The sequence below is a fragment of the Streptomyces sp. GQ60 genome, assembly GCF_059758875.1.
Window position 1 is genome coordinate 1 of sequence record NZ_JCAXEG010000013.1, and the last position, 115,343, is coordinate 115,343.

At 71.5% G+C, this 115,343-nt stretch carries 93 protein-coding genes, 1 tRNA gene and 3 pseudogenes (1 of these 97 running past the window's edge); 31 read left to right on the forward strand and 66 right to left on the reverse strand.

The genetic code is table 11. The features are described from left to right. Window positions 1-394: 394 nt before the first annotated feature. Both AC6CKD_RS27365 and dapA read right to left on the reverse strand, forming a co-directional pair. Window positions 395-2,080, reverse strand: coding sequence for a ribonuclease J (locus tag AC6CKD_RS27365; protein WP_498330798.1), 1,686 nt, complete (start codon window positions 2,078-2,080; stop codon window positions 395-397). 116 nt (window positions 2,081-2,196) lie between these two features. Next, complete coding sequence (dapA, locus tag AC6CKD_RS27370) at window positions 2,197-3,096, reverse strand: 4-hydroxy-tetrahydrodipicolinate synthase (RefSeq protein WP_498330800.1); 900 nt, start codon at window positions 3,094-3,096, stop codon at window positions 2,197-2,199. Window positions 3,097-3,567: 471 nt separating this feature from the next. On the opposite strand from dapA, the gene AC6CKD_RS27375 reads away from it, so the two are divergent. Together AC6CKD_RS27375 and AC6CKD_RS27380 are read left to right on the forward strand one after the other, a co-directional pair. Next, window positions 3,568-3,807: a hypothetical protein gene (locus AC6CKD_RS27375; RefSeq protein WP_498330801.1), complete on the forward strand. Its 240-nt coding sequence runs from the start codon at window positions 3,568-3,570 to the stop codon at window positions 3,805-3,807. A 47-nt stretch (window positions 3,808-3,854) separates the two neighbouring features. Further along, window positions 3,855-4,412 carry an SCO5741 family PH domain-containing membrane protein gene (locus AC6CKD_RS27380; protein WP_498330803.1) on the forward strand — a complete coding sequence of 186 codons (558 nt, stop codon included), beginning with the start codon at window positions 3,855-3,857 and terminating at the stop codon, window positions 4,410-4,412. Window positions 4,413-4,472: 60 nt separating this feature from the next. Here AC6CKD_RS27380 and AC6CKD_RS27385 read toward each other — a convergent pair whose 3' ends face one another. From AC6CKD_RS27385 to eccD, 6 genes are all read right to left on the reverse strand, one after another. Continuing rightward, complete coding sequence (locus tag AC6CKD_RS27385) at window positions 4,473-4,925, reverse strand: hypothetical protein (protein WP_498330805.1); 453 nt, start codon at window positions 4,923-4,925, stop codon at window positions 4,473-4,475. Between the two features lie 19 nt (window positions 4,926-4,944). Continuing rightward, a complete protein-coding gene (gene dapB / locus AC6CKD_RS27390; RefSeq protein WP_498330806.1) occupies window positions 4,945-5,697 on the reverse strand; it encodes a 4-hydroxy-tetrahydrodipicolinate reductase in 753 nt (250 codons plus the stop codon). 74 nt (window positions 5,698-5,771) lie between these two features. Beyond that, entirely contained in the window at window positions 5,772-7,151 is a 1,380-nt protein-coding gene (locus tag AC6CKD_RS27395; protein ID WP_498330807.1) for a M16 family metallopeptidase, read from the reverse strand. Continuing rightward, window positions 7,148-9,370 (reverse strand): polyribonucleotide nucleotidyltransferase, encoded by a 2,223-nt coding sequence (locus tag AC6CKD_RS27400; protein ID WP_498331013.1) that lies wholly within the window; start codon window positions 9,368-9,370, stop codon window positions 7,148-7,150. The genes AC6CKD_RS27395 and AC6CKD_RS27400 overlap by 4 nt, the downstream gene beginning before the upstream one ends. A 296-nt stretch (window positions 9,371-9,666) precedes the next feature. After that, window positions 9,667-9,954: a 30S ribosomal protein S15 gene (gene rpsO / locus AC6CKD_RS27405; RefSeq protein ID WP_267758433.1), complete on the reverse strand. Its 288-nt coding sequence runs from the start codon at window positions 9,952-9,954 to the stop codon at window positions 9,667-9,669. Window positions 9,955-10,126: 172 nt separating this feature from the next. Beyond that, on the reverse strand, window positions 10,127-11,632 hold the full coding sequence (eccD, locus tag AC6CKD_RS27410; protein ID WP_498330808.1) for a type VII secretion integral membrane protein EccD: 1,506 nt from the start codon (window positions 11,630-11,632) through the stop codon (window positions 10,127-10,129). Between the two features lie 238 nt (window positions 11,633-11,870). On the opposite strand from eccD, the gene eccCa reads away from it, so the two are divergent. Further along, window positions 11,871-15,854, forward strand: coding sequence for a type VII secretion protein EccCa (gene eccCa / locus AC6CKD_RS27415; RefSeq protein WP_498330809.1), 3,984 nt, complete (start codon window positions 11,871-11,873; stop codon window positions 15,852-15,854). 141 nt (window positions 15,855-15,995) lie between these two features. Beyond that, the gene (locus AC6CKD_RS27420) at window positions 15,996-16,241 is read left to right on the forward strand and encodes a DUF397 domain-containing protein (RefSeq protein WP_243337515.1); all 246 of its coding nucleotides are present in this window, start codon (window positions 15,996-15,998) and stop codon (window positions 16,239-16,241) included. Between the two features lie 113 nt (window positions 16,242-16,354). Here the strand turns inward: AC6CKD_RS27420 and AC6CKD_RS27425 are convergent, their stop codons facing one another. The 4 genes from AC6CKD_RS27425 to eccB all read right to left on the reverse strand — a co-directional run bounded on the left by AC6CKD_RS27425 (window position 16,355) and on the right by eccB (window position 20,159). Beyond that, complete coding sequence (locus AC6CKD_RS27425) at window positions 16,355-16,663, reverse strand: WXG100 family type VII secretion target (protein WP_498330811.1); 309 nt, start codon at window positions 16,661-16,663, stop codon at window positions 16,355-16,357. Window positions 16,664-16,714: 51 nt separating this feature from the next. Next, window positions 16,715-17,056, reverse strand: coding sequence for a WXG100 family type VII secretion target (locus AC6CKD_RS27430; RefSeq protein WP_498330813.1), 342 nt, complete (start codon window positions 17,054-17,056; stop codon window positions 16,715-16,717). A 215-nt stretch (window positions 17,057-17,271) separates the two neighbouring features. Continuing rightward, window positions 17,272-18,567 carry a type VII secretion-associated serine protease mycosin gene (gene mycP, locus AC6CKD_RS27435; protein ID WP_498330815.1) on the reverse strand — a complete coding sequence of 432 codons (1,296 nt, stop codon included), beginning with the start codon at window positions 18,565-18,567 and terminating at the stop codon, window positions 17,272-17,274. Next, window positions 18,567-20,159, reverse strand: a complete 1,593-nt coding sequence (eccB, locus tag AC6CKD_RS27440) for a type VII secretion protein EccB (protein WP_498330817.1) — start codon at window positions 20,157-20,159, stop codon at window positions 18,567-18,569. The genes mycP and eccB overlap by 1 nt, the downstream gene beginning before the upstream one ends. A gap of 260 nt (window positions 20,160-20,419) precedes the next feature. Between eccB and eccE the strand changes: the two genes are divergently transcribed. The 3 genes from eccE to AC6CKD_RS27455 all read left to right on the forward strand — a co-directional run bounded on the left by eccE (window position 20,420) and on the right by AC6CKD_RS27455 (window position 27,449). Beyond that, window positions 20,420-21,709 (forward strand): type VII secretion protein EccE, encoded by a 1,290-nt coding sequence (gene eccE, locus AC6CKD_RS27445; protein WP_498330819.1) that lies wholly within the window; start codon window positions 20,420-20,422, stop codon window positions 21,707-21,709. Beyond that, window positions 21,706-22,536, forward strand: a complete 831-nt coding sequence (locus AC6CKD_RS27450; RefSeq protein ID WP_498330821.1) for a hypothetical protein — start codon at window positions 21,706-21,708, stop codon at window positions 22,534-22,536. The genes eccE and AC6CKD_RS27450 overlap by 4 nt, the downstream gene beginning before the upstream one ends. 2,090 nt (window positions 22,537-24,626) lie before the next feature. After that, the gene (locus AC6CKD_RS27455) at window positions 24,627-27,449 is read left to right on the forward strand and encodes an SCO5717 family growth-regulating ATPase (RefSeq protein ID WP_498330822.1); all 2,823 of its coding nucleotides are present in this window, start codon (window positions 24,627-24,629) and stop codon (window positions 27,447-27,449) included. Between the two features lie 113 nt (window positions 27,450-27,562). Here the strand turns inward: AC6CKD_RS27455 and AC6CKD_RS27460 are convergent, their stop codons facing one another. The 9 genes from AC6CKD_RS27460 to rimP all read right to left on the reverse strand — a co-directional run bounded on the left by AC6CKD_RS27460 (window position 27,563) and on the right by rimP (window position 39,692). Then, window positions 27,563-28,519: a bifunctional riboflavin kinase/FAD synthetase gene (locus AC6CKD_RS27460; RefSeq protein WP_498330824.1), complete on the reverse strand. Its 957-nt coding sequence runs from the start codon at window positions 28,517-28,519 to the stop codon at window positions 27,563-27,565. Window positions 28,520-28,575: 56 nt separating this feature from the next. Next, window positions 28,576-32,175 carry a serine protease gene (locus AC6CKD_RS27465; protein ID WP_498330826.1) on the reverse strand — a complete coding sequence of 1,200 codons (3,600 nt, stop codon included), beginning with the start codon at window positions 32,173-32,175 and terminating at the stop codon, window positions 28,576-28,578. A 287-nt stretch (window positions 32,176-32,462) separates the two neighbouring features. After that, window positions 32,463-33,371, reverse strand: a complete 909-nt coding sequence (truB, locus tag AC6CKD_RS27470) for a tRNA pseudouridine(55) synthase TruB (RefSeq protein ID WP_498330828.1) — start codon at window positions 33,369-33,371, stop codon at window positions 32,463-32,465. Beyond that, complete coding sequence (rbfA, locus tag AC6CKD_RS27475; RefSeq protein WP_498330830.1) at window positions 33,371-33,838, reverse strand: 30S ribosome-binding factor RbfA; 468 nt, start codon at window positions 33,836-33,838, stop codon at window positions 33,371-33,373. The genes truB and rbfA overlap by 1 nt, the downstream gene beginning before the upstream one ends. Before the next feature lie 28 nt (window positions 33,839-33,866). Beyond that, a complete protein-coding gene (locus tag AC6CKD_RS27480) occupies window positions 33,867-34,160 on the reverse strand; it encodes a DUF503 domain-containing protein (protein WP_030161467.1) in 294 nt (97 codons plus the stop codon). Window positions 34,161-34,323: 163 nt separating this feature from the next. Further along, the gene (gene infB / locus AC6CKD_RS27485) at window positions 34,324-37,494 is read right to left on the reverse strand and encodes a translation initiation factor IF-2 (protein WP_498330832.1); all 3,171 of its coding nucleotides are present in this window, start codon (window positions 37,492-37,494) and stop codon (window positions 34,324-34,326) included. 151 nt (window positions 37,495-37,645) lie between these two features. Further along, the gene (locus tag AC6CKD_RS27490) at window positions 37,646-37,933 is read right to left on the reverse strand and encodes a YlxR family protein (protein ID WP_498330834.1); all 288 of its coding nucleotides are present in this window, start codon (window positions 37,931-37,933) and stop codon (window positions 37,646-37,648) included. Window positions 37,934-38,121: 188 nt separating this feature from the next. Beyond that, on the reverse strand, window positions 38,122-39,192 hold the full coding sequence (gene nusA, locus AC6CKD_RS27495; RefSeq protein ID WP_498330835.1) for a transcription termination factor NusA: 1,071 nt from the start codon (window positions 39,190-39,192) through the stop codon (window positions 38,122-38,124). Window positions 39,193-39,194: 2 nt separating this feature from the next. After that, window positions 39,195-39,692 carry a ribosome maturation factor RimP gene (gene rimP, locus AC6CKD_RS27500; RefSeq protein ID WP_498330836.1) on the reverse strand — a complete coding sequence of 166 codons (498 nt, stop codon included), beginning with the start codon at window positions 39,690-39,692 and terminating at the stop codon, window positions 39,195-39,197. Window positions 39,693-39,847: 155 nt separating this feature from the next. Between rimP and AC6CKD_RS27505 the strand changes: the two genes are divergently transcribed. From AC6CKD_RS27505 to AC6CKD_RS27520, 4 genes are read left to right on the forward strand one after another with little or no spacing between them, the layout of a single operon-like run. Further along, a complete protein-coding gene (locus AC6CKD_RS27505; protein ID WP_498330838.1) occupies window positions 39,848-40,420 on the forward strand; it encodes a hypothetical protein in 573 nt (190 codons plus the stop codon). Then, window positions 40,417-40,872 (forward strand): ferritin-like domain-containing protein, encoded by a 456-nt coding sequence (locus tag AC6CKD_RS27510; RefSeq protein ID WP_498330839.1) that lies wholly within the window; start codon window positions 40,417-40,419, stop codon window positions 40,870-40,872. The genes AC6CKD_RS27505 and AC6CKD_RS27510 overlap by 4 nt, the downstream gene beginning before the upstream one ends. Before the next feature lie 52 nt (window positions 40,873-40,924). Beyond that, a complete protein-coding gene (locus tag AC6CKD_RS27515; protein WP_498330841.1) occupies window positions 40,925-41,827 on the forward strand; it encodes an aminoglycoside phosphotransferase family protein in 903 nt (300 codons plus the stop codon). A 42-nt stretch (window positions 41,828-41,869) separates the two neighbouring features. Further along, window positions 41,870-42,802, forward strand: a complete 933-nt coding sequence (locus AC6CKD_RS27520; protein ID WP_498330842.1) for a slipin family protein — start codon at window positions 41,870-41,872, stop codon at window positions 42,800-42,802. Between the two features lie 34 nt (window positions 42,803-42,836). Here the strand turns inward: AC6CKD_RS27520 and AC6CKD_RS27525 are convergent, their stop codons facing one another. The 12 genes from AC6CKD_RS27525 to AC6CKD_RS27580 form a co-directional block, all read right to left on the reverse strand. Beyond that, on the reverse strand, window positions 42,837-44,540 hold the full coding sequence (locus tag AC6CKD_RS27525; protein WP_498330844.1) for a proline--tRNA ligase: 1,704 nt from the start codon (window positions 44,538-44,540) through the stop codon (window positions 42,837-42,839). A gap of 86 nt (window positions 44,541-44,626) precedes the next feature. Further along, window positions 44,627-45,196, reverse strand: a complete 570-nt coding sequence (locus tag AC6CKD_RS27530) for a GNAT family N-acetyltransferase (protein WP_498331015.1) — start codon at window positions 45,194-45,196, stop codon at window positions 44,627-44,629. A 58-nt stretch (window positions 45,197-45,254) separates the two neighbouring features. Then, window positions 45,255-46,100 carry a GNAT family N-acetyltransferase gene (locus tag AC6CKD_RS27535; RefSeq protein WP_498330846.1) on the reverse strand — a complete coding sequence of 282 codons (846 nt, stop codon included), beginning with the start codon at window positions 46,098-46,100 and terminating at the stop codon, window positions 45,255-45,257. 213 nt (window positions 46,101-46,313) lie between these two features. Continuing rightward, a complete protein-coding gene (gene ispG, locus AC6CKD_RS27540; RefSeq protein WP_498330848.1) occupies window positions 46,314-47,471 on the reverse strand; it encodes a flavodoxin-dependent (E)-4-hydroxy-3-methylbut-2-enyl-diphosphate synthase in 1,158 nt (385 codons plus the stop codon). A 197-nt stretch (window positions 47,472-47,668) separates the two neighbouring features. Continuing rightward, window positions 47,669-48,970, reverse strand: a complete 1,302-nt coding sequence (locus AC6CKD_RS27545) for a M50 family metallopeptidase (protein WP_498330849.1) — start codon at window positions 48,968-48,970, stop codon at window positions 47,669-47,671. Next, window positions 48,967-50,220 carry a 1-deoxy-D-xylulose-5-phosphate reductoisomerase gene (gene dxr / locus AC6CKD_RS27550; RefSeq protein ID WP_498330851.1) on the reverse strand — a complete coding sequence of 418 codons (1,254 nt, stop codon included), beginning with the start codon at window positions 50,218-50,220 and terminating at the stop codon, window positions 48,967-48,969. Before dxr ends, AC6CKD_RS27545 begins: the two co-directional genes overlap by 4 nt. A 19-nt stretch (window positions 50,221-50,239) precedes the next feature. Next, window positions 50,240-51,559: a serine/threonine-protein kinase gene (locus AC6CKD_RS27555; RefSeq protein ID WP_498330853.1), complete on the reverse strand. Its 1,320-nt coding sequence runs from the start codon at window positions 51,557-51,559 to the stop codon at window positions 50,240-50,242. A 91-nt stretch (window positions 51,560-51,650) separates the two neighbouring features. Further along, a complete protein-coding gene (locus tag AC6CKD_RS27560; protein ID WP_498330855.1) occupies window positions 51,651-53,633 on the reverse strand; it encodes an acyl-CoA dehydrogenase family protein in 1,983 nt (660 codons plus the stop codon). A 143-nt stretch (window positions 53,634-53,776) separates the two neighbouring features. Then, the gene (locus AC6CKD_RS27565) at window positions 53,777-54,514 is read right to left on the reverse strand and encodes a thioesterase II family protein (protein WP_498330857.1); all 738 of its coding nucleotides are present in this window, start codon (window positions 54,512-54,514) and stop codon (window positions 53,777-53,779) included. 215 nt (window positions 54,515-54,729) lie between these two features. After that, on the reverse strand, window positions 54,730-56,175 hold the full coding sequence (locus AC6CKD_RS27570) for an aldehyde dehydrogenase family protein (RefSeq protein ID WP_498330859.1): 1,446 nt from the start codon (window positions 56,173-56,175) through the stop codon (window positions 54,730-54,732). A 398-nt stretch (window positions 56,176-56,573) separates the two neighbouring features. After that, window positions 56,574-58,154 (reverse strand): PucR family transcriptional regulator, encoded by a 1,581-nt coding sequence (locus AC6CKD_RS27575; protein WP_498330861.1) that lies wholly within the window; start codon window positions 58,152-58,154, stop codon window positions 56,574-56,576. Between the two features lie 192 nt (window positions 58,155-58,346). Then, entirely contained in the window at window positions 58,347-60,776 is a 2,430-nt protein-coding gene (locus AC6CKD_RS27580; RefSeq protein ID WP_498330863.1) for an ATP/GTP-binding protein, read from the reverse strand. 241 nt (window positions 60,777-61,017) lie between these two features. On the opposite strand from AC6CKD_RS27580, the gene gabT reads away from it, so the two are divergent. Next, window positions 61,018-62,352, forward strand: coding sequence for a 4-aminobutyrate--2-oxoglutarate transaminase (gene gabT / locus AC6CKD_RS27585; RefSeq protein WP_498330864.1), 1,335 nt, complete (start codon window positions 61,018-61,020; stop codon window positions 62,350-62,352). 165 nt (window positions 62,353-62,517) lie between these two features. Next, on the forward strand, window positions 62,518-63,384 hold the full coding sequence (locus tag AC6CKD_RS27590) for a phosphatase PAP2 family protein (RefSeq protein ID WP_498330866.1): 867 nt from the start codon (window positions 62,518-62,520) through the stop codon (window positions 63,382-63,384). Here AC6CKD_RS27590 and AC6CKD_RS27595 read toward each other — a convergent pair. The 8 genes from AC6CKD_RS27595 to AC6CKD_RS27630 form a co-directional block, all read right to left on the reverse strand. Continuing rightward, complete coding sequence (locus tag AC6CKD_RS27595; protein ID WP_498330868.1) at window positions 63,369-65,189, reverse strand: chitinase; 1,821 nt, start codon at window positions 65,187-65,189, stop codon at window positions 63,369-63,371. The two genes, AC6CKD_RS27590 and AC6CKD_RS27595, sit on opposite strands and share 16 nt — an antisense overlap. A gap of 151 nt (window positions 65,190-65,340) precedes the next feature. Further along, window positions 65,341-65,799 (reverse strand): hypothetical protein, encoded by a 459-nt coding sequence (locus AC6CKD_RS27600; RefSeq protein ID WP_498331016.1) that lies wholly within the window; start codon window positions 65,797-65,799, stop codon window positions 65,341-65,343. A gap of 182 nt (window positions 65,800-65,981) precedes the next feature. Continuing rightward, window positions 65,982-67,400, reverse strand: coding sequence for an NAD(P)/FAD-dependent oxidoreductase (locus tag AC6CKD_RS27605; protein ID WP_498330869.1), 1,419 nt, complete (start codon window positions 67,398-67,400; stop codon window positions 65,982-65,984). 22 nt (window positions 67,401-67,422) lie between these two features. Continuing rightward, a complete protein-coding gene (locus tag AC6CKD_RS27610) occupies window positions 67,423-68,229 on the reverse strand; it encodes an ABC transporter permease (RefSeq protein WP_498330870.1) in 807 nt (268 codons plus the stop codon). Then, complete coding sequence (locus tag AC6CKD_RS27615; RefSeq protein ID WP_498330871.1) at window positions 68,229-69,158, reverse strand: ABC transporter permease; 930 nt, start codon at window positions 69,156-69,158, stop codon at window positions 68,229-68,231. The genes AC6CKD_RS27610 and AC6CKD_RS27615 overlap by 1 nt, the downstream gene beginning before the upstream one ends. Then, the gene (locus AC6CKD_RS27620) at window positions 69,155-70,306 is read right to left on the reverse strand and encodes an ABC transporter ATP-binding protein (protein ID WP_498330872.1); all 1,152 of its coding nucleotides are present in this window, start codon (window positions 70,304-70,306) and stop codon (window positions 69,155-69,157) included. The genes AC6CKD_RS27615 and AC6CKD_RS27620 overlap by 4 nt, the downstream gene beginning before the upstream one ends. Before the next feature lie 84 nt (window positions 70,307-70,390). After that, window positions 70,391-71,641: a polyamine ABC transporter substrate-binding protein gene (locus AC6CKD_RS27625; RefSeq protein WP_498330874.1), complete on the reverse strand. Its 1,251-nt coding sequence runs from the start codon at window positions 71,639-71,641 to the stop codon at window positions 70,391-70,393. Between the two features lie 75 nt (window positions 71,642-71,716). Continuing rightward, entirely contained in the window at window positions 71,717-73,261 is a 1,545-nt protein-coding gene (locus AC6CKD_RS27630) for a gamma-aminobutyraldehyde dehydrogenase (protein ID WP_498331018.1), read from the reverse strand. Window positions 73,262-73,455: 194 nt separating this feature from the next. Between AC6CKD_RS27630 and ybiA the strand changes: the two genes are divergently transcribed. The 3 genes from ybiA (at window position 73,456) to AC6CKD_RS27645 (ending at window position 76,081) form a co-directional block, all read left to right on the forward strand. Next, the gene (gene ybiA, locus AC6CKD_RS27635) at window positions 73,456-74,007 is read left to right on the forward strand and encodes a riboflavin biosynthesis intermediates N-glycosidase (protein ID WP_498330876.1); all 552 of its coding nucleotides are present in this window, start codon (window positions 73,456-73,458) and stop codon (window positions 74,005-74,007) included. A gap of 51 nt (window positions 74,008-74,058) precedes the next feature. Next, a tRNA-Ser gene (locus AC6CKD_RS27640) sits at window positions 74,059-74,120 on the forward strand. Between the two features lie 344 nt (window positions 74,121-74,464). Further along, entirely contained in the window at window positions 74,465-76,081 is a 1,617-nt protein-coding gene (locus AC6CKD_RS27645) for a TROVE domain-containing protein (protein ID WP_498330878.1), read from the forward strand. A gap of 71 nt (window positions 76,082-76,152) precedes the next feature. Here AC6CKD_RS27645 and AC6CKD_RS27650 read toward each other — a convergent pair whose 3' ends face one another. Then, on the reverse strand, window positions 76,153-76,884 hold the full coding sequence (locus AC6CKD_RS27650) for a DUF4190 domain-containing protein (RefSeq protein ID WP_498330880.1): 732 nt from the start codon (window positions 76,882-76,884) through the stop codon (window positions 76,153-76,155). Between the two features lie 121 nt (window positions 76,885-77,005). On the opposite strand from AC6CKD_RS27650, the gene AC6CKD_RS27655 reads away from it, so the two are divergent. From AC6CKD_RS27655 to AC6CKD_RS27675, 5 genes are all read left to right on the forward strand, one after another. Continuing rightward, on the forward strand, window positions 77,006-78,031 hold the full coding sequence (locus tag AC6CKD_RS27655; protein WP_498330882.1) for an adenosine deaminase: 1,026 nt from the start codon (window positions 77,006-77,008) through the stop codon (window positions 78,029-78,031). A gap of 20 nt (window positions 78,032-78,051) precedes the next feature. Beyond that, complete coding sequence (locus AC6CKD_RS27660; protein WP_498330884.1) at window positions 78,052-78,741, forward strand: glycerophosphodiester phosphodiesterase; 690 nt, start codon at window positions 78,052-78,054, stop codon at window positions 78,739-78,741. Then, a complete protein-coding gene (locus tag AC6CKD_RS27665; protein WP_498330886.1) occupies window positions 78,738-79,952 on the forward strand; it encodes a sensor histidine kinase in 1,215 nt (404 codons plus the stop codon). The genes AC6CKD_RS27660 and AC6CKD_RS27665 overlap by 4 nt, the downstream gene beginning before the upstream one ends. Then, the gene (locus tag AC6CKD_RS27670) at window positions 79,949-80,638 is read left to right on the forward strand and encodes a response regulator transcription factor (RefSeq protein WP_498330888.1); all 690 of its coding nucleotides are present in this window, start codon (window positions 79,949-79,951) and stop codon (window positions 80,636-80,638) included. The genes AC6CKD_RS27665 and AC6CKD_RS27670 overlap by 4 nt, the downstream gene beginning before the upstream one ends. Window positions 80,639-80,785: 147 nt before the next feature. Then, window positions 80,786-82,039, forward strand: a complete 1,254-nt coding sequence (locus tag AC6CKD_RS27675; RefSeq protein ID WP_498330890.1) for a serine hydrolase domain-containing protein — start codon at window positions 80,786-80,788, stop codon at window positions 82,037-82,039. On the opposite strand, the gene AC6CKD_RS27680 is transcribed toward AC6CKD_RS27675, so the two are convergent. From AC6CKD_RS27680 to AC6CKD_RS27690, 3 genes are all read right to left on the reverse strand, one after another. After that, a complete protein-coding gene (locus tag AC6CKD_RS27680; RefSeq protein ID WP_498330892.1) occupies window positions 81,968-82,498 on the reverse strand; it encodes a hypothetical protein in 531 nt (176 codons plus the stop codon). The two genes, AC6CKD_RS27675 and AC6CKD_RS27680, sit on opposite strands and share 72 nt — an antisense overlap. 89 nt (window positions 82,499-82,587) lie before the next feature. After that, the gene (locus tag AC6CKD_RS27685) at window positions 82,588-83,766 is read right to left on the reverse strand and encodes a polyamine ABC transporter substrate-binding protein (protein WP_498330894.1); all 1,179 of its coding nucleotides are present in this window, start codon (window positions 83,764-83,766) and stop codon (window positions 82,588-82,590) included. A gap of 119 nt (window positions 83,767-83,885) precedes the next feature. Further along, window positions 83,886-85,325 carry a gamma-aminobutyraldehyde dehydrogenase gene (locus AC6CKD_RS27690; protein ID WP_498330895.1) on the reverse strand — a complete coding sequence of 480 codons (1,440 nt, stop codon included), beginning with the start codon at window positions 85,323-85,325 and terminating at the stop codon, window positions 83,886-83,888. Window positions 85,326-85,496: 171 nt separating this feature from the next. On the opposite strand from AC6CKD_RS27690, the gene AC6CKD_RS27695 reads away from it, so the two are divergent. From AC6CKD_RS27695 to AC6CKD_RS27720, 6 genes are all read left to right on the forward strand, one after another. Beyond that, window positions 85,497-86,000 carry an Lrp/AsnC family transcriptional regulator gene (locus tag AC6CKD_RS27695; RefSeq protein ID WP_073910973.1) on the forward strand — a complete coding sequence of 168 codons (504 nt, stop codon included), beginning with the start codon at window positions 85,497-85,499 and terminating at the stop codon, window positions 85,998-86,000. Further along, on the forward strand, window positions 85,985-87,364 hold the full coding sequence (locus AC6CKD_RS27700) for an aspartate aminotransferase family protein (RefSeq protein WP_274549774.1): 1,380 nt from the start codon (window positions 85,985-85,987) through the stop codon (window positions 87,362-87,364). Before AC6CKD_RS27695 ends, AC6CKD_RS27700 begins: the two co-directional genes overlap by 16 nt. A 193-nt stretch (window positions 87,365-87,557) precedes the next feature. Further along, window positions 87,558-88,382 (forward strand): ABC transporter ATP-binding protein, encoded by an 825-nt coding sequence (locus tag AC6CKD_RS27705; protein ID WP_498330898.1) that lies wholly within the window; start codon window positions 87,558-87,560, stop codon window positions 88,380-88,382. Continuing rightward, entirely contained in the window at window positions 88,364-89,437 is a 1,074-nt protein-coding gene (locus AC6CKD_RS27710) for a hypothetical protein (RefSeq protein WP_498330899.1), read from the forward strand. Before AC6CKD_RS27705 ends, AC6CKD_RS27710 begins: the two co-directional genes overlap by 19 nt. Window positions 89,438-89,463: 26 nt before the next feature. Beyond that, window positions 89,464-90,567, forward strand: coding sequence for an LOG family protein (locus AC6CKD_RS27715; RefSeq protein ID WP_498330900.1), 1,104 nt, complete (start codon window positions 89,464-89,466; stop codon window positions 90,565-90,567). Window positions 90,568-90,668: 101 nt separating this feature from the next. After that, complete coding sequence (locus AC6CKD_RS27720) at window positions 90,669-91,574, forward strand: DMT family protein (RefSeq protein WP_498330901.1); 906 nt, start codon at window positions 90,669-90,671, stop codon at window positions 91,572-91,574. 85 nt (window positions 91,575-91,659) lie between these two features. Here the strand turns inward: AC6CKD_RS27720 and AC6CKD_RS27725 are convergent, their stop codons facing one another. The 9 genes from AC6CKD_RS27725 to rpsB form a co-directional block, all read right to left on the reverse strand. Beyond that, window positions 91,660-92,682: an ABC transporter ATP-binding protein gene (locus AC6CKD_RS27725; RefSeq protein ID WP_498330902.1), complete on the reverse strand. Its 1,023-nt coding sequence runs from the start codon at window positions 92,680-92,682 to the stop codon at window positions 91,660-91,662. Continuing rightward, a complete protein-coding gene (locus AC6CKD_RS27730; RefSeq protein WP_498331020.1) occupies window positions 92,682-94,298 on the reverse strand; it encodes an ABC transporter permease in 1,617 nt (538 codons plus the stop codon). The genes AC6CKD_RS27725 and AC6CKD_RS27730 overlap by 1 nt, the downstream gene beginning before the upstream one ends. Before the next feature lie 59 nt (window positions 94,299-94,357). After that, window positions 94,358-95,455: a thiamine ABC transporter substrate-binding protein gene (locus AC6CKD_RS27735; protein WP_498330903.1), complete on the reverse strand. Its 1,098-nt coding sequence runs from the start codon at window positions 95,453-95,455 to the stop codon at window positions 94,358-94,360. Window positions 95,456-95,706: 251 nt separating this feature from the next. Continuing rightward, window positions 95,707-96,819 (reverse strand): dual-specificity RNA methyltransferase RlmN, encoded by a 1,113-nt coding sequence (gene rlmN / locus AC6CKD_RS27740; RefSeq protein ID WP_498330905.1) that lies wholly within the window; start codon window positions 96,817-96,819, stop codon window positions 95,707-95,709. A gap of 93 nt (window positions 96,820-96,912) precedes the next feature. Then, window positions 96,913-97,992 carry a phosphatidate cytidylyltransferase gene (locus AC6CKD_RS27745; RefSeq protein ID WP_498330906.1) on the reverse strand — a complete coding sequence of 360 codons (1,080 nt, stop codon included), beginning with the start codon at window positions 97,990-97,992 and terminating at the stop codon, window positions 96,913-96,915. Continuing rightward, a complete protein-coding gene (gene frr, locus AC6CKD_RS27750; RefSeq protein ID WP_498330907.1) occupies window positions 97,992-98,549 on the reverse strand; it encodes a ribosome recycling factor in 558 nt (185 codons plus the stop codon). The genes AC6CKD_RS27745 and frr overlap by 1 nt, the downstream gene beginning before the upstream one ends. 50 nt (window positions 98,550-98,599) lie before the next feature. Next, window positions 98,600-99,379, reverse strand: a complete 780-nt coding sequence (gene pyrH / locus AC6CKD_RS27755; protein WP_243337648.1) for a UMP kinase — start codon at window positions 99,377-99,379, stop codon at window positions 98,600-98,602. 162 nt (window positions 99,380-99,541) lie between these two features. Next, window positions 99,542-100,378: a translation elongation factor Ts gene (tsf, locus tag AC6CKD_RS27760; RefSeq protein ID WP_498330909.1), complete on the reverse strand. Its 837-nt coding sequence runs from the start codon at window positions 100,376-100,378 to the stop codon at window positions 99,542-99,544. Between the two features lie 135 nt (window positions 100,379-100,513). Then, the gene (gene rpsB, locus AC6CKD_RS27765; RefSeq protein WP_498330911.1) at window positions 100,514-101,452 is read right to left on the reverse strand and encodes a 30S ribosomal protein S2; all 939 of its coding nucleotides are present in this window, start codon (window positions 101,450-101,452) and stop codon (window positions 100,514-100,516) included. A 252-nt stretch (window positions 101,453-101,704) separates the two neighbouring features. Between rpsB and AC6CKD_RS27770 the strand changes: the two are divergent. Next, window positions 101,705-102,139, forward strand: a pseudogene (locus AC6CKD_RS27770) (M23 family metallopeptidase); the annotation flags it as partial. Between the two features lie 383 nt (window positions 102,140-102,522). Here AC6CKD_RS27770 and AC6CKD_RS27775 read toward each other — a convergent pair. The 4 genes and pseudogenes from AC6CKD_RS27775 to AC6CKD_RS27790 form a co-directional block, all read right to left on the reverse strand. Further along, window positions 102,523-103,080 carry a TetR/AcrR family transcriptional regulator gene (locus AC6CKD_RS27775; RefSeq protein ID WP_250743946.1) on the reverse strand — a complete coding sequence of 186 codons (558 nt, stop codon included), beginning with the start codon at window positions 103,078-103,080 and terminating at the stop codon, window positions 102,523-102,525. 97 nt (window positions 103,081-103,177) lie between these two features. Beyond that, a complete protein-coding gene (gene whiG, locus AC6CKD_RS27780; protein WP_250743879.1) occupies window positions 103,178-104,011 on the reverse strand; it encodes an RNA polymerase sigma factor WhiG in 834 nt (277 codons plus the stop codon). Window positions 104,012-104,250: 239 nt separating this feature from the next. After that, on the reverse strand, window positions 104,251-105,441 hold the full coding sequence (gene dprA, locus AC6CKD_RS27785; protein ID WP_498330913.1) for a DNA-processing protein DprA: 1,191 nt from the start codon (window positions 105,439-105,441) through the stop codon (window positions 104,251-104,253). Next, window positions 105,438-106,082, reverse strand: a pseudogene (locus tag AC6CKD_RS27790) (ATP-binding protein); the annotation flags it as partial. The gene dprA and the pseudogene AC6CKD_RS27790, both read right to left, overlap by 4 nt. Before the next feature lie 46 nt (window positions 106,083-106,128). Here AC6CKD_RS27790 and AC6CKD_RS27795 point away from each other — a divergent pair. The 3 genes from AC6CKD_RS27795 to AC6CKD_RS27805 all read left to right on the forward strand — a co-directional run bounded on the left by AC6CKD_RS27795 (window position 106,129) and on the right by AC6CKD_RS27805 (window position 110,668). Beyond that, the gene (locus AC6CKD_RS27795; protein ID WP_498330914.1) at window positions 106,129-107,808 is read left to right on the forward strand and encodes a recombinase family protein; all 1,680 of its coding nucleotides are present in this window, start codon (window positions 106,129-106,131) and stop codon (window positions 107,806-107,808) included. A gap of 143 nt (window positions 107,809-107,951) precedes the next feature. After that, entirely contained in the window at window positions 107,952-109,016 is a 1,065-nt protein-coding gene (locus AC6CKD_RS27800) for an AAA family ATPase (RefSeq protein WP_498330916.1), read from the forward strand. Window positions 109,017-109,831: 815 nt separating this feature from the next. Then, window positions 109,832-110,668, forward strand: a complete 837-nt coding sequence (locus AC6CKD_RS27805) for a recombinase family protein (RefSeq protein ID WP_498330918.1) — start codon at window positions 109,832-109,834, stop codon at window positions 110,666-110,668. 300 nt (window positions 110,669-110,968) lie between these two features. On the opposite strand, the gene AC6CKD_RS27810 is transcribed toward AC6CKD_RS27805, so the two are convergent. From AC6CKD_RS27810 to AC6CKD_RS27845, 8 genes and pseudogenes are all read right to left on the reverse strand, one after another. Further along, window positions 110,969-111,190: a DUF7848 domain-containing protein gene (locus AC6CKD_RS27810; RefSeq protein ID WP_498330920.1), complete on the reverse strand. Its 222-nt coding sequence runs from the start codon at window positions 111,188-111,190 to the stop codon at window positions 110,969-110,971. A gap of 263 nt (window positions 111,191-111,453) precedes the next feature. Continuing rightward, window positions 111,454-112,284 (reverse strand): helix-turn-helix domain-containing protein, encoded by an 831-nt coding sequence (locus tag AC6CKD_RS27815; protein WP_498330922.1) that lies wholly within the window; start codon window positions 112,282-112,284, stop codon window positions 111,454-111,456. Next, complete coding sequence (locus tag AC6CKD_RS27820; protein ID WP_498330924.1) at window positions 112,281-112,805, reverse strand: DUF6879 family protein; 525 nt, start codon at window positions 112,803-112,805, stop codon at window positions 112,281-112,283. The genes AC6CKD_RS27815 and AC6CKD_RS27820 overlap by 4 nt, the downstream gene beginning before the upstream one ends. Further along, entirely contained in the window at window positions 112,789-112,980 is a 192-nt protein-coding gene (locus AC6CKD_RS27825; protein ID WP_498330926.1) for a hypothetical protein, read from the reverse strand. The genes AC6CKD_RS27820 and AC6CKD_RS27825 overlap by 17 nt, the downstream gene beginning before the upstream one ends. Before the next feature lie 294 nt (window positions 112,981-113,274). Next, window positions 113,275-114,264, reverse strand: a pseudogene (locus tag AC6CKD_RS27830) (ATP-binding protein); the annotation flags it as partial. Continuing rightward, window positions 114,264-114,635, reverse strand: coding sequence for a YraN family protein (locus AC6CKD_RS27835; protein WP_498330928.1), 372 nt, complete (start codon window positions 114,633-114,635; stop codon window positions 114,264-114,266). The gene AC6CKD_RS27835 and the pseudogene AC6CKD_RS27830, both read right to left, overlap by 1 nt. Window positions 114,636-114,772: 137 nt before the next feature. Beyond that, a complete protein-coding gene (locus AC6CKD_RS27840) occupies window positions 114,773-115,081 on the reverse strand; it encodes a DUF2469 domain-containing protein (RefSeq protein ID WP_005311352.1) in 309 nt (102 codons plus the stop codon). A gap of 55 nt (window positions 115,082-115,136) precedes the next feature. Then, a protein-coding gene (locus AC6CKD_RS27845) for an NUDIX hydrolase (RefSeq protein ID WP_498330930.1) crosses the window boundary here: on the reverse strand, window positions 115,137-115,343 show its end. Its footprint extends 393 nt past the window's final position; only the last 207 of its 600 coding nucleotides appear in the window; the start codon falls outside the window, past its right edge; the stop codon is at window positions 115,137-115,139.

Genomic DNA, 115,343 nt, shown 5'->3' on the forward strand with positions numbered 1-115,343 from the left:
TAACAATTACTGGGGCTTTCCTCCGGGCTTTCGTTCTGTTCTTGCGTTTCCGACTCTATCAGACTCTTTCGTGTCCGATTCCCGGTCGAAGCGGGTTTCGCTTTCCAGTTCTTCGCTTTCGCGTTTCCCTTTCCTGCGATTCCAACTCTACCAGATCATTTCCGCGCCTATCCGGCTTGGATTTGAATTGGACGGCCTTGGAGAGCCATTCCCTTTCGGGCGAGCCAGACAATATCAGGTTTCCCCGGTCTGGATTCCCACCCGCCCGCATCGGACCGTCCGGGCACAGATCTGTGCCGGAGTGCCGTGCGAGGTGGAGACGTAAACGTACTGGAGCGGGGCCCCCGGATGCAAATCCGGTTGCCCCGCTCCGGTGTGGTCGCTACGGCGAGGATCAGACCTCGACGACGACCGGGAGGATCATCGGGCGGCGGCGGTAGCCGTCCGAGACCCACTTGCCCATCGTGCGGCGGATGAGCTGCTGGATCTGGTGCGGCTCGGCCACACCGTCCGCGGCGGCTCGGGCGATGGCTTCCTCGATCTTCGGCAGGACCGAGCTGAACGCCGAGTCCTCGATGCCGGAGCCGCGGGCCTGGATGTTCGGGCCGCTGACGATCTTGCCCGTGGTGCTGTCCACCACGACGTAGACCGAGATGATGCCCTCGTCGCCGAGGATCTTGCGGTCCTTGAGGTGGGCTTCGGTGACGTCGCCGACCGAAAGGCCGTCCACGTACACGTAGCCGGCCTGGACCTTGCCGGAGATGCGGGCCTTGCCGTCGATGAGGTCGACGACGACGCCGTCCTCGGCGATGACGATCCGGTCCTTCGGTACGCCCGTCAGGGCGCCGAGCTCGGCGTTGGCGCGCAGGTGGCGCCATTCGCCGTGGACCGGCATCAGGTTCCGCGGCTTGCAGATGTTGTAGAAGTACAGCAGCTCGCCTGCGGAGGCGTGGCCGGAGACGTGCACCTTGGCGTTGCCCTTGTGCACGACGTTGGCGCCCCAGCGGGTCAGACCGTTGATCACGCGGTAGACCGCGTTCTCGTTGCCCGGGATGAGCGACGAGGCCAGGATGACCGTGTCGCCCGGGACGATCCGGATCTGGTGGTCGCGGTTCGCCATGCGGGACAGGGCCGCCATCGGCTCGCCCTGCGAACCCGTGCAGACCAGGACGACCTCGTTGGCCGGCAGGTCGTCGAGGGTCTTGACGTCCACGACCAGGCCGGCGGGAACCTTCAGGTAGCCCAGGTCGCGGGCGATGCCCATGTTGCGGACCATCGAGCGGCCGACGAAGGCGACCCTGCGGCCGTACTCGTGCGCGGCGTCGAGGATCTGCTGGATGCGGTGCACGTGGCTCGCGAAGCTCGCCACGATGATCCGGTTGTTGGCGTTGGCGAACACCGTGCGCAGCACGTTGGAGATCTCGCGCTCGGGCGGGACGAACCCCGGGACCTCGGCGTTCGTCGAGTCCGAGAGGAGAAGGTCGATGCCCTCTTCGCTCAGGCGCGCGAAGGCGTGCAGGTCGGTGAGGCGGTTGTCCAACGGGAGCTGGTCCATCTTGAAGTCACCGGTGCACACGACCATGCCGGCGCCGGTGCGGATGGCCACGGCCAAGGCGTCCGGGATGGAGTGGTTGACCGCGATGAACTCGCAGTCGAAGGGGCCGAGGTTCTCGCGCTCGCCTTCCTTCACCTCAAGGGTGTAGGGGCGGATGCGGTGCTCCTGGAGCTTCGCCTCGATGAGGGCCAGCGTCAGCTTGGAGCCGATCAGCGGGATGTCCGGCTTCTCCCGGAGGAGGTAGGGGACGGCGCCGATGTGGTCTTCGTGGCCGTGCGTGAGGACGATGCCCTCGATGTCGTCGAGGCGATCCCGGATGGACGAGAAGTCCGGCAGGATCAGGTCGATGCCCGGCTGCTCCTCTTCGGGGAAGAGGACGCCGCAGTCGACGATGAGCAGGCGGCCGTCGAACTCGAAGACGGTCATGTTGCGGCCGATCTCACCGAGCCCGCCCAGCGGGGTGACCCGAAGGCCGCCCTTGGGGAGCTTCGGCGGCGGACCGAGTTCAGGATGCGGATGGCTCAAAAGGTTCTCCTTCACCACGCGCGGCCACGTACCCGTCGAGGCACATGGCGCGCATGTCATTCGTGCACTTGCTGTTGTCTTGTGTGGTTCCGCTTATTCAGTTGTGAAGTCTGGTGTCAGAGCTGTACCCCGCCGGCGGCAAGATCGATCTTGAGCTGCGCCGTCTCTTCGGTGGTCAGCTCGACCAGCGGGAGCCGCAGCGGGCCCGCGGGCAGGCCCTGCAGGTTCAGTGCGCCCTTGGTGGTGATCACACCCTGGGTGCGGAACATGCCGGTGAAGACGGGGAGCAGCTTCTGGTGGATCTCGGTGGCCTTCTGGACGTCGCCGCCCAGGTGGGCCTCGAGCATCTCGCGGAGCTCGGGGCTGACCACGTGACCGACCACGGAGACGAAGCCGACCGCGCCGACCGACAGGAGCGGCAGGTTCAGCATGTCGTCACCGGAGTACCAGGCCAGGCCGCTCTGCGCGATGGCCCAGCTTGCGCGTCCGAGGTCGCCCTTGGCGTCCTTGTTGGCAACGATACGGGGGTGCTCGGCCAGCCGGACGAGTGTTTCCGTATTGATCGGGACTCCGCTGCGGCCCGGGATGTCGTAAAGCATGACCGGGAGCTCGGTGGCGTCGGCGATCGCCGTGAAGTGCCGGAAGAGGCCCTCCTGCGGCGGCTTGCTGTAGTACGGGGTGACCGCGAGCAGGCCGTGGGCGCCGGTGCGCTCGGCCTGGCGGGCCAGCTCGAGGGTGTGACGGGTGTCATTGGTGCCGATGCCGGCGACCACGTGGGCCCGGTCTCCGACCGCTTCGAGTACGGCTCGTACGAGGTCGTTTTTCTCCGCGTCAGTGGTGGTCGGCGACTCACCGGTGGTTCCGTTGATGATCAGGCCGTCGTTGCCTGCGTCCACCAAGTGGACGGCGAGCTGCTGCGCGCCGTCGAGGTCAAGTGCGCCATCCGCCGTAAACGGCGTGATCATGGCGGTGAGGACCCGCCCGAAGGGGGTCTGCGGAGTCGAGATCGGAGCCATGGGTAACACGCTACTCGCTGCCATGCTCGCGGTGTCCCCTCGGGGGACGTGATGAGGGTGTTGGAGCCCGGCACTGCCTGCTCGGGGGTTCAAGCAGTGCCGGGTCCGTTTGATCAGCCTAGATGAACTTTACGAAACGTGGCAATACGGACACTTCGGACTTGATCCGTACATCCGTGCGGAAACGCCTGATTCAGGCTTACGGGGCACTGCGGTCGACCGCGGGAAGGGCGTGGCCCTTCTCCCCGCCGGAGCCGCTCCGGCGGGGAGAAGGGCCGGACGGCAGGGCCGAACGGGCAGCCGGCGGTTCTCGGGGCTCGTGGCCGGCGGAGCTGACGCGGCGCCATAAAGTTTGGTTAATGTCCCGAAAATCGGCACCGATCGGGCCTTTCGTACGTCCTACCCGGTAGAACGTCCGTCCGTCCTGCCCCCACTGCCCCAGGGCCCTGACCGTGAGGAGAGTCGTCCCCGATGTTCCGCCGGCGCGAACCCGTCCCGTTCGCCTTCGTCGCCGAGGCCGACCGATTCCGCAGCAACGTCACTCCGCCGCCGCGCGAGAGACTGGGCAAGACCCAGATCGCCGCCCGTAGTCTGGTCGGACTGACCGTCGTGGCGGGCCTGGTCGGGTCCCTGCTCTTCGGCATCCCCGCCCTGCAGCCGAGCCACGCACCGGCGAAGTCGCAGCAGTCGGAGGCCTCCGAGGGGCGGTAGCCTCACGGCACAGCCCAACCGAACGTGCATGTGAGTGAGGTCCTGCCGTGCCCCTGCCCTTCTTGACGGCCGACAGCGCATTCGACGCGCACGACAACGGGGAGACGCTCCCCTACGAAGACCCCGACCGCTGGCGTCGCCCCTACCGCCCGGGGCCCTGGCGGGTGGCCATCGCCGCGGTGCTGCTCCTGCTGGGCTCGTTCATGCTGTTCGCCACGGTGATCATCGTGGCCGCCGGCACCTGGACCGGCGCCCTGGGTGGCCTGCTCGCCTCGCTCGCCGTGGTCGGCTCCGCCCTGCGGCTGCTGCGCACGGGCGTCTGGGTGAGCCCCAAGGGGCTGCGCGTGGCGGGGTTCTTCACGACCCGCTCCATCCCGTGGAGCCAGGTCGGCGAGGTCCGCACGGTGCAGCAGCCCGTGCGCTGGCTCGGGCTGCCGAGGACCGTGCAGGGCCAGGCCCTGACGGTGGCCGCGCGCGGCGGGGCCGAGCTGCCGGTGCTGCTGACCGACCACAACGCCGATTTCCTGTCGCGGACCGAGGCCTTCGACCGGGCCGCCGACTCCGTCGAGGCCTGGGCCGAGGAGTACCGGGCCGTACCGGCCTGAGGCCGCGCGCGCCCGGCCGCCCCTGAGGGCGCGTCACCCGCACGGGAAGCCCGTACAGGCTCAGGCCCGTACGGGCTTCCCGTCGTGCAGGGAGATGGCCCGCTGCATGGCCTTGCGGGCCCTCGGAGTGTCGCGGGCGTCGTGGTAGGCGACGGCGAGGCGGAACCAGTTCCGCCAGTCCCCCGGCGCGTCCTCCGTCTCGGCCCTGCGGCGCGCGAAGACCTCGTCGGCAGAGTCCCGCAGGATCCGGCCGTACGTGTCCCGCTCCAGCTCGTCCACGGGCAGTCCGCCCTCGGCCTCCAGCTCGGTCGCGAGCTGGTTGGCCCTGGTGACGAACTGGGTGTTCTTCCAGAGGAACCAGACGCCGATGACCGGCAGGATCAGCACGGCCACCCCGAAGGTGACGGTGAGCCAGGTCCCGTGCCGGATCAGCATCAGGCCCCTGCTGCCGACCAGGACGAAGTACACGACCAGGACCGCGGCCGTGATGAAGTAGAGGATCTTCGCGCGCATGGGTGCCGCCGCCTGCTCGTCAGCCGAGTTCGAGGAAGTTTTCCAGGCCGAAGGTGAGGCCCGGGGTCTGCGTCACGCGGCGCGCGCCGAGCAGGATGCCCGGCATGAAGCTGCTGTGGTGCAGGGAGTCGTGACGGATGGTCAGGGTTTCGCCCTCGCCGCCGAGGAGCACCTCCTGGTGGGCCAGCAGGCCGCGGAGGCGGATCGCGTGCACCGGGACGCCGTCGACGTCCGCGCCGCGCGCGCCGTCGAGCGCGGTGGCGGTGGCGTCGGGCTGCGCTCCGAGGCCGGCTTCCGCGCGGGCGGCCGCGATGAGCTGCGCCGTCCGGGTCGCGGTGCCGGAGGGGGCGTCCACCTTGTTCGGGTGGTGCAGTTCGACGACCTCGACGGACTCGAAGTAGCGCGCGGCCTGCGCGGCGAACTTCATGGTGAGGACGGCGCCGATGGAGAAGTTCGGGGCGATGAGCACACCGGTCGCCGGGGAAGCGGCGAGCCAGGTGTTCAGCTGGGCGAGGCGTTCCTCGGTCCAGCCGGTGGTGCCGACCACTCCGTGGATGCCGTGGCGGACGAGGAACTCCAGGTTCTCCATCACCGAGGCGGGGGTGGTCAGCTCGACCGCGACCTGGGCGCCGGCTTCGGCCAGCGTCTCCAGCTTGTCTCCGCGGCCGAGGGCGGCCACCAGTTCCATGTCCTCGGCGGCCTCGACGGCCTTGACCGCCGCGGAGCCGATGCGGCCCTGGGCGCCGAGAACTGCCACGCGCAGCTTGCTCATGTCATTCCTTAAAGTGCGTACGGGCCCGGGCCCTGTCCCGGGGCCCGGGCGACGTGCTCCTGAGTGGGGCCTGGCTAGGCGACGGCCTCGTCGAGACGGGCCGCCTGCTTCTCCTTCAGGGGTCCGATCACCGCGAGCGAGGGCCGCTGCGCCAGGACGTCCTGCGCGACCGAGCGCACTTCGTCCGGGGTGACGGCGGCGATCCGGGCCAGCAGGTCGTCGACCGACATCTGGTCGCCCCAGCACAGCTCGCTCTTGCCGATGCGGTTCATGATCGCGCCGGTGTCCTCCAGGCCGAGGACGGTGGAGCCGGACAGCTGGCCGACGGCCCGCCGGATCTCCTCGTCGGTGAGCCCGTCGGCGGCGACCTTGTCCAGCTCGTCCCGGCAGATCCGCAGTACGTCGTGGACCTGGTTGGGGCGGCAGCCGGCGTAGACGCCGAAGAGGCCGGTGTCGGCGAAGCCCGAGGTGTACGAGTACACGCTGTAGGCGAGGCCGCGCTTCTCGCGGACCTCCTGGAAGAGGCGGGAGGACATGCCGCCGCCGAGCGCGGTGTTCAGTACGCCGAGCGCCCAGCGGCGCTCGTCGGTGCGGGCCAGGGCCGGCATGCCGAGGACCACGTGGGCCTGCTCGGTCTTGCGGTTGACCAGCTCGACGCGGCCGGAGGTGCGGATCCGCTTGGTGCCGCAGCGCGGGCCCACCGGTTCGGCGTCGGTGCGGGTCAGGGCGCCGGCCTTCTCGAAGGCCGCGCGGACCTGGCGTACGACCTTGTTGTGGTCGACGTTGCCCGCGGCCGCCACGACCAGGTGGGTGGGGTCGTAGTGCTTCTTGTAGAAGCGGCGGATCCGGTCGGCGGTGAGCGCGTTGATCGTGTCGACGGTGCCGAGGACGGGGCGCCCGAGCGGGGTGTCCCCGTACATGGTCTGCGCGAACAGGTCGTGGACCATGTCGCCCGGGTCGTCCTCGGTCATCGCGATCTCTTCGAGGATGACTCCGCGCTCGGCGTCGACGTCGGATTCGAGGATCAGCGAGCCGGTGAGCATGTCGCACACGACGTCGATGGCCAGCGGCAGGTCGGTGTCGAGCACCCGCGCGTAGTAGCAGGTGTACTCCTTCGCCGTGAAGGCGTTCATCTCGCCGCCGACCGCGTCGATCGCGGAGGAGATGTCGAGGGCACTGCGCTTCTCGGTGCCCTTGAAGAGGAGGTGCTCCAGGTAGTGCGTGGCGCCGTTCAGCGAAGGCGTCTCGTCCCGGGAGCCGACGTGCGCCCAGATCCCGAAGGTGGCGGAGCGGACGGACGGCAGGGTCTCGGTGACGACGCGCAGTCCGCCGGGGAGGACCGTGCGACGGACGGTGCCGATGCCGTTCGCGCCCTTGAGCAGTGTTTGGGTACGGGCGACGGCCCGCCCCTCCGAAGAGGGGCGGGCCGTCACACGGGAACTACGCGACATCACTTGTCGGAGTCGTCCTTGTCAGCGTCGTCACCGGCGGCCTCGCCGTCGATCACGGGGACCAGGGAGAGCTTGCCGCGGGAGTCGATCTCGGCGATCTCGACCTGGACCTTGGTGCCGACCGCGAGCACGTCCTCGACGTTCTCCACGCGCTTGCCACCGGCGAGCTTGCGGATCTGCGAGATGTGCAGCAGGCCGTCCTTGCCGGGCATGAGGGAGACGAAGGCACCGAAGGTGGTGGTCTTGACGACCGTACCCAGGTAGCGCTCGCCGACCTCCGGCATGGTCGGGTTGGCGATCTGGTTGATCGTGGCGCGGGCGGCCTCGGCGGCCGGGCCGTCGGCGGCACCGATGTAGATGGTGCCGTCGTCCTCGATCGTGATCTCGGCGCCGGTGTCCTCCTGGATCTGGTTGATCATCTTGCCCTTGGGGCCGATGACCTCACCGATCTTGTCCACCGGGATCTTGACGGTGATGATCCGGGGGGCGAACGGGGACATGGCGTCCGGCGTGTCGATCGCTTCCATCATCACGTCGAGGATGTGGAGGCGGGCGTCGCGGGCCTGCTTGAGGGCGGCGGCCAGAACCGAGGCCGGGATGCCGTCGAGCTTGGTGTCCAGCTGGAGCGCGGTGACGAACTCCTTGGTGCCGGCGACCTTGAAGTCCATGTCGCCGAAGGCGTCCTCCGCACCGAGGATGTCGGTGAGGGCGACGTAGTGGGTCTTGCCGTCGATCTCCTGCGAGATCAGGCCCATGGCGATACCGGCGACGGGGGCCTTGAGGGGCACACCGGCGTTCAGCAGCGACATGGTGGAGGCGCAGACCGAGCCCATGGACGTCGAGCCGTTGGAGCCGAGAGCCTCGGACACCTGGCGGATCGCGTAGGGGAACTCCTCGCGCGTCGGGAGGACCGGCACGATCGCGCGCTCGGCGAGCGCGCCGTGGCCGATCTCGCGGCGCTTCGGCGAACCGACGCGGCCGGTCTCGCCGACCGAGTACGGCGGGAAGTTGTAGTTGTGCATGTAGCGCTTGCGGGTCACCGGGGAGAGGGTGTCCAGCTGCTGCTCCATGCGGAGCATGTTGAGGGTGGTGACGCCCAGGATCTGGGTCTCGCCACGCTCGAACAGCGCCGAGCCGTGCACGCGCGGGATGGCCTCGACCTCGGCGGCGAGGGTACGGATGTCCGTGATCCCGCGGCCGTCGATCCGGACCTTGTCCTTGATGACGCGCTCGCGGACCAGGGCCTTGGTGAGGCTGCGGTACGCGGCGGAGATCTCCTTCTCGCGACCTTCGAAGGCCGGGAGGAGCTTCTCGGCGGCGATCTCCTTGACGCGGTCCAGCTCGGCCTCGCGGTCCTGCTTGCCCGCGATGGTCAGCGCCTGGGAGAGGTCGCCCTTGACGGCGGCCGCGAGGGCCTCGTACACGTCGTCCTGGTAGTCCAGGAAGACCGGGAACTCGCCCTCGGGCTTGGCGGCCTTGGCGGCCAGGTCGGCCTGGGCCTTGCAGAGGGCCTTGATGAAGGGCTTCGAGGCGTCGAGGCCGGCGGCCACGACCTCCTCGGTCGGCGCCTCGGCGCCGCCCTTGACCAGGGCGATGGTCTTCTCGGTGGCCTCGGCCTCGACCATCATGATCGCGACGTCGCCGTCCTCGAGCACACGGCCCGCGACGACCATGTCGAAGACGGCGTCCTCGAGCTCGGTGTGCGTCGGGAAGGCAACCCACTGGCCGCGGATCAGCGCGACGCGGACGCCGCCGATCGGGCCGGAGAAGGGCAGGCCGGCCAGCTGGGTGGACGCGGAGGCGGCGTTGATCGCCACCACGTCGTACAGGTGGTCGGGGTTGAGCGCCATGATCGTCGCGACGACCTGGATCTCGTTGCGCAGGCCCTTCTTGAAGGACGGGCGCAGCGGGCGGTCGATCAGGCGACAGGTGAGGATCGCGTCCTCGGAGGGGCGGCCCTCGCGGCGGAAGAAGGAGCCGGGGATCTTGCCGGCCGCGTACTGCCGCTCCTCGACGTCCACCGTCAGGGGGAAGAAGTCGAGCTGGTCCTTGGGCTTCTTCGACGCGGTGGTGGCGGAAAGCACCATCGTGTCGTCGTCCAGGTAGGCAACGGCGGAGCCGGCGGCCTGGCGGGCCAGACGGCCCGTCTCGAAGCGGATGGTGCGGGTGCCGAAGGAACCGTTGTCAATGACGGCCTCGGCGTAGTGGGTCTCGTTCTCCACTAGCGTTTTCTCCATTTTCGTCGTCTCCGTCCGCCACCCGTGTGGTGGTGGACGGTTGCGGAGAAGCGCTCCTGGCGTGCGGGCCGGTCTTCGATCGAAGCAGCCGGGCGAAGCCACGTGGGGCTTTCCGGATGCCACTACCGAGGACCGGCGGCGTAGGGAGGGCGCTCCTCCTCTTCAGTTGTGCACGTCTTCCGACGTGGACGCTTCCAGACTACAAAGCGTCCGGTCCGTCGCGCACGTACAGCAAAGGGAGCGGCCCACTCAATGTGGGAACCGCTCCCTTCACAGCGTCTTTACTTGGCGCCGGCCGCACCGCGGCGGATGCCGAGGCGCTCGACCAGCGTACGGAAGCGCTGGATGTCCTTCTTGGCCAGGTACTGCAGCAGGCGGCGACGCTGGCCCACCAGGATCAGCAGACCACGACGGGAGTGGTGGTCGTGCTTGTGGAGCTTCAGGTGCTCGGTCAGGTCCGAGATGCGGCGGGACAGCATGGCGACCTGGACCTCGGGGGAGCCGGTGTCGCCCTCCTTGGCACCGAACTCTGCGATGAGCTGCTTCTTGACTGCGGCGTCGAGCGGCACGCGTACTCCTTGTAATAGGTCTACATAGCCACCGAGTGCCCCAGGTCGAATTCTCTGGGGATCTTCCGTAACTCGGGAGGCGGGGTCCGCTGAGCGCAGCCTCCAGAAGGTTCCGGGGGCGCGTACACAAACGGCCGTCACACAGCGTACCAGGCTGCCGCAGGCCCTCGTCTCAGCTGGTCAGAGCCCGGGCCTTGGCGTAGACGTCGAGCACGGCCAGGGTCAGCGGGACCAGGCTGAGCAGGACGGCCGCCTCGGTGAGGTCGAGCATCCGCCCCCAGAAGGGTGACAGACCCTTGCGGGGAATGACCAATGCAATTCCGGCGAGGAGGGCCGCGCCGGCGGCGACGGCGGCGGAGAGCCAGAGCGTACGGATCTCCAGGCCGCTGTGGTCCCCGTAGAGGACGAGGTCCTTGAGCAGGGCGGCCGGCGGGTGCATGGCGAGGCCCAGGACGAGCAGGCCGAGGGCGGCGAAGCCGGCCACGAGGGCGCAGGCGACCTGGGAGGTGTAGCGGAAGAGGCGGGCGCGCAGCAGCATGGCGAGCCCCGTGGCCAGGGCCAGGAGCCGGGCCCAGGTGTCGTCCGAGAAGCCGAGGACGGCGGCGGAGCCGACGGCGACGGCCGCGCAGCCTCCGACGAGGCCGAGGAGCATCTCGTGGCCGCGACGGGCCTGGGCGGCGATGGCCTCGGCGTCGAGCGGGGCTGCGGAGTCGTGGCCGTCGGTCGCGGAGCGCTCACCGTACGGCTCGCTCTCGTAGCGGTCCGGGGTCTCGTACTCGGCCGTGGCGCTCTGCGGGGCCGCGTAGCCGATGGGGAGCCGGGCGAACCGGGCGGAGAGGCCGGGCAGGAAGGCGACGAGGCCGATGGCGGCGGGGGCGCAGACGGCCGCCGCGGAGGTCGCGCCGGCGTCGGCGGTGATGGCGGCGAACGTGGCCAGGGTCCCGGTGGCGGCGAGGAAGGTGGTCGCGACGAAGGGGGCGTCGCCGTCGAGGGTGAGGGCGACGAGGGCGACGGAGGCGACGAGCACGCAGACGCAGCCGAGGAGGAACTGGAGCCGGCCGGGGCCCTGGCCCGCGGCGGGGGCGATGATGCCGGAGCCGGCGATCAGCAGGTGCGGTACGGCGGCGAGGCCGAGGGCGACGGCGGAGCCGCGGTCGCGGTAGACCCGGGCGCGGACGCCGGCGGTCGCGGTGAGGAGCGCGCCGATGGAGCCGGCGATGATGCCGGGCAGTCCGTGCATGTCGTGCAGGACCGGGTCGGCGTACCAGAGGACGAATCCGAGCAGGACGAAGAGGACGGCGGCGCCGGTCAGGCCCGCGCCGCGCAGCATGTCGTCGCTCCAGCGGTGGCGGTCGCGCACCACGGCGGCGGCGACGGCGTCGGAGACGTCGTCGAAGACGGCGGGCGGCAGCGATTCCGCGAAGGGGCGCAGGCTCAGCACCTCGCCGTCCAGGACCTGCTGGGCCGCGAGGGTGCGGGCGCCGTCGAGGACGGTGCCGGAGCGCAGGACCAGGTGGAAGCCGGTGGGTGCGCCGACGGGCTGGGTCTGGCCGGTGAGGCGCAGCAGCTCGGGGTAGATGTCGGCGACGGCGATGTCCTCGGGGAGGGCGACGTCTATGCGGCTGTCGGGAGCCACGACGGTGACCCTGCGGAAGCCGGTCGCCTCGGCGGTGTTCACCTGATGCCCCCCGGTGGGTGTGTGCGCTGGTGTGCGTGTGGGTGCGCCGGCGGCGGTGCTCCGACCGCCGGTGCGCAGCCGATTCGCGGATGCGCATGCCGCGCGCGCCACCCTACCGGGAGTGCGGATGACTGTCGGCAAGTAGGATCACCTCTCTGCGGAGGAGACCCCCTTCGCGCCCGGGACTTGAGGGCGCCGGTTGCGACGTCCCGTCTGTTTTCGAGGGATTGATGCTCCGGTGAGCCAGATCGTCGTCAAACGTCCGCCCCGGTCGCTGCCGCCCGAAGTGCCTTCGGACGAACTGCGGCTGGAGGCGCCGCCGGAACTTCCCCGGGGGCAGCAGGAGGGCGTGCTGATGCAGCTCCTCCCGATGCTCGGGATGGGCTCGTCCGCCGTCTTCTTCTTCATGCCGGGTGCCGCGCCGTTCATGCGCATCATGGGCGTGCTGATGATGGTGTCGACGGTGGGCATGCTGGTGGCCCAGTTGATGCGGCACCGTCGCGGCACCCAGGGTCAAATGGCCGACATCCGGCGGGATTACCTCAAGTACCTCGCTCAAACCCGCCGCCAGGTACGGAGGACCGCGCGCGTCCAGCGTGACGCGCAGCTCTATCTGCACCCGGCTCCGGAGCAGTTGTGGTCGGTGGTGGCCGAGGGTTCGCGGCTGTGGGAGCGGCGGGTCGGCGACCCGGACTTCGGGCAGGCCCGGCTGGGGCTGGGCGCACAGCGCCTGGCGACGCCGCTGGTGGCTCCGGACACGGCGCCGGTCGACGAGCTGGAACCGCTGGCGGCGGGCGCCATGCAGCGGTTCCTGCGGGTGCACTCCTCGCTGGACGGGCTGCCGATGGCGGTGTCGTTGCGGGCGTTCTACCACGTGACGGTCTCCGGGGAGCCCGAGTCGGCGCGGGGCACCGCGCGGGCGCTGGTGGCCCAACTGACGACGCTGCACTCCCCCGAGGACCTGATGGTGGCCGTGGTGGCCGCGCCGGGCGCGGTGGCGGAGTGGGACTGGGTGAAGTGGCTGCCGCACACCCAGGTTCCGGGTCAGATCGACGGGGCCGGTACGAAGCGGCTGTTCGGCGACGACCTCGCCGAGCTGGAGGGGATGCTGGGCTCCCGGCTGGAGGGGCGGCCCCGGTTCAGCCGGGAGGGCTCCCCCGTACTGGACCAGCCGCACGTGGTCCTCGTCCTGGACTCGGGTTCCCGCGGGGGTCTGGTGCCGCCGGACTCGGTGTTCGCGGCGGCCGAAGGGCTGCAGGGGGTCACCGTCGTCGAGGTGGTGGCCGGCGAGCTGGACGAGGCGCGCGGCGGGCTGTCGGTCGTGGTGCGGCCGGGCCGGCTGCGGTTGGAGTCGGGTGCGGGCGTCGCCTACGAGGGCCTGCCGGACACCCTGTCGCTGCCCGCGGCCGAAGCGCTGGCCCGGCAGCTCGCGCCGCTGCGGACGGGCGGCGGGGACGATGACGAGCCGCTGCTGGCCAATCTGGACTTCACCGACCTGCTGAACCTGGGTGACGCGGCCGCCGTGGACGTGGCCCGGACCTGGCGGCCGCGCTCCGCCGGCGAGCGGCTGCGCGTGCCGATCGGGGTCGGCGAGGACGGCTCCCCGGTGATGCTGGACCTGAAGGAGGCCGCGCAGGAGGGCATGGGCCCGCACGGGCTGTGCGTGGGCGCGACCGGTTCGGGCAAGTCGGAGCTGCTGCGCACGCTGGTGCTGGGGCTGGCCGTCACGCACACCTCGGAGACGCTGAACTTCGTACTCGCCGACTTCAAGGGCGGCGCGACCTTCACCGGGATGGGGCAGATGCCGCACGTCGCGGCGGTCATCACCAACCTGGCGGACGACCTCACGCTCGTGGACCGCATGGGCGACTCGATCCGCGGCGAGCTGCAGCGCCGCCAGGAGCTGCTGCGCTCCGCGGGCAACTACGCGAACATCCACGACTACGAGAAGGCCCGCGCGGCCGGTGCTCCGCTGGAGCCGCTGGCCTCGCTGGTGCTGGTCATCGACGAGTTCTCCGAGCTGCTGACGGCGAAGCCGGACTTCATCGACATGTTCATCCAGATCGGCCGCATCGGCCGGTCGCTGGGCGTGCACCTGCTGCTGGCCTCGCAGCGGCTGGAGGAGGGCAAGCTGCGCGGGCTGGACACGTACCTGTCGTACCGGATCGGTCTGCGGACCTTCTCGGCGGCGGAGTCGCGGACCGCGATCGGCGTGCCGGACGCGTACCACCTGCCGTCGGTGCCCGGTTCGGGCTACCTGAAGTTCGGTACGGACGAGATGACGCGCTTCAAGGCGGCGTACGTCTCGGGCACCTACCGCTCGGGCGGGCCGGACCTGTCGGTCGGGCTGTTCCCGGTGGAGCGGCGGCCCGTGCTGTTCACGGCGGCGCCGGTACCGGTGGTGTACGCGGCTCCGGACCCGGCGTACCTGTCGGCGCGGGCGGCGGAGGCCGAGCCGGCCGGGCAGGGCGACGACGCGCTGGCGGACACGGTGCTGGACGTGATCGTGGGACGGCTGGAGGGGCAGGGGGTGCCGGCGCACCAGGTGTGGCTGCCGCCGCTGGACCAGGCTCCGCCGCTGGACCAGTTGCTGCCGGCGCTGGCGCCCTCGGCGGAGCGCGGGCTGCACGCGGAGGGGTACACGCGGCCGGGCGGGCTGGTCGTGCCGCTCGGGCTCATCGACAAGCCGTTCGAACAGCGGCGCGAGGTGCTGTACCGGGACTTCTCGGGTGCCGCGGGCCACATGATGGTGGTCGGCGGTCCGCAGTCGGGCAAGTCCACGCTGATGCGGACGCTGATCTCCTCGTTCGCGCTGACGCACACCCCGCGCGAGGTGCAGTTCTACGGGCTGGACTTCGGCGGCGGCGGCCTGTCCTCGCTCGCCGAACTGCCGCACGTGGGCGGGATCGCGTCCCGGCTGGACCCGGAGCGGGTGCGGCGCACGGTCGCGGAGGTGGCCGGAGTGCTGCGCCGGCGCGAGGAGTTCTTCCGCGCGAACGGCATCGACTCGATCGGCACCTACCGGCGCCGGCGGGCCGCGGGCGAGCTGCCCGGGGAGGCCTGGGGCGACGTGTTCCTGGTCGTCGACGGCTGGGGCGGCTTCCGGGGCGAGTACGAGGCCCTGGAGCAGGTCGTCACGGACATCGCGTCCCGCGGACTGGGATACGGCATCCACGTGGTGATCACGGTCGCCCGGTACATGGAGGTCCGGGCCGCGCTGAAGGACCAGATCCTCAGCCGGCTGGAGCTGCGCCTCGGCGACGTCATGGACTCCGAGTTCGACCGCAAGGTCGCGGCGAACGTCCCGACGGGGATGCCGGGCCGCGGCCAGGTCGCGGAGAAGCTGCACTTCCTTGGCGCACTGCCGCGGATCGACGGCTCGCACGCGGCGGACGACCTGTCGGAGGCCACCACCGCCTTCGTGGACGCCGTCAAGCAGAACTGGGCGGGCCAGGCGGCCCCCGGCGTACGGCTGCTGCCGCGGCTGCTCCACGCGGACCAGCTCCCGAAGGGCCAGGAGTACCCGGAGCGCGGGATCGCGATCGGCATCGACGAGACCGAGCTGGAGCCGGTGTTCGTCGACTTCGAGACCGACCCCTTCCTCCTCGTGTTCGGCGAGAGCGAGTCGGGCAAGACGAACCTGCTGCGGCTCATCGCGCAGCGGATCTCGGAGCGCTGCGGCCCGGACCGGGCGCGGCTGGTGGTCGGCGACTACCGGCGCGGCCTGCTCGGCGCGCTGCCGGAGGAGCACCTGCTGGAGTACGCGCCGATGGCGAGCTCCCTGCAGATGCACATGGAGGCGCTGGCCGGGGTGTTCGCCCGCCGGCAGCCGCCGCAGGACGTCACTCCGCAGCAGTTGCGCGACCGCAGCTGGTGGACGGGCCCGGACGTGTTCATCATCATCGACGACTTCGACCTGGTGGCCACGAGCCAGGGCAATCCGCTGGCGCAGCTGGTGGAGTTCCTGCCGTTCGCCCGGGACACGGGCGTGCGCTTCGTCATCGCGCGCAGTTCGGCGGGGGCCTCGCGCTCGCTGTACGAGCCGTTCATGCAGCGGATCAAGGAGCTGGGCGCGCAGGGCGTCGTACTGTCCGGAGATCCGTCCGAGGGGGATCTGGTGGGCAACGCGCGGCCGCGTCCCATGCCGCCGGGCCGGGCCTCCTTCGTCTCGCGCAAGCGGGGGACCTCGCTGATCCAGATCGGGCGGATGCCCGGGATGTAGGGCGGGGCGCCGGCCGGCGCGCGCGGGCGCAGGGTCGCGGAGGACCGCGGAGGGTTGCGGAGGGTTGTGGAAAGCCTCCCGCGCGCGGCGGGTCACCGTCGATAATCGGCAGGGATCGCACCACCGAAGGAGAGGCCGCGCATGGGCACTCAGCAGGAGAAGGACGAGCTGTACGGGCTCGACATCAGCGGCGTCGAGTGGGAGGGCCCGCCCGGCACCTCTCCCGACGAGGAGCGGGTCGAGATCGCCCGGCTGCCCGAGGGAGCGGTGGCGATGCGGTCCTCGCTGGACCGGGACACGGTGCTGCGCTACACCGCGGCCGAGTGGGAGGCGTTCGTACTCGGGGCCCGGGACGGGGAGTTCGATCTCGACCGGGGTCCGCGCTAGGACCCGTACGGCCTCGTACGGCCTCGTGGGACGGAGGAAGGGGCGCGCCCTGTGCGGACGCGCCCCTTCCTCGTGTTTCGCCGTCTTCGGCGGTGCTTCGCAGTACCGCGGGCCTAGTGGGCCTCGGTGAACAGGCGCGAGGCCTTCACGTCGGTGGCGCGGTAGTCGTTCTTGCCGCGCTCGATGAGGTCCGCGACGAGGCGCAGCTGGGCGCGCATGTGGTCGGCCTTGCCGTTGTACTTGCGCTGCAGCTCGACGTACTGGGCGTGCGCCTCGCCGTCCCAGGTGTCGGTGACGACCGTCAGGGCCGCACCCATCTCGTCGAGGTCCTTCTTGATGTTGTCCGAGACGATGCGGATGCGGTCCGCCATCACCTGGACGCTCTCGTACTGGACCTTGGTGTGCCCGTTGTTCGCGGTCATGCTCTTCTCCTTCGCACGGGGCTGGGCAGGTGGGTGGGAAGCGGAAGCGGGTCAGATCCCGTTCAGGGCTGAGGTGTTGCCCCCGCCGCTGCCGGCCTTGACCGCCTGGAACGCGGAGACCACGTCGTCGTCCTGCGCGTTGCTCAGGTTCTTGGTCTGCCCGACCGCGTTGTGCAGGACCCCGAGCAGCCGGCGGATCTCGTCGTGGTCCTCGTTGACGACCGTCTGCGCGGAGGTGAACCCCGACGCACCCACACCGGTCCAGCCGGCGCTGACGGTGGCGAGGATGTCCGCCAGCTCCCGGGACTGCCGCGTGACGCTGTCGGCGGTCTCCGAAATCTTGTTCAGTGCCTGCTTTACCGGGTCATCAGCGAGTCCGAAATTGTTGGTCATCCGAAGCTCCTCATCTCTCAATTCGCCAGACAGAACCGGCGGATCGCGCGGCGGAGCGGTACTACGAGAAGGCGGTTTCAAGCCACGCGCCCCCGGATCCCCCTCCGCTTCACGCACAATCCCCGATCACAGTCGTGAAGCCTCCGAACACTGTAGTCAGTTGATCGGCCCGACCCAACACAGCCCATGGGGTTCTGTTGATGAACCGTGACCGTTCACAGCAAACGGCGCCTTCGGTTCCGGGCATCCCGGACCACCGTGGCGGTCCCCGCGATCACGGCGATGAGCACGCCGCCGATCCCCAGCGCGTACGTGCCGAGCCGCTCGTCGCGTTCACGCGCCGTCTCGCTCGTGTGCATCACGGCCGGCTCCGGTGCCGCCGCGCGGGGCGGCCCGGGGTCCGCCACGGGGGCCTTGGGGGGCTCGGCTCCCACGGCGGACTGGGTGAGCGCGCGGACCGGGTCGACCACGCCCCAGCCCACGAAGTCGTCGTGGCCGTTGACCGAGCGCTCGGCGGTGTTCTGGAGCTGCCAGATCACTTCCTGCGCGGTCCACTGCGGGTGCTTGGCTCGGAGCAGGGCCGCGACCCCGGCGACGTAGGGGGCGGAGAAGCTGGTGCCGTTGTCCACGCACTGGCCGAAGCCGGGGACGGTGGAGACCATGTCGACGCCGGGGGCCGCGATCCCGATGAAGGAACCGGGCTGGGAGAAGGCGGCGCGCTCGTTGTTGCGGTCCGAGGAGCCCACGGCGAGGACGCCGGGGAAGGCCGCCGGGTAGGTGGCGCGCTTCTTCCCGGTCAGGCCGTCGTTGCCCGCCGAGGCGATGACGACCACGTTGGCCTCGACGGCCTTCTTGACGGCCTGGCCGAGCTTGGAGTCCTGGGTCATCGGCACCTCGGTGTCCTGCGAGATGTTGATGATCTGGGCGCCCTTGGACACCGCGTGCGTGATGGCCTCGCTCAGGGTCTCGGCGTTGCCGTTGCCCTGCCCGTCGTTCTGCCGGATGGGGATGATCGTGGCCTCGGGGGCGAGCCCGACGAAGCCGGTACCGAGCTTCGGGCGGGCCGCGATGAGCCCGGCGACCTTGGTGCCGTGCCCGACGGTGTCCCCGGTTCCGTCGCCCTTGGCATCGACGAAGTCACGGCCGGCCCCGATGTCGAGGGCGTCGCTGAGCTGCGGGTTGACCCGGTCGACTCCGCTGTCGATGACGGCCACGCGGACGCTCTTCCCGTCCTGGGAGCGGCCCCTGGTGTCCGCCCAGAGCTCGTCGAGCAGCAGCCGCTGGAGCGCCCAGGGCCGGTCCTCGATCTGCTTCTTCATCGGGAAGGTGCACTCGCCGGCGCCCGCGAGGCGCAGGGGCGCTTTCGGGTACGAGGCCTCGCGCCCGCCCTCGTACGCGTTCCCGGTCCCGGTCCCGGTCCCGGTCCCGTACGAGGGCTGCGGCGCGGCGCCCAGCGTGAGGGCGGCGGCCGCCAGCAGGGCGGCGAGGGCGGGCTTCGAAGTGCTCCGCATCACGAACCCTGCGGCTGGCGGGCGGAGTTGCTGTCGAGGCGGGGGCCCTTGGAGAGGAACTCCGACCATGCGATGGGCACCGTCACCGGGACCACCTTCTCGTATCCGAGCCGGGCCTGGGCCTGGCTCGGCGCGGGGCGGCCGTCGGAGGTGACCGGCCCGCCCTGGCCGGGGCTCGCGCTCGGCCCGGGTGAGGGCTGGGCCGCGTCGCTGTCGCCGTTCGCCTGGACGGCGTACCGCAGGCCGGTGTCGGTGACCAGGAAGAGCGCGCCGCCCGCGGTGGTCTGGCGGCCCTGCGCCTGGGTGTAGAGCAGGCCCGTGCCCGGAGTGACGTAGGCGCTCGTACCGCTGGCGGTGATGTCGACGGGGAATCCGGTGCCGGCCCAGGTGCTCAGCGTCTGGGCGCCCTGCGCGTCGACCGAGCGCAGCACGCTGCAGACGGTGTCGCGGTCGCCCTCGGCGCCAGCGGCGGGGGCGCCGGGCGCACGGACCACGTTGATCCGCTCGGTCTTCTTCTGCGGCCACTTCATGTTGGCCTTGAAGAACGTGCGGTCCGGGTTGATGGCCTGGAGGTCCACCTCGTGGGGCTTGCCGTGCATGTCGAGCCGGTCGGTCTCGGGCGAGGAGATCAACAGCCAGGCGGTGAAGTCGGAAACGGGGACGACCTTGCCGGGCAGCACCAGGTAGTGCTGCGCGCCGGCGCCGGTCACGGCCTTCAGCACCATGCCGACCTTGTCGTCCGTGCTGGCCAGGCCCTTGACCCCGGCGGGCGTCCCGGCCTTCGCACCCGGAATTTCGGGGAAGGCCAGCTCGTCGCCGGAGCCGAGGGTGGCCAGCCACTCCTCGGAGACCGGCTGCGGGACGGCGCTGCCGCCGACGAGGGCGTTGGTCATCGTGCGCGCGTCCGCGGTGCCCTCGGGGAACTTGTACTTCGTGCCCGCCGCGTCGACGAGGTAGCGGGCCTTGCCCGGGCCGGTGCTCTGGACGTACAGGGCCTGGGACTCGGAGAGCCGGCGTCCGTCGTCCATCAGGTGCGCCTCGCGGTCGGCCAGGACGAAGGTGGCCGTCTGCACGCCCTTGCCGTTGCCGCCGGGCTGCTGGCAGACGGCCCAGCGCTTGGCCTTCCCCGCGTCCGCCGGGGCGGGCAGCCGGTCGGGGGCGTACGGGATGCCGATGATGGGACCGCGCGGGAGCTTGCCCGCGTCCAGCACCTTGTCCGCGACCTGGACGACCTTGGCCTTGGAGGGGTCGAGGAGCAGCCGGGCGGAGGCGAGGTTCAGCACCGGGTGCAGCCGGGTCTGGTCCTTGCCGTTGACCTTGGTGGTCAGGACGACGTAACGGGTCGTCGAGTCCTTGCCGACGATGACGTGGTCGCCGGGGGTGTCCCATCCCTTGGGGGCCGTCGGCTTGAACATCCCCCAGGCTCCGAAGGCCGCGAGGACGAGCGCCGCGGTGATCACACCGGGCAGGACGGCGCGCAGCGGTCGCGGAGCACCCTCCTCGGATCCGCTCGCGGAAGGCTGAAGGAACGCGGCCACCGTGCGTCGCTTCGCAAAGGTGTACGCGTTGAGCTCGTCACGTCGTGAGGCCATGGCCGCCTGATTCTCCCCGCACGGCCCGGTCGGTGGGTACGGTCTCCGGGCCTCTATTGTCCGACCGGCCACCTACTATGCCTCTTGACGGAGGGTGGATGGGGGCCGGGTAGGCTGAGGCAGCCGCTCCACGCCTTCCGGGCCGGGGGAAACAGGGGTGTTGGGGCGGATTGGTGAGATTCCGGGGGCGAGCGGCCGGCTGTCGCGCGTGCTGCCGGGGCTCAGGAGTACGAACCCCGAAAAGGTGAGGTGCGCGAGTGATGGCCACTGCCGTGAGGCCGCGGACCGGGGCGCCCGCACCCGCGCGCGCCGGAGTGACCCCGCATCCCAAGTCCGGTCCCGGCCGTTTCGGGCCGTTCCGATTGCAACAGCTGGTGCTCCTCCAGGTCGCCGCGGCGGCCCTGTTGGCGGCCTGGGTGGTGGAGCCGCTGCTGCTGGCGCCGGCCGGTGTGCTCGCCCTGGTCCTCGTCCTGCTCGCGGTCGTACGCAGGCACCGGCGCTCGCTGCCCGAGTGGATCGGCGGCGCGCTGGCGCTGCGCGCACGCCGCCGCCGGGCCGCCGCCACGGCGGTGCGGGCCGGTACGGAGCCGGGGCTGGCCCCGCTCGTCGAGGCCGATCCGGCGTTGCGGACGCTCACGTTCAGCGAGCGGGACCGGGAGCGCGACCGTGACCGACGGCCCGTCGGGATGGTCGGCGACGGCACGTTCCTGACGGCGGTGGTCCAGGTCGACACGGACGCCACCGCGCTGCGGCCCGACCGGGGGGCGCGGCCGCTGCCGCTGGCCCTCGTACGGGACGTCCTCGAAGTGGACGGCATCCGGCTGGAGTCCGCACAGCTCGTGCAGCACACCCAGCCGGCGCCGGCGCCGCACCTGCCGGCCCAGTCGATGGCCGCGCGCAACTACGCCCCGCTCCAGGCCCTGACCGGGAGCCCCGCGGTGCGCCTGACGTGGATCGCGCTCAAGCTGGATCCGGAGCTGTGCCCCGACGCGGTCACCGCGCGCGGGGGCGGGCTGCCGGGTGCGCAGCGGTGTCTGGTGCGGGTCGCGGACCAGTTGGCGAGCAGGCTCGCGGGGGCCGGGTTCCGCGCGACGGTGCTCACGGAGCAGGAACTGACGGGCGCGCTGGCGACTTCCTCGTGCGCGAACCCGATGGCGATCACCCAGGCGGGGCGGTCGGCGGCCACGGGACGGCGTACCGAGGAGACCTCGCGGACCTGGCGCTGCGACGACCGGCGGCACACCACGTACTGGATCAGCCGCTGGCCCCAGTTGGGCGGGAGCGGGGCCGGACTGCCGCAGTTCGTGGCGCTGTTGACCTCGCTGCCGGCGCTGGCGACGAACTTCAGCCTGACGATGACCCCGGCCGCGCGGCACGAGGTCACGCTGACCGGGCACGTACGGGTCACCGGGCGCAGCGACGAGGAACTGATCGCCGCACGGCGCGGACTGGAACAGACCGCTCGGGGAGTCAAGGCCGGGCTGGTGCGGCTGGACCGGGAGCAGGTGCCGGGGCTGCTGGCGTCGCTCCCGTTGGGAGGAGCGCGATGAGGGGCTCTCGATCGGGATCGGGCACGGGTACGGGTACGGGTACGGGTACGGGTACGGGTACGGGTACGGGTACGGGTACGGGTACGGGTACGGGTACGGGTACGGGAACTAGCTCTCGTTCGGGTTCGGTGCGGGGTGGCTTCGGGCTGGTCGGCCCGCGGCGGGAGCGGCACGTGGTCCAGGCGGCCGACCTGGACGAGCTCGCGCTGCCGGTCGGGGACGACGGGGTCGTCATCGGCGTGGACTCCGCGGGCCGCCCGGCGGTCCTCGGCATCAACCGGCCGACACCGTACGAGGTCACGCTGATCGGCGGCCTGTGGACGGCGCAGGTCCTGGCCCTGCGGGCGGCTGCCACGGGCGCGCGGGTGACGGTGGAGACCGGGCGCGGCCAGGTGTGGTCCGGCCTGGCGCAGGCGGCGGGCGGGGGTCAGCAGTGCGTGACCCTGCACGACGTGGGCCGGGTGCCGCCGCAGGGCGCGTCGGCGGGCAGTCCGGTCCTGGTGATCCGCGACTGCGGCATGCGTCCGCCGCGGGGGCGCGTGGCGGCGGGACCCTGGCAGTCGGTCCTGACGCTGCTCCCGTACCTGAGCCCGGCGGCCCCCCGACTGGTGCGCAACGCCTCCCTGGTCGGCATCCAGCGGGTCTCCCCGGACGAGGCGGAGCAGCTCGGCCGCCTGATGCGGCTGCCCGCGGCGGCGGTGGAGTCGCTGCCGACGCTGGGCGACGGGGTCACGCTGTGGTGCACGGAGCGGGACCGGCAGTTCGTGATGACGCAGCCGACGGACGGGGAGACGGGCTTGCTGGGTCCGGCGCGGCGCATCGACTGAACCGGGGCGGGGCCTTGCCGCAGCGGGACGGGGCGGAGCGGGGCCGGGGCTGCGGCGCCCGGGGCGGCGCGTGGTCGCCGGCGGGCCCAGCGCAGGATGCCAGGGCGCTCGGCTGCGGAGTGCGGGGTGGCGCGAGGTTCGTTTCACGGTGACGGGGCCAGTGGTGCGGGGGTGCGGCCGCCCGTGGAGCCGGGAGTACCGGTTGGCGGTCGGCGGAGCCCGGGCGGTGCCGGGTTGGCGGTCGGTGGAGCCCGGGAGGTCGGGGTGCTCGCCCGCGGAGCCGGGGAGCACCGGGTTGGCGTTGGTGGAGCCCTGCGGTCCCGGGGTGCTCGTCTGCGGAGCCCGGGAGGTCGGGGTGCTCGCCCGCGGAGCCGGGGAGCACCGGGTTGGCGTTGGTGGAGCCCTGCGGTCCCGGGATGCTCGTCTGCGGAGCCCGGGAGGTCGGGGTGCTCGCCCGCGTAGCCCAGGAGTGCCGGGATGGCGGTCGGCGGAGCCCGGCGGTCTCTGCGTTCGCCCGCGGAGCCGGGGAGTACCGGGTTGGCGTTGGTGGAGCCCTGCGGTCCCGGGGTGCTCGTCTGCGGAGCCCGGGAGGTCGGGGTGCTCGCCCGCGGAGCCCGGGAGTACCGCGAGGTTCAGCCTCACGGGGGACTCGGGGTCGCGGGGTGTGCACTCGGGAGGTACCGGTTCGGGGATGGCGGCTCGGGGCTGCCGGTTGGGCGCCTGCACAGGTGCGGGGCCGCCGGGCAGACCGCAAGCAGGTGGGCCTGCGGGCCGCAGCAGGCGGTCCAGATCGCCGGTGGCCCTGATGAGGGACCGGAACCGGGCTTCCGACGGGCCGGGAGCGGGCAGGCCACTGCTGGCATGACCGAGAAGCGGCAGTACGGCAGTGCGGGAAGCCGCCAGGCTTGCAGCCCAGCGGTCGGGGAAGCGGCGGTTCAGGAACCTGTGGGCGGAACGAGCGTGCTGGTAAAGGCAGTTCGGAAGCATGCAACCCCTGAACGGCCACGCGGAATCCGTCGGACCAGAGGGTGAGCCGGGAACCGGCAGAACGTGCTCAGACCTGCGGAGAACCGGCAGGCCCGGAATGGGCAGACGAGGATCAGCAGGCCGAACTGAGCAAGCCGAGAACTGGTTGACCGGGAATCGCGGCACGAGCCCCGCCCAGAGGCGGCAGACGGGAGCCTCCGCACGGGACGCCTAGAACCAGCGGACGGAACCGAACGACCCGGGAACCGGCGGGCCGGGCCGGTACGGGCAGGCCCCTGACGGGCGGACCGGGACAGGCAGGCGGACCGGCAGACCGGCGGACCGACGGACTGGGCAGGCAGGTGAGGACCGACGGGCCGGAAGGTGGGCCGGAAGAGCGGGCTGGGCCGGGAACCAGCGGAGCATGCACGGGCGTGCCAGTATCCGACGGGCCTGAACCGACATGCCTGGATGAGCAAGCCGGGAGCTGGCGGGCCCGGAGCCATGCAGCGCCGGATGGGCAGGCAGGGCACCAGCAGGCCGAACCGAGTTGGGCTTGGCCGACCGGCCAGGAGCAGGCAAACCAGGGACGCGCGAGGCCCGGAACCAGCAGCATGAGGACATGCGGGCAGGCAAGCAGGCGGGCCAGGAACCGGTGGACCCGGAGACTCGGAACACGCAGGCCAGAAACCCGGCCGGCCGAACCGCGCGAGCCGGGACGGCCCGGCCAGGAGCAGGCACCCCCGGGACGCAAGGCCGGGAACCGGCAGCGCCAGGACAGGTGAGGCCAACAAGGGCGTGCCGGGGCAGTACGGGCGGGTTGGGGATCCGCAGGGCGGGAACGGGTGGGGTGGGGATTGCGCGCGCATGCCGGGGCCGCCCAGGCGCGGTAGGGCACGGCGGGCAGGTCGGGAGCGGGGCCGCCGTGGTGATGTGGCGGGTCGGAGGGGCGGGGATTGGCCCGGGACACTGCCGTATGGGCAGGATGGAGGCGGCTCGTACCCCGTGGTCGGCCTCGGGGTCGGGCGGACGGGGGCGGATATCGGCTGCGGGACACGATTAGGCTGGGCGCCGGCGTGGCGCGGTGGGACGCCGGACCAGTGTTCGACAGATCAGGAGGACCAGTGAGCGGCGATCGGAACGAGAGGCGCGGCGGGACGTGGGACGTCCCGACGGACGATCAGTCCGACGCGGAGCCCGAACTGACGGGCGAGTTCACCATCGACTACACCCCGCCGGCCTGGTACACGCAGGGCGCGGCTCCGGCGGCCGCCGCGATCCCGGGGCTGCCCGAGGGGAGCGGCTTCGAGCCGCACCGGCCGCCGTCGGAACTGGAGAGCCCTCCGACGATGCGCATCGCCCCGCCGGCTCCGCGCACGGCCTCGGACGCACCGGCCTCGGCCATGCCGTACGCGGGCACCCCCGGCGCACCCACGGCGCTGACGGCCGGCTCCTCGGCCGCGCCGTACTCTCCGGCTACGGGCACCTCCGCCCCGCCGCACCCGTCGGCCCCGGGCACCGTCGTCCCGCCCTGCCCGTCGGCGCCGGGCGCCGCCCGGCCGTCGTACCCGTCCGCTCCGGACAGCACCGCCCTCCCCCACGCCCCGGCCCCCGGCGCCGGACTTCCGTCGAGCCCGTCGGCACCGGCCACCGGACTTCCGTCCAACCCCTCGGCACCGGACAACGCCCTCCCGCCCTACCCCTCCGCCCCGGACGCCGCCCTGGCGTCGTACCCGCCCTCGGCTCCGGACAGCACCGCCACCCCGCACCAGTCGGCACCCGCCACCGGACTTCCGTCCAACCCCTCGGCACCGGACACCGCCCTCCCGCCCTACCCCTCCGCCCCGGACGCCGCCCTGGCGTCGTACCCGCCGCCGGCTCCGGACAGCACCGCCACCCCGCACCAGTCGGCACCCGCCACCGGACTTCCGTCCAACCCCTCGGCACCGGACACCGCCGTCCTGCCGCATGCGCCGGCCCCGGCTACCGCGCAGCCGTCGTACGCGTCGGCTTCGGACAGCGCCGCCCCGCCGCAGACGCCCGGACCGGAGCGCGCCCAGCCGTCGAACCCGTCGGTGTCCGGTGCGGACTCCGGACTTCCGCCGTACACCCCGGCTCCGCCTCACGCGCCGGCCCCGGGCAGTGCCGCCGCGTCCGACGCCTCGGCGGCCGGTCGCGCCGACGGTGCCGCGCCGCCGTCTTCGGAGTCCGTGCCCGCCGACCCGGCGCACCCGTCGGATGCGCAGAGCTCCCCGGGCGAGCCCTACGCCCCGGCTTCGCCCGAGTCCGCTGCCGAGCGGGGCGGTTTGAGCGACCCGTACGCGTCCGCCCCGCCCGCCCAGCCGGACGCAGCGGCTCCGTACGCCGGCATCGTGCGTACGCCCACTCCCCCCGCGGGGACGGTCGTGCCGGCGCCGCGGGCGGCGGGCACCTTCGAGGGATCCGCCGGGTCCGACGCGGCTCCCGGTTCCGAACGTCCGCAGTGGTCCCCGGAGTTGTCCACACCTCCGGCCTCCCAGGGCGGCGGATACGACATCCAGCCGCCTTCGCGGCCCCAGCCCCGGACGCCGGACGCCGGATACGGATTCCCGCCCGCGCAGCAGCAACAGCAGCAGCACCCCCAGCAGGCGGACCCCGGCTACGGGTTCCCCCCGCCCGCCCAGCATCAGCAGCAGTACGCCGACCCCCACGGCGGCGGCCCGTGGCAGCAAGGCCCCCAGGGCCCCGGCCCCCAAGGCCCGCATGGCCCCCAGGGCCCCCACGCGCACGATCCCCGCTACGGCACCCCCCAGCCCTCCGGCGGCGCCCCCCTCGGCTACACCGCGGCCGTCGAGCTGTCCTCCGACCGCCTGCTCCGCGGCAAGCAGAAGGCGAAGAGCGGCAACAACGCCTCCGGTGGCGGCGGCCTGTTCCGCTTCGGCGGCAAGGCGGCCGAAGCGGAGCGGCGCCGCAAGCTGGAGCTGATCCGCACGCCGGTCATGTCCTGCTACCGGATCGCCGTCATCAGCCTCAAGGGTGGCGTCGGCAAGACCACGACCACCACCGCCCTCGGCGCCACGCTCGCCACCGAGCGCCAGGACAAGATCCTGGCCATCGACGCGAACCCCGACGCCGGCACCCTCGGCCGCCGCGTGCGCCGCGAGACCGGGGCCACGATCCGGGACCTGGTCCAGGCGATCCCGTACCTGAACTCGTACATGGACATCCGCCGGTTCACCTCCCAGGCGCCCTCGGGTCTGGAGATCATCGCCAACGACGTGGACCCGGCCGTCTCGACGGCCTTCAACGACGAGGACTACCGCCGCGTCATCGAGACGCTCGGCCGCCAGTACCCGATCATCCTCACCGACTCGGGCACCGGCCTCCTCTACTCCGCCATGCGCGGGGTCCTGGACCTGGCCGATCAGCTGATCATCATCTCGACCCCGTCGGTGGACGGCGCGAGCAGCGCCAGCACCACCCTCGACTGGCTCTCCGCGCACGGGTACGCCGACCTCGTCTCGCGCTCCCTCACGGTGATCTCCGGGGTCCGCGAGACCGCCAAGATGATCAAGGTCGAGGACATCGTGCGGCACTTCGAGACCCGCTGCCGCGGTGTCGTCGTGGTCCCCTTCGACGACCACCTCGCGGCCGGCGCCGAGGTCGACCTCGACATGCTCCGGCCCAAGACGCGCGAGGCCTACTTCAACCTCTCCGCCCTGGTCGCCGAGGACTTCATCCGCGCCCAGCAGCAAGCGCCCCAGAACCACTGGGGCCAGCCGCAGCCGCCCCAGCAGCCCTACCCGCAGCCGCAGCCACAAGCGCAGTCGCAGCAGCCGCAACAGCCGCAGCAGCAGCAGCCGCCCCCGTACGGGCAGCAGCCCTACCCCACCCCCGGCCGGCCCTGGCCCCAGCAGCCCGGTCAGCCCCAGCCCGGCGGGCCCCCGCGCGATCCGCGGCTGGGCTGACCGGCCGGCACGCGCACGAGGGCCCGTACCGCCCCCGGATTCCCCGGGACGGTACGGGCCCTCGCCCGTTGCTCACGTCCAACGGCCCGGTCGGCCGTGGGCCCTTGGGGCCGTCAGTGCTCCGCGTCGTACGCGTCCGTCAGCACCCGCGCGCGCTTCACGTCGTCCGCGATGGCCTCCAGCAGCCCGTCCAGCGACTCGAACTTCGCCATCCCGCGCACGTAGGCGAGGAAGTCGACGGCCACGTGCATGCCGTACAGGTCCAGTCCGATGCGGTCGATCGCGTACGCCTCCACGGTCCGCTCGGTGGCGTCGAACTGCACGTTCGTGCCGACCGAGATCGCCGCCGGCATCCGCTCGCCGTCCGCCGTCAGCCAGCCCGCGTACACCCCGTCGGCCGGGATCGCGGTGTGCGGCTGCGTCTCCACGTTCGCCGTCGGGTAGCCGAGCTCGCGCCCGCGCTGCGCACCGCGCACCACGACGCCCTCGACCCGGTGCGGGCGCCCCAGGATCTCGGCCGCCCCGTCCATGTCGCCCTGCGCCACGAGCTTGCGCGCGAGCGTGGAGGAGAACGGCACTCCGCCGCCCGCCTCGCCGCGCTCCACCAGGTCCACGACCTCGACCTCGTAGTCGTAGGTGGCGCCGAGCTGCCGCAGGAACTCGACGTTGCCGGCGGCCTTGTGGCCGAAGCGGAAGTTCGGCCCCTCGATGACCGCCAGCGCGTGCAGCTTGTCGACGAGCACCTTCACGATGAAGTCGGCCGGGGACAGCTGCGAGAACTCCGCCGTGAAGGGCAGGATCAGCAGCGCGTCCACACCCAGCCCGGCCATCAGCTCGGCGCGCCGGTCGTAGGGGGCCAGGATCGGCGGGTGGCTGCCGGGGCGCACGACCTCGCTCGGGTGCGGGCTGAAGGTGACGACGACGGAGGGGACCCCGAGCTCCCGGGCCTTGGCCACGGCCCGTCCGATGATCAGCTGATGACCCCGGTGGACGCCGTCGTAGGAGCCGATGGTGACGACGCCGCGTCCCCAGTCCTGGGGGATGTCCTCCAAGCCACGCCAGCGCTGCACTGTGACCGCTCCTCGCCCGAACCCTTTAGGCCCTGTCCTGGTTGCCGATTGCAGGTCTAAGACTGCCATGCCGGTGGCCGCCGCCCATCATCGGCGTCGTGCGGCGGGGACGCGCTGTGGGTCAGGGTCTCGACGGTCCGGCGCGCGCTCGGCCCGAGCAGCGCCGCCGCCTCCTGCGGCGCACGCTCCAGCCAGCGGGCCACGAGCGCCCCGAAGGCCGGCTCGGCGCGCGCCAGCTCGACCGTGCGCCGCTCGAAGACGGCCGGCCCGCCCGGTGCCCGCAGCAACTGCCGGCCGGTGCGCCGCAGGAGTTCCCGGGTACGGTCGGGCGCGCTGGCGGCCGCCCCCGCCGCCAGCGCGCCGAGGAAGGTGTCGAGCACCGACGGGTCGAGCTCCTCGCGGAGCAGTGCCTCGGCCAGCTCGCCGCGGAGGGTGTGCGAGGACTCGGTGCCCGGGGCGGCCAGTACGCCGGCCAGTGCGGCCCGGACCGGGGGCGGGCCGGAGCCCAGCAGGTCCCGTACGAGCGGACGGAGCACGGGGGCGGCCGCCAGCCCCTGTTCGAGCCGCCGGTCCACGAACTCGGCGGCGTGCGCGGCGTCCTGCGGATGCCCCGCGAGGTGGTCCCGTACGAGGTCGGCCGCGCGCCGCGCCAGGCCCGGCGTGGTCAGCGCGGCCAGCGCGCGCACGACCTCCCCGTCGGCCCGCTCCCGCAGGACGGCGAACACCGCGTCCGGGTCGGGCAGCACGGGGAGCGCGGCGACCAGCGCGGCGGCGGGCAGCCGCGGACCGCGCCCGGGGTCGCGGAAGCAGGCGAGTGCCTCGGGAAGGTAGCGGGCCCGTACCTGGGGGTCGCGGAGCAGCATCCCGAGGGCGCTGCCGTGCAGGGAGGAGTCCGCGGGGCGGGCGAGGAGGGCCTGCGCGGCGTAGCGCAGCAGCTCCCGGTCGGCGGGTGTCCGTACGTGCGGGGCGGTGAGCGGCCCGTACGCGGCGGCCGCGACCCGGCGGCCCGGCCGTTCGTCGTGGGCCCAGCGGTCCACGGCCCGGCTGAGGGCGGAGGGCTCGTCCTCGGCGAGTACGGCGAGCAGCTCGTCGGCGCGGGGGTGGGCGGCGGTGACGAGCGCCTCGGCGAGGTCGTCGACGGCGAGGCGGCGGTGGGTGTGCAGCAGCGCCTGCGCGGCGGTGGCTACGGTGGCGCCGGGCCGCCCGGTCAGCCGCCGCTCGTCGCGGAACCAGCAGCAGAGCAGCGGCTGCACGAGCCGCGGTGCGCGGACCAGCCGCCGGGCGGCGGCATCGAGGAGGCGGTGGTCGTGCGGCACCAGCCGCCGCAGCAGCTCGAACCGCTCGGCCTCGGCCACCCGCACCCGGGTCCAGAACCAGCCGCCGAACTCCCCCTCCTCGGAGTCCCCGCAGCCCTGGGCGGTCCGCGCGCCGCCCGTCTGGTCGGGGCTCCGCGGATCCCCGGCGGTTCGGGGTCCCGCCCACCCGGTGCCCCCTGCCGGGCCGGGATCGCCCAGGGCGCCCGCGTACGCCGCGGAGCCGGCCGGGGGCGGGGCCGCCGGGGCCGGGCACGGTCCGTCCGCCCGGGGCGGGGTCCGGGTGCCGCCCGCCGGGGCGGGCCCGGCCGGGTGTCCGGCCAGGTGTCCGGCCAGGGCCCGCAGGACCGGGAGGTACGGCGTGGCGTCGGGGGCGCCGAGCAGGGTCTCGCCGACCAGGCGGGCGGCCCACCACCGGGGTTCGGGGCCGGTGGCCTCGCCGAGCAGGGCCACGAGCCGTGCCAGCACCGCCGCCCGCTCCCCCGGCGGAAGCAGGCGCAGGGCCTCCAGCACGGGCCCGATGCGGTGGCGGGGCACGTCGCGGCCCAGGGTGTCCAGGGCGGCGGGGAGGTCCAGGTGGGCGGCCTGCACCCAGTCGGCGAACTCCTCGTGGGCGAAGCGGTAGCCCTCGCCGGCGGGCACCAGCAGCCCCTCGGCGAGCACCGCGGAGGCCCACCCCGACCGCCAGGGGAACAGTTCCTCGAAGGCGGCCCGGTCCACTTGTCCCCGGCCGGGTCCCAGACACCGCCGGGCGGCTTCGTGCACCCGCCCGGCCACCCGCGCGGCCAGCCGGACCGCCCCGGGGCCGTGCACCCCGGCCGGGTCCGGCCCGTCGGCGCCGCCCGGGTCCGCGGCCCCGCCGTGTCTACGGGGCTGCGGGAGCGCGGCGGACACCCGGACGGCCACGCGCAGGCACAGCAGGTCCAGGTGCGCGGCGAACACCTCGTCGCGCGACGGACTGCCCGCGGTGACCCCGGCCGCGCGGACCTCCGCGAGCAGCCGCAGCGTGAGCGGGTGCCGGGCGTCGGCTGCGGCGACGGCGCCGGCCGGGATCCCCAGCCGGGCGCGGGCCGAAGCCGCCTCCTCGGGGGTGAGATCGCCGATCGGGACCGCGGGCGGCAGCCGCCGGGCCGGCCGGGCCGGGGTGCGGAGCATCCCCGGCGGGTAGAGCCGCCCGGCCGCCTCCCAGTGCTCGGGACGGGCGGCCACGACGAGGCGGGCCCCGCTCGCGCCGAGCCAGGCGGCGGTGGCCGCGGTCCACGGCCCGGCCCGCTCCGCGAGCCGCGGCGGCATCTCCTCGGGCCCGTCCAGGACGACGAGCAGGGCCCGCCCGGCCGAAGCCACGAGTGCGGCCAGCTCCGATGCGGGGTCTGGTCCCGGAGCGGCGGCCGGCACCTCCAGGATCCGGCCCGCCTCCGTCAGCGCCCGGGCCACGGCGTCGGCCAGCGAGGTGTCCTCGGCCCGCAGGTCGGCGCCGCGCAGCCAGAGGGTCGGGGCCGGGCGCGGGCCGCGGGCACGGCGTACCGCCAGGGCGGCGAGTGCGGTGGTGCGGCCGGTTCCGGGGCGGCCGACCAGGGCGAGGACCGCGCGGTCCCCGGCGGTGAAGGCGTCGAGTTCGGCGGCGATCTCCGGACGGTCCACCGGTTCCGGTCCCCGGGCTGCGAGGGCCGCGCCCAGCGTGGTCCCGGTGAGCTGCAGGGCTCCCGCGAGGTTCAGGTCGGCGCCGTAGCCCGGCACGGTGGCGGCGTTGCGTTCCAGCAGCGCGGCGAGGGGCCCGTCCGGATCGGCGGCGGCCGCGGCCACGAGGGGCACGGCGAGGCCCCCGGATCGGTGCTCCGCCCGCAGAGCGGTGCCCAGCACCGCGAGCACCGCTCCGGTTCCGGCGTCCAGCACCGGTCCCCCGCAGACCTCGCCGCCGAGCCGCAGCGCGTCGCGCCCGTCGGTCCCGATGGCGAGTTCCAGCGCGGCCGGGAGCAGGTGGAAGCGGTCCGTCGCCGTGCGGGTGGCCTCGGCAGCGCCGAGCACCCGCGCCTGGCGCCAGCCCCGCGCGGACAGCCGTACGTACGTCCCGGGAGCGATCACCCCCCGCGGCGCGACCGGCAGCGGCCGGACCCCGAGCCCGTCACTGCGTACGAGCGCCAGCCCCAGCTCCGGCAGGGCGGTCACGTCCGAGGCCCCAGCCGTCCAGGTCCGCTCCCCCGGCGCCGGCCCGTGCAGGACCAGCCGGGCCATTCCGTCCACCGCCCCGTGGCTGGTGAGCACCGTCCCGCGGTCGTCCGCGACGAACCCGCTCCCGCGCGGCCGCCCGGCGAGATCGCAGATCCTGATCAGTTCCGCCGTCACCGCACCACTCCCCGCCGCGCGTGCCCCGTAGGCACGACGGTAGGCAGGTGAAGATCAGCAAGAACAGCACGCGTGGCGAAAGCGCCCCCTTACGCTCCCTCCATTCACTCCGAGCGCCTGCTCGGACGGGTGAATAAGAGGGTCCGGGTGGATAGAGACCTACCCGAGGGGGGTCGTGGAGCGGTGAGCAGCAGTCCATGTGCGCTCACCGCTCCACGTCAATCGAAGGCCGGCCGTCCGCCCCGGCCGGATCAGACGCATCGGCCGCAGCAGACGGACCAACCCGATCAGACGAAGACGGCCAGCGACTTCGCCTTGCCGCCCTTGCTCTCCACGAGCCCGAGCAGCTGCCCGTCCGGCCCGTAGACCGCGACCGTCTTGCCGGGCTCGTACTCCTCCGGCATGTCGATCCGCACGCCGTTCGCCAGCAGCGACGCCCGCCGGGCGTCGAGCTGCCAGCGCGGGAACGCGGCGGCCGCCGCGTCGCCGATCGGCATGACGGTCAGCTCCTCCTGGAGCTGGTCGAGCGTGCGCGCCCGGTCGATCTTGTACGGGCCCACCCGCGTGCGCCGAAGCGCCGTGAGGTGCCCGCCGACGCCGAGGTCGGCGCCGAGGTCCCGCGCGAGCGCGCGGATGTACGTACCGCTGGAGCAGACCACGGAGACGACGAGGTCGACGACCTTGGTGCCGTCCTCGGCCTCCGCCTCCCGCATGTCGTACACCTGGAACGAGGAGACGGTCACCGGGCGGGCCGGGATCTCGAAGTCCTCGCCGTCGCGGGCGCGCTTGTAGGAGCGCACGCCCTTGATCTTGATGGCGCTGACCTTCGACGGGACCTGCATGATCGCGCCGGACAGCTTGGCGATGCCCGCGTCCACGCCCTCCCGGGTGACGCCGGTGGCGTCGGTGGACGAGGTGATCTCGCCCTCGGCGTCGTCCGTCAGGGTGTTCTGGCCCAGCCGGATGGTGCCGAGGTACTCCTTCTCCGTGAGCGCGAGGTGGCCGAGGAGCTTGGTGGCCTTCTCGACGCCCAGGACCAGCACGCCCGTCGCCATCGGGTCGAGCGTGCCGGCGTGGCCGACGCGGCGGGTCTTGGCGATCCCGCGCATCTTGGCGACCACGTCGTGCGAAGTGAAACCGGACGGCTTGTCGACGATGACCAGGCCGTCCGGAGTCTTCCCTGCGTTGGTGCTCATTACGCGGATGCGTCCCCGTCTTCGTCAGAGCCGTCGGCGTCGTCCTCGTCGGGCTTCTTGTACGGGTCGGCGTCGCCGGCGTACTGGGCGCCGGAGGACACCTCCCGCACCTGGGCGTCGGAGGTACGCGCCTTCTCCAGGAGGTCCTCGATGCCCTTGGCGGTCTCCGGGAGGGCGTCCGCCACGAAGGTCAGGGTCGGCGTGAACTTGGTCTGCGCCGCCCGGCCGACCGCGGAGCGCAGTACGCCCTTCGCGCTCTCCAGGCCCGCTGCCGCGTTGGCCCTGGCCTCGTCGTCCCCGTAGACCGTGTAGAAGACCGTGGCCTCCCGCAGGTCGCCGGTGACCCTGCTGTCCGTGATGGTCACGTGCGTACCGAGGCGGGGGTCCTTGACGCCACGCTGCAGCTTCTCGGCCACCACCTCCCGGATGAGGTCCGCCAGCTTCTTCGCCCGCGCATTGTCGGCCACTGGTCCGTCTCCTTCTCAAGTCTTGCGTTCAGTCTTCATCACCGTGGAGCCGGCGTCGTACCGACAGCAGCTCCACTTCCGGACGTGCCGCGACCAGCCGCTCGCAGCGGTCCAGTACGTCCGAGAGGAACCCCGTGTCCCCACTCACCAGAGCGACCCCTATACGGGCCCTGCGGTGCAGGTCCTGGTCGCCCACTTCGGCCGCGCTCACTGAGAACTTGCGCTGGAGCTCGGCCACGATGGGCCGGACGACGGAGCGTTTCTCCTTCAGCGAGTGAACGTCGCCGAGGAGCAGATCGAAGGACAGAGTCCCCACGTACATGCAGTTCCGGATATCCCGCCGGTGCGGGTTCGGTGGCCTGCCGGCCGTCGCGCGGCAGGGTCATCAGAACCGTACACGCAACGGCCGGGGCCGATCGACGGATATTCCGCCGACCGGCCCCGGTGTTACAGCTGCCTACGACACGGTGCGAACCGCCTCGCGCTTACGCGCGGGGCTTCTCGCGCATCTCGTACGTCGCGATGACGTCGTCGATCTTGATGTCGTTGAAGTTACCGAGGTTGATACCGCCCTCGAAGCCTTCGCGGATCTCGGTGACGTCGTCCTTGAAGCGGCGCAGACCGGAGATGGTGAGGCTCTCGGCGATGACCTTGCCATCGCGCAGGAGCCGCGCCTTGGTGTTGCGCTTGACCTCGCCGGACCGGATGAGGACACCGGCGATGTTGCCCAGCTTGGACGAGCGGAAGACCTCGCGGACCTCCGCCGTACCGAGCTCGACCTCTTCGTACTCCGGCTTGAGGAGACCCTTGAGAGCCGCCTCGATCTCCTCGATGGCCTGGTAGATCACCGAGTAGTAGCGGACGTCGACACCCTCGCGCTCCGCCATCTGCGCGGCACGGCCGGCCGCACGGACGTTGTAGCCGATGACGATGGCGTCGGAGCCCATCGCCAGGTTGATGTCGGACTCGGTGACCGCACCCACACCGCGGTGCAGGACGCGGATGTCGACCTCTTCGCCGACGTCGAGCTGGAGCAGCGAGGACTCGAGAGCCTCCACCGCACCGGACGCGTCGCCCTTGATGATGAGGTTGAGTTCCTGGACCAGGCCGGCCTTGAGGACCGAGTCGAGGTCTTCCAGGGACACCCGGCGGACGCGCTTGGCGAAGTTGGCGTTGCGCTCACGCGCAGCACGCTTCTCGGCGATCTGACGGGCGGTGCGGTCCTCGTCGACGACGAGGAAGTTGTCGCCGGCGCCGGGGACGTTGGTGAGACCCAGGACCAGGACGGGGGTCGCGGGACCCGCTTCCTCGACGTTGTTGCCCTTGTCGTCGAGCATGGCGCGCACTCGGCCGTAGGCGTCGCCCACGACCATCGTGTCGCCGACGCGGAGGGTACCGCGCTGGACGAGGACGGTGGCGACGGCACCGCGGCCGCGGTCGAGGTGGGACTCGATCGCAATACCCTGAGCGTCCTGCTCCGGGTTGGCGCGCAGGTCGAGCGAGGCGTCGGCGGTGAGGACGACGGCCTCGAGCAGGGAGTCGATGTTCAGACCCTGCTTGGCGGAGATGTCGACGAACATCGTGTCGCCGCCGTACTCCTCGGCGACCAGACCGAACTCGGTGAGCTGACCGCGCACCTTGACCGGGTCGGCACCCTCGACGTCGATCTTGTTGACCGCGACGACGATCGGAACGCCGGCGGCCTGGGCGTGGTTGAGCGCCTCGATCGTCTGCGGCATCACGCCGTCGTTGGCCGCGACCACGAGGATCGCGATGTCGGTCGACTTGGCACCACGGGCACGCATGGCGGTGAACGCCTCGTGACCGGGGGTGTCGATGAAGGTGATCTTGCGCTCTTCACCGTTGACCTCGGTGCCCACCTGGTAGGCACCGATGTGCTGGGTGATGCCACCGGCCTCGCCCGCAACGACGTTCGTCTTGCGGATGGCGTCGAGCAGTCGGGTCTTACCGTGGTCGACGTGACCCATGACGGTCACGACCGGCGGACGCGGCATGAGGAATTCCTCGCCGCCCTCGTCCTCGCCGAACTCGATGTCGAAGCCCTCGAGGAGCTCGCGGTCCTCTTCCTCCGGGCTGACGATCTGAACGACGTAGTTCATCTCGCCGGCCAGCATTTCGAGGGTCTCGTCGGAGACGGACTGCGTGGCGGTGACCATCTCGCCGAGGTTCATCATCACGGCGACGAGCGACGCCGGGTTGGCGTTGATCTTCTCCGCGAAGTCGGTGAGGGAGGCACCGCGGGACAGGCGAACGGTCTCGCCGTGACCACGCGGCAGCATGATGCCGCCGACCGACGGGGCCTGCATGGCCTCGTACTCCTGGCGACGCTGGCGCTTGGACTTGCGTCCACGACGCGCGGGACCACCGGGACGGCCGAAGGCACCCTGCGTGCCACCACGGGCATTGGGACCACCGGGACGCCCGGCGAAGCCGGGACGACCGCCACCACCGGCACCGGCCGGACCGCCGCCGAAGCCGCCACCACCGGGACGGGGACCGCCGAAGCCGCCGCCGCCACCCGGACGCGAGCCCGGACCGGCCGGACGACCGGCGAAGCCGCCGCCCGCGGGACGACCCGCGCCACCGGCACCGCCGGGACGGGGACCACCGGCACCGGGACCACGGCCACCGGGGCCGCCACCGGGACGGGGACCGGGACCACCGGCAGCGGGACGCTGCGGCATCATGCCCGGGTTGGGACGGTTACCACCGGGAGCACCACCGGGACGCGGGGCGCCGCCCTGCGGACGCGGCATGCCGCCCGGGGTCGGACGACCCGCACCGGCACCCTGGGGACGCGGAGCGCCGCCGGGGCCGCCCTGCGGACGGGGAGCGCCACCCTGGCGGTCACCGGCGCCGGGGGCACCGGGACGGGGAGCGCCGGCCGGACGGGGCGCCTGCGGGCGCGCCATGCCGGTGGAGCCACCAGAGGTGAAGGGGTTGTTGCCCGGACGGGGACCGGCCGGACGGGCGCCCTGCGGACGCGGAGCCTGCGGACCACCGGCGGAACCGCCGGCGGGACGCTCGGTGCGCGCCGGAGCGGCACCGGCCGGACGCGGGGCGCCGGGACGGGCGCCGGACTGGCCGCCCTGGGCCGGACGCTCCGGGCGCTGCTGCGCCGGACGCGGGCCGGGGGTCGCGCCGGGACCGGCGGGACGCTCGGTGCGCGCCGGAGCCGAGGCGGCCGGAGCCGCCGGGGGCGCGGAGAACTCGGTCGCCACGGGAGCCGCCGGAGCGGGCTTCGGGGCGGCCGGAGCCTTGGGACCCGGACGCGGGCCGCCGGGGGCGGCGGTCGGGGTCACCGGGGCGGGGGCGCTGACGGCCGGGGCCTCGGCAACGACCGGCTTGGGGGCCGGGGCGCCGGGCTTCGGGGCAGCGGGACGTGCAACAGCACCCGGGGTGGGAGCCCCGGGCTTGGCGGGGGCGGCCTTGCGGGGCTCACCCGGCTTCGCAGCGGACTTGCCGGCGTTGCCGCCGGGGACCTGCAAAGCATCGGTCAACTTGCGTACGACCGGCGCCTCGATCGTCGAGGACGCCGAACGGACGAACTCACCGAGTTCCTGGAGCTTGGCCATGACGACCTTGCTCTCAACTCCGAACTCCTTGGCGAGTTCGTATACCCGGACCTTAGCCACTTCGCTCCTTTTAGGTCCGGGTTACGCCGGACCGTGTCTACTTCATGCTCGTACTCATCGCGTACTCATCGAGGGGTGCTCATCGCAATCTCGACCTACTTCCAACTCGCGAGGTACCTGACCGCACGGTGATCCGTGCCGTACTACGTGCTTACGGTGTCGCCTCGGCCTCATCGGCCACGGCATTGTGCAGTTCCGCCGCGTCGAACGGTCCTGCGGACTTGAAGGCCCGGGAGAACGCCCTACGGCGGACAGCCTGGTCGAGGCAGACCACGGCGGGGTGCACGTAGGCACCCCGGCCGGGCAGCGTACCGCGAGGATCGGAGACACATTTGTCACCGACCGCCACGATGCGCAGCAGATCGCTCTTGGCCGCTCGCTCCCGACACCCCACACAGGTGCGTTCGGGGCATGCGCGGGCTTGCGTCCGGCCAGACACGCTTAAGTCTACCTCCCCGCACCGACCTCACCCCTTCGGGCGAAAAATCGAACGGATGTTGTCGTGATCACGAGTGCCGGGTCACGCCGCCGAAACCTCGGCGGCGGACAGCCGTGCACGTCGAGCAGGGCTCTTGTCGCCCCTGCCGTTCTTGTGTACCGCCTGAACAGCTCCGGGCGGTACAGGTTTTATTCCCCGCTGCGGTCGTCGCGCCGGTCGTCCCGGCGCTCGTCGCCCCGGTCGTCGCGGCGCTCGCCCCGGTCGCGGTCCTCGCCGTCCGAGGGCTGCTCGGTGTCGGAACGGATGTCGATGCGCCAGCCGGTCAGGCGAGCGGCGAGGCGGGCGTTCTGGCCCTCCTTGCCGATGGCCAGCGACAGCTGGTAGTCGGGCACGGTCACCCGCGCGGAGCGGGTGTCCCAGTCGACGACGTCGACCGCGCTCACCCGGGCGGGTGACAGGGCGTTGGCGACCATCTCCGCCGGGTCGTCCGACCAGTCGACGATGTCGATCTTCTCGCCGTGCAGCTCGGCCATCACGTTGCGCACGCGGCTGCCCATCGGGCCGATGCAGGCGCCCTTCGGGTTGAGGCCGGAGCGGTTGGCGCGCACGGCGATCTTGGTGCGGTGACCGGCCTCACGGGCGATCGCGCAGATCTCGACGCTGCCGTCGGCGATCTCCGGGACCTCCAGCGCGAACAGCTTCTTCACCAGGTTCGGGTGGGTGCGCGACAGGGTCACGGACGGACCGCGAACGCCCTTCGCCACCCGCACGACGTACGACTTAAGGCGCAGTCCGTGCGTGTACTCCTCGCCGGGGACCTGCTCCTGCACCGGCAGCATGGCCTCCATCTTGCCGATGTCGACGAGGACGTTCTTCGGGTCCTTGCCCTGCTGCACCACGCCGGTGATGACATCACCCTCGCGGCCCAGGAACTCGCCGAAGGTCAGGTCGTCCTCGGCGTCGCGCAGACGCTGCAGGATCACCTGCTTGGCGGTCGTCGCGGCGATGCGGCCGAAGTCCGACGGGGTGTCGTCGAACTCCTTGGCCTCCTGGCCCTCTTCCAGGTCCCTCGGGTCCTCGGTCGCCCACACGATCACGTGACCGTTGGTGCGGTCGAGCACGACGCGTGCGCGCCGGAAGCTTCCCTCGGTGCGGTGGTACGCGATGAGGAGGGCCGACTCGATCGCTTCGACGAGCAGGTCGAAGGAAATCTCCTTCTCCCGGACCAGACCCCGCAGGGCACTCATGTCGATGTCCACGACTACGCCTCCTCTTCCTTCTTGTCCTTGCGGTTGAACTCGATCTCGACACGCGCCTTGGCGATGTCGGTGAATACGATGCGGCGGGCGGTCGCCTTGCGGCCCTTCACGCCCGGGACTTCGAGGTCCATGCCCTCGTCGTCGACGTCGAGGATGCGGGCGATCACTTCCCCGCCGTCCGACGTCTGGAACTTCACGAGCCGGCCGATCGCCCGGATGTAGTGACGGTGCTCGGTCAGCGGGCGGTCCGCGCCCGGCGAGCTCACTTCGAGGACGTACTCGTCCTCACCCATCGTGTCGGTCTCGTCCAGCAGGTCCGAGACCTCGCGGCTCAGCTCGGCGCACGCGTCCAGCTCCACGCCTTCGTCGGAGTCCACGATGATGCGCAGCATCCGGCGCTTGCCCGCCTTGGACGTCTCGATCTCCTCGAGGTCCAGGCCCTTGGCGGCGACGAGCGGCTCCAGCAATGCGCGCAGCCTGTCGCTCTGGGTGGTGCTCATCCGGGTGACTCCTCGGCCGCGTGTGCTGTTGTGATTTCCGTCGTGCGTCAGGTCAAAGGGTATCCGGTCGCGGAGGGTGTTGCCGTCCGCGCTGTGGACGGGGCCCCGGGTACCGTGATCACACCCTGCCGGCCATCACCCCCAAGGACGTCTCCGTGCCCTCGATCCTGCCGTCGCGAAGAGGCCTGCTCGCCGGTGCCGCGGGCATCGCCGGAGCCGCGCTGCTCAGCGGTTGCTCCGACGAAGGGCCGCCCGCCGCGGCCCGCGAGGTTCCACTCGAACGGCGGATGCGCGAGACGGCCGTTCGTGAGAGCGAGGGGCTGCTGGAACGTTACGACGCCACGACCGCGGCCCATCCGGCCCTCGCGCAGCGCCTCGCACCGCTGCGCGCCTCGGTCGCGGCGCACACGGCGGCCCTCGCCGGCGAGGGGTCCGCGGCGTCCTCGTCCCCGCCCTCCCGCTCCGCGGCCCCGCCCTCGGCCTTGCCCTCGTCCGTCCCGTCCGGCGCCGCGGCCGCCGCTCCCCCCGCTCCCGGTGCCGTGCCGGTGCCCGCCGTGCCCGGCGACGCGCTGACCGCCCTCGCGGACGCCGAGCGGAGCCTGGCGGAGGCCCGGACGATCTCCCTGGCCGGCGCCCCCGGGGAGCTGGCCCGGATGCTCGCCTCCGTGGCGGCGTGCGGCCACGTGCACGCGTACCTGCTGACCTCGAACCCGGGAGCCTCCTCGTGACCCCCGCCCCCTCCCCCGCCGCGCAGGTCCTGGAGGCCGCGCAGGCCGCGCTCGCCGCGGAGCACGCGGCCGCGTACGGCTACGGCGTGATCGGGGCCCGGGCCTCGGCCGCCCGCTCCGCCGAGGCCCGCGAGGCGTACGGCGACCACCTCGCGCGGCGCGACGCGCTCGCCCGCACCGTGCGTGAGCTGGGCGGTTCCCCCCGCCCCTCGGAGGCCGCGTACACGCTGCCGTTCACCGTGCGCACGCCCGCCGACGCCGAGCGGCTGGCCGCCGGGATCGAGGACCGGGTGGCGGGCGCGTACTCCGATCTGGTGCGCGCCACCGAGGGCCAGTTGCGCCGCGAGGCGGCTGACGCGCTCAGCGCCGCGGCCGTGCGCGGGGCACGCTGGCGTGGTGTCGGCGTAGCCTTCCCTGGGCTCACGGAACGCGCGGACACACCGCCGGCCTAGCGCGCAAGCATGCGCGACGAGCCCGGGCACAGCTGAAAGGGACCACTCACGCATGGCTTTCGAACCGCCGCAGCGGCTCGTACGGGCGCTCGGCGAGCTGCCGGAATCGGCGCACGTCTCCGACTGGCTGGAGCAGCTCCCCCGGCTCGCGGAGGACGCGCTGGCCCGGCACGGGGTGCAGGCCCAGCGGGTGCAGGCCCCCGGCGGCCGCAGCAGCCTGGTCGTCCTCGTCCGGTACTCCGACGGGACCCCGGCCGCGCTGAAGCTGGCGCCGCCGGAGCTCCGGCCCGACCGGGAACTGGCCGCGCTGGCGCACTGGGGCGGCTTCGGGGCCGTACGGGTCCTCGACACGCGCCATCACGAGGAGGACGGGGCGCTGCTGCTGGAGCGGCTGCACCCCGAGGTCTCGCTGCGGTCGCTGCCGGAGGCGAAGGCGCTGCTGGAGGCCTGCGGCACGCTGCGCAGGCTGTGGGTGGCCCCGGCGCCGGGGCACGGCTGGGAGACGGTCGCCGAGCGGACCTCCGCGCAGGCCGAGGTGCTCCGCAAGGCTCCCCCGGAGGCGGCGGAGCTGGCCTCCGCGGCGCTCGCGGCCCGCGAGGAGCTGACGGCGGCGCCGGCCGAGGAGCTGCTGCTGCACGGGGCCTTCCGGCAGGGCAAGGTCCTCGCCGGCGAGCGGGCTCCGTGGCTGGCGGTGGGCCCGGACCCGATGGTCGGCGAGCGGGCGTACGACTTGGCGCGGCTGGTACGGGACCGGCTGGAGGACCAGATGGCCTCCTCGGCGGGGGCCTCGGGCGCCCGTCGGCGGGTGAACAAATTGGCCGACGCCCTGGAGGTGGACCGGGACCGGCTGCGCGGCTGGACCCTGTTCCGGGCCGTCGAATCGGGCAACCGGGCGCTGGCCGCCGGACGGCGGCGGGACGCGGAGCTGCTGCTGGAGTTCGCGGGCTGGTTGTAGGGCATAAGTCCCTTGGGGGGACCTGCCCGGCAGGAGGCCGCCATGCTCCAGGAACTGCTGACAGCCGGCGCCGTCGCGGGCGTCGGGATCGCGGCCTACGCGGGCGCCGCCGCCCGGGTGGTGAAGCAGTACGAGCGGGGCGTGGTCTTCCGCCTCGGCCGGCTGCGGGGCGGCGTCCGGGGGCCCGGCTTCACCTTCGTGGTCCCGGTCGTGGACCGGCTGCACAAGGTCAACATGCAGATCGTGACCATGCCGGTGCCCGCCCAGGAGGGGATCACGCGGGACAACGTCACGGTGCGGGTGGACGCGGTCGTGTACTTCAAGGTGGTGGACGCGGCCAACGCGATCATCGAGGTCGAGGACTACCGGTTCGCCGTCTCCCAGATGGCACAGACCTCGCTGCGGTCCATCATCGGCAAGTCCGACCTGGACGATCTGCTCTCCAACCGGGAGCAGCTCAACCAGGGCCTGGAGCTGATGATCGACAGTCCGGCCGTGGGCTGGGGCGTCCAGATCGACCGGGTGGAGATCAAGGACGTGTCGCTCCCGGAGACGATGAAGCGGTCGATGGCGCGGCAGGCGGAGGCCGACCGGGAGCGGCGGGCGCGGATCATCAACGCGGATGCGGAGCTCCAGGCGTCGAGGAAGCTGGCGGAGGCGGCGGAGGTCATGTCGGAGCAGCCCGCGGCGCTTCAGCTGCGCCTGCTCCAGACGGTCGTGGCCGTCGCGGCGGAGAAGAACTCCACCCTCGTCCTCCCGTTCCCGGTGGAACTCCTGCGCTTCCTGGAACGCGCGGCCCCTCCGCCTGCGGCGGCGCCTGCGAGCACCCCGGGCCCCGCTCCTGCGGACGCGCCTGCGCGCATCGGCCCTGCCCCCGCGGCGACGGCTGCGGATGCCGGGCTCGGCCCCCGGGCGGCGGACGAGCCCTGCCTGGACGGCTCCCCGCCCCCTCCGGAGCCGGACGAGCGCGGCTAGGCGCTGCGCGGAGCCGGGGAGCAGCCCCGCAGGGCTATGCGGAGCCGGTCAGGCGGGACAGCGCCTCCGGCAGGGGGAGTTCCTCGCGGGTCCCGGAGCGGCGGTCCTGGAGTTCCACCACTCCCTCGGCGGACCGGCGGCCCGCGACCAGGATCCACGGGACCCCGATGAGTTCCGCGTCCGTCAGCTTCACGCCGGGCGACAGGCCGGGCCGGTCGTCCAGGAGGACGCGGAGACCGGCCCCGGCCAGGGACTCCGCCGCCGACTCCGCGAGGGCGAGCGGCACCGCCTTGCCCGCCGCCACGACGTGGACGTCGGCCGGGGCGACCGCGGCGGGCCAGCACAGGCCCCGCTCGTCCGCCGTCTGCTCGGCCAGCGCGGCCACCGCGCGGGAGACCCCGATGCCGTACGAGCCCATCGTGACCCGGACCGGCTTGCCCTCCTTGCCGAGGACGTCGAGCCCGAACGCGTCCGCGTACTTCCGGCCGAGCTGGAAGATGTGCCCGATCTCGATGGCCCGGTCGAGCCGCAGCCCGGCGCCGCAGGCCGGGCAGGGGTCGCCCTCCTCGACGACGACCACGTCCAGGTACCGGTCCACCTCGAAGTCGCGGCCGCAGACGACGTTCCGGGCGTGCGTATCGGGCTTGTTGGCCCCCGTCACCCAGGAGGTGCCCGGCGCGACGCGGGGGTCGGCGAGGTAGCGGACCTTCTCCAGGCCCTGCGGGCCCACGTAGCCCCGTACGAGGTCGGGCCGGTCGGCGAAGTCCTCCGCCGTCACCAGCTCCACGACCGCAGGGGCCAGGTGCTCCCCGAGCTTGCCGAGGTCGACCTCGCGGTCGCCCGGTACGCCGACGGCGGTGATCTCGCCGTCCACCTTCACGAGGAGGTTCTTCAGCGTCGCCGAGGCCGGGACGCCCAGGTGCGCCGCCAGGGTCTCGATGGTCGGGGTGCCGGGGGTCGGGATCTCCTCCAGCGGGCCGTACTGCGCATCGGCCGGGGCCAGGGCGAAGGTCACCGCCTCCGTGTTGGCCGCGTAGCCGCAGGACGGGCAGTCCGCGAAGGTGTCCTCGCCGGCCGGGGCCGGTGCCAGGAACTCCTCCGACGCCGATCCGCCCATCGCGCCCGACACCGCCGACACCACCCGGTGGTCGAGGCCGAGCCGCTCGAAGATGCGTACGTAGGCCTCCCGGTGGAGCCGGTAGGCCTCCGCCAGGCCCTCGTCGGACACGTCGAAGGAGTACGAGTCCTTCATCTGGAACTCGCGGCCGCGCAGGACGCCCGAGCGGGGCCGCGCCTCGTCGCGGTACTTGGTCTGGATCTGGTACAGCATGACCGGCAGGTCCTTGTAGGACGTGCACTGGTCCTTGACCACCAGGGTGAAGATCTCCTCGTGGGTGGGGCCGAGCAGGTAGTCCGCGCCCTTGCGGTCCTTGAGCCGGAAGAGCAGGTCCCCGTACTCCGACCAGCGCCCGCTGACCTCGTACGGCTCCCTCGGCAGCAGCGCCGGGAGCAGCACTTCCTGCGCCCCGATCCCGTCCATCTCCTCGCGGACGATGCGCGAGACGTTGTCCAGGACCCGCTTGCCGAGCGGCAGCCAGCTCCACACCCCGGCGGAGCTGCGCCGGACGTAGCCGGCCCGGACCAGCAGGCGGTGGCTGAGGGTTTCCGCGTCGGCGGGGTCCTCGCGGAGGGTCTTGGCCATGAGGCGGGACATGCGCTGCACGTGTTGCGTTGACATGACGGGAGGCTACCGGGGCCCGCGGGGGCCGCGGAAACCGTTTGCGGGCCACGGGGTCGGGCCGTGCGGGGTCGGCGCGACCGGGGTCAGGGCCTGCGCAGCGGCAGCGGGGCGCCCATGACGGCGTACGGGAGGCTCGCGCTCGGGAAGAGGACCTGGCGGGCGAGGTCCGTGTAGCCGAGGGAGCGGTACAGGCCGCGGGCCGGGCTGTCGGTGTCGATCGCGGAGAGGATCGAGCGTTCCTCGGCTGCGGTGTCGGTGATCAGGGTGATGAGGGCGCGGCCGACGCCCTTTCCCTGGAACCCGGGGTGGACGTGGAGTTCGGTGATCACGAAGGAGTCGTCGAGCCAGCTGTCGTGGCCGCCGCTCCGCAGGTAGGGCTCGACGATGCCGGACCACCAGTGCGTGCGGTCGTTGGGCATGCCGTAGACGAACCCGGCGAGCACCCCGTCCTCGGTGAACGCGCCGAGCGCGCGGGCGCCGCGGCAGGTCATGTGGCGCTGGACGATGTAGCGCCGGATGCCGACCTCCTCCTCGCTGAGCCCGAAGGCCATGGCCTGCACGCGCAGGGCCTCGTCGACCCGGGCGGCGAGGTCGAGCGGCCCGATGCGCAGTCCGGCGGGCCGGCCGGGGTCTTCTCCCGCGGGGGTTGGCATCATGCGGCGACCTTACTGGCCGACCGCGGGGTCGAACAGGAAGATCGGAACAGCACGCTCAGAACAGCACGCTCATGAACGCGCCGACCTCGCGGAAGCCGACCCGGCGGTAGGAGGCGCGCGCGGCGGTGTTGAAGTCGTTGACGTACAGGCTGACCACGGGAGCCACGTCCCGGAGCGCGTACGCGACGACGGCGGCCATCCCGGTCTCGGAGTGCCCGCGGCCGCGGAACTCGGGGGCCACCCAGACGCCCTGGATCTGGCAGGCGCGGGAGGTCGCGGCGCCGATCTCGGCCTTGAAGACGACTTTGCCGTCCTCGATGCGGGCGAACGAACGGCCGCCGGCGACCAGCTCGGCGACCCGGGCCTGGTAGAGCAGGCCGCCGTCGCCGGTCATCGGGGAGATGCCGACCTCCTCGGTGAACATGGCCACGCAGGCGGGCATGATCATGTCCATCTCGTCCTTGCGGATGCGGCGGACCCGGGGGTCGGCGGTCACCGCGGTGGACGGCTGGTCCATGACCATGAGCGGCTGGCGGGAGCGGACGTCGCGGGCCGGGCCCCAGCTCGGCTCCAGGAGCTGCCAGAGCAGCCGGGTGGCCTCGGCGGGGCCGACGATGGAGGAGCAGCGGCGGCCGGTGCGCCGGGCGCGGTCGGCGAAGGCCCGTACCGCGTCGGGTTCGGCGCAGACGGGCACCAGGTTGGCGCCGGCGTAGCAGAGGGAGCGGAGCTCGCCGTCGGCGTACCAGCCCCACATCTCGCCGCCCAGGCGCCACGGGTCGAGCCCGGCGATCTGGACCCGGGAGGTGACGAAGGCGTTCTCGACCGGCTCGCGGCCGAGGATGTCGAGCGCGGCGTCAAGATCACTGGGCTCAAGGACCCGGGTGGTGGTCTGCGTCAACACTGGGGCCTCACCATGCAAGTCTGCTGATCTCCGCACTGTACCCGGACCGGCTCGGAGATGCCCCCGAGGCCCCTCGGGGGCACCTCCCGGCCGGTTCCGCCCGGGGCCCCGCATACCGGGGACCCGCATGGCGACGGGCCCGGGGCCGCACCTGCGGCCCCGGGCCCGTCACCGTCGTCTTCCGGAGCCGCGCGGTCGGTCCCCTGCGGGGAGCTACACGCCGATGGCGACCGTCGGCTCGCCCGACATCACGCCGTCCTTCTCCATCTGCTCGGCGATCTTCATCGCCTCTTCGATGAGGGTCTCGACGATCTTCGACTCGGGAACGGTCTTGATGACCTCGCCCTTGACGAAGATCTGGCCCTTGCCGTTGCCGGAGGCGACGCCCAGGTCGGCCTCACGGGCCTCGCCGGGGCCGTTGACGACACAGCCCATGACCGCGACGCGCAGCGGGACCTCCATGCCCTCCAGGCCCGCCGTGACCTCCTCGGCCAGCTTGTAGACGTCGACCTGCGCACGCCCGCAGGACGGGCAGGAGACGATCTCCAGGCGGCGCGGCTTGAGGTTCAGCGACTCCAGGATCTGGATGCCGACCTTGATCTCCTCCACCGGCGGGGCCGACAGCGAGACGCGGATCGTGTCGCCGATGCCCTCGGACAGCAGTGCGCCGAAGGCGACGGCGGACTTGATCGTGCCCTGGAACGCCGGGCCGGCCTCGGTGACGCCGAGGTGCAGCGGGTAGGTGCACTGGGCGGCCAGCTGGCGGTAGGCGTTGACCATGACCACCGGGTCGTTGTGCTTGACCGAGATCTTGATGTCGCTGAAGCCGTGCTCCTCGAAGAGGGAGGCCTCCCACAGCGCGGACTCGACCAGCGCCTCGGGCGTGGCCTTGCCGTACTTCTTCAGCAGTCGCGCGTCGAGCGAGCCGGCGTTGACGCCGATCCGGATCGGGGTACCGGCGTCCTTGGCGGCGCGCGCGATCTCCTTGACCTTGTCGTCGAACTGCTTGATGTTGCCGGGGTTCACGCGGACGGCGGCGCAGCCGGCGTCGATCGCGGCGAACACGTACTTCGGCTGGAAGTGGATGTCGGCGATGACCGGGATGTTCGACTTCTTCGCGATCACGGCGAGCGCGTCGGCGTCGTCCTGCGTCGGGCAGGCCACGCGGACGATGTCGCAGCCGGAAGCGGTCAGCTCCGCGATCTGCTGGAGCGTGGCCCCGACGTCGGAGGTCCTGGTGGTCGTCATCGACTGCACGGAGATTTGTGCGTCGCCGCCGACGGCCACCGAGCCGACCTGGATCTTGCGGCTGACCCTGCGGTCCGCGAGCTTCGTCGGCACGGCCGGCATTCCGAGAGAGATGGCAGTCATCTGCTGTGCAACCCCAAGGTGTGGATATAGGTGCCGGGATCGGCGGGCTCCAACGTCCGAGATTACGCCAACCGGCACGGCTCCCGTGCATCGCCGCTGGTGTGCCACTCGAACGTAGGGAGCCGGGCACGATGCGTGCCCGGCTCCGTACCGCTTGCTGTACGGGTGGCCCGTACGTCGTCCCGCAGATGTTTCGATCAGGTGATTTTAATGGGATTGACCACGTCTGCGACCAGTACCAGCAGGGTGAAGCAGAGGAAGACTCCGGCCACCACGTACGCCGCGGGCATCAGCTTCGCCACGTCGAACGGGCCCGGGTCGGCGCGCCGGAAGACCCGTGCGAAGGCCCTCCGCACCGACTCCCAGAGGGCGCCCGCGATGTGCCCGCCGTCCAGGGGCAGCAGGGGCAGCATGTTGAACAGGAAGAGGGAGAGGTTGAACATGCCCAGGACGTTCAGCATGATCGACATCCGCTGCTCGCTCGGAATGTCCAGGGTGGCGATCTCCCCGTTGATACGGGCCGCGCCGACGATGCCCATCGGCGAGTCGGGCTCCCGCTCGGCTCCGTTGAAGACCGAGTTCCACAGGGCCGGGATCTTGCTCGGAAGCTGGGCCAGGCCCTGCACGCTGCTCTCGACGACCTCGCCGACCCGGTCCGCGGACTGGGTGAAGGTGAGCGGGGCGATCACGGACTTCGGACCGACGCCGAGGTAGCCGGCCGAGACGTACTCGCCCTTGACGTAGCCGCCGTGGCCGTCGGTCTTGCCCACGCGGTTCTCGACGAGGCTCGCGTGGAGCGTCACCTTCTGCCCGTCGCGCAGGACGGTGAGGGTGGCGGGTCCGATGGTGCCGCGGATGTTCTTCTGGAGGGTGTCCCAGTCCTCGATCCGCTTGCCCTGGAAGGCCACGATCTCGTCGCCGACCTGCAGGCCCGCGGCCTTGCCCGGGGCCACCGGGTCGCCGTCCTTGCAGACCTGGCGGTTCTCGCTCTGCTTGAGCACGCATTCGGAGACGGTCTGGACCCGGGTGGTCGTCTGCTGCACCCCGAAGGTCATCCACACGCCGAAGAAGATCGCCATGGCCAGGACCAGGTTCATGAACGGTCCCGCGAACATCACGATCACGCGCTTCCACGGCTTGCGCGTGTAGAAGAGCCGCGATTCGTCGCCGGGCTCCAGCTCCTCGTACGCCGCCGACCGCGCGTCCTCGATCATCGACCGGAACGGCGACGTGGAGCGGGCGGTGACCTTGCCGTCCTCGCCCGGCGGGAACATCCCGATCATGCGGATGTACCCGCCCATGGGGATGGCCTTGAGCCCGTACTCGGTGTCGCCCTTCTTGCGCGACCAGATGGTCCGGCCGAAGCCGACCATGTACTGGGGCACGCGGATGCCGAAGAGCTTGGCCGTGGAGAGGTGGCCGAGCTCGTGCCAGGCGATGGAGAAGAGCAGCCCGACCACGAAGACGAGCACGCCGATCAAGGTCAGCAGTACGGTCATGCGCGCGCCTCCACGGCGGCCCGAGCCGCCTTCTCCTGTGCCCGGGCCCTGGCCCAGGTCTCCGCTTCAAGGACGTCCGCGACCGTGAGGGAAGTTCCCCGGGCGGGGGTCCCGTGCTCATCGACCACGGCAGAGACCGTATCCATGATTGCTGTGAACGGGAGCCGGCCGGCCAGGAACGCCTCTACGCACTCCTCGTTCGCCGCATTGAACACGGCGGGCGCGGTACCGCCCAGGGCGCCGACGTGCCGGGCCAGGCCCACCGCCGGGAAGGCCTCGGTGTCCAGCGGGAAGAACTCCCAGGTGGACGCCTTGGTCCAGTCGAAGGCGGTGGACGCGTCCGGGACCCGCTGGGGCCAGCCGAGGCCGATGGCGATCGGGCCGCGCATGTCCGGCGGGGTGGCCTGGGCCAGCGTGGAGCCGTCCGTGAACTCCACCATGGAGTGCACGTACGACTGCGGGTGGACGACGACCTCGATCCGCTCGAAGGGGATGTCGTAGAGCAGGTGCGCCTCGATGACCTCCAGCCCCTTGTTGACCAGGGTCGCCGAGTTCACGGTGATCACCGGGCCCATCGCCCAGGTCGGGTGGGCCAGTGCGTCCTGCACCGTGACCGAGGCCAGCTCGGCGCGGGTGCGGCCGCGGAAGGGCCCGCCGGAGGCGGTGACCACGAGCTTGCGGACCTCGGAGCGGGTGCCCGCCGCGAGGGCCTGGAAGAGCGCCGCGTGCTCGGAGTCGACCGGGATGATCTGGCCCGGCTTCGCGAGGGCCTTCACCAGGGGGCCGCCGACGATCAGCGACTCCTTGTTGGCCAGCGCCAGCGTCCGCCCGGCCCGCAGCGCGGCGAGGGTGGGCGCGAGGCCGATGGAACCGGTGATGCCGTTGAGGACGGTGTGGCACTCGGAGGCGGCGAGCTCGGTTGCCGCGTCCGGTCCGGCGAGGATCTCGGGCAGCGGCTCACCGGCGCCGTACTCGGCGTCCAGCGCCTCCTTGAGGGCCGGTACGACGTCTTCGCGCGCGACGGCCACGGTGTTCACGCGCAGCAGCCGGGCCTGCTCGGCCAGCAGCGCGACCCGGCCGCCGGCGGCGGACAGGGCCGTGACCCGGAACCGGTCCGGGTTGCGCAGGGCGAGGTCGATGGCCTGGGTCCCGATGGACCCGGTGGAGCCGAGGATGACGATGTCCCGACGGCCGGCCGCGGGGTCGAAGAGGAGGTGCGGATCGGCAAGGGGGGATGGGCGGTCGCTCATGGACCCATGTTGCCGCAACTCAGGGGCGCCCGGAGACGGAGCCCCCCTCCGATACCCGAAGGAGAAGGTGCGGGAGCGTCCCGGCGAAGTCCGGGAGGGTACTGGCCACCCGCCACCAGGCGTCCGGATCGGAGCCGAGGGCCAGCGCGAACAGCCGGTCGGCCTCGGCCCGCGCGGCGAGCACCGGGGCGGCCGGCTCGTGGCGGTCGGGGTGGTCCACCTCACCCAGCCAGTGGTCCTCGTCCAGGGCCCAGCAGGCGGGCGCCTTGTGCCGGATCACGTCCTCGCCGGTGAGCAGCCCGCGGGCGAGGCAGTCGCGCACCCACCGGACGTCCTCCTGGACGGACTCCATGGGCACCGCGAGGCTCGCCAGGGCCAGTTCGCGGTCCACGCCCGCGACGGGCTCGGCGGCCCCGGGCGCGACGGAGCGCACCGCCTCGGCGAGCGCGGGGACCGGGGGTGCTCCGGCGGGCTCCGGCAGGGTGCCGCGCACGATCCTGGCCACCAGGACCGGCAGGGTGCCGGGGAAGCCGGGGGCGTGGCGCAGCAGTTCCGCCCAGAGCCGGGGGTCGTCGCGCAGGGGGCGCAGAGCCCGGGCGACGGCCGTGCGCATCCCCGTCCGCTCGGGCAGGCTCCAGCGCAGGCCGCGGGCCCCGGTCAGGTCGGTGAGCAGCAGGGTGCGGTGCGCGGGGGCCACGTGGGCGACGAGCTCCTCGTGCGTGACCCGGCCCATCCGCACGGCGCGCACGGCGGGCCGGTGCCAGGAGCGCGTCTCCGCCGCCGCGGTGGCGAGCAGCCCGTGGACGCTCTCCCGGGGCAGGTCCTCGACGAGCAGCAGGGCTTCGACGGAGCCGGCCGGCAGCGGCCGGCGGAGGTGTTCGGCGAGCAGCAGCTCCGGGTCCGGGTGGTGGCGGAGCGCCAGGATGTCCAGCGGGACCCGCGGCCCGCGCCGGCCGTGCCGGCGGAGCAGCCCGATGAGCTCGGCCGCGGTGAGCGGCCCCTCGCCGGGGTCCCGGCCGAGCTCGGCGCGGAGCACCGGCAGGAGTTCCGGCGGGGTCCGGCGGCGGGCGTACCGGGCGGGCCCGGGCAGGCCGGGCAGCGGCCGGCCCACGACGCGGGGGTTGCGTGCGACGTAGGTCCGGTCGGCCGCGCTTCCGTGGCGGAGCAGCAGGGTGACGGTCGAGGCCGCGAGCCATTCGTCCCGGCACAGGTATTTGAAGGCGGGCTCGTCGAGCCGGCCGATCATGTCGGTGACGACGTGGTCCGGTGCGTGGCGCAGCACGTGCGCCACGCACCAGGCCAGCCGTCGGCTGGTGCGGTCTTCCTCGGCCGTCGGCATCGTTCTCGTCCGCCTCGCGCTGTGCTCGTACGCGTACCCGTACTCGTACTCATCCTCGTACGTCCGTCCGACGTCCCGAGATGATTGCAGGTCAGCGCAGCGGCCGGTGGACGTTTTCGCGGGTTGACGGGCCGGGGGCGGCGTCGGCGATCCACGGGCCGTCGCCTGAGGGGTCGAGTACGCCCTCCTCCAGCCAGGTGTAGGTGCCGGACAGGACCCCGGCGACGACCTTGCGGTCCAGGTCGTCGGTGTTGTCCCAGAGCCGCCCGAAGAGCTCCTCCACGCGGAGCCGGGACTGCCGGCAGAAGGCGTCGGCCAGCTGGTAGGCCTCGCGGCCGTGCTCGCCGGAGGCCCGCAGGTGCTCGGCGCGCACGCAGGCCGCGCTCATCGCGAAGAGCTCGGCGCCGATGTCGACGATCCGGCCGAGGAACCCCTGCTTGGTCTCCATCCGGCCCTGCCAGCGGGACATGGCGTAGAAGGTCGACCGGGCGAGTTTGCGCGACCCGCGTTCGACGTAGCGCAGGTGGGTGGCGAGGTCGGGGTGGCCGCCCGGGTGGAAGGCCCGGTAGGTGCCCGGGACCTGGCCGGCGCCGGTGGCGAGCTGGGGCAGCCAGCGGGCGTAGAACCCGGCGGCGCGGGCGCCCGCCTTCGCCTTGTCGCCCAGTGCCTTCTCCGGGTCGATGAGGTCGCCGGCGACCGACAGGTGGGCGTCCACGGCCTCGCGGGCGATCAGCAGGTGCATGATCTCGGTTGATCCCTCGAAGATCCGGTTGATGCGCAGGTCGCGCAGCATCTGCTCGGCCGGGACGGCCCGCTCGCCGCGAGCGGCGAGGGACTCGGCGGTCTCGAAGCCGCGCCCGCCGCGGATCTGGACCAGCTCGTCGGCGATCAGGCAGGCCATCTCGGAGCCGTAGAGCTTGGCGAGGGCGGCCTCGATGCGGATGTCGTTGCGGTCCTCGTCGGCCATCTGGGAGGCCAGGTCGACCACGGCCTCCAGGGCGAAGGTGGTGGCCGCGATGAAGGAGATCTTGGCGCCGACGGCCTCGTGCAGGCCGACCGGCCGTCCCCACTGCTCGCGTACGCCGGACCATTCGCGGGCGATCTTCAGGCACCACTTGCCCGCGCCCACGCACATGGCGGGCAGCGACAGCCGGCCGGTGTTCAGCGTGGTCAGCGCGATCTTCAGCCCGGCGCCCTCGGCGCCGATGCGCTGGGCGGCCGGGACCCGCACGCGGTGGAAGCGGGTGACGCCGTTCTCCAGGCCGCGCAGGCCCATGAAGGCGTTGCGGTGTTCGACGGTGATGCCCGGCGAGTCGGCCTCGACGACGAAGGCGGTGATCCCGCCGCGGTGGTTGTCGCTCTGGGGAACCCGGGCCATGACGACGAGCAGGTCGGCGACGACCCCGTTGGTGGTCCAGAGCTTGACCCCGTCCAGGACGTACGCGTCCTCCCCGTCGGGGACCGCCGTGGTGGCCAGGCGCGCCGGGTCGGAGCCGACGTCGGGCTCGGTGAGGAGGAAGGCGCTGATGGCGGTGGTCGCGCAGCGCGGCAGGTAGGCGTCCTTCTGCTCCTGGGTGCCGAACATCTTCAGCGGCTGGGGCACGCCGATCGACTGGTGGGCGGAGAGCAGGGCTCCGATGGCCGGGCTGACGGAGCCGACGAGGGCGAGCGCCTTGTTGTAGTACACCTGGGTGAGGCCGAGGCCCCCGTACTTCGGGTCGATCTTCATGCCGAGCGCGCCGAGCTCTTTGAGCCCGCGCACGGTCTCGTCGGGGATCTTCGCCTCGCGCTCGATGCGCGCTCCGTCGACGGAGGTCTCGCAGAACTCCCGCAGCCGGGCCAGGAAGGCCTCTCCGCGCCGGACGTCCTCCTCGGCGGGGACCGGGTGGGGGTGGATCAGGTCGAGCCGGAACCGTCCCATGAACAGCTCCTTGGCGAAGCTCGGCCGCTGCCAGTTCTGTTCCCGGGCCGCTTCCGCGACCTGCCGTGCCTCGCGCTCGGTCACCTTGGGCTGTTCGGGCCGTGCGGGTGGTGCGGGCTGGGTGTCACTGTCGCCGGGCTGTGTTGCGGACATGAGGGGGCTCACCTCGCCGCCGAGAGAGGGGGTGCTTACCGGTGGGTGCTACCAGTGAGTCGTACCCGTTTCCGGCGGCGGGGAAGCGGCGGTAAAAGGGGGACGCCCCGAGCGTCCCCCTACCGGCGCACGCGGCCCCGGGCTCAGGCGCGCTCAGGCGCCGTGAGACGGGCCACGGCCAGGCGGGCGACCTGCTCCGCATGGGGGACGAGGTAGAAGTGACCGCCCTCGAAGACGTGGGAGGCGAAGGCGCCCGCGGTGACCTTCGACCATGCCTGGGCGCCGAGCGGGGTGAGGCGGGGATCGCGGTCACCCGTGAGGGCCACGACCTCCGCGCGCAGCAGCGGAGCGTCCTCGCGGCGGCGGTAGGTGTCGATCAGGCGGAAGTCGTTGCGGATGACCGGCAGGAACAGCTCGCGCAGTTCCGGGTTGCTCCAGACCTCCACGTGGGGACCGCCCAGGCCGGTGACGGCCGCGATCAGGTCTTCGTCGGTGCGCGGAGGCGGCACGGCGGTGGGCGCGGGAAGTCCGCGACCCGAGACGCACAGGCGCGCGACGTGGTCCGCCCCGGCGGCTTCGAGGCGCAGGAGGCTCTCGTACGCCACGGCCGCTCCCATGCTGTGGCCGAGGAGCACCGTGGGCACGGGAGTCTCGGCCAGGAGTTCCACGGCCACCAGCGGGACCAGCTCGTCCATCGTCGGGATCAGCGCTTCCCCCATGCGGGTCTCGCGTCCCGGGTACCGCACTGCCACGACTTCGACCGAAGGATCCAGGTACCGGGGCCAGTCGCGGAAGAAGCCCGCGCCGCCTCCCGCGTGCGGGAAGCACACCAGGCGCAGGGCGGGGTCTGCTACGGGACGGTGGCGGACCAGGTAGGACACGTGCGACTCGATTCGTCGGCCGAGGATCGTCTCGCCCGGCGGTGTGGCTGCACACCGGGCGCTCACGGCCCTGCCACACGGCGTCCGCGGCCCGTGGCTTCGGGGGTCACGGGCGGGTGGGTGACGGGTCCCGCGGCCCCCAGGGGCAAAGGAAGACGGCCGGAGCCCCCGCACAGTAGGCTCCGGCCGTCGGCTTGGTGGCCGTACGAGTTCGGTCAGATGTCGAGGCCGCTGAGGACCAGGACCCGCTCGTAGGTGTAGTCGTCCATCGCGTAGCGCACGCCCTCGCGGCCCACACCGGACTGCTTGACGCCGCCGTAGGGCATCTGGTCGGCGCGGTAGGACGGGACGTCGCCGACGATCACGCCGCCGACCTCCAGCTCGCGGTGCGCGCGGAACGCGGTCTGGATGTTCCGCGTGAAGACACCGGCCTGCAGACCGAACTTCGAGTCGTTGACGGCGGCGAAGGCCTCGTCGGTGTTCTCGACCCGGCGCAGGGTGAGGACCGGTCCGAAGACCTCCTCGGTGGCGAGGGTGACGCCCTCGGGCACCTCCGCGACGACGGTGGGCTCGTACGAGGCACCCTCGCGCTTGCCGCCCGTGAGCAGCTTGGCTCCGGCGGCCACGGCCTCGTCGACCCAGGACTCGACGCGCTTGGCGGCGTCCTCGGAGACGAGGGGGCCGACGTCGGTGGCGGAGTCGTCCGGGTCGCCGGTGACCTGCTCGCGGACCTTGGCGACGACCTTCTCGACGAGGCGGTCGTAGACCGTCGCGTCGGCGATCACGCGCTGCACGCCGATGCAGGACTGGCCGGCCTGGTAGTTCGAGAAGGTCGCGATGCGGGTGGCGGCCCAGTCGAGGTCGGCCTCCGAGGACCAGTCCTCCAGGACCACGGCCGCGGCGTTGCCGCCGAGCTCCAGGGTGCAGTGCTTGTGCGGCACGGACTGCTGGATGGCGTAGCCGACCTTGTCGGAACCGGTGAAGGAGATGACGGGCAGGCGCTCGTCCTTGACCAGCTCCGGCATCTTGTCGTTGGCGACGGGGAGGACGGACCAGGAGCCGGCCGGCAGGTCGGTCTCTGCCAGCAGCTCGCCGAGGATCAGACCGGAGAGCGGGGTGGCCGGGGCCGGCTTCAGGATGATCGGCGCGCCGACGGCGATGGCGGGGGCCACCTTGTGGGCACACAGGTTCAGCGGGAAGTTGAAGGGCGCGATGCCCAGGACCGGCCCCTTGACGAAGCGGCGGGTCAGGGCCAGGCGGCCGACGCCGCCGGCGTCGGTGTCCAGGCGCTGGGCCTCTCCGCCGTTGAAGCGGCGGGCCTCTTCGGAGGCGAAGCGGAACACGGACACCGCACGGCCGACCTCACCGCGGGCCCACTTGATCGGCTTGCCGTTCTCGGCGGAGATCAGCAGCGCGATCTCCTCGGTGCGCTCGGCGAGCCGGCGGGAGACGTGGGCCAGGGCCTCGGCGCGTACGTGGGCCGGGGTCGCGGAGAACTCCGCCGTCACGGCGTACGCCGCGGCCACGGCCTCTTCGACCTGGGCGTCGGTCGGGACGCTCACGGTGCCGACGAGGCGGTCGTCCCACGGGGAGTGGACGTCGAAGCTGTCGTCGCCCGTGGCCTGGCGGCCGGCGAGCCAGAAGGCGTGGGTGGAAGTCATGCTGATCCCGGCCCTTCGGAGTGTGTGCGGTGGGTCCTTGTCCCCTCCACCGTAGGACTCCGCCGGGGTTTCGGCGTTTGTCCGGGGTGGAGTACGTGCGTGGCGCGGCGCGCCGCTTTGTCAGTGTCGGGGGCGGCCCGGCCCGTGCGGGGCCCCGCCGGGGGCTGTACGGGGCTCCGGGCGGCTCGGCTGCGCCGTGCGCGGGCGGCCGCTGCGCGGGGGTTGGTCCCCTACCCGCCCTTCGCCCGTTCCCCGGGGCTCCGCCCCGGACCCGGCGCCTCAAACGCCGGCGAGGCTGAATGTTCCCGGCCCCTGAGGACCGGGTCCGGGCGGAGCGGGGGAACGGTGGAAGGGCGGGTGGGGGACGGCCCCGCGCAGCGGCGGCTCCCCGGTCGGGGCTACGCCGGGGTCGAAGTCGCCTTCAGGGCGAGCCACAGCTCCATGCGGACGTCCGGGTCGTCCAGGGAGCGGCCCAGGATCTCCTCCACCCGCCGCATCCGGTAGCGCAGCGTGTGGCGGTGGACGCCGAGGTCGGCCGCCGCCGCGTCCCACTGGCCGTGGCGGGAGAGCCAGGCCTGGAGGGAGGCCACCAGGTCGCCCCGGCCCTTCTCGTCGTGCTCGCGCAGCGCGCGGAGCGTACCGTCCGCGAAGGCCCGTACCGCGTCGTCGGCGAGGAGCGGGAGGACGGAGCCCGCCGCGAGGTCCTCGTGTTCGACCATGGGGCGGCCGCGCCGCCGGGCCACGGCCAGGGCCTGGTCGGCCTGTTTGAAGGCCGCCGCCACGCCGGAGGCCGCCGCGGGCGCCGACAGGCCGAGGACCAGCTCGTCCGGCTCCGGTTCGCCCGACTCCCGGCCGCGGCGCGATTCGAGGGCGTCCGCGTGTTCCGCGCACGCCTGGACGGCCGAGCCCCCGTCGGCCGCCAGGACCACGAGCCGGCCGGGCTCCGGCACCACCAGCAGGGTCTCCCCGGTGCGCGCCGCCGCCGATTCCACCGCGTCGGCCAGCAGCGCCAGGCCCTCCGGCTGGGCCGTGCCCGCCAGCGCGGGCTCCGCCACGAGGATCCGGAACGGCGCGTCGAGCAGGGCCCCGTACAGGTCCCCGGCCACGGCCTGGGCGTGCTCCGCCTGGCCGGCGAGCAGCATGCGCAGCACGGCGGCGCCGAGCCGGGACTCCGCGTCGTGCAGGGAGCGGGAGCGTTCGGTGGTGAGGGTCAGCAGGGCCACCGCGGAGTGGACGGCGTACCGCTCCGCCGTGCCGAGCGGGGCTCCGGTGCCGACCGCGAGGGCTCCGCGCGCCCGCCGCCCGGTGCCCAGCGACTGGAGCTCCACCCGGTCCTCGGAGCCGCCCACCACGGCGCTGGCGGGGGCCGGGCGCTCGCGCAGCCGTTCCACGTCGGGGGTGAGCCGGGCGGCCCGGCGCGCCGCCCAGTCGGGCGCGGCCGCGACGACGGCGCCCGAGGTGTCGTAGAGGGCGGCCCAGCCGTGCACGTGCGCCGCCAGCTTCGTCAGCAGTTCGGCGGGCCCGTCGGCGGACAGTGCGGCCCGGGTCAGCTCGCGCTGCGCCTCGAAGCCCGCGGTCACGGCCCGGTACTGGTCGGCGGCGAGAGCGGCGGAGACGGCCTTGCTGATGGCGAGGAACGGGGTGCGCCGGGGCACCTCCAGCAGTGGCAGGTCCTCGGCGGTGGCGGCTTCGACGAGGGCCTCGGGCACGGCGTCGTAGTTCACGCCGATGGCGAAGCCGATCCCGACGACCCCGGCCGCGGCGAGCCGGCGTACGTAGCGCCGCATCTCCTCGGGGTCCTCAGCGTCCAGCTTCATGGCGGTGATGAGGAGCAGCTCCCCGCCCTCCATGTACGGGACGGGGTCGGCGAGCTCACTGACGTGGGCCCAGCGCACGGGAGTGTCGAGGCGGCCCTCCCCGGCCCGGACGCTGAGTTTGAGCGCCGAGTGCTGGACGAGCGAGGCGAGGGTGAGCGGCATGGGTACCGGGGCGCCTTAGGGAGAGGAGGGGTTCGGCGGCGAGATGCCGACGGAGGATTCTCGCCGTGGAACACCACCGCGGTTTTCGCCGTGTCGTACGAACGGCTCCCCTCGATTCTGCCACCCCGTACGGGTCCGGCTCGTCCGGCCCGCCCCCTCCCCGCCCGGCCCCGCCCGCCGCCCGCCCCGCCCTCATTCCCGTCCTCCGAGCCGCACCAGCAGCGGGGCGGCCCGCTCGCCGCGGACGGAGGTGAGGGAGAGCACGGCGTGGCCGGGGGGCACGGTGTTGGCGAGGGCGGAGGCCGACCAGCGCTCCCGCTCCGTCTGGCGCACGGTGACCGCGTCCGTGGTGACGGCCTTGCCGGTGATCACCTTGCGCACGGCGTGCACGGCCCGGGTGAAGGGCTGGTCGGCGTAGACCGTACGGGTCGTGACGTCCCGCGTCTCGACCAGCTCGGTCCCCCAGGCGTCGGCGAACCACTTGCCGTCCCACGTGGTGACCCCGGAGAAGACCATCCGGCAGCCGACAGCTCCGAGGAGCGGGGTGCGCAGCGCTTCCGGTACGTCGTCCAGGGTGCGCAGCGCCAGCAGGACTCCCGCGTTGGCCGAGCGGAGGCCGTGCATGCCGCGCACGGCCTCGGCGGTGAGGGTGTGCGCAGCGTCGTCAAGGGCCAGGAGGGCGAAGAGGGAGCGGTCGGCACGGGCGGCGGCCGCCGCGTTGAACTGGGCGAGGAGCAGCCGGGCCAGCAGCCGGGAGGCATCCGGATGGGCGCGCTCGGGGAGGTCCACACGGACCCGCACGGGGTGTTCCAGAGCGCGGAGGGAGAAGGGCCGGCCGCCGCCGGTGGTGTCGAAGAAGCCGTGGAACGCCGGCCGGTCCAGCAGCGCCGCCCGGTCGGCGAGAACGGGTCCCGGGTCGCCGTGGACGCCGTGCTGCCGCGCCCGGGTGTCGAGCTCGCGCAGCATGGCCTGCTGCCCCGAACCCTCCAGTTCGTGCCGCAGCGCCTCGACCGCCGCCGGCAGCAGTTCGAGCAGCGCCCGCAGCTCGGGCACGGTCGGGAAACGGCCGTGGACGGCGTGGAACGGGCCGAGGATCTGGGTGAGTGCCGTCGCCGACCGGCGTACGTCGACGCCCGGCAGATCGCCCACGAAGGCTTCGGCGAGGAAGGAAGCCGCCTCGTCGGCGTCCCCGGTTCCGCCGTAGAGGTCGAGATCGTGGACGGATGCGGGGTCGCCCAGGCGCACCACGATGTCGTAGGCGTCGTCGGGCCCGAGCTGGGCTCCCGCGGCGCCGACGGCGATCACGGCGGCCTGTCCGGCCAGCGCCTGGAGGGCCAGCGATTCCACGACCGGCCTGACCAGGCGGTGGGTCTTGCCCGAGCCCGAGGGGCCGACGGCGAGGACCGACGTGCCCAGCACACCCGGGTCGAGGGCGAGCCCGGTCCCGCGGCGTTCCCGGGGGTTCGGCTCGGCACCGGTGACCCGGCCGAGCCGGACCTGCCCGACGGTCAGGTCGTGGGAGGCCGCGCGGACGGGCAGATCGCGGGCGCCCGACGGATGGCCGCAGGCGGCCGCGCCCTTCGCCCGTACGGCTTCCACGAAGGCGGGGCGCCGCGAAGGATCGGCCCGCACGGATTCCCAGGCCCGTCGGATCCGTGCGTGGTCGACGTCGTTCATCCGCCCCGCCGCGGCCTCCGCGGCCAGCCGGTCCGCGGACTCCACCAGCCCGGCGGCCCGCAACTGAGGCCAGCCGGCCGGAGAGTCCGGGCCGCCCGGGGCCGCCGTGCGCGGAAGCTCGTCGGGGAGTGCGGGAGACCGGAGGCCCCTCAGCAAGGCGGCCCAGCCGCCGAGGCGGGCGAAGAAGAGGAGGAGGGGTGCGTAGATCAGTACGTAGAGGACGTTCGTGACCACCGCACCGCCCGTCTCGCCGAGCTCCGCGTACGGCAGGTGCCCGAAGACCAGCGGATAGACCATGAGGATCGGGGTCGGGTTCTGGATCAGCAGCACGACGGCGAGGGCTCCTGCCGCGGCGCCCGTCGCGCGGTACCAGGGGCCTCGGGCGGCGATCAGCTGGTCGAAGGCGGTCCGCCAGCCTCCCAGCTTGGCGAAGCCGAGGAACAGGCCCACGGTGACCAGCAGCTCGTAGAACTGACCGGCCGCCTGGCCGCGGTGGTCGATCGGCGCCTTGACCAGGTTGCCCGTCCACCAGCTGTCAGGGGTGAAGTAGTAGAGCGGGGATCCGTCGAGGGGGAGGTTCTTGTCGAGGAAGGCTTGCCAGCACACGAAGAAGACGAGGAAGGAGACCACGACCCGGGTGATCAGCGACCGGCCGTTGGTGGCGGGCTTCGGCACGGCCGGGGTGTAGGCGTAGCGCCAGATGCCGGGCTTCGTCTCCGGCCGCGGGGTGCTCAGCCAAGCGGTGAAGGAGGCCCCCGCGGGAGCCGCGGGGACGCCCGCGGCAGGGCTTCCCGGTGCGTACGCGGGCGGCGGCGGGGCCGTGAGCGGTCGCGGCGGCGAGGGCGGCGGGCCGGCCGGCCGGGGGATCTGGGGACCGCCGGGCCCCACATCGGGCGAGCCGCCGTACCTGCCGCGGTCCCCGCCGTGCGTGCCGTCGGTGTCCATGTATCCCCTGCCCCCTGCCCGGTGCCGCGCTGCGCTGCGCGCTCAATCTAGTGGCCGTCGCCGCCCCGCGGCCCGTACCCGGCCATGATCCACAAGACATGCGCGGATTCCTTCCTATGGCCGTCACGGACAAGGACACGCGGGCACCACTCCCGAACGGAGCATGCAGGACCCCGCCTCCCGGGCCTAGCCTGCGGACAAAGACACGAGTGCGTCCGAAAACACCCCCCAGGAGCCCCCTATGACCGCTGTCCCGCAGGAGCGCCGCATCGTCACCGCGATCCCCGGCCCCAAGTCGCAGGAGCTGCAGGCGCGCCGCCTGTCGACGGTGGCCGGTGGCGTGGGCTCCGTGCTCCCCGTCTTCACGGCCCGCGCGGGCGGCGGCATCATCGAGGACGTCGACGGCAACCGCATGATCGACTTCGGCTCCGGCATCGCCGTGACCTCCGTCGGCGCCTCCGCCGAGGCCGTCGTGCGCCGCGCCGCCGCGCAGCTCGCCGACTTCACCCACACCTGTTTCATGGTGACCCCCTACGAGGGCTACGTGGAGGTCTGCGAGGCCCTCGCCGAGCTCACCCCGGGCGACCACGCCAAGAAGTCGGCGCTGTTCAACTCCGGCGCCGAGGCCGTCGAGAACGCCGTCAAGATCGCCCGTTCGTACACCAAGCGCCAGGCCGTCGTCGTCTTCGACCACGGCTACCACGGCCGTACGAACCTCACGATGGCCCTGACGTCCAAGAACATGCCGTACAAGCAGGGCTTCGGCCCGTTCGCCCCCGAGGTCTACCGCGTCCCGGTCGCCTACGGCTACCGCTGGCCGACCGGCGCCGAGAACTGCGGCCCCGAGGCCGCCGCCCAGGCGATCGACAACATCGTCAAGCAGGTCGGCGCCGAGAACGTCGCCGCGATCATCATCGAGCCGGTCCTCGGCGAGGGCGGCTTCATCGAGCCCGCCAAGGGCTTCCTCCCGGCGATCGTGAAGTTCGCCAACGACAACGGCATCGTCTTCGTCGCCGACGAGATCCAGTCCGGCTTCTGCCGCACCGGCCAGTGGTTCGCGTGCGAGGACGAGGGCATCGTCCCCGACCTCATCACGACCGCCAAGGGCATCGCGGGCGGCCTGCCGCTCGCCGCCGTGACCGGCCGCGCCGAGATGATGGACTCCGTGCACGGCGGCGGCCTGGGCGGCACCTACGGCGGCAACCCGGTGGCCTGCGCCGGCGCGCTCGGCTCCATCGAGACCATGAAGGAGCTCGACCTCAACGCCGCGGCGAAGAAGATCGAGTCGGTCATGAAGGCCCGCCTGACGGCCATGCAGGAGAAGTACGACATCATCGGCGACATCCGCGGCCGCGGCGCCATGATCGCGATCGAGCTGGTCCGGGACCCGGCGTCCAAGACCCCGAACCCGGAGGCGGCCGGCACGCTCGCCAAGGCCTGCCACGCCGAGGGCGTGCTCGTCCTCACCTGTGGCACCTACGGCAACGTGCTCCGCTTCCTGCCGCCGCTCGTCATCGGCGACGACCTGCTGAACGAGGGCCTGGACGTCATCGAGGCCGCGTTCGCGGCGCTCTGATCGAACGTCTGACACAGCCGGTAGAACGCGGGGGCACGATCCTCGATCACCACGCGATCACTACCGGGGGTAACGGTCGGGCACTGTGAAGAAGGTGTGGGGGGCCGATGGCGGGAGCGTTTTCCCGCTGTCGGTCCCCCTTCCGCTGGCGTACGGTTTCTGCAGATGAGTGAGACACCCCGCTCCCGGGAAACCGGGGGCGACACCAGTACCGGGCTTCCCCAGCGCCGCACTGGGCATGCGTTCGCGCACACTCCTCACCGATCGGACGGCCGCACGCCCCAAACCCCCCGGGGCGCCCGGCAACCCGATCCGGGCGGCCGCCCCGGAACCACCCCCCCTGTTCCGGGGCGGCCGGCCACTCTCTTCCCCGCCCTCCCGGCGGGCTCCGCGATCCCGGCGATCTCCGCACTCTGCGTCACGCTCTTCGCCCTGGCCACCTGGCAGGTCCTCGTATCCGGGCCCCTGCTGGTCCCGGACGCCGCCCTCAGCCGGGCGCTCGTGCGCACCGTCCCCGACGCGTTCACCCAGCGCCTCTCCGACCTCGGCAACGTCCCGGTCGCGCTCCCCGTCCTGCTCCTCGCGGCCGGCTGCGCCGCGTGGCGCGGCAACCGCCGGGGCGCGGCGGCAGCGGTGCTGGCCATGGCCCTGGTGCCGGCCCTCGTCGTCCCGCTGAAGGTGTGGACCGGCCGGCCGGGCCCGCTGGAGCCCTGGGCCTCGGGCTACTACCCCTCGGGCCACACGGCCACCGCGTACGTGGCGTACGTGGGCGCGGCCCTGCTCGTGCGCCCGTACGCCCGGGGCCGCTGGGGCCGCTGGCCCGTCCCCCTCGCGGCCGCCCTCACCGCCCTGACGGCGGCGGGGCTGATCCTGCGCGGCTACCACTGGCCCCTGGACGTCCTGGCCAGCCTCCTGATGTGCACGCCGCTCCTGTTCGGGGTGCGCGCCGCCCGCGGGAAGGCGGGGCCGGGGCGGTTTCGCCCCGGCCCCGCCGTGCCCGATGGCGGCGGCGCCGGTCAGCCGCCGAAGTAGGCGTCGAAGTTCTTCGAGAACTCCCAGTTGCCGAAGCGGTCCCAGTTGATCGACCAGGTCATCAGTCCGCGCAGGGCGGGCCAGGTGCCGTGGGTCTGGTAGGAGCCGCAGCTCGTACCGGACTTCTTGGTCAGGCAGTCCAGCGCCTTGCCGACCTCCGCCGGGGAGGTGTGTCCGTTGCCCGCGTTGGTCGTGGCCGGCAGGCCGATGGCGACCTGGTCAGCGCGCAGCGCCGGGAAGACACGGGCGGTGTTGCCGGCCACCGGGAAGCCCGTGAGCAGCATGTCCGTCATGGCGATGTGGAAGTCGGCTCCGCCCATGGAGTGGTACTGGTTGTCGAGGCCCATGACCGGGCCCGAGTTGTAGTCCTGGACGTGGAGCAGGGTGAGGTCGTCGCGCAGGGCGTGGATGACCGGGAGGTAGGCGCCGGCGCGCGGGTCCTGGCCGCCCCAGGGGCCGGATCCGTAGAACTGGTAGCCGAGCTGGACGAAGAAGGTCTCGGGGGCCATCGTCAGGATGAAGTCCGGGCCGTACTTGGTCTTCAGGGTCTTCAGGGCCGCGATCAGGTTGACGATCACCGGGGTGGTGGGGGCGCGGAAGTCGGTGTCGCCCGTGGCCAGGGAGAGGGAGTGGCCCTCGAAGTCGATGTCGAGGCCGTTGAGCCCGTACTCGTCGATGATCTTGCCGACGGAGGCGACGAAGGTGTCGCGGGCCGCCGTGGTGCCGAGCTGGACCTGTCCGTTCTGGCCGCCGATGGAGATCAGGACCTTCTTGCCCGCGGCCTGCTTGGCCTTGATGGCCGCCTTGAACTCGGCGGCCGATTCGACGGTGGGGCACTCGCCGACCGGGCAGAGCTGGAAGCGGATGTCGCCCGAGGTCACCGAGGTGGGTTCGCCGAAGGCCAGGTTGATGACGTCCCAGGAGGCGGGTACGTCGGCCATCCGGACGTAGCCGGAGCCGTTGGCGAAGCTGGCGTGCAGGTAGCCGACCAGGGCGTGGGCGGGCAGTCCCGGGTTGCCGGGGTCGCCGCCGCCGCTCGGCGTGGTGACGGGGACGGCCGCGCCCTTGGGGGATTCCCCGGCCGCGTTGACCGCGCTGACCTGGAAGGAGTACGTCGTGGAGGCGGTGAGGCCGGTGACCGTCGCCGAAGTGCCGTTGACTGCGGTCGGGTTGGCGCCGTCCCGGTAGACCTTGTACGAGGTCGCCCCCGTCGCGGCCGCCCAGGAGAGGCCGACGGCGGTGGCGGAGGAGGCGGACGCGGTGAGCCCGGCGGGAGCGGCCGGGATCTGGGGCTCGCCGGGTCCGGAGCCGCCGGGGTCGGGGCCGACGAGGGTCACGTCGTCGGTGAACTGCGGCGGCTGGCCGTACCAGCCCTGCGTGTACACGGTCACCGAGGTGGTGCTCGCGCCGGTACGGAAGCTCGTGACGAGCTGCCTCCAGGCACCCGGGCTCTGCGTCCAGGTCTGCACGTCCGTGGTCCCGGTGCCGGTCGCGCCGAGGTAGACGTACGCGCCCTGCACCCAGGCGGTCAGCGTGTACGCGGAGTCGGGCTTGACGGTGACGGTCTGGGAGCAGCGGGCGTTGTCCTGCCCGGCCGGGGTGCCCTTGAGCGCGGAAGTGCCGCCGTGCACGGGGGTGCTGACGGTGGCTCCGCTGCCGGCCGAGCAGCTCCAGCCGTCGAGGCCGGCTTCGAAGCCGCCGTTGCGGATGAGGTCCGCGTCGGCCGCCGCGGCCGGCCGGCCGGTGGCGAGGAGGCCTGTGGCCGCGAGGGCGGCGGCGGTAAGAAGGGAGAGTGCGGAGCGCATGACGGCGGGTCTGGCGGGGCGGGTGGGGCGATGGGAACGGCTGGAGCGCACAACTGCCTCCGGTACGTGGGGGGATGGAGCCGGGCCGCGCGTGGGGAAGCGGTGGGGGAAGGCACAGCGGCGCCCAAGATGGTCCAGACCAATGCTCTTGTCAAGACTCCCCGCCTTCCCGCCCCACGACGCGCGCCGCCGCCTCGTGCATCGCGAGTTCCAGCACCACCGGATCGGTGAGCGTGCCCTGCCCGTCCGGGACCACGAGCCAGCGGACCCCGCCCGTGGCCCGGCCGGGGTACGGGACCACGATCCAGGTCCCGTGTCCGGCTCCCCGTACGCCCGTGCCGATCCAGCGGGACGCCGTGCCCGGGGGCACGAAGAAGCCCAGCCTGGAATCGCCGAAATCGGCGAGCACCGGGCCGGGCCGTTCCAGCAGTGCGTTCAGCACGTCGAGGGTGGTGCGCCCCAGCTCCCCCGGCAGGATCAGCACGTCCCACTGGCGGCCGGCGGGCAGCAGGGCGACCCCGAGGGGGTTGCGCTCCCACTCCCACCGGCAGGCGTCCGGATCGAGCGCCACCGAGACCAGCCATTCCACTGCCGTCTTGTCCCCCGGGATCGCCATCGTCCGGCCTCCGCTCTCTGTGAGGTGAAGTGTTCTCACAGGAGAGAGCGGGGCCGGGCGCAGGTATGACGCGGGTTTCGTTACTCCAAAGTAGTGAAGCGAGTCACACCGCCGGGGGCGATGTGCGCCCGGGGCGCGCAGAGGTCACTTACCCGATCAGCACACCGATCGCGACCTCAGCTGTCGAAGCCGAGACCGAGGCGGTCCAGCGTCTTCAGCCACAGGTTGCGGTGCCCGCCCAGCCGGTCGGCCCGGGCCAGCGACCACTTCGTCATCGTGATGCCGGTCCAGGCGAAGGGCTCGGGCGGGAAGGGCATCGGCTTGGAGCGGACCATCTCCAGCTCGGTGCGCTCGGTCTTCTCCCCGGAGAGCAGGTCGAGCATCACGTCGGCGCCGAAGCGGGTGGCCCCGACGCCCAGCCCGGTGTAGCCGGCCGCGTAGGCCACCTTGCCGGCGTGCGCGGTGCCGAAGAAGGCGGAGAAGCGCGAGCAGGTGTCGATCGCCCCGCCCCAGGCATGGCTGAATTTCACTCCTTCCAGCTGCGGGAAGCAGGTGAAGAAGTGCTCGGCGAGCCTGAGGTACGTCTCGGGCCGGTGGTCGTGCTCGGCGTCGAGCTTCCCGCCGTACGGGTAGATCGCGTCGTAGCCGCCCCACAGGATCCGCCGGTCGGGGGTGATCCGGAAGTAGTGGAACTGGTTGGCGCTGTCGCCGAGTCCCTGCCGGTTCTTCCAGCCGATCGAGGCGGCCTGCTCCTCGGTCAGCTGCTCGGTCATCAGCGCGTAGTCGTAGACCGGGACGGTCAGCGGGCGCACCCGCTTGACCAGCGACGGGAAGATGTTGGTGCCCAGCGCCACCCGGCGGGCGAAGACGCGCCCGTACGGGGTCCGCACGGCCATCCCGTCCCCCGAGCCGGTCAGGTCCAGCCCGCGCGTGTTCTCGTAGATCCGCACGCCCAGCTCCAGGCAGGCCCGCTTCAGGCCCCAGGCGAGCTTCGCCGGGTTGAGCATGGCGACGCCGTCGCGGTCCCAGATCCCGCCGAGGAAGGTCGGGGAGTCGACCTCGGCCCGTACGGCGTCCGCATCCAGCCATTCGGAGCGCCCGGCGAGGCCGAGCCGCGCGGCCTCCGCGTGGAACTCCCGGAGCTCCGCGACCTGGTGCGGCTCGGTGGCCACGTCGATCTCGCCGCTGCGCTCGAAGTCGCAGTCGATGCCGTAGCGGGCGACCGCCTCCTCGATGGCGTCGAGGTTCTGGGCGCCGAGGTCTTCCAGCTTGGCGAGCTCGTCCGGCCAGCGGGCCATCCCGTTGGCGAGGCCGTGGGTGAGCGAGGCCGCGCAGAAGCCGCCGTTGCGGCCCGAGGCGGCCCAGCCCGCCTCGTGTCCCTCGATCAGTACGACGTCCCGGGCGGGGTCGCGCTCCTTGGCGAGCAGCGCGGTCCACAGGCCGCTGTAGCCGGCGCCGATGACGAGCAGGTCGCAGTGCTCGTCGCCGGTGAGGGCGGGCTCGGCGGCGGGCTTGCCGGGGTCGTCCAGCCAGTACGAGACCGGCTTCGCTTCGGAAAGAGATCGTGCAGCGGTGCGCATGGCGTCTGGGGCCATGTCTTCCAACTCCCTACAGGTGTTACTTGGGCTGTGCTTTCTTGCGGCGGCTGGCGACCATCTGGCCGGCCAGCACCACCAGGACCGCGATGACGAACATCGCGGTGCCGATGACGTTGATCTGTACAGGCGTACCGCGCTGGGCCGATCCCCACACGAACATGGGGAAGGTGACGGTGTTGCCCGAGTTGAAGTTGGTGATGATGAAGTCGTCGAACGAGAGCGCGAAGGAGAGCAGCGCGCCCGCCGCGATGCCGGGGGCCGCGATCGGCAGGGTGACGCGCAGGAAGGTCTGCACGGGTCCGGCGTAGAGATCGCGGGCCGCTTCCTCCAGCCGGGGGTCCATGGAGAGCACCCGGGCCTTGACGGCGGCGACGACGAAGCTGAGGCAGAACATGACGTGGGCGATCAGGATCGTCCAGAAGCCGAGCTGAATGCCCATGTTGAGGAAGAGGGCCAGCAGCGAGGCCGCCATCACGATCTCGGGCATGGCCATCGGCATGAAGATCAGCGAGTTGACCGCGCCGCGCGCCTTGAAGCGGTAGCGGACCAGCGCGAAGGCGATGGCGGCGCCGAGCACGGTCGCGCCGATGGTGGCCCAGAGGGCGATCTGGAGCGAGAGGGACAGGGACTCGCACAGGTCGGCGACCCCGCAGGGGTCCTTCCACGCGTCGAGGGAGAACTCCTGCCAGGCGTAGTTGAACCGCCCGGTGGGGTTGTTGAAGGAGAAGACCGTGACGACGACGTTCGGCAGGATCAGGTAGGCCAGCGTGCCGAGCCCCGCGATCACGACGAGGTTGCGGCGCAGCCAGGTGGTGGCGCTCTTCATCAGACCAGGTCCTCCGTCCCCGCTCGGCGGATGTAGATGGTGACCATGACGAGGACGATGGCCATGAGGATGAAGGACAGGGCGGCCGCCGTCGGGTAGTCGAGGATGCGCAGGTACTGCGACTGGATGACGTTGCCGATCATGCGGGTGTCCGTGGAGCCGAGCAGTTCGGCGTTGACGTAGTCGCCGCTCGCCGGGATGAAGGTGAGCAGGGTCCCGGAGACCACGCCCGGCATGGACAGCGGGAAGGTCACCTTGCGGAAGACCGTGGCGGGTCGGGCGTACAGGTCCCCGGCCGCCTCGTGGAGGCGGGTGTCGATGCGCTCCAGCGAGGTGTAGAGCGGAAGGATCATGAAGGGGAGGAAGTTGTACGTCAGACCGCAGACGACCGCGAGCGGCGTGGCGAGGACGCGGTCGCCCTCGGTCATGCCGAGCCAGCTGGTGACGTCCAGGAAGCCGACCGTGTTGAGGACGTCGACCACGGGGCCGCCGTCGGCCAGGATCGTCTTCCAGGCGAGGGTGCGGATCAGGAAGCTGGTGAAGAACGGGGCGATGACCAGCACCAGGAGCAGGTTGCGCCAGCGGCCCGCCTTGAAGGCGATCAGGTAGGCCAGCGGGTATCCCAGCAGCAGGCACAGCGCGGTCGCGGTGCCGGCGTAGAGCAGGGAGCGCAGGAACTGCGGGTAGTACTCGGCGAAGGCCTCCCAGTACGTCTGGAAGTGCCAGGTGACCTTGAAACCCTCTTCGAGGGAGCCGGTCTGCACCGAGGTCGAGGCCTGGTAGATCATCGGCAGCACGAAGAAGACGAGCAGCCACAGGATGCCCGGGAGCAGCAGCCAGTAGGGGACCAGGCGCTTCTTCAGGGACGGCTTGTGCACCGGGGGCTCGGCGGAAGCGGCGACCTCGGGCAGGGTCGCGGGGGCGGTCACGCGCTCTCCTCGACCGTCTCGATGCCGGCGTCGATGTCCTGCGCCGCGTCCAGGCCGAAGGTGTGGGCCGGGTTCCAGTGCAATATCACGTCGGCGCCGGGGACGAGGCGGGCGTCGCGCTCGATGTTCTGCACGTACACCTCCAGCTCCGGGCAGACCGGGCTGTCGATGACGAACTGGGTGGAGACTCCGATGAAGGAGGTGGCCGCGATCTTGCCGGCGACCTTGTTGCGGCCGGCCGCGACCGTGTCCTCCGCGTCCGCGTGGACGAGGGAGATCTTCTCCGGGCGCACCCCGACCAGCAGCTTGCCGCCGGCGCGGGGTGTGGTCGAACACCGCGCCGCCGGGACGCGCAGCTTCGTACCGGCCGAGGAGACGACGACGTCGGACGCGCCGGCCTCCAGCACCTCGGCCTCGATGAGGTTGGAGGTGCCGAGGAAGTTCGCCACGAAGGTCGTCTTCGGGTTCTCGTACAGGTCGGCCGGGGCGCCGAGCTGCTCGACGCGGCCGCCGTTCATCACGGCGACCGTGTCGGCCATGGTCATGGCCTCCTCCTGGTCGTGCGTGACGTGCACGAAGGTGATGCCGACCTCGGTCTGGATGCGCTTGAGCTCCAGCTGCATCTGGCGGCGCAGCTTGAGGTCGAGGGCGCCGAGCGGCTCGTCGAGGAGCAGCACCTGCGGGTGGTTGATGAGCGCGCGGGCGACGGCCACGCGCTGCTGCTGGCCGCCGGAGAGCTGGTGCGGCTTGCGCTGGGCGAACTGGCCGAGCTGGACCAGCTCCAGCATGTCGTCGACCTGCTTCTTGACCGACTTGATGCCGCGGCGGCGCAGCCCGAAGGCGATGTTCTCCGAGACGTCGAGGTGCGGGAAGAGGGCGTAGCTCTGGAAGACCGTGTTGACCGGGCGCTTGTACGGCGGCAGGTGCGTGACCTCGCGGTCGCCGAGGCTGACGGTGCCGGTGGAGGGCTCCTCCAGACCGGCGATCATGCGCAGGGTGGTGGTCTTCCCGCAGCCCGAGGCGCCGAGCAGGGCGAAGAAGGACCCCTGGGGGATGGTGAGATCCAGCGGGTGCACGGCGGTGAAGGATCCGTAGTGCTTGCTGATCCCGGCGAGGCGGACGTCGCCGCCTTCGGTCTTGTCAGTCATGGGCCTGGGCCTTCGGTGGTGTGTCGTGGAAGGGGCAGGTGCCGGTACGGGTGCCCGGTGCCGGCGGGGACGGCGGCGGGACCGTCAGGCTCCGATGAGCTTGGCGAACTTCTCCTCGTACGCCGTCTCTTCCTCACTGGTGAGGGAGCGGAAGGCGTGCGACTTGGCGGCCATGGCCTTGTCGGGGACGATCAGGACGTTGTCCGCGAGCTCCGGATCGATCTTGGCCAGCTCGTCCTTGACGCCGTCGACGGGGCAGACGTAGCTGATGTAGGCGGCCAGCTGGGCGGCGACCGGGAGCTCGTAGTAGTAGTCGATGAGCCGCTCGGCGTTGGCCTTGTGCCGGGCCTTCACGGGGACCAGCAGGTTGTCGCTGGAGGTGATGTAGCCGGGCGCCGGGATCGCGTACTGGATGTCCGGGTTGCCGGCCTGGAGCTGGATGACGTCGCCGGCCCAGGCCAGGCAGGCTGCGAGGTCGCCCTTGTCGAGGTCCGCGGTGTAGTCGTTGCCCGTGAAGCGGCGGATCTGCTTCTTGTCCACGCCCTTCTGGAGCCGGCCGATCGCCTCGTCGTAGTCGGCGTCGGTGAACTTCGCCGGGTCCTTGCCCTGGTCGAGCAGGGTCATGCCGACGCTGTCGCGCATCTCGGTGAGGAAGCCGACGCGGCCCTTGAGGGAGGGGTCGTCCAGCATCTGCGTGACGGAGTCGACCTTCTTCCCGCCGGTCGCCTTGGTGTTGTAGGCGATGACGGTGTTGATGCCGGTCCAGGGGTAGCTGTACGCGCGGCCCGGGTCCCAGTCGGGGCTGCGGAACTGCGAGCTCAGGTTGGCGTAGGCGTGCGGGAGCCGGGAGGAGTCCAGCTTCTGGGCCCAGCCGAGCCGGATGATGCGCGCGGCGAGCCAGTCGGTGACGACGATCAGGTCGCGGCCGGTGTCCTGGCCCGCGGCGAGCTGGGGCTTGATCTTGCCGAAGAACTCGACGTTGTCGTTGATGTCCTCGGTGTACTTGACCTCGATGCCGGTCCGCTTGGTGAACTCCTCCAGCGTGGGACGGGACTTCTCGTCCTCGCTGGTGTCCATGTACTCGGTCCAGTTGGAGAAGTTGATCTCCTTCTCCTGCGCCGAGTGGTCGTCGGAGGCCGCGGCGTTGCCCTCCGCGCGCTTGGCCGGCGGAATGCCGCAGCCGGCGAGCGCGGACAGGCCGCCGAGGGTGAGCGCTCCGACTCCGGAGGCGCGCAGCACGGAGCGGCGGGTGAGGGCGCCGCGCCCGGTGGTGAGGCTGCGCCGCATCGCGGCGAGTTGCGCCGCCGAGAGGCGGTCGGGCTCGAACTGCTCCATGGGAGGTGCCCTTTCGGGATGGGTGCGGGCCGCTGGTCGGGCGGCTACTGGCCACGCGACGGCAGTCGCAAGGTGTTAGGTGCGGTCCCCGAAGATCGTGCGGTGCCAGTCCTTCGCGGCCACCGCGGTGTTGTCGTACATCACGTGCTTGACCTGCGTGTACTCCTCGAAGGAGTAGGTGCTCATGTCCTTTCCGAAGCCACTGGCCTTGTAGCCCCCGTGCGGCATCTCGCTGATGATCGGGATGTGGTCGTTGACCCACACGCAGCCCGCCTGGATCTCGCGGGTGGCGCGGTTCGCCCGGTACACGTCACGGCTCCAGGCGGAGGCGGCGAGCCCGTACGGGGTGTCGTTGGCCAGCGCGATGCCCTCGTCGTCGGTGTCGAAGGGCAGGACCACGAGGACCGGCCCGAAGATCTCGGACTGGACCACCTCGCTGTCCTGGGCGGCGCCGGAGATCAGCGTGGGCCGGTAGTACGCGCCGTCCGCGAGGTGGCGTTCCTCTTCCCTGGCGCCGGGGGTCTCACCGCCGGTGACGACGGTGGCGTACGCGCGGGCCCGCTCGACGAAACCGGCGACCCGGTCGCGGTGCGCGTGCGAGACCAGCGGGCCGAGGTCGGTCGACGGGTCGAAGGGGTCTCCGACGCGGACGGTCGCCATCAGCTCGGCGACCCGGGCGACGAAGGCGTCGTGGAGGGGGCGCTGGACGTAGGCGCGGGTGGCGGCCGTGCAGTCCTGGCCGGTGTTGATCAGGGAGGCGGCGACGGCGCCGTGGGCGGCGGCCTCCAGATCGGCGTCGTCGAAGACGAGGAAGGGGGCCTTGCCGCCGAGCTCCAGGTGGAGCCGCTTGACGGTGGCGGTGGCGATCTCGGCGACCCGCTTGCCGACGGCGGTGGACCCGGTGAAGGAGGTCATGACCACGTCCGGGTGGCCGACCAGGTGCTCGCCCGCGTCCCGGCCGGCGCCGGTGACGATGTTGACCACGCCGTCGGGCAGGCCCGCCTCCTTGGCCGCCTGGGCGAACATCAGGGAGGTCAGCGGGGTGAGCTCGGCGGGCTTGAGGACGATGGTGTTGCCCGCGGCGATCGCCGGAAGGATCTTCCAGGCGGCCATCTGCAGCGGATAGTTCCACGGCGCGATGGAGCCCACGACCCCGATCGCCTCGCGGCGTACGTACGAGGTGTGGTCCCCGGAGTACTCGCCGGCGGCCTGCCCCTGGAGGTGGCGCGCGGCGCCCGCGAAGAAGGCGGTGTTGTCGATGGTCCCCGGCACGTCGAACTCCGTGGACAGCTTGACCGGCTTGCCGCACTGCAGGGACTCCGCGTACGCGAATTCCTCGGCCCGCTCGGCCAGCACGCCGGCCAGCCGGTGCAGCGCGTCGGAGCGCTCTCCGGGGGTGGCCCCCGACCAGGCGGGGAAGGCCCTCTTGGCGGCGGCGACGGCGGCGTCCACGTCGGCGGTGGAGGCCAGCTCGTAGGTGAGCACCTCCTCGCCCGTCGCGGGGTCGATCACGGTGTGTGACCGGCCCGAGGTGCCGGGCCGCAGCTGCCCGTCGATGTACTGCGCGCCTGCGGCGAATCGGTCCTTGACCTGGACCTTGACCTGGAAGCGGTTGCCCATCACGCTCTCACGCTCTCCGTAGCTACAGTTCGAGCTACAGCTCGAATTGAGTGCCGATCCTGGCAGAGGTACACCCCTCGGCCAAGTGATTCCGTTGTTTCCTTTTGATTACGCGACGGAATCGGTCGACCATGTGTCGAGGCGCGCCCGAAATCCCGTACGAAGTGTCCGCTGCTCCTGCGAGACTCGCATGCATGGAGAAGATCGAGGAACTGATCGGGCAGGTCAGCCGGGGTGAGCGGCCGAAGTTCCTGCCGTTCTGGGGACACCGTCCGCGGCCCGACGGAACGCTCGGACCGAGCTGCCTCAGCCAGTGGTGGCCGTCCGAGTTCACCGTGGGTGACGTGCGGTACGCCACGGCCGAGCACTGGATGATGGCCGGAAAGGCGCGCCTGTTCGAGGACGCCGAGGCGGAGCGGGCGGCTCTGGAGGCGAAGAGTCCGGCGGCCGCGAAGAAGGCCGGGCGGCTGGTGCGCGGCTTCGACGACGTGGTGTGGGAGCGGGAGCGGTTCGCGCTGGTGGTGGAGGGCAGCGTGCACAAGTTCGGCTCCGATCCGGCACTGGCCTCGTACCTGCTCTCGACCGGGAAGCGGGTCCTGGTGGAGGCCAGCCCGATGGACCGGATCTGGGGCATAGGACTGGCCGCCGACGACGAGCGCGCGCTGGACCCGGCGCGCTGGCGCGGCCTGAACCTGCTGGGCTTCGCCCTCATGGAGGCGCGCGAGCGGCTGCGGGCGGAGCTTTAATCGCTCGCGGACGCGGGGGAAAGGCGTCTAGCGTGATCCTTGTCCAGGTGCGCAGGTGAGACCTACTTCCACTGTTAATGGGGCGGCCGCGGGTTCGAGTCCCGTCACCGGCTTCGGGCCGGTGTAGCTCAGTTGGTAGAGCACCACGTGGTTTCGCCGACCTCGATCTCTGGACACTGCTTCACGCACCTCCCGGTGCGCGGGCTGCGGCTCCTTCTTTTGCAGAGAAATCCAAGCCGCCGCCACCTTGATCTCGGGAGGCGCACGTACGGGAAGCCCGGTGCGCAGACAACGGTTACTTCTCCGGATCAGCGGGTCGCGGGTTCGAGTCCCGCCCGGCTCCGGCCGGTAGCTCAGATGGTGAGAGCAGCTGACACAAGTCCGTCGTCGACTTCCGATCTCGGGCCTCCCGTACGTCACGCCTCCCCCGGTTTCAACTGAATTCGGGGGGATTCACATGGTCCGCTTCAATCTGCTCCGCTCCAAGGCGGCGCCCACCGCACCCGCACCCGCCTCACCGGTCCGCTCGACGGGCCGCCGCGCAGCCAACGGCCACGGCAGCCCCGGCTTCGTGCGCGATCCGCGCTCCGAGCTGTTCCTGCTCGCCGTCGCCAACTTCGTGACGCAGCAGACCGCTTACGAGTCCGGCGAGGCCCGCGACGGCCGGTTCGGCGCGCTCGTGCGCACCCTTGCCGTGGAGGACCCCGAGTGGACCGCCGGTCTGCTCGGCTGGCTTCGCCGCGACGGCAACATGCGGACGGCTTCGCTCGTCGGCGCCGCCGAGTACGTCAAGGCGCGGCTCGACGCCGGAGCGACCGGCGGGCCGTCGAACCGGCAGGTCGTGGACTCCGTCCTGCTGCGCGCGGACGAGCCCGGCGAGCTGCTCGCCTACTGGACGGCCGCGTACGGGCGGAACGTGCCCAAGCCCGTCAAGCGCGGGATCGCCGACGCGGTGCGCCGCCTCTACTCCGGCAACTCGCTGCTGAAGTACGACACCGCCTCCCGGGGCTACCGCTTCGGCGACGTCCTCAACCTCGTGCACGCCTCCCCCGACCCGGCCAAGCCCTGGCAGGGCGAGCTGTTCCGGTACGCCCTCGACCGCCGGCACAACCCGGAGACCGCCGAGGTCCCGCCGGGCAACCGCACCCTGCTCGCGCACCGGGCCCTGATGGAGCTGCCCGTGGCGGAGCGCCGGGCCGTGGTCACCGCGGCGGACGGAGCCGGGCGGCTCGCCGCGGCGGGCATGACCTGGGAGGCGCTGGCCGGCTGGCTCCAGGGGCCGATGGACGCGGCCGCCTGGGAGGCGGTCATCCCGTCCATGGGCGCGATGGCGCTGCTGCGCAACCTGCGCAACTTCGACGAGGCCGGGGTGTCGGACGCGGTGGCCGAGCGGGTCGCGGCGAAGATCTCCGACCCGGAGACCGTCGCCCGGGCCCGGCAGTTCCCCTTCCGCTACCTGGCCGCCCACCAGCACGCACCCTCGCTGCGCTGGGCGTACCCGCTGGAGCGGGCGCTGGGCCACTCCCTGGCCCACGTACCGTCCCTGCCCGGGCGGACGCTGGTCCTGGTGGACCGGTCCGGGTCGATGTGGTCGCCGCTGTCGGACCGCTCGCAGCTCAACCGGGCCGACGCGGGGGCCGTCTTCGGGACGGCGCTGGCGCTGCGCGCCGAGGACGCGGACCTGGTGCAGTTCGGCTCCACCAGCAAGGTGGTCGGCTTCCGGCGGGGCGAGTCGGTGCTGAAGGTGCTGGAGCGGTTCCGGGACCTCGGCGGCACCTGCACGGCGGAGGCGGTGCGCGCGCACTACGCCGGGCACGACCGGGTCCTGATCGTCACCGACGAGCAGGCCGCGTACGCCTACGGCGGCGATCCGACGGCCCTGGTGCCGGACACGGTCCCGGTCTACACCTGGAACCTCGCCGGGTACCGGGTGGGCCACGCGCCCTCCGGGTCCGCGAACCGGCACACCTTCGGCGGGCTCACCGACGCGGCCTTCCGCATGGTGTCCCTGATCGAGGACGGCCGGGACGCCACGTGGCCGTGGGTGACCGCGCGGCCGGACACGGCCGCCTGACAGCTCGGCGCGAGGGCCGGGCGGGACGCGCGCGTCCCGCCCGGCCCTCCGCCGTGCCCGCCGGGCGCGGGTCAACCCCGGTGGAGCACCTGCGTGTTGTCGTACGAAGACGAGAACTCCGAGTCGTAGTCGGAGCCGCCGTCCTCGGACATGACGGCGACGACGACGAAGAACACGATGAACGCGCAGCTGATCACGATGCCGACCGCGCCGGTGATGATGCCGGCCAGCGCCATGCCCTCGTTGTCGGCCTCCTGGCGCTTGGCCTTGCCGCGGCCCAGCACGCCGAAGATGACGGCCGGGACGCCGAACAGGAGGCCGAAGTAGCACGTGACCACGGAGAGGATCCCGAGCACGAGCGCGGTGACCCCGAACCCGTTGCTCCTGGGCGGGTACACCGGGTATCCGCCGCCTCCCGGGTAACCGGGGTAGCCCTGGTAACCGGGGTAGCCCTGGTATCCGGGCTGCTGAACCGGCTGCTGCGCGGCGGGATATCCGTACCCCGCGGAATCCGGCTGGGCCGGGTACCCGTAGGCGGGCGTCTGCCCCGGCTGGGGCACGGGCGCCCCGGCGGGTATCGGGCCGGTCCCGGCCGGCGGCGTCTGCCCGGGAAGCGGCGCGCCCGGGTGGCCGCCCGGGTGGCCGCCCGCCCCCGGCATCCCCGTGACGGTCTGCTGGTCGTGCACCCCCGGAACCCCTGGCGCCCCCGACGCCCCCGGCCCGCCCTGCTGTTTGCCCAGATCGACCGCGGGCTGCTCCGGCGGCGCCCAGGGGTCTCGCGACTCGGGGCTCTGATCGGTCATACGGCGCCCCCCTCTCGTACGGCCATGCTAAGCGCTCCCTCCGACAGGCCCCTTCCGCTGCGCGGGTCCTGCCTACGATGAAGCCCGTTCCATCCGCACCGCGTCCTCCGGAGGCACCCTCATGTCCGACCTGCACCCCTTCATCGCGGGGCTGCCCAAGGCAGAACTGCACGTCCACCACGTCGGCTCGGCCTCCCCCCGCATCGTGGCCGAACTCGCTTCCCGGCACCCCGACTCCAAGGTCCCCACGGACCCCGAGGCCATCGCCGACTACTTCACCTTCACCGACTTCGCGCACTTCATCGAGGTCTACCTCTCCGTCGTCGACCTGGTCCGCACCCCCGACGACGTGCGCGACCTCACCTTCGAGATCGCCCGCGACATGGCCCGGCAGAACATCCGGTACGCCGAGCTCACCATCACCCCGTACTCCTCCACGCGCCGCGGGATCGACGAGAAGGCCTTCATGGAGGCCATCGAGGACGCCCGCAAGGCCGCCGAGGCCGAGCTCGGCGTGATCCTGCGCTGGTGCTTCGACATCCCCGGCGAAGCCGGCCAGGAGGCCGCCGCGGAGACCGCCCGCCTCGCCCTGGACCTGCGCCCCGAGGGCCTGGTCTCCTTCGGCCTGGGCGGCCCGGAGGTCGGGGTGCCGCGCCCGCAGTTCAAGCCGTACTTCGACGCCGCCCGTGCCGCCGGACTGCACAGCGTGCCGCACGCCGGCGAGACCACCGGCCCGGAGACCATCTGGGACGCGATCCGCGAGCTGGGCGCCGAGCGCATCGGCCACGGCACCAGCGCCACCCGGGACCCGGAGCTGCTCGCCCACCTCGCCGAGCACCGCATCGCGCTGGAGGTCTGCCCCACCTCCAACATCGCCACCCGCGCCGTCGCCACCCTCGACGAGCACCCCCTCAAGGAGATGGTGGCGGCCGGCGTGCTCGTCACCATCAACAGCGACGACCCGCCGATGTTCGGCTCCGACCTCAACAACGAGTACGCGGTGGCCGCGCGGCTCCTGGACCTGGACGAGCGCGGCCTCGCCCAGCTCGCGAAGAACGCCGTCGAGGCCTCCTTCCTGGACCCGGCCGGCAAGGCGAAGCTCACCGCCGAGATCGACACGTACACCTCCGCCTGGCTGGCTTCCTGACGCTTGCGCAGAATGGGTGCATGCGCACCCTGACTGCCGTAGGCCACCGCGGGGATCCCTACCGCGTCCGCGAGAACACCCTGCCCTCGATCCGCTCCGCCTTCGACCGGGGGGCGGACGCGGTGGAGATCGACGTGCGGATGACCCGCGACGGGGTCCCCGTACTGCTCCACGACGAGGACCTCCAGCGGCTGTGGGGCCATGAGGTGCGGCTCGAAGACGTGACGGCCCCGCAGCTGAAGGAGCTGGCGGACGGCGCGATCCCGACCCTGCGCGACGCCCTGATGGCCGCCGGTGCGGGCCGGGTCATGATCGACCTGCCGGGTGCGACGGCCGAGACCGTACGGACCGTCGTCGGCCAGGTCCGCGAGTGCGGGGCCCGCGACCGTACGTACTACTGCGCGGGCCCGGCCACCATGCTGGCGGTGCGCGCCGCCGATCCGGGCGCCGAGATCGCGCTGACGTGGACGACCCTGGCTCCCCCGCGCCGGGTGCTGATCGACGCGGTGGCGCCGACCTGGCTCAACTACCGCTTCGGGCTGGTCGGGCCGGAGCTGGTGGACGCCCTGCACCGGGACGGCCTGCTGGTGTCGGCCTGGACCCCGGACACCAAGCGCGCGATGCGCGCGCTGGTCAAGGCGGGGGTGGACGCGATCACGACGAACCGGGTGGACGCGCTGGGAGCCGTACGGGCCGAGCTCGGCCGGTGATACGGGCCTGGGGGGAGCTCGGGGCGTGGATCCGGCGGGCCGGGCCGCGCCGGCAGGACCTGGGGCTGACGCTGCTGGTGCAACTGGCCGTCACGATGCCCTTCGTGGTGCCCCGGCCGGCCGGGTCGCCGCCCGCGGACTGGGCCTCGTACGCGATGACCACGCTCGGCGTGCTGCCGCTGATCTGGCGGCGGCGGGCTCCGGTGACGGTGCTGGTCGCGATCCTGGTGGCCGGCGGGGTGTACAACCTGGGCGGCGACGGCCCGGGGCAGCCGCTTCCGTACGCGGGACTGCTCGCCTTCTACACGGTCGCCCTGCAGTGCGCGACCCGGGTGCGGCTGGCGGTCGGCGGGCTCACGGTCCTCACGGTCGCCCTGTCGGTGTACTGGAACACCGGAACCGCGCGCGAACTGCTCTTCACCTTCTTCGTCTCCGGGGCCGCGTACGCGCTGGGCCGGCTCCAGCACACCCGGCAGGCGTACACGGCGGCCCTCCTGGACCGGGCCGCCCAGCTGGAGCGGGCCAACCGGATCGAGGCGGAGCAGGCGGCCGCCCGCGAACGGGCCCGGATCGCACGGGAGATGCACGACATCCTCTCGCACGCGGTCAGCATCATGATCGTGCAGGCGGAGGCCGGTCCGGTGGCCGTGCGCAGGGCCCCCGAGCGGGCCGAGGCGGCGTTCGAGGCCATCGCGGAGACGGGCCGGGACGCGATGGCGCAGCTCCGCACGATGCTGGGGGTGCTGCGCACCGACGAGGCGGCGCCGCGCTCGCCGCAGCCCGGCATCGGGGAGCTGGCGGGGCTGCTGGAGCGGGTCCGGGGCAGCGGGCCGGAGGTGACCTTCGAGCGCACGGGCTCGGTGCGCGCCCTGCCGGCGGCGCTGGAGGCGACGGTGCACCGGGTGGTGCAGGAGGCGCTGACCAATGTGGTCAAGCACGCCGGGGCTTCGACGGTGGCCGTGCGCCTGGAGTACGGGGAGCGGGACCTCACCGTGACGGTCGCGGACGACGGGCGGGGTCCGGACCCGGTCGCCGGAGCCCGTGGCGGCTCCGTGGTGCCCCCCGCGCGAGCGGGCGGGCACGGCCTGATCGGCATCCGGGAGCGGGCCGCCGCCCACGGGGGCACCGCCCGGACGGGTCCCGGTCCGGACGGCAGCGGCTTCGAGGTGCGGGTGGTGCTTGTAACGTCGGGCGCGGAGGTGGGGAAGTGACGATCCGTGTGGTGGTGGCCGACGACCAGGAACTGGTGCGCAGCGGCTTCGCGATGATCCTGGACGTCCAGGAGGACATCGAGGTGGTGGCGGAGGTCGGGGACGGGGCGGCGGCGGTCGCGGCGGTACGGTCCCTCGCGCCCGACGTGGCGCTGCTGGACGTCCGGATGCCGGTGCTGGACGGGATCGAGGCGTGCCGGGAGATCTCGGGGACGAGTTCCTGCCGGACGGTGATGCTGACGACCTTCGACTCGGACGAGTACGTGTACGAGGCGCTGCACGCGGGGGCCAGCGGGTTCCTGCTCAAGGACGTGCGGCGGGACGATCTGGTGCACGCCGTACGGGTGGTGGCGGCGGGCGAGTCCCTGCTGGCGCCTTCGGTGGCCCGGCGGCTGATCGCGGAGTACACGGCGGCGACGGCCCGCCCGGCGGCCGGCGAGGCGCTGTCCGCGGAGCGGCTGGAGGTGCTGACGGCCCGCGAGCGCGAGACGCTGCTGCACCTGGGGCGTGGGCTGTCGAACGCGGAGCTCGCGGTGGAGCTGATGGTGAGCGAGCACACGGTGAAATCGCATGTGGGCAACGTGCTGTCGAAGCTGGGGCTGCGGGACCGGATCCAGGCGGTGATCTGCGCGTACGAGACGGGTCTGGTCGCGGCTGGCTCTCAGGTATCTCCCTCTGGGGAGTGAGACGAGGCGGACCTCCTCGCTCTGGGGGGCGAGTTGTCGTACCGGAAAAGACCCCTCTCGGTGGTGATCCGCAACTACCCCTGTGACCAGCAGCATTGAGGTCATCGGGGCGGAAGTCGCCCGGAGAGCCGACAGGGGGATCCCACCATGAACGCAACGACCCGCACACTGATCGCCACCGCGCTGGTCCTGGGCGTCGCGGCCGGACCGGCCGTCGCCCAGGCCGGCCCGGCGCGGGCTTCGGCTGCCTCGGACCCGGCCGCCGTGCGGAGCCCGGCATCGCGGGATGCGACCCCGCAGGCTCCGACCCCGCCTGCTTCGACGCCGCAGGTTTCGACCCCGCCGAACGCCACGGCGCTGGAGCGGGCGATCGCGGGGCTCGGGGCGGGGCACGAGGAGGCGACGGCCGCGCTGGTACGGGTGGGCGGCACGAGCGGTGGCTGGCAGGGGAGTTCCGGTGTAGCGGACATCCGCACCGGGCGCGAGGCGATCGAGGAGGGCCGGTTCCGGGCCGGCTCGGTGACCAAGGCCTTCACCTCGGCGGTGGTGCTCCAGCTCGCGGCCGAGGGCAAGGTGGACCTCGACGGGCCGGTCCGCCGGTACCTGCCCGGGACCGTCCCCGAGGCGTACGGCACGGTCACCGTCCGGCAGCTGCTCAACCACACCAGCGGGATACCGGCGGCCGGCGGTCCGGGCGATTCCTTCGAGGCCCAGTGGGAGCACCGCTTCGACGTGACCGATCCGCACTGGCAGATCGCCGACGCGGTGGCCAAGAGCCGCGAGTTCGTCCCGGGCACGGCCCAGCACTACCTGAACATCAACTACACGGTGCTGGGCGCGCTCATCGAGAAGGTGACCGGCACGACGTACGAGGAGGCGGTCGGGGCGCGGGTCCTGAAGCCGCTGGGGCTGCGGGACACCTCGTTCCCGGGCCGTTTCCAGACCCGCATACCGGGTCGCCACAACCACGGGTACCAGGCGGTGGTGCGGGCGGACGGTTCCACCGAGCTGCGGGACGTGACCCGGTGGAACTCCTCGGACCGGTGGGCGGCGGGCGACATCATCTCCACCACGGCCGACCTGGAGCGGTTCACCGTCGCCCTGTTCAGCGGACGCCTCGTGCCGGCGGCGCAGCTGGAGGAGATGTTCACGGTCCCCGCGGTGAAGGACTTCGCCACGGGCGAGGCCGCGACGATGACGGCCGGCATGTCGCGGATCACGCTGCCCGACGGCACGGTCGCCTGGGGCAAGACGGGCGGCCGGCACGGCTACAACACGGCGATAGGCGGGACCCGCGACCTGTCCCGCACCCTCGTGTACTCGGTCAACTCAACCGACGCCAAGGGCCGGGACATGAACCCGGTCGCCCTCGCCGTCGTGCTGGCCGCCTTCGCCCGTTGACGGCATGGCCTCCAGCCGCTTGATCATGCGCCGCAGGATCAGCAGCGGGACCACTCCGAAGACGCCGAACGAGATGTCGATCAGCGACCACCAGACAGGAATGCCCCGGATGGGCCCGCAGATCAGGGCCAGGGGGACGATGCCGGCGCAGGCGATCATGCCGGCCTCGACGATCCAGATGTTGCGGACGGGGTCGCGGTGGACTCCGTAGAAGAAGACGGCGATCACCAGGTGGGCGAAGGCGAGCCAGTCCGTGCCGTAGAGGAGGAAGGGGTACTCGGAGTCCGCCCGCTCCAGCCCGTCGCCGACACGGCGGAGCCACTCGTGGTCCACCAGGGCATTGGCCCAGCGGAGTTCGCTCACCAAGGGGAAGGCGGTGAGTCCGCTCAGCACCAGGCAGACGAGGAACAGGGCAAGCCAGGCACGGATCCGCCGCTGAAGGGCGCTTCTCTCGCTCATGGAAGGAAGCCTACGCAGCTTTCTGAACATGTTCAGCAGATTTGCTGAACATGTTCAGTTCTGTGGCCGGACCAGACCGGCCCCGGCCCTCAGAGGCCGACGATGCCGTTCCAGCGCTTCGCGAAGGGCGAGCGCTCCGCCGAGGAGATGTCACGGGCGACGACGAGCCGCTTGCGCATCTCGTCATCCGGGAAGATCAGCGGGTTCTCGGCCAGTTCGGCGGTCTCCTGGTCGTCGGAGGCGGCCAGTACGTCACGGGCGGCCGGGACCGGGCAGACGTAGTTGACGTAGGCGGCGAGCAGCGCGGCCACCTCCGGGTCGTAGTAGAAGTCGATCAGGGCTTCCGCGTTGGCCTTGTGCCGGGCGAGGTTGGGGACGAGCAGGCTCTCCGCCCAGAGCTCGCCGCCTTCCTCGGGAACCACGAACTCGATGTCGGGGTTGTCGGCCTGAAGCTGGATCACGTCTCCGGAGTAGGCCTGGCAGGCCAGTACGTCGCCCTTGCCGAGATCGGAGGTGTAGTCGTTGCCGGTGAAGCGGCGAATGTGCTTCTTCTTCACCATGCTCTCCACCTGGTCGCACATCCGGTGGAAGTCGGATTCGGTCCACTGGGTGACGTCGACGCCGTTGCCCTGCATCAGCAGGGAGAAGGACTCGTCGAGGCCGGAGAAGAGCGTGACCTTGCCGGCCAGGTCCGGCTGCCACAGGTCCTTGACCGACTTGATCTCCCGGCCGAGGGCCTTGCGGTTGTAGGCGATGCCGGTGATCCCCGACTGCCAGGGGACGGTGTGCAGCCGGCCCTCGTCGAAGGCCGGGGAGCGCAGCTGCGGGTCCAGGTGCCTGGCCACGTTCGCCTGCGCCGAGCGGTCCATCTTCTGGGCCCAGCCCAGGCGGACGAAGCGGGCGGCCATCCAGTCGCTGACCACGACCAGGTCGTGACCGGTCTGCCGGCGGTTCATCAGCGACGGGCTGATCTTGCCGAAGAACTCGTCGTTGTCGTTGATCTCCTCGGTGTACCGGACCTCGATGCCGGTCTTCTCGGCGAAGGCGTCCAGCGTCGGACGCCTGCTCTCGTCCTCTTCGTCGGTGTCGATGTAGAGGGGCCAGTTGGAGAAGGAGACGCTCCGGTCGCTCCCGGAGTGGTCCTGCCCCTCCCGCCGGCTCTCGGGGACGTACGCGGCGGGGACACCACAGCCGGGAAGGGCGGCCAGCAGCCCCGCGGCACCGAGGCCGCGCAGCGCCGCGCGACGGGAAAAGGCGAGTTCAGGCATGGGAGGAGCCTTGTGGAACGCCGAAGGGGCGGGCAATAGACAAGGTGTCTACTACCCGCCCCTTCAAGGCTGTGACCTGGTCGGTGCGGCGGCCGGCGGGCCGCCCGCCCGGCTCCGGGTCAGCCGTCGAGCGAGGTCATGACGTGCTTGATGCGCGTGTAGTCCTCGAAGCCGTAGGCGGAGAGGTCCTTGCCGTAGCCGGACTTCTTGTACCCGCCGTGCGGCATCTCGGCGACGAGCGGGATGTGGGTGTTGATCCACACGCAGCCGAAGTCGAGGTTCTTGGACATCCGCATCGCGCGGCCGTGGTCCTTGGTCCACACGGACGAGGCGAGGGCGAACTCGACGTCGTTCGCGTACGCCAGGGCCTGGCCCTCGTCCGTGAAGGACTGGACCGTGATGACGGGGCCGAAGACCTCGTTCTGGATGATCTCGTCGTCCTGCTTGAGGCCGGAGACCACGGTCGGGGCGTAGAAGTAGCCCTTCTCGCCGACCTGGTGGCCGCCCGCCTCGACCTTGGCGTGGGCGGGGAGGCGCTCGATGAAGCCCGCGACCTGCTTGAGCTGGTTCGGGTTGTTCAGCGGGCCGTAGAGCACGTCCTCGTCGTCCGGCTGGCCGGTCTTGGTGTCGGCCGCGTTCTTGGCCAGCGCCGCGACGAACTCGTCGTGGATCGACTCGTGGACCAGTACCCGGCAGGCCGCGGTGCAGTCCTGGCCGGCGTTGAAGAAGCCCGCGACCGCGATGTCCTCGGCGGCCTTGGCGATGTCGGCGTCCTCGAAGACCACGACGGGGGCCTTGCCGCCCAGCTCCAGGTGGACGCGCTTGACGTCCTTGGAGGCGCTCTCGGCGACCTGCATGCCCGCGCGCACCGAGCCGGTGATGGAGGCCATCGCCGGAGTGCGGTGCTCGACCATGGCGCGGCCGGTGTCGCGGTCGCCGCAGACGACGTTGAAGACGCCCTTGGGCAGGATCGAGCCGATGATCTCGGCCATCAGGATGGTGGAGGCCGGGGTGGTGTCCGAGGGCTTGAGGACCACGGTGTTGCCCGCGGCCAGGGCCGGGGCGAACTTCCAGACGGCCATCATCATCGGGTAGTTCCACGGCGCGACCTGGGCGCAGACACCGACCGGCTCACGGCGGACGATCGAGGTCATCCCCTCCATGTACTCGCCGGCCGAGCGGCCCTCGAGCAGGCGCGCGGCGCCCGCGAAGAAGCGGATCTGGTCCACCATCGGCGGCAGCTCCTCGCTGGCCGTGAGGCCGAGGGGCTTGCCGGTGTTCTCCGATTCGGTGGCGACCAGCTCGTCCGCGCGGGCCTCGAAGGCGTCCGCGATCTTCAGCAGGGCCTTCTGGCGGTCGGAGGGGGTCGCGTCGCGCCAGGCCGGGAAGGCCGCGGCGGCGGCGGCCATGGCGGCGTCGACGTCCGCCTGGCCGGAGAGGGGAGCGGTCGCGTACGCCTCGCCCGTGGCGGGGTTGACCACCTCGGTGGTCCGCCCGTCGGCGGCGTCCTTGAACTCCCCGCCGATGTAGTTGCGCAGACGACGCAGTTCGGTGGTCACTACAGCCACACTCCTGTGATCACATGTCCAGTGGTTGAGACAGCTACTCAGCCTAGTCTCTCAGACGCCGTTTTCGACAGGCCTACGCATCACGAACTACGGAATCAGTGAGATCCGACTCTCCAAACAACGAATTACATCGTTCTCGCCTTGCGGAACAGACGACTCCTCGTGCACAGTGAGGTCGTGGTCAGTCGAAGCGCAGATTCCAGGAACAGACAACCGTCCCCTTCGGTCGATGCTGTGTCCCTGGCGATCATCGAGCAACTGCAAGAGGACGGTCGCCGTCCTTACGCGGCGATCGGCAAGGCCGTCGGCCTGTCCGAAGCAGCGGTGCGCCAGCGAGTACAGAAGCTGCTCGACCAGGGCGTCATGCAGATCGTCGCCGTCACCGACCCGCTCACCGTGGGGCTCCGGCGCCAGGCGATGGTCGGCATCAACGTCGAGGGAGACCTCGACCCGGTGGCCGACGCGCTGACCGCGATGGCCGAGTGCGAGTACGTGGTGATGACCGCGGGCTCGTTCGACCTGATGGTGGAGATCGTCTGCGAGGACGACGACCACCTGCTCGAAACGATCAACAAGAAGATCCGCGCGCTCCCCGGCGTGCGATCAACCGAAAGCTTCGTTTACCTGAAGCTGAAGAAGCAGACCTACATGTGGGGAACGCGATAGCCGTGAGCCAGGACCTCTCCAAGACCGCCTACGACCACCTGTGGATGCACTTCACCCGCATGTCGTCGTACGAGAACTCGCCCGTACCCACCATCGTGCGCGGCGAGGGCACTTACATCTTCGACGACAAGGGCAAGCGCTACCTGGACGGTCTCGCCGGCCTGTTCGTGGTCAACGCCGGTCACGGCCGCAAGGAACTGGCCGAGGTCGCGTACAAGCAGGCCCAGGAACTCGCGTTCTTCCCCATCTGGTCGTACGCGCACCCCAAGGCAGTCGAGCTCGCCGAGCGCCTCGCGCACTACGCCCCGGGCGACCTGAACAAGGTCTTCTTCACCACCGGTGGCGGCGAAGCGGTCGAGACCGCGTGGAAGCTCGCCAAGCAGTACTTCAAGCTGCAGGGCAAGCACACCAAGTACAAGGTCATCTCGCGTGCGGTCGCCTACCACGGCACCCCGCAGGGCGCCCTGTCCATCACCGGCCTGCCGGCCCTCAAGGCCCCCTTCGAGCCGCTGGTCCCCGGCGCGCACAAGGTGGTCAACACCAACATCTACCGCGCCCCGATCTACGGCGACGACCCCGAGGCCTACGGCCGCTGGTGCGCCGACCAGATCGAGCAGGAGATCCTGTTCGAGGGCGCCGACACCGTCGCCGCCGTCTTCCTGGAGCCGGTGCAGAACGCCGGCGGCTGCTTCCCGCCGCCGCCCGGGTACTTCCAGCGGGTCCGCGAGATCTGCGACGAGTACGACGTCCTGCTCGTCTCCGACGAGACGATCTGCGCGTTCGGCCGCCTCGGCACGATGTTCGCCTGTGACAAGTTCGACTACATCCCGGACATGATCACTTGTGCGAAGGGCATGACCTCGGGCTACTCCCCGATCGGTGCCTGCATCATCTCGGACCGCCTCGCCGAGCCGTTCTACAAGGGTGACAACACCTTCCTGCACGGCTACACCTTCGGCGGACACCCGGTGTCCTCCGCGGTGGCGCTCGCCAACCTCGACATCTTCGACAAGGAAGGCCTCAACCAGCACGTGCTGGACAACGAGGACGCCTTCCGCTCGACGCTGGAGAAGCTGCACGACCTGCCGATCGTCGGCGACGTCCGCGGCAACGGCTACTTCTACGGCATCGAGCTCGTCAAGGACAAGGTCACCAAGGAGTCCTTCACGGACGAGGAGACGGAGCGCGTGCTCTACGGCTTCCTCTCCAAGGCGCTCTTCGAGAACGGCCTGTACTGCCGCGCCGACGACCGTGGCGACCCGGTCATCCAGCTGGCCCCGCCGCTGATCGCCGACCAGGGCACCTTCGACGAGATCGAGGGCATCCTGCGCCGCGTGCTCACCGAGGCCTGGACCAAGCTCTAACCAGCCCGGTCCTCCCACCGTCCCGCAGGCGGCACACTGCCGGACCACACGGCCCGGATCCTCCGTTCGAGTGAGAACGCGGGGGTCCGGGCCGTGTGCTGTCACCATCCAAGACGTTCATCTCTTTACATCTCATTGCGGTGCCAGTGACCAAGCGGGCTCCGCTTCGTTCCCCCGGACGGAGGTGTACGCCATGGTGGCCACACGGGACAACGCTGCGCCGGACAACGCACGGCCGGACCATGCCCTGCCCCAGGACGATCTGCTCTGGGCACGGTCCCTTCACTACTCCCACAGGGGGTCCCCCCGGACGAAGTCCGGGGAAGGTTCGCCGGGACTCATCGGAGTCTCGATCGGCGTCCGCGCGGGAGAGGTCCTCGCCGTCACGGGCCCCCGCGGCAGCGGCAAGACCACGCTGCTGAGCTGCCTGTCCGGACAGTCGCGCCCCGAGCAGGGCGAGGTCTGGTTCAACAGCGTCCCCGTGCACACCATGGGCACCCTGGCCCGCGAGCGGCTGCGCCGCGACCGCTTCGGCTGGATCGGCCCCGAGCCGCGGCTGCTGCCGGAGCTCCGGGTGTGGGAGAACGCCGCCCTGCCGCTGCTGATCGCGGGCGTGCCCCACCGCACCGCCAAACGGGCCGCCTGCGAATGGCTGGACCGCCTCGACATCGGCGCCTTCGCCCGCAAGCACCCCGGCGCCCTCAACCGGTCCGAGTCCCAGCGCGTCGCCCTCGCCCGCGCCCTCGCGAACCTGCCCGCCGTGATCTTCGCCGACGAGCCCACCGCCCCGCTGCACCGCGCCGAGCGCTCCCTGCTGCTGCGCACGCTCACCACGGCCGCCCGCTCCCACGGCATCACCGTGCTGCTGGCCACCCACGACGAGGAGACCGCGGCCGTCGCCGACCGGCGGTTCGCCCTGCTCGACGGCCGGCCCGCCGCCGCGGCCGCCGCCGGGCTCTCACCGACCTCCTTCCCCCAGCCCCCGGAGGACCAGGCCGCGTGCTCGCTCTCCGCCTAGCCCGCGGCTCCCGGCCGCTGGTCCAGTTGCGCCGACTGCTCGTCGCCGCCGCCTCGGCCGGCAGCGGCTTCCTGCTGCTGTACGTGCTCGCGCAGGCCACGGCCCGGCCCGCCGGATCGTTCCCTCAGCTGCTGTGGGCGCTGGTCCCCCTCGCCGTCACCGTGCAGTTCGCCGTCGCCGTGGCCCGTACCGACCCCGCGACCCGGCCCCTCGAAGGGCTGGACGCCGCCGGGCTGGGACCCCTACGGCTCACCCTGGTCGCGACGATCTCCACCGCCGTGGCCTGCACCCTCGGCAGCGCCGTGGCCCTGGCCGTCTTCCTCCACCTGCGCGGGGACGTGACCGGGCTGCCCTTCGACGGCGCCGGGGCGCGACTGCTCCACGCCGGCCAGCCCCTGCCCGTGGCGGCCGCCCTCACCCTCTTGGCCCTGCTCCCACTGGCCGCCTCGATCGCCACCGCCCTCGCCCTGCGCCCGCACCCCCGGCCCGCGCCGCAGACCGCACTGCCCTGGGGCATCGCCCTCACCGCCTGCGGACTCGCCGCGCTGGCCTTCGCCCGCCCCGGCGGAACCGGCGTGCCGACGGGCTGGGCACTGACCGCCCTCGGACTCGCCCTCGCCGGTCCGGGCCTGGCCTACGCCTGCGGGGCACTCGTCCAGGCCGTCCGCCCGGGCGCGCTCCGGCTGCTGGCCGGGCGGGCCCTCCAGGAGGAGGCCCCCCGGCTGGGCGCACCCCTCGGCGTCCTGTGCGCCGTCGGGGCTGGCGCCCTCAGCGCCCTGGCCCTGCGCGGTCACGGCGGCCTCCAGGTCCCGCTCGGCCCGCTGACCGCGCCCGCCGCCGCCCTGGTGACGCTGTGCGCGGCCGCCACCCTGCTCACCTCCGCCCTCGAGGTCCGCCAGGCCCGGGCCGCCACCCGCGAGACGCTGACCGCGCTCGGCACCCCGGGCAAGGTCCTCCGTACGGCCGCGACCGTACGGGCCACGGCGCTGGTGGCCGTGTGCCTGCCGCTCAGCTGGGGTGTGTCGCAGCTGACGTCGCTGGCATTGACCCGCTGAGGCGGGCAGCCCTTAGGGTGGGCCGAATGCTCCACCCCTACATCGAGACCGAGATCGAGACCCTCGCCGAATTCGACCGGGTCGTGGCCCGCGGCTCGCTCAGCGGGTACCGCATCCAGTCGGTGAACCTGCTGGAGCGGACCTTCGCCCTGCTGTCCGCCGACACCTCGGCCGCCGTGTTCCTGGGCTGCGCGATGGAACCGGACGCCTCGGCCAAGGTGCGCGCGGACGGCGCCCTCGTCTTCCCGCCCGTCCCCGACCTCCCCTTCAACCCCTACCGGGGTCTGCTCTACACGGCCGAGGAGCTCTTCACCGGGCTGTCCGCCGGCTACGAGGCCACTCCGGACGCCGAGGCGTACGCCTGGTTCCAGGAGACGAAGGCGGACGGCGACATCTACTCCTCGATGCTGCGCTCCATCCACGACGACGCCATCTCCGACGCCCTCGACGAACACCTCGCCGGCGCCCGCGTCGTCGGTGTGATGGGCGGCCACGCCATGGCCCGCGGCGGCGACGCGTACCGCGGCGCGGCCGAACTCGGCCGGACGCTGGCCCGCTCCGGCCTGACCGTGGCCACCGGCGGCGGCCCCGGCGCGATGGAGGCGGCCAATCTCGGCGCGTACCTCGCCCCGGCCCCCGACGAGGCCCTGCCCGAAGCCCTGCGGATGCTGGCCAAGGCCCCCTCCTTCGTCCCGTCCGTCTCCGACTGGGCGCGCGCGGCCTTCGCCGTACGGGAACGCTGGCCGGCGGTCACGGGCGGCGACTCGGTGGGCATCCCGACCTGGTTCTACGGACACGAGCCGCCGAACCCCTTCGCCGGCCACATCGCGAAGTACTTCGCGAACGCCACCCGGGAGGACGGGCTGCTCGCCCGGTCCAACGCGGGCGTGGTGTTCCTGCCGGGCGCGGCGGGCACCGTCCAGGAGATATTCGACAACGCGACGCCCAACCACTACGAGTCCCGGGGCGAGCCGACCCCGATGATCCTGGTCGACCGCGTCCACTGGACCGAGCGGCTCCCTGCCTGGCCGCTGCTCCAGGCGCTGGCCCGGGGCCGGGCGATGGAGTCCCGGATCGCCCTGGTCGACTCGGTGTCCGAGGTCCCGGCCGCCCTCGCCGCGATGAAGTGACCCGGAGAACCTGACCCGGTCAGGCAACTCCTCTCCCCTTTTCCACGTCTGGAAGAGGTACGCACTACGTAAAACCTGCCAGACGTGAACGGAGCCCTCGGGTGCTCATAGGCCTGCTGACCGCTATCGCGGCGTCCATCTGCTACGGCACGGGATCCGTCCTGCAAGCCGTGGGTTCACGGCGGGCGGCCCGCATGTCGCCCGCCGCCGCCGGGGTCACCCAGCACGGCGGCCCGAACCTCACCTCCACGGCGAAGGCCGCGATGACCTGGGAGTTCATCGTCGGCACGATCCTGGACTTCGTGGGCTTCGGCCTGGGCGCGCTGGCCGCCCGCCTCCTGCCGCTCTTCCTGTCCCAAACGGTCATCAGCGCCAACCTGGTGATCACGGCCGTGCTGAGCGTCAAGCTGCTCGGCATCCGGCTGACCCGCAAGGAATGGACCTCGATCGGGGTCGTCTGCGCGGCGCTGGTCCTGCTGGCGACGGCGGCGGGCCACGAGGGCGGCCACTACGCACCGGCCGCCACGCACTGGTGGCTGCTGGCCGTGACCGTACTGATCATCGTGGGCGGCACGGTCGCGGTACGTTTCCTCGGCGCCCGGGCCGCGATCCTGGCGGGCCTGCTGTCGGGTCTGGCGTTCGGCGCGCTGGGCGTCGGGGTCCGGATCCTGAACGGCATCGAGCCGTTCTCCCTCACCGCGCTCCTCACCGACCCGGCCCTCTACGCCATCCTGCTGGCGGGGGTCGGCGGCATGTACCTGCACACCGTGGCGCTCCAGATCGGCTCGGTGAACGGCGCCACCGCCGCCCTGGTGGTCGGTGAAACCGTGCTCCCCGGCGCGATCGGCGTGCTCTGGCTCGGCGACGCGTCCCGCCCCGGCATGGCCTGGCTCGCGGTCCTCGGCTTCGTCCTGGCGGTGACCGGCGCGGTGGCGGTCGCCTGGTACGGCAACCACGAGGGCGCGGACGGAGACGTCCCCGTCCCGGAACCGGCTCCGATCGGCTGAAGGCACCATCGTCGGCGCTCGAGGCGCGGGTCCGGCTCCTCTGGCGGACCCCGCCCCGCGCGGCGGCCCTACTCCCCCGGCGGCCCTACTCCCCCGGCAGCACGACCACCTCGGCCGGAGCGAAGCCCACCGCGACCCGGTCCCCGACCCCCGGCGCCCCCGCCAGATCACATTCCGCCTCGAGCGTCGGCCCCGCCTCGGGCCGCAGCAGCAGCGCGACATGCGTTCCCCGGAAGGTCCGCGACACCACTTCGCACCCCAGCCCCGCGGGCGACAGCAGAACCCCCGCCGGCCGGATCAGGACTTGGCACTCCCCCGCCACGGCCCCGGCCGGAACAGCCACCTTCCCCCACGGAGTCGTGGCGACCCCGCGCGACACCACCGCCGGGACGACGTTCTCGAAGCCCAGGAACCGCGCCACGAACTCCGACGCCGGCCGCTGCCACACCTCCAGCGGGGTCCCGGCCTGCGCGATCCGCCCGTCCCGCATCACGACGACCCGGTCGGCCAGCGCGAACGCCTCGCCCTGGTCGTGCGTGACGGCCAGCACCGTCGTGCCCAGCCGCGAGAACAGCTCCCGCAGCTCCACCACGAGCCGCTCCCGCAGCCCCCGGTCCAGCTGCCCGAGCGGCTCGTCCAGCATCAGCAGCCGCGGCGAAGGCGCCAGCGCCCGCGCCAGCGCGACCCGCTGCTGCTCGCCGCCGGACAGCGAGGCCACCGCCCGGCCCTGCGCCCCGGGGAGCCCGACCAGCTCCAGGAGCTCGGTGACCCGGGCCTCGGAGGTCTGCTTCGAAGCCCTCCGCATCCGCAGTCCGAAGGCGACGTTGCCGCCCACGTCCCGGTGCGGGAACAGCTGGTGGTCCTGGAACATCAGGCCCACCCCCCGCCGGTGTACGGGCACCGCGGCCTGGTCGGCGCCGCCCAGGAGCACCCTCCCGGCGGCGACGGGCTGGAGCCCGGCCACCACCCGGAGCAGGGTGGACTTGCCGCTCCCACTGGGGCCCAGCACGCACACGATCTCGTGCTCGACTACCGCCAGGTCGACGGCGTCCACGACCGCGCGCTCACCGAAGCGGACCGACACCCCTTCCAGCTGAAGCAGGGTCATCAGAATTCTCCGGAGGTCTTGTCGGGTCGCAGCCGCTCCAGCAGGAGCAGGGACACCGCGCACGTCAGCATCAGGATCGTGCTCAGGGCCATCGCCTGCCCGTAGTTCATCTCCCCGGCCCGCCCCAGCAGCCGGGCCACGGCGACCGGCAGCGTCGGATGGTCGGGCCGCGCGATGAAGACGGTCGCCCCGAACTCCCCGAGGGACACCGCGAAGGCGAAGCCCGCCGCGATCAGCAGGGCCCGCCGCACCATCGGCAGGTCCACCTCCCGCCAGGCCCGCAGCGGTGAGGCCCCGAGCACGGCGGCGGCCTCCCGCAGCCGCCCGTCCACCGCTCGGAGCACCGGCAGCATGGTCCGTACGACGAAGGGAACGCCCACCAGCGCCTGCGCCAGCGGCACCAGGATCCACGAGGTCCGCAGGTCCAGCGGCGGCTCGTCGAGGGTGATGAGGAAGCCGAAGCCCACGGTCACGGCCGACACCCCCAGCGGGAGCATCAGCAGTGCGTCGAAGCCCCGTACGAAGCGGCCCGCGCGCCGGGTCAGCGCCGCGGCCGCGAGCCCGCCGACGAGCAGCGCGATGGCGGTGGCGGCGAGCGCGTACTGCAAGGAGTTCCAGATGGCCTCCATCGGCGGCACCAGGAACGTTCCGCCGCCGGCGCCCACCTCCTGGAGCGCCCGGTAGAAGCCGAAGCCGTAGCCGCCCGGGGCGTCGAGGGAGCGTTCCACGAGCACCCCGAGCGGGAGCACGATCAGCAGCGCCACCGTCAGCAGCACCCCGCCGAGCAGGGCGCGCTGGGCCGCGCCGCGAGGCCGGTGCGCCGTCCTGCTCGGGTCGACGAGCCGCAGCGCGGCCTCACGCTTGCGCACGGTCCAGGCGTGCACGCCGAGGATCGCGGCGATGGCGGCGAACTGCACCATCGTCAGCACCGCGGCCGTCGGCAGGTCCAGGAGCTGCGCGGTCTGCCGGTAGACCTCCACCTCCAGGGTGGAGTACGCGGGCCCGCCCAGGATCTGCACGACGCCGAAGGAGGAGAACGTGAACAGGAACACCATCAGCGAGGCGGCGGCCACCGCCGGGACCAGCGCGGGCAGCGTCACCCGCCGCCAGGCGGCGAACCGCCCGGCGCCCAGCACCCGGGCGGCCTCCTCCTGGCGCGGATCGAGCTGCGCCCACAATCCGCCGACCGTGCGGACGACCACGGCGTAGTTGAAGAAGACGTGGGCGAGCAGGATCGCCCAGACGGTCGTGTCGAGGCGGATCCCCCACACCTCGTCAAGAAGGCCGTTCCGCCCGACGAGCGCCAGGAACGCGGTGCCGACCACGACCGTCGGCAGCACGAACGGCACCGTCACGAGCGCCCGCAGCAGTTGTTTACCGGGGAACTCGAAGCGCGCGAAGACGTACGCGCCGGGGAGTGCGATCAGGAGCGTGAGCGCCGTGGACGCGAGCGCCTGCCAGGTGGTGAACCAGAGCACGTCGCCGATGTCGGGCCGGGCCAGCACCTCGCCGATCCGGCCGAACTGCCAGCCGTCGTCGGTCTTGAGCCCGCGCCCGACGATCGCGACGACGGGGTACGCGAAGAACAGCCCGAAGAAGGCGAGCGGCACGGCCATCAGACCGAGCCTGGCGGCCGTGGCCCGCCCGCTCTCCTTCGGAACCTTGCTCACTCGTCCTACTTCACGACGAGGGCGGTCCACGTCTTGACCCACTGGTCGCGGTTCTTGGCGATGGCCTCAGGGGCGACGGTCTCGGGCTTCTCGATGACGACGCCGTGCTTGGTGAACAGCTCCGGCAGCGCCGCGCTCTTGGTCACCGGGTTCACGAACATCTGGAGCGGCACGTCCTCCTGGAACTTCTTGGAGATCAGGAAGTCCAGGAGCGCCTTGCCGCCCTCCTCGTTCTTCGCGCCCTTGAGCAGGCCCGCGAACTCGGTCTGCCGGAAGCACGTGCCCGTCGCGACGCCCGTCGGGGCCTCGGCCGGCTGCGGCTCGCCGTAGAGCACCTCGACCGGCGGGCTGGAGGCGTAGGAGACGACCAGCGGGCGGTCGCCCTTGGCCTTCTTGCCGCCCGCCGAGCCGGAGAAGCGCTCGTTGTAGGCCTGCTCCCAGCCGTCGACGACCTCGACGCCGTTGGCCTTGAGCTTGGTCCAGTAGTCCTTCCAGCCCTCGTCGCCGTACTTGCCGACGGAGGCGAGGAGGAAGCCGAGGCCGGGCGAGGAGGTCGCGGCGTTCTCGGTGACCAGCAGGTTCTTGTACTCCGGCTTGATCAGGTCGTCCAGCGTCTGCGGCGGGGCGAGCTTCTTGTCTGCGAAGTACGCCTTGTCGTAGTTCACGCAGATGTCGCCGGAGTCGACGGGGGTGACCCGGTGCTCCTTGTCGAGCACGAACTCGGGCTTCACGTCAGCCAGCCCCTTGGCCTCGTACGGCGTGAAGATGCCGTTGTCGAGGGCCCGGGAGAGGAGCGTGTTGTCCACGCCGAAGAAGACGTCGCCGCGCGGGGAGCCCTTGGTGAGGATCTCCTGGTTCAGGGCCGCGCCCGCATCGCCCGACTTCAGGACCTTGACGGTGTAGCCGCTCTGCTGCTCGAACTCCTTGAGGACCGTGTCGGTCACGTTGAAGGAGTCGTGCGAGACGAGGGTGATCGTCTTGGACTTCGGGGCGTCGCTCGCCCCGGCGGACTTGTCCTTGGCGTCGCCGCCGCAGGCGCTGAGCGTGGTGACGCCGAGCGCGGCCACGAGCGCGACGCCCGCCATCTTCTTGGTGGTGCTCATTGGTGCATTCCTCCTGGGATGTCCAGGAGAAGACGCGGCCCCGCCCGGCGCTCTGTGGAGCGGACGCCGGGCAGGGCGCAACAGCTTGAGTGGTGACCGAACTTCCTACCCCGAATGACCGGGGCGAGGTTCAGAGGGTCTGCGGTGACGGTTACCGCACTCTCAGCGCTGTGGCGCTCCCCTGTCGGAATATGAAATTGGTTCGGCCACAGGGTACCCCGTGGCCGAAAGTAAACATCGCCTGGCGTAAATCAGCGCTCCGAGGCGGCGAGCTGGCCGCACGCGCCGTCGATCTCCTGACCACGGGTGTCGCGTACGGTGACCGGCACCCCGTGGCGGGCGATGGCCTCGACGAAGGCCTTCTCGTCCTCGGGCCGCGAGGCGGTCCACTTCGAGCCCGGCGTCGGGTTCAGCGGGATCAGGTTGACGTGCACGCGCTTGCCCTTGAGCAGCTTGCCGAGCAGGTCGCCACGCCACGCCTGGTCGTTGATGTCGCGGATCAGGGCGTACTCGATGGAGATCCGGCGGCCGGACTTCTCCGCGTACTCCCAGGCCGCGCCGAGCACCTCGCGGACGTTCCAGCGGGTGTTCACGGGCACCAGGGTGTCGCGCAGCTCGTCGTCCGGGGCGTGCAGGGAGACGGCGAGACGGCACTTGAAGCCCTCGTCGGCGAAGCGCAGCATCGCCGGGACCAGGCCCACGGTGGAGACGGTGATCCCGCGCTGGGACAGGCCCAGGCCGTCGGGCTCCGGGTCGGTGAGCCGGCGGATGGCGCCGACGACGCGGTTGTAGTTGGCGAGCGGCTCGCCCATGCCCATGAAGACGATGTTCGACAGCCGGGCGGGCCCGCCGGGGACCTCGCCGTCGCGCAGGGCGCGCATGCCGTCGACGATCTGGTGCACGATCTCGGCCGTCGACAGGTTGCGGTCGAGACCGGCCTGTCCGGTGGCGCAGAACGGGCAGTTCATGCCGCAGCCCGCCTGCGAGGAGATGCACATGGTGACCCGGTCCGGGTAGCGCATCAGCACGGACTCGACGAGCGTGCCGTCGTGCAGCTTCCACAGGGTCTTGCGGGTGGTGTCGTCGTCACAGGAGATGTGGCGGACGACGTTCATCAGGTCCGGCAGCAGCTCCTGCTGGAGCTTCTCGCGGGAGCCGGCGGGGATGTCGGTCCACTCGGCCGGGTCGTGCGCGTACCGGGCGAAGTAGTGCTGGGAGAGCTGCTTGGCCCGGAAGGGCTTCTCGCCGATCGCGGCGACCGCCTCCCGGCGCTCCTCGGGGGTGAGGTCGGCGAGGTGCCGGGGCGGCTTCTTCGCTCCACGAGGGGCGACGAAAGTGAGCTCTCCCGGGACTGGGCGGGCCATGGCAGGTACTCCTTGTAAGACGAAAGGCGCGCCGCAGAAGCAGCGCGCCTTCCAAGAGTAACCGCCCCGCCTGTACGGGCGCCTTCTCGCAGGTCAGCCGGTACCGACGAACGCGGCGAGCAGCAGCCAGACGACCGGGGCCGTCGGAAGCAGGGAGTCCAGCCGGTCCATGATGCCGCCGTGGCCCGGCAGCAGCGTGCCCATGTCCTTGATCCCGAGATCCCGCTTGATCATGGATTCCCCGAGGTCGCCGAGCGTGGCGCTGACCGCGACGGCGAGGCCGAGCACCAGGCCCTGCCACCAGACGCCCCCGTCGATCAGGAACTCCATGCACAGCGCGCCGGCCCCCATCGCGAAGGCCACCGCTCCGAAGAGCCCCTCGCGCGTCTTTCCGGGGCTGATGCGCGGGGCGAGCTTGGTCTTGCCGAAGCGCCAGCCGACCGCGTACGCCCCGGTGTCGCTGACCACGGTCAGGAGCAGGAAGGTGATCACCCGCTGCGGCCCGTCGTCGGCCCTGAGCAGCATCGCGACGAAGGTGGCCAGGAAGGGCACGTAGAACGCCGCGAAGGCGCCCGCCGTGACGTCCTTGAGGTAGTCCTCGGGCGGCTCGGTCATCCGCCAGACGAGGACGGCCAGCACCGTCAGCGCCATGGCCACCCAGGCGCCCTCGGCCCCGCGGACGTACCCGGCGATGACCATCGCCGCACCGCCGATCGCGAGCGGGACCAGCGGGGCCTTGATGCCCTTCTTCTCCTGGAGCCGCGAAGTGAGCTCCCACAGGCCGACCACGACCGCCACGACGACGACGCCGACGAAGACCGCCTTGACGATGAGCAGCGATGCGAAGATCACCGCGCCGAGGCCCACTCCGACCCCTATGGCCGCACGCAGGTCCCGCCCGGCACGCTTCTTCTGAGGCGGTGGCGAGGCGTCCTGCGGTCCCGGCGAAGGCGGGGTCGGCGGGGGGCTGGGCATGGGCTCCTGCGGCGGCGTATCGGCGCGGAAGAGGGGGCCGCCGTCAGCGGCGGCCCCCCGATCGCGTGCTTCCCGGTCGTCGAAGTCACGGCCGGCGGCATCGGGCACGATGGGCATGGGCCGAGTGTGCGGGCCCACCTGCGCATCGTAGGCGGGACCCGCCGGAACCGGCTCCGGCTGCCAGGAAGTGTCGTTCATCAGACTTCGAGGAGCTCGGCTTCCTTGTGCTTCAGGAGCTCGTCCACCTGCGCGACGTACTTCGCGGTGGTGTCGTCGAGCTCCTTCTCGGCGCGGCGCACCTCGTCCTCGCCGGCTTCCTTGTCCTTGATGAGCTTGTCGAGGGCGTCCTTCGCCTTGCGGCGGATGGCGCGGATCGACACCTTGGAGTCCTCGGCCTTGGTGCGCGCGACCTTGATGTACTCCTTGCGGCGGTCCTGCGTCAGCTCGGGGAAGGTCACCCGGATGATGCTGCCGTCGTTGCTGGGGTTGACGCCCAGGTCCGAGTCGCGGATGGCCGTCTCGATGTTGCGCAGGGCGCTCTTGTCGAACGGGGTCACGATCGCCATGCGCGGCTCGGGGACCGAGAAGGAGGCGAGCTGGTTGATGGGCGTGATGGCGCCGTAGTACTCCGCCACGATCTTGTTGAACATCGCCGGGTGCGCACGACCGGTGCGAATCGCGGCGAAGTCTTCCTTGGCGACGACGACGGCCTTTTCCATCTTCTCCTCGGCCTCGAGGAGGATCTCTTCGGTCACCACGTGCTCCTGCATGTCAGAAATGGATGGTTCAGGCGGACGGGGCCTGCTCAGGCCCGGGTGCCCTGGTCGCTCACGAGCGTGCCGATCTTCTCACCCTTGACGGCGCGCGCGATATTGCCCTCGGCGAGCAGCTCGAAGACCAGGATGGGCAGCTTGTTGTCGCGGCACAGCGTGATGGCGGTGGCATCGGCGACCTTGAGGTCGCGCGACAGCACCTCGCTGTACTCCAGCGCGTCGAACTTCACCGCGTCCGGGTTCTTCTTCGGGTCGGAGTCGTAGACCCCGTCGACGCCGTTCTTGCCCATGAGGAGGGCTTCCGCGTCGATTTCCAGGGCGCGCTGGGCGGCCGTGGTGTCGGTGGAGAAGTAGGGCATGCCCATGCCGGCGCCGAAGATGACCACGCGGCCCTTCTCCAGGTGGCGCACGGCGCGCAGCGGGATGTACGGCTCGGCGACCTGGCCCATGGTGATGGCCGTCTGGACGCGGGAGTCGATGCCTTCCTTCTCCAGGAAGTCCTGGAGGGCGAGGCAGTTCATGACCGTGCCGAGCATGCCCATGTAGTCGGACCGGGCCCGGTCCATGCCGCGCTGCTGGAGTTCGGCGCCGCGGAAGAAGTTGCCACCGCCGATCACGATCGCGATCTCCGCGCCGTCGCGGACCACCGCGGCGATCTCGCGGGCGATGGCGTGGACTACGTCGGGGTCGACGCCCAGTCCTCCGCCACCGGAGAAGGCTTCGCCCGACAGCTTCAGCATGAAGCGGCGGCCCTTCTTGTCCTGGTCGCTCTTGTCGTCGGAAGCGGTGTGGGTGTCCACGCCCTGATTCATGGAGATCTCCTCGTGCACATACGAAGAAGGCCATTGCCGGTGGGTCCTCGCGGTTCCCTCTACGGCAATGGCCTCCTCGTCAGATCTGCGGTCGCCCTGCGCGAACGCGGGCGACTGCTTCAGACCCTACCGGGGTCCGGTGCCCGTCGCGTACGGACGGACTCAGATGCCGACCTTGATGCGCGAGAAGCGCACCAGGGTGACACCGGCCTCGTCCAGAACCTTCTGGACGGACTTCTTGGCGTCCAGGGCGTACGCCTGGCCGAGCAGCGTGTTGTCGCGGAAGAAGCCGTTGACACGACCCTCGACGATCTTCGGCAGCGCGGCCTCCGGCTTGCCCTCGGCGCGGGTGACCTCTTCGGCCACACGACGCTCGGACTCGACGACGTCGGCGGGGACGTCGTCCTTGGAGAGCCACTTCGGCGCGAACGCGGCGATGTGCTGCGCGACGCCGCGGGCGACCTCGGCGTTCTCCTTGTCGAGCTCGACGAGGACGCCGATCTGGAACGGCAGGTCGGGCATCGTGCGGTGCATGTACGCCGAGACGTAACCGCCGGTGAACTGCGCGAAGCGGTCCAGGACGATCTTCTCGCCGAGGTTGGCGTTGGCCTCGTCGACGAACGCCTGCACGGACTTGCCGGGGGCGATCTCGGACGCCAGCAGCGCCTCGATGTCGGCCGGCGAGGTCGCGGCGATGTGGTTGGCCAGCTCGTTGGTGACCGCAAGGAACTTGTCGCCCTTGGCGACGAAGTCCGTCTCGCACTTCAGCTCGACGAGGACACCGGAGGTGTTGTCGTCGGAGATGACGGAGACGACGGCACCGTTCTCGGCAGAACGGCCTTCGCGCTTGGCGACGCCCTTCTGACCCTTGATACGGAGCGCCTCGACGGCCTTGTCGACGTCACCGTCGGACTCGACCAGCGCGTTCTTGCAGTCCAGCATGCCGACGCCGGTGAGCTCGCGGAGCTTCTTGACGTCAGCGGCGGTGTAGTTCGCCATGAGTCTGTGATTCTCTCTCGAAGTCGTAGATCTACGGGTGAACGGCGGAGGAGTCGCGCTCGTGGCGCGGCTCCCCCGCCGTCATCGTCCGTGCTGTGAGTGCCCGGCGCGTGAACGCCGGGCGCTCTCAGTGGGTCAGGCCTGCTCGGCGTCGGCGGCCGGAGCCTCGACGACGGCCTCGGCGACAACCTCGGCCTCGGCGGCCGGAGCGGCCTCAGCCTCGGCGGCGGGGGTCTCGGCAGCGGCCTCGGCCGGAGCGGCCGCGGCGTCGGCCGACTCGTCGGAGTCAGCCTTCTTCTCGCCCTCGAGCAGGTCGCGCTCCCACTCGGCGAGCGGCTCGGCAGCGGCCTTCTCGCCCGGCTTGGAGTCGCCCGTGGCGGCACCGGAACGGGCGATGAGGCCCTCGGCGACGGCGTCGGCGATCACGCGGGTGAGCAGGGTGACGGAGCGGATCGCGTCGTCGTTGCCCGGGATCTTGTAGTCGACCTCGTCGGGGTCGCAGTTGGTGTCGAGGATCGCGACGACCGGGATGTGGAGCTTGCGCGCCTCACCGACGGCGATGTGCTCCTTCTTGGTGTCGACGATCCAGACGGCGCTGGGGACCTTCGACATCTCGCGGATACCACCGAGGGTCTTCTCCAGCTTGATCTTCTCGCGAGAGAGGACCAGGAGCTCCTTCTTGGTGAGACCCGAGGCGGCGACGTCCTCGAAGTCGATCGCCTCAAGCTCCTTCAGACGCTGAAGGCGCTTGTAGACGGTGGAGAAGTTGGTGAGCATGCCACCCAGCCAGCGCTGGTTGACGTAGGGCATACCAACGCGCGTCGCCTGCTCGGCGATGGCCTCCTGGGCCTGCTTCTTGGTACCGACGAACATGATGGAACCGCCGTGGGCGACGGTCTCCTTCACGAACTCGTAGGCGCGGTCGATGTACGACAGCGACTGCAGCAGGTCGATGATGTAGATGCCGTTGCGCTCCGTGAAGATGAAGCGCTTCATCTTCGGGTTCCAGCGGCGGGTCTGGTGACCGAAGTGGACGCCGCTTTCCAGCAGCTCCCGCATCGTTACGACGGCCATGGCCATCTCCTTGTTTTCTCGGTTTGGTTCCTGACGCCCCTGTCGCGCCCTGCCCCCGACGAGGGGACCGAGAGACGCTGTCACCTGGGCCCTTTCGGGCTGGTGCTGGGGCGTGCGAAGTCGATCCGGTGACCCGGATCGCCACAAGAAGTGTACGGGACCCGGTGGTATGCCGGGTGACGCGGTCATCCACACCGCTCCGCCCGTCCACAGGCCCGGACGGACCGGCTCCGGAAACGGGATTCTTCCCCCATGACGAAGCTGCTGCTCGCCCTGATCCTCACCCTGGGCCTCGCTCTGGCCCCGCCGCCGGAGCCGCGGCGCGCTCCGAGCCCCGCGGGGGCCCCGGGCGGACGCCCGCTCCCGTCACCCCTGACGGTGGTCCGCTGGTGGGACCCGCCCCCGACCCCGTACGCGGCGGGCCACCGCGGGGTGGACCTGGCGGCCCCGGTGGGCGCGGAGCTCCGCGCGGTCGGCCCGGGCCGGGTCCACTACGCCGGCCCGGTCGCGGGCCGCGGGGTCCTCTCGCTGACCCTCCCGAACGGCCTGCGCACGACGTACGAACCGGTCCGCCCGCTGGTGGCGGAGGGCGACGAGGTCACGACGGGCCAGGTGGTGGCCCTGCTCACGGACGGCCCCCACTGCCCGCGTCCCTGCCTCCACTGGGGCCTCCTCCGCGCCGAGACCTACCTCAACCCCCTGGCCCTCCTCCCCCGCCCGACCCCCCGCCTCCTACCCCTGCCACCCCCACCCGCCACCCGAGGACCGGAGCCCTCCAGCCGCCCGGCGCCCAAGGCGGGGCATGTCAGTTGTCCGACGTTTGAGGACCGGGGTCTGAGGCGGAGCCCCAGGGGGCCGGGCGCATCCCGGTACCCTCCCCGGCCCGTCCGGCGCTTGAGGACCGGACCAGGGCAGAGCCCTGGGAACGGTGGAAGGGCGGGTAGGGGACGGCCCCGCAGGGCAGCCGACCACCCCACCGGCCCGCCACGACGCAGGACCGGGCCCCCCGGCCATGGCCGGCGCCGGGAACCGGAGCCGGGTGTGGGGCCAAGAGTGGCCCCAGGGCCGGGTCAGCCCCCGACGCCTCGCAGGGCCATCGCCACCGCCGCGTCCGTGACCACGACGGGATCCTCCCCCGCCCCCGCCTCGATCCGCCGGACCGCGGCATCCACCACACCCTGGAGCAGCATCGCGGCCAGCCTCGGCTCCGCCTGCCCGAGCGCGCCCAACGCCTCCACGATCATCGCGATCAGGCTCCCGTGCGCCGCGCGGATCTTCTCGCGCGCCCCGGCGTCCAGTTCGCTCGCCGAGATCGCCACGACCGCCCGGTGCCGCTTGTCCCCCACCAGCCCGAGCTGGCTGCGCACATACGCCTCGATCTTCGCCTCCGGCGCCTCCGCCTCGGACATCGCCGCCTCGATCTCGGCCGCCCACACGGGGAAGTCCACCGCGCACAGCTCTTCGACGACGGCCGCACGGGACCGGAAGTACTCGTACACGGAGGACCGGGCGAGGCCGGTCCGCTCGGCGAGGGCGGGAAACGTCAGCGCTTCCGTCCCCCCTTCGGACAGCAGGGAACGCGCGGCGTCCAGCAAGGCGCCGCGCTGCATCGACCGGTGCTCGGCCACGGAGGCCGCTCGAATCCTGGGCACGCGTCCACTCTACGGATGTACCGCAAGGCCGTCGCACGCTCTCGGCCCCGCCGCCACGCCCCGGTGGCCCGGATCAGCGGCCGACGTCCGCCAGCTTCGCCCGCAGCTGCAGGACCGACTTGGTGTGGATCTGGCTGACGCGGCTCTCGGTGACCCCGAGGACGTTGCCGATCTCGGCGAGCGTGAGGCCCTCGTAGTAGTAGAGCGTCACCACCGTCTTCTCCCGCTCGGGCAGCGTGTTGATGGCCCGTGCCAGCAGCCGCCGCAACTCCCGGTCCTCGGCGACCTCCACCGGGTTGTCGGCGGCGGTGTCCTCCAGTGTGTCCATCAAGGAGAGGCGGTCGCCCTCACCGCCCACGTGCAGCAGCTCTTCGAGGGCGACCACGTTGGCCAGCGACAACTGACTGAAAACGGCGTGGAGATCCTCAACGCCGATGCCCATCTCCCCGGCGACCTCGTGCTCGGTCGGGGTGCGCCGCAGCTGGGCCTCCAGCGTGGCGTAGGCCCGTTCGACGGCGCGCGCCTTCTGCCGCACCGAGCGGGGGATCCAGTCCAGCGCCCGCAACTCGTCGATCATCGCTCCGCGGATGCGCGTGATCGCGTACGTCTCGAACTTGATGGACCGTTCGATGTCGAACTTCTCGATGGCGTCGATCAGTCCGAAGACTCCCGAGGAGACGAAATCGGCCTGCTCCACATTGGGCGGCAGGCCGACGCTGACGCGGCCCGCCACGTACTTCACGAGGGGCGAGTAGTGCAGGATCAGCTGCTCCCGCAGCCGCTCGTCACCCGAGTCCTTGTACGAGCGCCACAGCACCTCCAGGGACGAGGGCGCGGTGGACCGCTCGCTGCCGCGCGCAGCGGGGGGCACCGCAGCGCGGTCGGACCCTGAGGTGTGCTGGGGCATGCTTCGCCTTTGCCGGAGCCGGATTCCTTGGGAGCGTAGCGTGACGGAAGTGTCGCGGTGCGCGAAGAGTACGGGATCGCGCGGGCCCGCACGGGCGGCCCGACTCGCGCGGGCGACCCGGGACCGGCGCCTGGCGCACGGTCCCGGCGGGTGCCACCGGGAAGACCGCGTCTCTCATCGGCTTCACTCTTTCACCGGAACGTCCCAGGTCAACGACCGCCTCGCCGGGTGACTCCGCTTTATGCGCCTCCTCTCGGCCTCTTCGGGGTCAACTGCCAGCCGTCGCCCTGCCGTTCGACAAACCCCAGAGAGTGAAGTTCGTACAGTCTGCCGATGACTTCATCAGTGCCGGTGCCCGCCGCGAGGGCCAGCTCCTCCAGGTCGGCGAGGCGCCCCGCCGGGAGGGCTTCGAGCACCCGGACCGCGTCGGGGCCCAGCAGGTCCCGGGCGATCACGGGTCCCCGCCGCTCGGGGGCCAGCTCGCCCATCCTCCCGACCAGCTCGATGACCTCCGCCGCGTCCGTGACCAGTGAGGCCTCGCCGCGCAGCAGTTCGTGCACGCCGGCCGAGAGCCCGCTGGTGGCCGGGCCGGGGACGCCCATCGTGATCCTCCCCAGCGCCTGGGCCCGCCGGGCGGTGACCAGGGACCCGCTGCGGTGGGCCGCCTCCACGACGACCGTGCCCCGGGTCAGGGCGGCGATGACGCGGTTGCGCAGGACGAACCGGCTCGGCGTGGGGTGGCTGCCGGGCGGCAGCTCGCCGAGGAGCAGCCCCTGGGCGGCGATCCGGCCGAGCAGTCCGGCGTGCCCGCGCGGGTAGGACACGTCCACCCCGCAGGCCAGCACGGCGATCGTGGCTCCGCCGGCGGCGAGGGCCCCGCGATGGGCGGCGCCGTCGATCCCGTAGGCGGCGCCCGAGACGACCACCCAGCCGTGCTCGGCCAGTTCACCGGCCAGGCTCTGGGCCATGTGTGCCCCGTACGGCGTGCACGCGCGGGCCCCGACCACCGCCACGGAGCGCAGCGCCCAGGCGCGCAGGCTCGGCCTGCCCCGCACCCACAGGCCGACGGGCCGGGCGTCACCGAGGTCGTCCAGCTGACTCGGCCACTCCGCCGACCCGGGGCAGACGAACCGCGACCCGGTCTCGGCGGCCACCGCCAGGTCCCGCCGCGGGTCGGCCGCCGCGGCCCGGCGCCGGTATCCGGCGAGCCGCTCGCCGCCGACCCCGGTCAGCACCCCGGGCTCCGGCGCGGGCCCGGTCAGCAGCCGTATCAGCCCGACGGCCCCGTACTCCCGCAGCCACCGCCCGCCGTGCTCCTCCCCGGGCTCCAGGACCCGGGTGAGCGCGGCCCGTGCGAGGACCTCGCCCTCCGCTTCCGCCTCCGGCTCCTGCTCCGGGCCGGGTTCGGGGGCCGACGCCGGAGCCGTCATGAGGCCGCGTCCAGGTGCGCCGCGGCTCCGCGGGCGATTCCGGTGCGCAGTTCGAGGGCGACCGCCACGTCCAGCGCGTCGGGGCGGTCCCGGCTCCTCAGGTCGGCCACTGTCCAGGCCACCCGGAGCACCCGGTCGAGACCCCGCGCGGTCAGCAGGCCGCGCTCCAGGTCCCGCTCGGCCTGCGCCAGCGCACCCGGGGCGGTCGGCCAGCGGGTCCGCAGCTCGTGACCGGGGACCTCCGCGTTGAGCCTCCAGGGTGTGCCGCCGAGCCGGGCCACCGCCCGGTCACGGGCTTCCCGGACCCGCGCGGCGACCACCGCGGTGGCTTCGCCGCGGCCGCCGCACCCCAGCAGATCGGAGCGGGTGACCGGCTCGACCTCGACCCGCAGGTCCACCCGGTCGAGCAGCGGCCCCGACAGCCGGGCCTGGTAGCGGCGGACCACCGAGGCCGGGCAGTCGCATCCGGTCCCGTGCAGGGTGTGCCGCCCGCACGGACAGGGGTTGGCGGCGAGCACCATCAGGAACCGGGCCGGCAGGCGTACCACCCCGGCGGCACGGGCGATGACCACGTGTCCCGCTTCGAGGGGCTGCCGCAGGGCGTCCAGGGCCTTGGTGCTGAACTCCGCGGCCTCATCGAGGGAGCCACTTTGACACCAGTCATAATCGAACGACTGTCGCCCCCCGATGTGTGGGCGGGCGGAAAGAAAGCGAGCAACAGTGGCAAGGGTCCTCGGAGTACTCCGCCTGTCTAGGGCAAGCGACGAAAGCACGTCGGTCGTCCGACAGCGGGCCTCCATACAGGGATGGGCGGACAGTAAGGGTCACGTCATCATCGGTTGGGTCGAGGATGTCGACGTGTCCGGCGGTATCGAACCGTGGAAGCGTCCGGAGTTCGGCAAGTGGCTGCCGTCCACCATCGGTAAGGATGCAAGCGACATCGAGCACCGTCTCGCTTGGGAGGAATCCCGCGCTTCGGAGTTCGACATCCTGGCCGCGTGGAAGCTCGACCGCATCTCTCGTCGGGTAATCCACGTCAACGTCCTGGCCGAGTGGTGCGACCGAAACGGGAAGCAGCTCGCCACTGCCGAAGGGGACATAGACCTGTCCTCCCCCATGGGACGCATCCTCTTTCAGCTCATCGCTTCCTTTGCCGAGGGAGAGCTTGAAGCCATCAAGGCACGGGCCAAGTCCTCTTATACCCACCTGATGAAAGAGGGCCGCTGGCGCGGCGGCTTCGTGCCGTACGGCTACCGGCCGGAGAAGCAGGAGACCGGCGACGGATGGAAGCTGGTACCTGATGAGTACGGCCTGAACACTGCCGAGACCCTGCGGGAGATCGTCCGCCGGATCATCGATGGACAGTCCGCCAACAGCGTCTGCCGATGGCTCAACGAGAACCGAGACAAGACACCGCCCCCGCTGGATGCGCAGCGAATCCGTGGTGGGAAGGAACCCAAGGGGGCGTTTTGGCGGGTAGGCAACCTGATCAAGATGCTGCGCTCTCACACCTTGCTCGGCCAAGTGGAGATGACCGAGGAAGTCACCCTGTCTGACGGCCGTAAGGAGAAGCGCACCCGTCTCGTTCGGGACAAGGACGGCTTGCCTCTTCAGCGGGCGGAGCCGCTGATCTCCAAAGAGGACTGGGAGCGGGTCAGCGCCAAGCTGGAGGAGAACAGCAACAAGAGGGCAGGCAACCGCACGGGCGGTTCCCCTCTGCTTCGCGTCGCTTTCTGCACCTGCGGCAAGCCCCTGTACCGATACCCCGGACGGAACTGGAGCTACTACCGGTGCGCGAACAAGGCCATCACTGGCCTGCTCTGCGCCGACAGCAGGTCCATCAGTGGTCCGAAGCTGGAGAGCACGATCGAGGAGGAGTTCCTCCGCGTAGCCGGACACATCGAGATCGTCCGCAAGGTGTTCCGCCCCGGCATCGACCACACCAACGACATCAACGAAGTGACCCGCGCCATGCAGGAACTCCGAGAGGATCGCGAAGCAGGGCTCTACTCATCCGAGACCGGAAAGCTGGAGTACCGCGAGGAGTACAGCCGGATGGACAGGAAGCGGGAACAACTGATCGCACTGCCGACGCGGCCGGACACGTGGGAAGAGATACCCACCGGAGAGACCTACGGTGAGCGCTGGTCCCAGCTCACCACTGCCGAAGGCAAGAGCAAGGAACTGCGCGCCTCTGGCTTGCGGGTCACGGTGCACAACGAGGACGTCCCGGCTCAGTACGTAAGCGGGAAACTCTTGGTAACACTGGATGAAGGCAGAGTGATTCAGCGCATCGGGCGTATCGAGATCATGTTCCCGCGCGACTTCAGTGACCGGATAAGGCAGCACACCGCGACACACGCATAACTCTCACGAGGAGGGCCCCCACCACGGGGGCCCTTTTCGCTTTTGTATGATGCCGGACTAGGTCGCCGCCGTCGCTCCCGACTGCACGAGACCGAGTCCAGGCCGCAAGCCTTGGGCGCTCCTGTGAAGAGACCTTGCCAGTCATGGCCGGTCCACCCCCGCGAAGAGAGGGAGACACATGTCCCGCCGTCCGGCGGGGGTCACTGGCGCGCCCGTGTGCGCCTCACAGGAAGGCGGCTATCCCAGTGGGAGCCATCAAGGACAAGGGGCTACAGCTCCACCAGATCAAGCGTGTCCCGTACGAGGACGCGTTCCTCATCGGGGATCTCCTCACCACCCGGACCACGGTCCTGTCGGGGGAGCCGAAGGCCGGTAAGACCCTCCTCAGTGCGGGCATGGGCATAGCCCTGCTCAACGGTGAGCCGACGTTCCTGGGACTGCCCGTGCTCCGGAAGCTGGACCACATCGTGTTCGGTGTGACCGACGACGGCGCACCAGAGGAACTGAGAGAGCGACTGTACGGCGCGGTGCCGGATCACGCGGTGACCATCTTCCCCGTGGAAGATCACGGTCACCCCGGTTACTGGGCGGGCATCGCTGCGGACCTGGCAGACATGAGGCCGGGCCTGTTCGTGCTGGACAACATCATCGGGGCTCTCGCCCCCGGCGAGGACATCGCTTCATCCGTCACGGCGCAGCGGATCATGCGGAGCCTGCGGCCGATCAGCGAGGCAGGCATCCCGACCCTGCTCGTCACCCATACCCCGAAGGGGACAGGGGAAGGGATGAGCGTCGCCTCTTCCCCCATCGGTGGACGGGCCATCGGTGCCGGTGCCCGTGGGCTGATCGCACTGCGCAACTCCGGGAAGCACGGCAGGCGACTCCAGACGGCGAGCAACCGGGCCAGGGAAGAACTGGACCTGAGCGTCACTGTGCGCCGCGCCGACGAGTCGAGCGAGGTCCCCATCTGGGAGCGGGCAGAGCCCGGACTTAAGGTCGTCAGCCGTCTCCCGAAGGCACAGCAGTGGGATGCCGACCTCATCGCACGGATCGTCGAGGAGCAGCCGGAAGAGGCAACGTACGCGCCGCTGTCCAAGCGCTACGCGCGCATCGTCGGCAAGAGTCCCGAGACCGTACGGGCCAAGCTCAGAGATGCGCTGCAACGCGTTGACGGGCGGTGGGTCAGGAAGTCCGCCGAGACCGCCTGAGTCGTGGTGGTGGTGGTGCCGCCTTATAGGAAGTGTCACCACCACCAGCTACCTCGCTCCGCTCGGCAAGCCTCGCTCCTCCCTCAGTAAGTACGTCAGTCCTCTGGACACTGGCGGCCTCCGGCCGACCAGCACGCAGACCACTGGGGAACTGCAAGCCTCAAGCTTTGTCAGCGACAGAGGGAAGCGACAGGGGGCGGCTCCGCCGCCACAGTCCGAAGCCCACTTCGATGGGCCGCTACGCGGCCACCAGGTGAAGCCGTAAGAGGTTCGGCAAAAGGCTTCACTCTCTGCACTGTTCCGCCGTTGCCAGTAGTGCAGGCGTAAGCCTGTGACCTGGCACTATCCCGCAGCCGGCCGGAGGATCAGAGCCAGCCTGAAAGACCCTGAAACCGTGGCAGGATTTGAGCTGCTAAGACACGGCGATCCGACCTTGCCCCCTTCGGGGGTCATACCCCCACCCCTTCGCCGTCGCCTGCCTGACCGCCGCCTCTGCCTGCCGTCGACAGACGTACGGCTGCACGCCGACCAGAGCGCCCGACAGGGCGACTACCTGCCTGCGGTCGAGCGCTGGCCAGCAGGCCGGGAGACAGGCGCACAGCGCCTCACGCTGGCCAGCGCAGGCAGCCGTACCGAGGGGCACGTCAGTGCCCACCAGGACCAAGGGCAGGGTGTCTCATAAACCATCGTTAGTGAGACAGTCGGCCAGCCTCTCGGCGGTGTCCGTTTCGCTCCCGTCTCGCCGTCTCGAAACCCGTCTCAAAAGATCCGTCTCACGACTGGCTTTCGAGACACGTTTATGAGACGGTCCTGTCATGACGAAGACGATCACCCCGGCCGAACAGGTCGAGCGCCACGACTGCCCGAAGTGCCAGGCACCCGCAGGAAGCCCGTGCCGTACCGGCGCGGGCAAGGTCGCAGCGAACTACCACACAGGCCGCTTCGCCCTGGTGCCCGCGCTCAAGGCGGAACTGACCGTGAAGACTCCTGCCGACCGCAACCCCGGCAAGCCGTGGACGGCAGGCGCACCCGTCACACAGGCACCCGAAGGGACGCCGGGCGCAGCGATCCGCCTTGGCTACGCCCGATGCTCCACCGTGGGTCAGGAACTCCAGTCCCAGTTGGATGCCCTTGCGGGGGCGCAGTGCACCCGCGTGTTCTCGGAGAAGATCAGTACCCGCGTGAAGGAGCGGCCGGAGCTGGAGAAGGCGCTCACGCTGGCACGCGAGTTCAAGCAGGCAGCACCTAACCAGCCGGTCATCCTGACCGTGGTCGAGATGAAGCGTCTCGCTCGCAGTGCGGCAGAGCTGATGTCCCTGTCCTCCACCCTCCAGGCGGACGGCATCCAACTGGAACTCCTGTCCGGCCCCCTCCAGGGGGTCTACGACCCCAACGGTGCGGGAGCCATCGTGTTCGCCGTCCTCGCCGTCAGTGCGGAGGTCGAGCGGGAAGGCATCCGGGAGAAGACGTTGGAAGGGCTCGACGCTGCGGCCCGCAAGGGCAACCACGGTGGGCGTCCGTCCGTGGTGGACGACGACAAGCTAGCCGTGGCCCGTGCTCGGCACGCCAAGGGGGAGAGCGTCAGTGCCATCGCTAAGGCGCTGGGGATCTCCCGTGCCACGTTGTACCGCCACATCGGAGAGAGCGCCTGAGACAGGCACACAGGCGTTCTGACAAGCCCCTGACGTTCGCGTCGGGGGCATCGTCATGTCCGGCATGGGTAAGCCCCTGCCAGTCACGGGGGCGACTGACAGGGGCCGTGTCCCTCACCGTGCGCCGGGTGGTTGCACGGCACCCCGCATACGAGGGCGGACCGGGGCGAGAGCCTGAGCACGTCAGCTCAGACGGAGGCACGACCTGCCTCCTGCCCAAGGCTTGTCCGATCGGGGGACAACTGGCCTGCCCCCACCGCATCGCACCGCCGCGAATACGGGAAGGGCAGGAGCCTGTGACTACTCGTCGCGGACAACCGCCGCGAACGAAGTGCAGATACGGCGGAACCCACGATGGTTGCTCCGGCCGGTATGGCTCATGCACTCCACATCGACGGCCGCACTGTCCGTCGACGGCTCCGCCTGCCACTGGCAGTGAAGGCACTCCGCCTCGAACGTCACCTCGGTATCCGGGTGCTGCGTGATCCGATGCCGCACGTACCGCAGAACAGACCGGGTCACCTCGGCCGCCGCGTCCGATGCGGATGGTTGCCGATCTCCACATCAGCATCCGTCGCGGCCGACAGGTCGCCCCTATCCCGTGCTGCCTGTCGCTGTCCGGCCAGCGCCTCACAGACACCACAGCCAACCGCCGGTTTCGGGGGTGGATGGGGAAGGGTCAGGTGTACCGGTCCGGTCATGGTCGTCTGCCTTTCGCTCACACCGTGCGCCTTCCCGCTCCGCCGCCTGGGGAAGGCCATGATGTCTCGCGCCGCTGGCTTGACCTAGCCGGTTTCCCGTTCGCGCAAGAATCCATCCCGGATGTCCGTGAGCATGGATCGCATGTCGTCACCGGTAAGCGCCACGGATGCGAAGCGTTCAAACTTATCGACGTACAGGGAAACGTCCCGTGGATCGGTCACGATTACCTCGGCGTGAGTTGTCTCTACGGTCACCATGCGATCGTCTCGAATAACGAAAGAGTGTCCCGGCACGTCTTGCTGCGGACACCGCAAAGGGACAACACGCACGTCTACGTTCGGCAGGCGAGAGACAGAAACGATCCGGTCCAACTGTCCGGCCATCATGAGTGGCGGGAGAATACGCCAGTGCAGTACCGGTTCCGTGATAACGAAACACAGAGTCTTGTTCAAGTCATACATGACTGCCTGGCGCTCGATCCTCGCGCCGATAGTCCGCGATAGCTGATCCTCGCTTAGCCCCTTCCCCCGCAGTACCGCACGCACATACTCCGGAGTCTGCAAAAGTCCAGGGACTAGGGAGGGCTGAAACAGGCGGAGGAGTTTCATCGACGCTTCCAGCGCCCGGATCTGTTCCTGTTTCCGATGGAAGCCCATGCGCCTGAACAGTCGCCACGCCGTCGCCTCTGTGGCCTGTGCCCGAGCCGCAGCCATGTACTCGGCCTTGACCTCCGCCGACACTTCCAAGGCCGTCAGGATGCGCTCTACGTCCAACACTGCCGGAGCCACGTGGCCGTTCTCGATCTTCGACAGCTTCGGATTAGACATGACAGCGCTACGGGCCACGGCCTTAGCTTCCTTACCGGATGCCAGCCGAAGTGCCCGCAGCGCTGCGCCAAGTTCTGTTCTATTCACACGCCGTACTTTGCCCACCATGCAGCGAAAGGCTCAGCGTGAGCCATCGCAGTATCCCGGTAGCTGACGAATTCCGAAGCTGTTTCAGCCGCCCGGAAGTCCGGCCCAAGAAAAGTCCCGCTCTCGTCATAGTTCATGACGACAGGTGCAGCCTCGTCGAATAGCCAGAAGTCCGGCGCACCACTCAGAGGGTTGGGCTTGTCCGTGACGTCGAGGATGAAGAACTCCTCTCCGCCGGTCATGTTCTTGATGTACCCCCAGCCAAGTTCATACCGGAGATAGTCCGTCAGTGGACGAGTCACGATGTGCACTCGATACATGCGCTTCCCTGCCTCCGTGGCAGTGCGCACAGTCTCTACCCACCCGGCGTTATAGTCCGCAGGTTGCGGCTCACCCGCCAGGAAAGCGCGCAGATTCTCGGCACTCGACGGGATGTTGTAATCGTCGAGGATCTCCAGACGGAAGGCTTCCCTCTCGAAGGTCTTGAAGCGCTCTGCCAGGTTGCTAGATGAGCTGATCACGAATCGCCTTCCGGATTAGGTCCATCGGAATCTCGACCAGGGTTTCGTGTGCGGGAATCTGTAGACCGTGGTCGGCTGGCACTTCGCCCTGCACCAGGAACGTTCCCCTATCCGTCGCGTACAGCGTCGGACAGTCCCCGTTCTCGCAGGTCGTGGCCAGCTTTTGAACCTTCACGCCTTACCCCCTGGTCTCGGTCATCCGGTGCCGTGCCCCATGGTCCCGATCACCAGGAGGGCAAGGCAAGGGGTTCGGTTTTCCGGAACGGGAAACTGTCCTGCGCTCTCGACCCGCCAGGCAACGAGCAGCCCTAGCCGGGCCTGTGCGGGGCGATCTCCCTCCGCCTGCGCCGTTGGGTGTACCGCAGGCGCACAGGCCGTCTCGCAGCCTCTGAGCTGCGCCAGGGGTCACGGGGCCTGCGCCTGCCGGGCCGGTGCTGTACTGTCCGCTGCGGCGTCAAAGCGCATCCCGCGCCTCGTCGAGGAACAGCACCCCCCGGTGGGCCAGGGACACCGCTCCGGGCCTGGCCACACCGGCTCCGCCCCCGACGAGGGACTGCATGGTGGCCGAGTGGTGCGGGGCGCAGTACGGGGGCCGGGCGACGAGCGGTTCGCCCGGGGGCAGGATTCCCGCGACCGAGTGGACGGCCGTCACCTCCAGTGAGTCCTGTCGGGTGAGCGGGGGCAGGATCCAGGGGATCCGCTCCGCCAGCATCGTCTTGCCCGCGCCCGGCGGCCCGCTCAGGAAGAGGTGGTGGCCTCCGGCGGCAGCCACCTCCAGGGCCCGGCGCGCCGCGTGCTGTCCGGCGACGTCGGCGAGATCGGGGAAGTCCCGCCCGTCGCCGTCGCGGGCCACCCCCGTGCCGAGTCCGGCGCCGGGGACGACCAGCCCGGCGAGCATCGGGTCCGGGCGCCCCGGCGGATCCGGCGGATCCTCCTCTGGGACCTCCCCCTCGGTGAGCACCGCGATCAGTTGCCGCAGACTGCGCACCCCGAGCACCGAGACGTCCGGGACGAGCATGGCCTCGGCCGCGCACTGCTGCGGGACCACGACCTGCCGGTATCCGGCCTCGGCGGCGGCGAGCACGGCCGGCAGGATCCCGCGGACGGGGCGCACCCGGCCGTCCAGCCCCAGCTCGCCGATGAGGACGAGATCGGCGATCACCTTCGGGTCGACCACTTCGGCGGCGCCCAGGACGGCGGCGGCCACGGCCAGGTCGAAGCCGGCGCCCGACTTCGGGACCGACGCCGGGCTGAGGCCGACGGTGAGCTTCTTCTGCGGCCAGGCGGCGCCGGAGTTCACCACGGCCGCCCTGACCCGGTCCCGGCTCTCGACCAGGGTCTTGTCGGGCAGGCCCACCAGGGCGAAGGTGGCCACCCCGGGCTCCAGGTCGGCCTGGACCTCCACCACCACGCCGTCGACGCCCACGAGGGCGACCGAGCAGGCCCGTGCGAACCCCATCAGGCCGCCCCCCTGACGTGCTCCACCACGGGCCCGCCGCGCCGCGGCAGGAGGACGCCGACGAGGTCGATGCGCACCCCGCCCGGGGGTGGTCCGCCGTGGTCGGCCAGCCAGCGCCCGGCGAGCCTGCGCAAGCGCTCCGCCTTGGCGGGCCGCAGCGCGGCCATGGGATGTTCGAACTCCCCCGCCCGCCGGGTCTTGACCTCGCACACGACGAGGGCGTCCCCGTCCCGGGCGACGATGTCGATCTCCCCGCCGCGACACCGCCAGTTCCTCGCGATCACGGTCATCCCGGCCTCGGTGAGCCGCCGCGACGCGAGGTCCTCGCCGTACCGCCCCAATGCCTGCTGTGCCACGCCCTTCGCGTTCATCCGGCACCACCTCCGGCACCGACGATCCCGCGTCCCCGCCCACCTAGTGGATCTTGGTGGACAGCCGGGGCGATGTGGACGACCGCGTCACCCCGGCGAGGGAATCAGGCGAAGGATTCAAGCGCCGGACGGGGAAATCAGCTGCCCGGAAGTTCGAGATCGCTCTTGTTGAGCTCCTCGATGTTCACGTCCTTGAAGGTCAGCACCCGCACCTGCTTGACGAACCGGGCCGGTCTGTACATGTCCCAGACCCACGCGTCGGCCATCGAGACCTCGAAGAAAACCTCCCCCTGCACCGAGTGCACCTGCATCTCGTAGTCGTTGGTGAGGTAGAAACGGCGTTCGGTCTCGATCACATACTTGAACAGCCCGACGACGTCGCGGTACTCGCGATAGAGCTTCAGCTCCATCTCGGTCTCGTACTTCTCGAGGTCCTCGGCACTCATGGCATGTTCCCCTTCAGCCGTGCGTCCCCCTATTGTGCGCCAGGCCCGTGCGCCCCTAAACGATTTCCGGGGCCAGGTTCACGGGCGCACCCGGGGGACCGTCGTCGAGCAGCCTGCGGAGCAGCTCTGCGAGTCTGGTCGGGTACACCGTCTCATGGGCCGCAAGAAGTTCCTCGGAGGTCCACCACCTCGTACCCGAGACGCTGCGGCGCTCCAGCTCGGTGAGGCCTCCCAGCACGGTCGCCGTCTGGGTGGTCCGGGC

What these genes read in the sequence shown, in the direction of transcription:
- AC6CKD_RS27660 (WP_498330884.1), top strand. Translation starts at nt 78,052, where the DNA reads ATGCGCACCCTGACTGCCGTAGGCCACCGCGGGGATCCCTACCGCGTC.
- AC6CKD_RS27730 (WP_498331020.1), bottom strand. Translation starts at nt 94,298, where the DNA reads ATGGCCGTGCCGCTCGCCTTCTTCGGGCTGTTCTTCGCGTACCCCGTC.
- rpsB (WP_498330911.1), bottom strand. Translation starts at nt 101,452, where the DNA reads ATGGCCGTCGTAACGATGCGGGAGCTGCTGGAAAGCGGCGTCCACTTC.
- dprA (WP_498330913.1), bottom strand. Translation starts at nt 105,441, where the DNA reads ATGACGGCTCCGGCGTCGGCCCCCGAACCCGGCCCGGAGCAGGAGCCG.
- AC6CKD_RS27515 (WP_498330841.1), top strand. Translation starts at nt 40,925, where the DNA reads ATGGCTTTCGAACCGCCGCAGCGGCTCGTACGGGCGCTCGGCGAGCTG.
- AC6CKD_RS27840 (WP_005311352.1), bottom strand. Translation starts at nt 115,081, where the DNA reads ATGAGTGCCGAGGACCTCGAGAAGTACGAGACCGAGATGGAGCTGAAG.
- dapA (WP_498330800.1), bottom strand. Translation starts at nt 3,096, where the DNA reads ATGGCTCCGATCTCGACTCCGCAGACCCCCTTCGGGCGGGTCCTCACC.
- AC6CKD_RS27555 (WP_498330853.1), bottom strand. Translation starts at nt 51,559, where the DNA reads ATGCCGACGGCCGAGGAAGACCGCACCAGCCGACGGCTGGCCTGGTGC.
- AC6CKD_RS27595 (WP_498330868.1), bottom strand. Translation starts at nt 65,189, where the DNA reads ATGCGCTCCGCACTCTCCCTTCTTACCGCCGCCGCCCTCGCGGCCACA.
- AC6CKD_RS27530 (WP_498331015.1), bottom strand. Translation starts at nt 45,196, where the DNA reads ATGCCAACCCCCGCGGGAGAAGACCCCGGCCGGCCCGCCGGACTGCGC.
- gabT (WP_498330864.1), top strand. Translation starts at nt 61,018, where the DNA reads ATGACCGCTGTCCCGCAGGAGCGCCGCATCGTCACCGCGATCCCCGGC.
- AC6CKD_RS27735 (WP_498330903.1), bottom strand. Translation starts at nt 95,455, where the DNA reads ATGAGCACCACCAAGAAGATGGCGGGCGTCGCGCTCGTGGCCGCGCTC.
- AC6CKD_RS27650 (WP_498330880.1), bottom strand. Translation starts at nt 76,884, where the DNA reads ATGACCGATCAGAGCCCCGAGTCGCGAGACCCCTGGGCGCCGCCGGAG.
- dapB (WP_498330806.1), bottom strand. Translation starts at nt 5,697, where the DNA reads ATGAGCAAGCTGCGCGTGGCAGTTCTCGGCGCCCAGGGCCGCATCGGC.
- ybiA (WP_498330876.1), top strand. Translation starts at nt 73,456, where the DNA reads ATGGAGAAGATCGAGGAACTGATCGGGCAGGTCAGCCGGGGTGAGCGG.
- rimP (WP_498330836.1), bottom strand. Translation starts at nt 39,692, where the DNA reads ATGAGCACCACCCAGAGCGACAGGCTGCGCGCATTGCTGGAGCCGCTC.
- AC6CKD_RS27800 (WP_498330916.1), top strand. Translation starts at nt 107,952, where the DNA reads ATGGCCGGTCCACCCCCGCGAAGAGAGGGAGACACATGTCCCGCCGTC.
- mycP (WP_498330815.1), bottom strand. Translation starts at nt 18,567, where the DNA reads ATGCGGAGCACTTCGAAGCCCGCCCTCGCCGCCCTGCTGGCGGCCGCC.
- AC6CKD_RS27795 (WP_498330914.1), top strand. Translation starts at nt 106,129, where the DNA reads ATGTGTGGGCGGGCGGAAAGAAAGCGAGCAACAGTGGCAAGGGTCCTC.
- AC6CKD_RS27645 (WP_498330878.1), top strand. Translation starts at nt 74,465, where the DNA reads ATGGTCCGCTTCAATCTGCTCCGCTCCAAGGCGGCGCCCACCGCACCC.
- AC6CKD_RS27685 (WP_498330894.1), bottom strand. Translation starts at nt 83,766, where the DNA reads ATGCCTGAACTCGCCTTTTCCCGTCGCGCGGCGCTGCGCGGCCTCGGT.
- eccB (WP_498330817.1), bottom strand. Translation starts at nt 20,159, where the DNA reads ATGGCCTCACGACGTGACGAGCTCAACGCGTACACCTTTGCGAAGCGA.
- rlmN (WP_498330905.1), bottom strand. Translation starts at nt 96,819, where the DNA reads ATGGCCCGCCCAGTCCCGGGAGAGCTCACTTTCGTCGCCCCTCGTGGA.
- AC6CKD_RS27630 (WP_498331018.1), bottom strand. Translation starts at nt 73,261, where the DNA reads ATGGGCAACCGCTTCCAGGTCAAGGTCCAGGTCAAGGACCGATTCGCC.
- AC6CKD_RS27560 (WP_498330855.1), bottom strand. Translation starts at nt 53,633, where the DNA reads ATGTCCGCAACACAGCCCGGCGACAGTGACACCCAGCCCGCACCACCC.
- AC6CKD_RS27375 (WP_498330801.1), top strand. Translation starts at nt 3,568, where the DNA reads ATGTTCCGCCGGCGCGAACCCGTCCCGTTCGCCTTCGTCGCCGAGGCC.
- AC6CKD_RS27480 (WP_030161467.1), bottom strand. Translation starts at nt 34,160, where the DNA reads ATGTACGTGGGGACTCTGTCCTTCGATCTGCTCCTCGGCGACGTTCAC.
- AC6CKD_RS27745 (WP_498330906.1), bottom strand. Translation starts at nt 97,992, where the DNA reads ATGAACGACACTTCCTGGCAGCCGGAGCCGGTTCCGGCGGGTCCCGCC.
- whiG (WP_250743879.1), bottom strand. Translation starts at nt 104,011, where the DNA reads ATGCCCCAGCACACCTCAGGGTCCGACCGCGCTGCGGTGCCCCCCGCT.
- tsf (WP_498330909.1), bottom strand. Translation starts at nt 100,378, where the DNA reads ATGGCGAACTACACCGCCGCTGACGTCAAGAAGCTCCGCGAGCTCACC.
- AC6CKD_RS27625 (WP_498330874.1), bottom strand. Translation starts at nt 71,641, where the DNA reads ATGGAGCAGTTCGAGCCCGACCGCCTCTCGGCGGCGCAACTCGCCGCG.
- ispG (WP_498330848.1), bottom strand. Translation starts at nt 47,471, where the DNA reads ATGACTGCCATCTCTCTCGGAATGCCGGCCGTGCCGACGAAGCTCGCG.
- AC6CKD_RS27525 (WP_498330844.1), bottom strand. Translation starts at nt 44,540, where the DNA reads ATGTCAACGCAACACGTGCAGCGCATGTCCCGCCTCATGGCCAAGACC.
- AC6CKD_RS27715 (WP_498330900.1), top strand. Translation starts at nt 89,464, where the DNA reads ATGCTCCACCCCTACATCGAGACCGAGATCGAGACCCTCGCCGAATTC.
- AC6CKD_RS27430 (WP_498330813.1), bottom strand. Translation starts at nt 17,056, where the DNA reads ATGACCAACAATTTCGGACTCGCTGATGACCCGGTAAAGCAGGCACTG.
- pyrH (WP_243337648.1), bottom strand. Translation starts at nt 99,379, where the DNA reads ATGAATCAGGGCGTGGACACCCACACCGCTTCCGACGACAAGAGCGAC.
- AC6CKD_RS27605 (WP_498330869.1), bottom strand. Translation starts at nt 67,400, where the DNA reads ATGGCCCCAGACGCCATGCGCACCGCTGCACGATCTCTTTCCGAAGCG.
- AC6CKD_RS27680 (WP_498330892.1), bottom strand. Translation starts at nt 82,498, where the DNA reads ATGAGCGAGAGAAGCGCCCTTCAGCGGCGGATCCGTGCCTGGCTTGCC.
- AC6CKD_RS27805 (WP_498330918.1), top strand. Translation starts at nt 109,832, where the DNA reads ATGACGAAGACGATCACCCCGGCCGAACAGGTCGAGCGCCACGACTGC.
- AC6CKD_RS27655 (WP_498330882.1), top strand. Translation starts at nt 77,006, where the DNA reads ATGTCCGACCTGCACCCCTTCATCGCGGGGCTGCCCAAGGCAGAACTG.
- eccE (WP_498330819.1), top strand. Translation starts at nt 20,420, where the DNA reads ATGGCCACTGCCGTGAGGCCGCGGACCGGGGCGCCCGCACCCGCGCGC.
- AC6CKD_RS27705 (WP_498330898.1), top strand. Translation starts at nt 87,558, where the DNA reads ATGGTGGCCACACGGGACAACGCTGCGCCGGACAACGCACGGCCGGAC.
- truB (WP_498330828.1), bottom strand. Translation starts at nt 33,371, where the DNA reads ATGAGCACCAACGCAGGGAAGACTCCGGACGGCCTGGTCATCGTCGAC.
- AC6CKD_RS27385 (WP_498330805.1), bottom strand. Translation starts at nt 4,925, where the DNA reads ATGCGCGCGAAGATCCTCTACTTCATCACGGCCGCGGTCCTGGTCGTG.
- AC6CKD_RS27620 (WP_498330872.1), bottom strand. Translation starts at nt 70,306, where the DNA reads ATGACTGACAAGACCGAAGGCGGCGACGTCCGCCTCGCCGGGATCAGC.
- AC6CKD_RS27590 (WP_498330866.1), top strand. Translation starts at nt 62,518, where the DNA reads ATGAGTGAGACACCCCGCTCCCGGGAAACCGGGGGCGACACCAGTACC.
- AC6CKD_RS27545 (WP_498330849.1), bottom strand. Translation starts at nt 48,970, where the DNA reads ATGACCGTACTGCTGACCTTGATCGGCGTGCTCGTCTTCGTGGTCGGG.
- AC6CKD_RS27570 (WP_498330859.1), bottom strand. Translation starts at nt 56,175, where the DNA reads ATGACTTCCACCCACGCCTTCTGGCTCGCCGGCCGCCAGGCCACGGGC.
- AC6CKD_RS27580 (WP_498330863.1), bottom strand. Translation starts at nt 60,776, where the DNA reads ATGGACACCGACGGCACGCACGGCGGGGACCGCGGCAGGTACGGCGGC.
- AC6CKD_RS27425 (WP_498330811.1), bottom strand. Translation starts at nt 16,663, where the DNA reads ATGACCGCGAACAACGGGCACACCAAGGTCCAGTACGAGAGCGTCCAG.
- AC6CKD_RS27675 (WP_498330890.1), top strand. Translation starts at nt 80,786, where the DNA reads ATGAACGCAACGACCCGCACACTGATCGCCACCGCGCTGGTCCTGGGC.
- AC6CKD_RS27575 (WP_498330861.1), bottom strand. Translation starts at nt 58,154, where the DNA reads ATGCCGCTCACCCTCGCCTCGCTCGTCCAGCACTCGGCGCTCAAACTC.
- AC6CKD_RS27420 (WP_243337515.1), top strand. Translation starts at nt 15,996, where the DNA reads ATGGGCACTCAGCAGGAGAAGGACGAGCTGTACGGGCTCGACATCAGC.
- AC6CKD_RS27835 (WP_498330928.1), bottom strand. Translation starts at nt 114,635, where the DNA reads ATGAACGCGAAGGGCGTGGCACAGCAGGCATTGGGGCGGTACGGCGAG.
- dxr (WP_498330851.1), bottom strand. Translation starts at nt 50,220, where the DNA reads ATGAGCGACCGCCCATCCCCCCTTGCCGATCCGCACCTCCTCTTCGAC.
- AC6CKD_RS27610 (WP_498330870.1), bottom strand. Translation starts at nt 68,229, where the DNA reads ATGAAGAGCGCCACCACCTGGCTGCGCCGCAACCTCGTCGTGATCGCG.
- AC6CKD_RS27450 (WP_498330821.1), top strand. Translation starts at nt 21,706, where the DNA reads ATGAGGGGCTCTCGATCGGGATCGGGCACGGGTACGGGTACGGGTACG.
- AC6CKD_RS27725 (WP_498330902.1), bottom strand. Translation starts at nt 92,682, where the DNA reads ATGACCCTGCTTCAGCTGGAAGGGGTGTCGGTCCGCTTCGGTGAGCGC.
- AC6CKD_RS27520 (WP_498330842.1), top strand. Translation starts at nt 41,870, where the DNA reads ATGCTCCAGGAACTGCTGACAGCCGGCGCCGTCGCGGGCGTCGGGATC.